Here is a 102290-nt window from a genome sequence, read left to right as displayed (position 1 = left end):
CCAGCAGCCTCTCAACCCACCAGCCCGTATGCCAAAAAGGCGATCCGGCGGGGATCGACTTTTTGGCGGCCCTGCAAAGTCTTCGGCCAGCAACCGCCACCACAGAAAAATGCCAAGCACCCTACCCATCCCAGCGGCCTGACAAACCAACGCTACGCAGTGGGTCGGGTCCTGGGGGCCTTGTGGCGCGACGTCCGGGGCCGAGCCAGCCGGTCGCGAAGGTAGCCCCGGACGGGGCGGACGAGCTAGGCGGGGCGGTGTCCAGCGCGCAGGCGCTGGACCGGCAACGCGTCGCAGAACAAGGCCACCAGGAACCGGCACACGTCTTAAGAACAAACCACACGCCTTAAAAACGAACCACACGTCTCAAGAACGAGCCATACGTCTCAAGAACAAATCACGCGTCAGAAGAACAAGGACGAAACGCCAAGACCAAGCACGCGTCTAAAGAAATCACGACAAGTAAGGACTTGGCGCTCGTCAGGAGACGCCGCGAAGCGTCAGAACCCGGCATACGTCTGACGGAACCACTGCAGACCCTACTTGCGCCGCGGCGGTGGAAGGTCCGTGCAGCTGCCTTCGGCTACTTCAGCCGCCATTCCTATCGATTCGCCCAAAGTAGGATGAGGATGTATCGTCTTGCCGATATCCACCGCATCCGCGCCCATCTCGATGGCAAGAACCACCTCGCTGATGAGATCCCCCGCATGCGGCCCCACGATGGCGCCGCCCAGAATGCGGTGACTCTCGGCGTCGAACAGCAGCTTGGTGAAACCTTCGTCGCGGCCATTGGCGATGGCGCGGCCCGATGCGGCCCAAGGGAACAGGCCCTTCTCCACCGCGATGCCTTCCTTCCTGGCCTCGTCTTCCGTCAGCCCGACCCAGGCCACTTCCGGATCCGTATAGGCCACCGACGGAATCACCCGCGCATCGAAAAAGCTCTTCTGCCCGGCAATCACTTCAGCCGCCACATGCCCCTCGTGCACCGCCTTGTGCGCCAGCATGGGCTGGCCGATGATATCGCCGATCGCGTAAATATGCGGCACATTGGTCCGCATCTGCTTGTCCACCTGGATAAAGCCGCGCTCGCCCACCGCCACCCCGGCCTTGTCCGCGCCTATCTTGCTGCCATTGGGAACACGCCCCACGGCCTGCAGGACCAGATCGTAGCGCTGCGCTTCCTTGGGCGCGTTCTTGCCTTCGAAAGTCACCCAGATGCCATCGCCGCGGGCGTCCGCGCCCACCGTCTTGGTATCTAGCATCACATGGTCAAAGCGCTTGGCATTCATTTTTTCCCAAACCTTGACCAGGTCCCGGTCAGCGCCCTGCATCAAGCCGCTTTGCATTTCGACCACGTCCAGGCGTGAACCCAGGGCCGAATAGACCGTACCCATTTCCAGCCCGATAATGCCCCCGCCCACGATCAGCATCTTTTTTGGAATGCTCGACAGCAACAGGGCGCCGGTCGAATCCACCACGCGGCTGTCGTCCGGCAGGAAGGGCAGCTTGACCGACTGGCTGCCGGCGGCAATGATGGCCGAAGCGAACTTGATGGTCTGCTTTTTGCCTTGCGCATCCTGCACCGACAGATGATGCGGGTCGACGAACTGGCCGATGCCGGTCACCACGGTGACTTTGCGGGCGCGCGCCATGCCGGCGAGGCCGCCGGTCAGCTTGGCCACTACGCCGTCCTTGTAGGCGCGCACGGCGTCCAGGTCGATCCTGGGCTCGCCGAAGCTAATGCCGTGCGATGCCAGCGACTGGGCCTCTTCCAGCACCGCCGCGGTATGCAGCAAGGCCTTGGAAGGTATGCAGCCCACATTCAGGCATACGCCGCCCAGCGTGGCGTAGCGTTCCACCAGCACCACTTTCAGGCCGAGGTCGGCGGCGCGGAAGGCCGCCGAATACCCGCCGGGGCCGGCGCCCAGCACCAGCACGTCATATTGCGCATCGGCGGAGCCGGAAAAACTGGCGGCGGCCGGCGCCTGGACGGCGGCTTGCGCGCCGGCGCCCTGCCCGGCCGGCGCTTGAGTAGTCGCTGTCCTGGCGCTTGGCGCCTGGGCCGGCGGCTGGACAGGCTTGGACTCGCCGCCGGCCTCCGATTGCGCCCTGGGCTCGTCGGCCTTGGCGCTGCCCGCTGCCTGCGCGGAAGCCCCGGCTTTGGGCTGCGCGGGCTTGCCGCCCGAGGCGGCATCCTCTTGCGCCGCTTCGATCTGCGCAATCGCCGAACCCTCGGTGACCTTGTCGCCGACCTTGACCAGCAGCGCCTTGACGACGCCGCCCTGGTCCGCCGGAATTTCCATGGAAGCCTTGTCGGATTCCACGGTGATCAGGCTCTGCTCTTTCTGGATGGTGTCGCCGACCGCAACCAGGACCTCGATGACCGCGACTTCGGCGACGTCGCCGATATCGGGCACTTTCAATTCAATTGTGCTCATATCGGCTCCTATAGCGCAATGCGGCGGAAGTCGGCCAGCAGGCCGCCCAGGTAGGCATTGAAGCGCGCAGCGGCGGCCCCGTCGATCACCCTGTGGTCATAAGACAGCGACAAGGGCAGCATGAGCCGGGGCTCGAATTGTTTGCCGTCCCATACCGGCTGGTGCGAAGAGCGCGAGACGCCGAGTATCGCCACTTCGGGCGCATTGATGATGGGGGTGAATGATGTTCCGCCTATGCCGCCCAGCGACGAGATCGAGAAGCAGCCGCCCTGCATCTGCGCGGGCGACAATTTGCCATCGCGCGCCAGCTTGGCCAGTTCCGAGGTTTCGGTGGCGAGTTCCAGTATTCCTTTCTTGTCGGCGTCGCGTATCACCGGCACCATCAAGCCGTTGGGGGTATCGGCGGCGAAGCCGATGTGATAGTACTGCTTCAGGATCAGGTTATCGCCGTCGATGGAGGCGTTGAATTCGGGAAACTTCTTGAGGGCCGCCACCACGGCCTTGATCAGGAAGGCCAGCATGGTGACTTTGACGCCCGACTTCTGGTTTTCCTGGTTGAGCGCCTGGCGCAGGTCCTCGAGCCCGGTGATGTCGGCCAGGTCATTATTGGTGACATGCGGAATCATCACCCAGTTGCGGTGCAGGTTGGCGCCAGAGATCTTCTTGATGCGCGACAGCGGCTTGGCTTCGATGGCGCCGAACTTGGCGAAGTCCACCTTGGGCCAGGGCAGGACGCTGAAGCCGCCCTCGCCGCCCGCCGCGGCCATCGGGGCCGCGCCGGCGCCGGCGGCCAGGGCCTGCTTCACAAACCCGCGCACATCGTCCGCGGTGATCCGGTTCTTGTCGCCCGAACCTTTGACCTGCGCCAGGTTGACGCCCAGCTCGCGGGCGAACTTGCGCACCGAGGGCGAGGCATGCGGCAGATTGCGCAAGGGCACATCGGCGTCGGCGAAGGCCGCCGTGGGCGACTGGCGTTCCGGCGGGACGGAAGCCAGATCGCCCCCGCCGCCCTGCCCGGCCTGGGCGTCCGCCGCCAGGCTGGCGGCGGGCTGGGCCGGCTGACTGGCCTCTTCCTTGCCGGCCTGCGGCGCCGGCGCGGCGTCTTTGGCGGGCGCCGCATCTTTGGCGGGCGCGCCGGCCTCGACGCGCAACTCCAAGATGTCCGAGCCCTGGTTCACCTTGTCGCCCAGCTTTACCTTGATGGCCGTCACCACGCCGGCGTGCGACGAGGGCACTTCCATGGAAGCCTTGTCGGACTCGACGGTGATGAGGCCCTGGTCGACCGCGACCGTGTCGCCCACGGCGACCATGATCTCGATGACTTCCACATCGGTCGTGTCGCCGATATCCGGCACGACGACGGTGACCGAGCCCTGCGGGCCCGGCGCGGCGGGCGCGCTGGCCTTGGCCTGGGGAGCGGCGGCGGCCTTTTGTTCAGGCGCCTTCTGTTCGGACGCCGGCGCTTCCTGCGCCGCGGCGGCAGCCTGGCTGGAGGCCGGAGCGGCCTGCTTGCCCGCGCCCTCGTCCTTTCCGGCCGCAGCGGCGGATGGCGCCGCTTCGACTTCAAGAATCACCGTACCTTCTTTGACCTTGTCGCCTACCTTGACCTTGATGGACTTGACCACGCCGGCCTCGGAAGCCGGGATCTCCATGGAGGCCTTGTCGGACTCCACGGTAATCAGGCTTTGTTCCTTGGTTATGGTGTCGCCTTCGGCGACCAGTATTTCGATGACGTCGACTTCGCTGACGTCGCCGATATCCGGAACCTTGATTTCGGTGCTATTGCTCATTTTGTCGTCCTCCCTCAGGCGTGATGCGGATTGGCTTTATTGGGATTGATGCCATATTTCTTGATGGCTTCAGCCACCTTCGCCATCGGCAATCGGCCCTCGTCGGCCAGGCCGCGCAGCGCCGCCAGGACAACAAAATGCCTGTCTATCTCGAAGTGTTCGCGCAGCTTGTAGCGGAAATCGGAGCGCCCGAAACCGTCGGTGCCCAGCACATGGAAGTCCCGGCCCTTGGGGATGTAAGGACGGATCTGGTCGCCATAGGCCTTCATGTAGTCGGTGGAAACCACGATGGGGCCCACGGTGTTCTGCAATTGCTGGCTGACATACGATACGCGCGGCTTCGCGTCCTCCGGGTGCAGGAGGTTATGGCGTTCGCAATCCAGGCCGTCGCGGCGCAGCTCGGTGAAGCTGGTCACGCTCCAGAGGTCGGAGCCCACGCCCCAGTCTTTTTCCAGCAAGTCCTGGGCGGCCAGGACTTCGCGCAAGATAGTGCCCGAGCCCATGAGCTGCACGCGCAGCTTGCTGTCGCCAGCCGACTTGAACTTGTACATGCCGCGTATGATGCCCTGCTCGTCGCCCGGGGTCAGCCCGGGCTGCGGGTAGTTCTCGTTCATGACCGTGATGTAGTAATAGACGTTTTCCTGGTTTTCGACCATGCGCCGCAAACCGTCCTGGATGATGACGGCCAGCTCGTGCCCGAAGGCGGGGTCGTAGGAAACGCAATTGGGTATCACGGACGACATGATATGGCTGTGGCCGTCCTCATGCTGCAGGCCTTCGCCATTGAGCGTGGTGCGTCCCGCCGTGCCGCCGAGCAGGAAGCCGCGCGCCTGCATATCGCCCGCCGCCCAGGCCAGGTCGCCGATGCGCTGGAACCCGAACATCGAGTAATAAATGAAGAACGGGATCATGATCCGGTTGTTGGTCGAGTACGAGGTCGCGGCCGCCATCCAGGAGCTGAAGGCGCCGGCCTCGTTGATGCCTTCCTGCAGCAGCTGGCCGTTTTCGGTCTCGCGGTAATACATGACCTGGTCTTTATCGACCGGCGTGTATTTCTGCCCTTCGGGCGCATAAATGCCGATCTGGCGGAACAGCCCTTCCATGCCGAAAGTGCGCGATTCGTCGGCCAGGATGGGCACGACGCGCGGGCTGAGTTCCTTGTCGCGCAGGATCTGGTTGAGGATGCGCACGAAAGCCTGGGTGGTGGATATCTCGCGGCCTTCGGCCGTGGGTTCGAGCACCGCCTTGAAGGCTTCCAGCGCCGGGGCGCGAAGTTGCTCGTCGGCCTTGGCGCGGCGATGCGGCAGATAGCCGCCCAGCGCCTGGCGGCGTTCATGCAGGTATTTCATTTCGGGCGAATCGTCGGCCGGCTTGAAATAAGGCAGGTCCTCGAGTTTGTCGTCGGGCACCGGAATATTGAAGCGGTCGCGGAATTCGCGCACCGCCGACATGTCCAGCTTCTTCTGCTGGTGGGTCGGGTTCTTGGCCTGGCCGACATGGCCCATGCCGTAGCCTTTGATGGTTTTCGCCAATATGACGGTAGGCTGGCCCGTATGCTCGGCGGCCGCCGAGAAGGCTGCGTATACCTTATAGGGGTCATGGCCGCCGCGGTTCAGGCGCCAGACGTCGTCGTCGCTCATGCGGCTGACCATTTCCAGCAGTTTGGGATGCTTGCCAAAGAAATGCTCGCGCACGAACTTGCCGTCATTGGCCTTGTAGGCCTGGTATTCGCCGTCGACGGATTCTTCCATGACCCGACGCAAAATGCCTTCTTTGTCGCGCGCCAGCAGAGGATCCCAGTAGCCGCCCCAAATCAGCTTGATGACGTTCCAGCCGCTGCCGCGGAAATCGCCTTCGAGTTCCTGGATGATCTTGCCGTTGCCGCGCACCGGGCCGTCCAGGCGCTGCAGATTGCAGTTGATGACAAAGATGAGGTTGTCCAGCTTTTCGCGCGAAGCCAGGCTGATGGCGCCCAGCGATTCGGGTTCGTCCATTTCGCCGTCGCCGCAGAATACCCAGACCTTGCGCTTGCTGGTATCGGCAATGCCGCGGGCATGCAGGTATTTGAGGAAGCGCGCCTGGTAGATGGCCATCAGCGGGCCCAGGCCCATGGAAACGGTGGGGAACTGCCAGAAATCGGGCATGAGCTTGGGGTGCGGATAGGATGGCAGCCCCTTGCCATCGACTTCCTGGCGGAAATTGTTCAACTGGTCTTCGGTCAGGCGGCCTTCCAGGTAGGCGCGGCCGTAGATGCCGGGCGAGGAATGGCCCTGGAAGTAGACCAGGTCGCCGCCATGATCTTCGGTCTCGGCATGCCAGAAGTGATTCTGGCCGCAGCCTATCATGGTGGCAAGCGATGCGAACGAGGCTATATGGCCGCCCAGGTCGCCGCCGTCGGGCGGATTATGGCTGTTGGCCCGGACCACCATGGCCATGGCGTTCCAGCGCACATAGGAGCGGATGCGCTCTTCCAGCACCAGGTTGCCGGGATGCGGGGGCTCCAGGCCGGGTGGTATGGTATTGACGTAGGCGGTGTTGGGCGAGAACGGGATGTGCGCGCCGGAACGGCGCGCCAGATCGACCAGGCGCTCGAGCAGATAATGGGCGCGTTCGGGCCCCTCGCGGTCCAGGACGGCTTCCAGGGCTTCGAGCCATTCCTGGGTTTCGAGGGCGGCGTCGTCGGCGACATCCGCAGCGGCGTTGGTTTGATCAAGAGAGGACATCAGGTGTCTCCTGTTTAAATTATGGAATCCGAACACTGACAACATTTGACCGTTGTCCCCGTTATACCCGATAGCCGGTCATTTCGGACACGTGCAAGCAAACAGCGCTACGCTGCAATGGGCTCAATTCTAGGAAAGACCGCCAATATGTTCAAGCAATATTTCATTTTATGATATGACTTTTTATAATGTGAAAAATTAACCTGACAGTTACGGTTTAAAATGCGTATTGCATCTCTGTGCCACCAATAAAGAGCCATGGCGAGCCCTTCCAAGAAATCCCTCATCCCGACCACGTTCTACGACCAGGCCAATCGCGCCCGGCGGGGGTTCTATTGGCTCACGCCGGTCATCGTCCTGATCCTGTACCTGTGCGTGATGGGCGCCTTCATCTGGCTGCAGCGCCTGCACAATGACAGCGTCATGTTCGTCACCATAGACCAGGAAACCCGCCAGCAGCGCCTGATCATGGTGGTGGTCGCGCTGTCCTGCGTGATCGTGCTCAGCCTGCTGGCATTGTGGCGCTATACGCGCTTTCGCACCACCGCCGAGGCGGCGCTGATCGCCGAAACCGGGTTTCGCCGGGCCATGGAAAACTCCATGTCCACCGGCATGCGGGTCTTCGACATGCACGGACGCATCGCCTACGTGAATCCGGCCTTCTGCCGCATGATAGGCTGGAACGAAGCCGACCTGATCGGCCGCACCACACCCTTCCCCTACTGGCTGCCGGGCCGCCACGCCCAGCACCAGGAAACCCTGGACCTGCTGTTGTCGGGCCGCACCCCCAGCAGCGGCCTGGAAGTCGAGGCGCAGCGGCGCGACGGGTCGCGCTTCACCGCGCGCATGTACGTGTCGCCCTTGCGCGATCCCAACGGCGAACAGATAGGCTGGATGACGTCGATGACGGACATCACCGAGCCCAAGCGCATACGCGAGGCGCTCACCGCGGCCCACGAGCGCTTCATGACGGTGCTCGAAGGGCTGGACGACGCCATTTCGGTGGTGGCCGATACCTCCGACGGGCTGGAACTGCTGTTCGCCAACCGCACTTACCGGCGTTTCTTCGGCGCCCAGTCCAACGGCCACGGCGAATTGCTGGGAGGCCGCCTGGGCCGCTTTACCGATGAAACCGTCGAGATCTTTTCCGTATCCGCGCAGCGCTGGTTCGAAGTGCATCACCGCATCCTGGCCTGGACCGACGGGCGCAGGGTCCGCCTGCAGGTGGCGCGCGACATCACCGAGCGGCGCAACCATGAAGAAGACTCGCGCGTGCAGCAGGAAAAAATCCAGCTCACCAGCCGCCTGACGACCATGGGCGAAATGGCCTCGTCGCTGGCCCACGAACTGAACCAGCCCCTGACCGCGATCAGCAACTACAGCATGGGCGCCGTGGCCATGCTCAAGTCGGGCAACGTCCAGCCCGAGCGGCTGCTGGAGGCGCTGGAAAAGGCCGCACAGCAGGCGGAGCGGGCCGGCAAGATCATCAGCCGCATACGCGAATTCGTCAAGCGCAGCGAACCGCGCCGGCAACGGGTGCCGGTAAGCCGCATACTCGACAATGCCATAGGCTTCGCCGAAATCGACGCGCGCAAGCGCCAGGTCGATATCGAGCAGCATTTGCCCGACCCCTTGCCGGAGGTCATGGCCGACCCCATACTCATTGAACAGGTATTATTGAACCTGCTCAAGAACGGCGTCGAAGCCATGGAAAGCAGCGAATGCCGCGTTCTTCACGTTGTCGTGACCGACCAGCACCCGCTGGTCGAGATCGCCGTCATCGACCGCGGCTACGGGCTGCGCGATCCGGAACGCCTTTTCGAACCGTTTTACAGCACCAAGTCCGAGGGCCTGGGCATGGGGCTGAACATCTGCCGTACTATTATCGAATCGCATCATGGCCGTCTCTGGGCCAGCGCCAATCCGGACGGCGGCACCATTTTCCGTTTCACTCTGCCCTGCGCACCGCCACAAGCGCCAAGCACAACAGAAGACACCCAGGAGTTGCATGCATGACTACACCTCAAGCACCTAGCACTATTTTCATCGTCGACGACGACGAGGCGGTACGCGATTCCCTGCGTTGGCTGCTCGAAGCCAATGGCTACCGTGTCAGGAGCTTTAGTGGTGCAGAAGAATTCCTCAACGCCTATGAGCCCGAGCAGGTGGGCGTGCTGATCGCCGATGTCCGCATGCCGGGCATGAGCGGCCTGGAACTGCAGGAGGAGCTCATCGCCCGCCAGGCGCCCCTGCCCATCGTATTCATCACCGGCCATGGCGACGTGCCCATGGCGGTTTCCACCATGAAAAAAGGCGCGGTCGATTTCCTGGAAAAGCCCTTCAACGAAACCGATTTGCGCACCATCGTCGCGCGCATGCTGGACCAGGCCAGCCAGCGGGTAAGCCAGGCGCAGGCCCAGAAGAACCACCAGGCCGTCCTGAGCCGCCTGACGGCGCGCGAACAGCAGGTGCTGGAACGCATCGTGGCGGGCCGCCTGAACAAGCAGATCGCCGGCGACCTGAACATCAGCATCAAGACCGTCGAGGCGCATCGCGCCAACATCATGGAAAAACTCGAAGTCACCACCGTGGCCGATCTCATGAAGATCGCGCTGACCAAAGCCGAGGGCGCGGCATGACGGCTCGTCTCATCGATGGCAAAGCGCTTGCGGATACCGTCAAGGCCGAAGTGGCCCAGCGCGTCCTGGCCCTCAAGGATCGCGGCGTGGTGCCGGGCCTGGCGGTCGTCCTGGTCGGGGAAGATCCCGCGTCCCAAGTGTACGTGCGCAACAAGGCGGCCGCCTGCGAAAAGGCCGGCCTGCATTCCCGCGTGCTGCGCCTGGCTGCCGATATCAGCGAACAGCACCTGCTCGATGTCGTGCGCCAGCTCAATGAAGACGACGCGGTGCACGGCATCCTGGTGCAACTGCCCCTGCCCAAACACATGGACGCCGCCAAGGTCATCGAAGCCATCGCGGCGAGCAAGGACGTGGACGGCTTCCACATCAGCAACGCCGGCCTGCTCATGACCGGCCAGCCGCTGTTTCGCCCCTGCACGCCCTATGGCATCATGAAAATGCTGGAGTCCGAGAACGTCGCCCTGCGCGGCGCCGAAGCCGTGGTCGTGGGCGCCAGCAATATCGTGGGCAAGCCCATGGCCATGCTGCTGCTGGCCGCCGGCGCCACCGTCACCCTGTGCAACTCCAAGACCCGCGACCTGGGCGCCCAGACGCGCCGCGCCGATGTGCTGGTGGTGGCCACGGGCAAGCCCGGGATGGTCAAGGGCGACATGATCAAGCCCGGCGCCGTCGTCATCGACGTCGGCATCAACCGCGGACCCGACGGCAAGCTGGTCGGCGATGTCGAATTCGAGTCGGCCAAAGCGGTGGCGGGGGCCATAACGCCCGTGCCCGGCGGCGTGGGCCCCATGACTATCGCCATGCTGCTGGTCAACACCCTGGAAGCCGCCGAGCGCGGCGCCACACACCTTGTATCCGCCCACTGAACCAAACAATGACTGAAAATCCCCTGCTGGCCCCTGTTTCCTCTTTGATCGACTACGCGAGCGTCAAGCCCGAACACATACAGCCGGCCATCGCCCTGCTCATAGGCGAGACCCGCCAGGCGGTGGAGCGCGCGGCCGATCCGGAGCTGGCGGCCACCTGGGACGCTATCATCGAGCCGCTGGAAGACGCTTCCGAGAAGCTCTGGCGCGCATGGTCGGTGGCCGGCCACCTGAATGCCGTCGTCAATACGCCGGAACTGCGCGCCACCTACAACCAGTGCCTGCCGCTGGTGACCGAATTCTCGACCTGGGTCGGGCTGCATACCGGCCTGTACGCGCAGTACAAGCGCCTCAAGGCATCGCCCGGCTTCGCGCAGCTGGCGCCCGTGCGCCAGCGCGTCATCGACCTGGCGCTGCGCGACTTTCGTCTGAGCGGCGTGGAACTGGCGGGCGAAGAGCGCGCCCGCTACGCGGAAATCTCCGACCAGCAGGCCCAGGCATCGCAGAAATTTTCCGAGAACGTCCTCGACAGCGTGGACCAGTGGTCCCTGCACATTACGGATGCCGGCCGGCTCGCCGGCCTGCCGGCCGATACCGTGCAGGCGGCCCGGTCCGCCGCCATCGAAGACCAGCTCGAAGGCTGGAAGCTGGTGCTCAAGATGCCCTGCTATCTTCCCGTCATGCAATATGCGCAGGACCGCAGCCTGCGCCAGGAACTCTACCGCGCCTATGCGACCGTCGCCTCCGAACAGGGCGACCCGGCGCTGGACAATTCGCCGCTCATCGAAAAGCTGCTTGCGCTGCGGGCCCAGGAAGCCGCGCTGCTGGGCTACGGCAGTTTCGCCGATCTGCGCCTGGAAACCCGCATGGCCGACAGCGCCGCGCAGGTGCTGGATTTCCTGCGCGAGCTGGCCCGCAAGGCCAAGCCCTACGCCACCCGGGACCTGGCCGAATTGCGCGCGTTCGCGCGCGAACAGCTGGGCCTGGCGGAACTCGAACCCTGGGATATCGCCTTTGTGTCCGAGCGGCTGCGCGAGGAGCGCTATGCCTATTCCGAGGAAGAGATCAAGCAGTACTTCACCGAGCCGCAGGTTCTCGCGGGCCTGTTCCAGGTCATCGATAAGCTGTTCAACGTAAGCCTGCGCGCGTCGGACGCCCCCACCTGGCACGACGATGCGCAAGCCTTTGAGGCGCGCGCCGCCGACGGCGCGCTGCTGGGCACCCTGTATATCGATCTGTACGCGCGCCAGGGCAAGCAGAGCGGCGCATGGGTCGACAGCGAGCGCAATCGGCGCAAGGTGGCGGGCGCCATCCAGACGCCGGTCGTCTATCTGACCTGCAATTTTTCGCAGGCGCAGAACGGCAAAGCGGCTTTGCTGACGCACGACGACGTCATCACCCTCTTCCATGAAAGCGGCCATGCCCTGCATGCCCTGCTGTCGCAAGTCGACGAGCCGGGCGCCGCGGCCTTTGCCAGCGTGGAATGGGATGCCATCGAACTGCCCTCGCAATTCATGGAAAACTTCTGCTGGGAATGGTCCGTGGTGCAAGGGCTGTCCGCCCACGTCGATACGGGGCTGCCGCTGCCCCGCGAGCTTTACGACAAGCTGCTGGCGGCGCGCAATTTCCAGAGCGGCATGCAGATGCTGCGGCAGGTCGAGTTCTCGCTGTTCGACATGAGCATCCACCATCAGGCTCAAGGCATGTCCATCCAGGCCGTGCTCGAGGTGCTGGACCAGGTGCGCGAGGAAGTGGCCGTGCTCTTCCCGCCGGCATGGCACCGCTTCCCGCATAATTTTTCGCACTTGTTCGCGGGCGGCTATGGCGCAGGCTATTACAGCTACAAATGGGCCGAAGTGCTTTCCGCGGACGCCTACGCGGCTTTCGAGGAAAGCGCCGCCATGGGCCAGGGCGGCCTGCCCGAAACCCTCAATGCGGCGACCGGCCAGCGTTTCCTGAAAGAAATCCTGGCCGTCGGCGGATCGCGCCCCGCGGCGGAATCCTTCCACGCCTTTCGCGGGCGGGCGCCATCCATCGATGCCCTGCTGCGCCATAGTGGCATGACGGAATCCGGCCTATAATGCCCGGACAAGCCGCGTGGCTTGATATCCCAAGGTTTTTCTAGATATGCGTGTTTTGTTCCGCTACGTGCTGGCCCTGGCGTGCAGCTGCGCCATGGCGTGTTCGGCGCTTGCCCAGGCCGATGGCCCCATACACAATGTCCGCGGCTTTCTGCCCGACCTGCGCTTCACGCTGCAAGCCGCCGGCGGCAAAACCGTCACCCAGGACACGTTCAAGGGCAAGGCCGTCCTGCTGTTCTTCGGCTATGCCAGCTGCCCGGATATCTGCCCCACGACCATGGCCCAGCTTTCGCAAGTCATGCTGAACCTGGGCCCGCAGGCCAGCAAGGTGCGCATCCTGTTCGTCAGCGTGGATCCCCATCGCGACACGCCGGAAATCCTGCAGTCCTATGTCGACGCCTTTGACAAGAACGCCATAGGCCTGACCGGCACGGAAAAACAGGTGGCCGATGTGGCGCGCCGCTATCGCGTGGCATATCAGATCGAAAAACCCAGAAGCGGCGACAAGAACGACTACGAAGTCGCCCACAGCCGCGGCGTGTACATGTTTGACGCCGAAGGCCGCGCGCGCCTGCTGGCGGCGGACACCGAATCGGTCGACGCCCTGACGCAGGGCGTGAAGTCGCTACTGCCCGCAGGCTGAACGGCCGCCTGAAGAACGGCGGCCATTCCGGCGCTACGCGCTGTTGACGATTTTTTCCGCATCCAGCACGGAGGCCAGCCTGGCCGCCGCCAATTCCTCGGCCGCGTGGCGCAAGGCCGTGCGCAGGCCTTCTTCGACGACGGGATGATAGAACGGCATCTCCAGCATGGCGCCGATAGTCAGCTTCTGCTGCACCGCCCACGCCAGCAGATGCGCGATGTGCTCCATGCCGGGCCCCGCCATTTCGGCTCCCAGCAAGCGGCCATCGTCCTGGCTGGCGTAGACGCGCAGTTTGCCATGGTTCTTGAGCATCACCCGCGAGCGGCCCTGGTCGGCGAAATCGACTTCGCCTATCGCCACCCGATGCGGCAGGTCCTTGAAACGCAAGCCGGCCTGCGCCAGTTGCGGATCGGAAAAGACGACAGCCATGGGGGCGCGCCGCTTGCCCGGCGCGACTTCAGGATAAAGCGCCGCATTCTGCCCGGCGATGCGGCCGTCGTCGGCCGCTTCGTGCAGCACAGGCAACACGCCGTTGACATCGCCCGCGATGAAAATGGGCGCGCGGCCCAGCTGCAGGGTGGCGGGGTCGTATTCAGGCATGCCTTTGCCGTCGAGCACCGCCGAAGTATTCTGCAGATCGAGCATATCGATATTGGGGCGCCGCCCTGCAGCCACCAGCAGATAGTCGAAGCGCTCGACGATTTCCTGCTGGCCTATCGTTTGGTAGCGTATCTCGACCTGATCACCCACCCGCCGCGCATCGATGATCCTGGTTTCCAGATGCAGGTCGAGCTCGGCCTGGAACGCCGCCAGGGCGCTGGCGCGCACGGCGGGATCGCTCAAGCCGCCCAGGCTGGCGCTGCGGTTTATCTGGCGCACCCTGACGCCCAGCCTGGCCAGCGCCTGGCCCAGCTCCAGCCCGATGACGCCGGCGCCGGCGACCATCACGCTGCCCGGCAGGTCATCCCATGCGAATACATCGTCGTTGACGATGACCCGGTCGCCCAGCGCCCGGTAGCTCGCTTCCACTACCGGCGACGAGCCGGTGGCGATGACGCTGCGGGCCGCCTGGATTTCGGTATGGTCGTCGACGCGCAACACGGTATCGGAGACATAACGGGCATAGCCGCGCACCTTGTCGCTGCCGGCGATGCCGTCGACGCTTTCCAGCACGAAACCAACAAAGCGGTCGCGCTCGCGCTTGACGCGTTCCATGACCTGGACACCGTCGATGCGGATCCGCCCATCGACATGGATGCCGAAAGGCGCCGCCGACGCCGCCGCGTGGGCCATATCGGCCGCCGCGATCAGAAGCTTGGAGGGCATGCAGCCCACGCGCGCGCAAGTCGTGCCGTACGGCCCTCCTTCTATCAGTATGGCGTTCGCGCCCGATGCCTTCACGGCGCGATAGGCCGACAAGCCGGCCGTGCCCGCGCCTATGATGGCCACGTCGGTTTTCAGTTGCTTCATATGCCTAGCCCTCCGGACTGGATCAGGCTCCGGTCCATTCAGTAACGAATTGGTGGAAATCGGGCCGCTGGGCCGGGCCCGGCGCTTGTACTGGCGTGCCTATGGCCAGATACCCCATGAAGCGGTAGTCCAGCGCGTCGAAGCCCAGGGCCTCGGTCACCTCGTCCACATACGACCCCAGCCCGGTGCTCCAGAAAGCCCCGTAGCCCAGCATATGCGCGGCGTTGAGCATATTCATCACCGCGGCGCCCACCGCCAGCATGCGCTCCTGCTCGGGAATCTTGGTGTTGGCGTGGTCCAGCTTGCAGGCAATGGCGATCAGCAGGGGGACGCGGTCCAGCCAGCGCCGCGTATTGGCCTCTTTTTCGGGAGCGAGCGGCAGGCCGGCCGCCTTGATGCCGGATATGGCCAGATCGGCGAGCCGGGCAATGCCCTGCCCGCGGATCAGCGCAAAGCGCCATGGCTGCAGGCGGCCGTGGTCCGGCGCGGACATGGCCGCCTGCAGGATCTGCGCCAACTGCGATTCATCGGGACCGGGCGCCTGCACAAACTTGCTGGAGCGGCGTGTCAACAAATAGTCTACCGGTGCAACTGTCATCTTTTATCCTTTTCAGGAAGCCGCCCTGGCTGTATGCATGAGCGCCTTCATATCGCGTATGGCCTTTTCCCAGCCATCGAATATGGCGCGCGCCACGATGGCATGGCCTATATTGAGCTCGTCTATGCCCGGCATGGCCGCGATGGTTTGAACATTGTCGTAATGCAGGCCGTGGCCCGCGTTCACGCGCAGGCCCTTGCCCGCGGCCAGGGCGATCCCCGCCCTTATGCGTATCAGCTCGAAATCGATGGCGGCGGGGTCGCCGGCTTCGGCATAGGCGCCTGTATGCAGCTCGATCACGGGAGCGCCCGCCTGCAGGGCCGCTTCGATCTGGACCGCTTCCGGATCAATGAAAAGCGAAACCCGGATGCCGGCGTCCTGCAATTGCGCCACGGCGCGCCGCACCAGGTCGAACTGGCCGGCGACATCCAGGCCGCCCTCGGTCGTGAGCTCGCTGCGCTTTTCGGGGACCAGGCAGACATCCTGCGGCTGGATGCGGCAGGCGATGTCCAGCATCTCGGGGGTAATGGCGCATTCCAGATTCATGCGCGTGCGCAACAGCGGGCGTATGGCCGCCACATCGGCATCCTGTATATGGCGGCGATCCTCGCGCAGGTGCAGGGTGATCGCGTCGGCGCCCGCGTCCTCGGCGCGCACCGCGGCGACGACCGGATCGGGGTAGGAAGTGAATCGCTGCTGGCGCAAAGTGGCTACATGGTCGATATTTACGCCTAGTTCAATCATTTCACCCGCACCCCGTCAATTCCGGTCAAAAATACGCTGACAACCATTATCGCCTTTTATCGAGCCCTTGTCCCCGTGTCGGCGGCGGTGCCGGCCTCGCTGCCGGCTTGCGCCAGCGGCGCCGCCGCGGAGGCCTCCAGCCAGCCGCCGCCCAGGGCCTTGTAGAGTTCCACCCGGTTCATCAGCGACTCCATGCCTATCTGGAAGAAGGTCTGCTGCGTCGTGTACAAATCGACCTCGGCGTTCTGCACCTGCAGGAAGCTGTCGATCCCGGTCTCATAGCGCAAGGTGGCCAGTTTCAGGGTCTCGGAGGCGGAAGCTTCCAGCGCGCGCAAGGCTTCCAGCTGGCTGTCGTAGGTGGCCTCGCCGGCCAGGGCGTCGGCGACTTCGCGGAATGCGGTCTGGATGGTTTTTTCGTATTGCGCCACCGCGATGTGGTTGCGCGCCTCGGCCAGATCCAGGTTGCCGCTCACGCCGCCGGAAAAGATGGGCATCTGCAATTGCGGGGCGAACTGCCAGTAGTGCTGGCCGGAACCGAACAAACCGCCCAATTGCGGGCTGGCGAAGCCCAGCAGGCCGGTAATCGAGATATTCGGGAAGAAGGCGGCGCGGGCCGCGCCGATATTCGCGTTGGCGGCCAGCAGCGCGTTCTCGGCGCCCATGATATCGGGGCGCCGCTCCAGCAAGTCCGAGGGCAGGCCGACGGGAATGGCCGCCAGCACCTGGTCGCGCCCGAACACCGCCGCGGGCGGCAGGCCGGCGGGAATCTCCACGCCCAGCAATAATTGCAAGGCATTCAAGGCCTGGGCCTGGGACCGCTTGATGCCGGCCCGGTCGGCCCGCACCGTGTCCAGCTGGGTCTTGGCCTGGCTCAGGTCCAGCGCGGAAGCCACCCCCGCGTCATAGCGCGCCTTGACCAGCGCATAGGTGTTCTGGCGCGACTCCAGGGTTTTCTGCATCAGGGTGTCGAGCTGCTGCGCGGTGCGCAGCCGGAAGTAGGCCTCGGCCACCTGAGCCACCAGGTTGATATGCACCGTGCGGGTCGCCTGCGCCGTAGCCAGGTATTGCTGATAAGCGGCTTCGCTCAGGTTCTTGACGCGCCCGAAAAAATCCAGCTCGAACGCAGTCATGCCCACGCCCGCCTGGTAATAGCGGGTGACGCTGTCGGCGCCGTTCATGCGCAGGTTTTCCGGATTGTGCGTCACCTGGGCGTTGCCGCCTATGCCCAGGGTGGGCAGGCGGTCGCTTTCGACGATGCCGAACTGCGCCCTGGCCTCCTGTACGCGTTGCACGGCGATGCGCATGTCGCGGTTATTGGCCAGGGACAGGCCGATCAGCGCCTTGAGCTGGGGGTCGCGGAAAAACTCGCTCCAGCCCAGATCGGAACTGTAGCCGGCATTGGGCGCCACCGCCTGGGCGCTGCCCGGGCCGCTGTTCTTGACCGCGGCCTGGTCGGGATACTGCCCCGGCACGGGCGCCGCAGGGCGCTCGTACTTGGGCGCCAGCGAGCATCCGGCCAGGGCCAGCATGATCAGCGCCGGGAAGGCCGCCCGTTTAAAAACATCCTGGCTCATGCCTGCCCCCCATCTTTGGAAGGATGATCCGCGGGGTCGGTATCGGCCCCATGGTGAACTGAAGTCAGCGGCGCCATGTGCGCGCTGGCGCCCAGCAGCTTGGGCTTGGTCTTGAACAAGGTTAACACCACCACAAAGAAGGTAGGAACGAAGATCATGGCCAGCGGCGTGGCGGCCAGCATGCCGCCCAGCACGCCCAGGCCCACCGCGTTCTGGCTGGCCGCTCCCGCGCCGGTGGCGATGGCCAGCGGCACGACGCCCAGGATGAAGGCGAACGAGGTCATCAGTATCGGCCGGAAGCGCAGGCGCGCGCCTTCGACCGTCGCGTCGATGATGTTGCCGCCCTGCGCATAGGTGTCTTTGGCGAACTCCACGATCAGGATGGCGTTCTTGGCCGCCAGCCCGATCACGGTGATCATCCCCACCTGGAAGTACACATCGTTGGACATGCCCAGCAAGGAAATCAAGCCGACCGCGCCCAGCATCCCCAGCGGCACCATCAGCATGACGGACAGGGGGATGGCCCAGCTTTCGTACAGCGCGCAAAGCAGCATGAAGACCACCAGCATGGCCAGGCCCATCAGGATGAGCGATTGGCTGCCCGCCTGCCTTTCCTGGTAGGACAGGCCGGTCCACTCATAGCCGAAGCCTTGCGGCAGCTTGGCGATCATGCTTTCCATGGCCTCCATGGCCTGGCCGCTGGAGTAGCCCGGCGCCGCGTCGCCGCCCAGGCGTATGGATTCATAGCTGTTATAGCGCACGACCTGAACCGGCCCCTGCGTCCAGTCGACCTTGACGAATGACGACAACGGCACCATTTCCCCCTGGCCGTTGCGCGCATTGAGCTTCATGATGTCGTCGGTGTTCATGCGATGCGCCTGCTCGGCCTGCACCCAGACATTCTGGATCCAGCCCATATTGGGAAACTGCCCGACATAGGAAGACCCCAACGAGGTGGAAATCAGTGTGGCGACTTCGCCGAAATCCACGCCGAGGGCCGCGGCCTTGGCGCGATCTATGGTCAGGCTCAGCTGCGGGCCCGGCCCCAGGCCGGTGACGCGGGTGTTGGCCAGCATGGGGTTCTGCATGGCCATCTGCAGCAGCTGCTGCGTGGCCGCCATCAGCGCATCGTGCCCCTGGCCGCCGCGGTCCTGCAGGCGCAGGTCGAAGCCCGACGCGTTGCCCAGCGAGGAAATGGCGGGCGGCACGATGGCGAAGACCATGGCATCGGGCAGGCCGAACATCAGGTGCTGGGTTGCCCTGTTCGCCACGGCTTGCGCGGAATGCTCCTTCCCTTTGCGCTGCGCGAAATCCTTGAGCGGCACGAAGGCCAGGGCCGAATTCAAGCCGTTGCCGTTGAAGCTGAAGCCCTGGATGGCGACGATGTTCTGCTTTTCGGGCTGCTTGTCGAAATAGTCCTCGACCTCCTTGATGATCTCCAGGGTGCGGTTGCCGGTGGAACCCGCCGGCAGCTCCATGTTGACGACGATATAGCCCTGGTCTTCCTGCGGCAGGAAGGATGTCGGCAGCCGCGCATAGAGCCATCCCAGCACCAGCAGCAACAGCAGGAAAATGATCATCATGCGGCCGCCGCGCTTCAGGCTGCGCCCGACCCAGCCTTCATAACGACTGGTGACGCGCTCGAAGGAACGGTTGAACCAGCCGAAAAACCCTTTTTTCTGCTCGTGATGGCCCTTGGGCACGGGCTTGAGTATCGTGGAGCAAAGGGCGGGGGTGAAAGTCAGCGCCAGGAAGCCGGAAAACAGGATGGACACGGCCATGGCGATCGAGAACTGGCGGTAGATCACGCCCACCGAACCGCTCATGAAGGCCAGCGGCAGGAATACCGTGGCCAGCACCAGCGTCATCCCGATGACCGCGCTGCTGATCTGCGGCATGGCCTTCTTGGTGGCCTCCTTGGGCGACAGCCCCTCCTCCACCATGATGCGCTCGACGTTCTCCACCACCACGATAGCGTCGTCGACCAGGATGCCGATGGCCAGCACCATCGCGAACATGGTCAGGACGTTGATGGAAAAGCCCGCCGCAAGCATGACCGCGAAAGCGCCGAGTATCGCGATGGGCACCACCAGGGCGGGAATCAGCGTATAGCGCACGTTCTGCAGGAAGACGAACATCACGATGAACACCAGCACCATGGCTTCCAGCAGCGTGTGCAGCACCTGCTCGATCGAGATCTGCACATATGGCGTGGTGTCGTAGGGAATGGAGTAGGTGATGTTGCCCGGGAAGAACTCGGCGAGCTCGTCCATGCGGGCCTTGATCCCTTCGGCCGTGGACAGCGCATTGGCGTTGGTGGCCAGGGAAATGGCGAAGGCGGCGGTGGGCTTGCCGTTCAGGCGCGCCCCGAACTGATAGTTGTCGGCGCCGACCTCGACCCGCCCCACGTCGCGCACCCGGACGCTGGAGCCATCCACATTGGAACGCAGGACGATGTCTTCGAATTGGCCGACCGAGGACAATTGGCCGTTCACCACGATGGGGGCGGTCACGCGCTGCTCGCCGGGATTGGGCGGCGAACCGATGATGCCCGCGGAAACCAGGACATTCTGCCTGGCCACGGCGGCATTGACTTCCGCCATGCTCAGCTTGTAGCCGGTCAGCTTGTCGGGGTCTATCCAGATGCGCATGGCGCGCGGCGCCGCGAACAACTGGAAGGTTCCCACGCCTGGAACGCGCGAGATCGGGTTCTGTATATTGCGCGTGATGTAGTCGGCCAGGGCGACCTGGCTCAAGGAGCCGTCGGTCGAGGACAAGGCCACCACCAGCAGGAAGCTGGCGTTGCTTTGCCTGACTTTGAGACCCTGCTGGGTGACGGCGGCCGGCAGCTTGGCCGTAATATTGGCAATCCGGTTCTGGACATCGACCTGGGCCAGGGCGGGATCGGTGCCCGGGGCGAAGGTCGCGGTAATTTGCGACCCGCCATAGGAATCGCTGACCGACTCGTAATACAGCAGGCCCGTGGCGCCATTGAGTTCGTTTTCTATGATGCTGGAGACGGAATTGGCCACCTCCTGCGCCGAAGCGCCCGGATAGGTCGCGCGTATGCTGATGGCCGGCGGAGCGACCTCCGGATACTGCGAAACCGGCATATTCGGAATGGCTAGCAGACCCGCCAAGGTGATTGCCAGAGCAATCACCCAGGCAAAAATCGGCCTTTCAATAAAAAACTGCGACATGCGTGCTCACTCTAAAAGCATTTAACGTTGCAGGCCGCGATGGCGGCCTGCACAAGCTAGCGACTCACCCCTTGGGGGCGGGCTTGGAAGACGGCGTCTCGTCGGCGGGCTGGCTTTCCGGTTTCTCGGCGCCCGGTCCGGGCGCCCCGGCGTCTGCCTTGGCGGCCGGCGGCGCTTTCGCGTCCCCGGCCTTGGCTTGCGGATCCCATGGAATGCCTTGCACCGCCGCTCCCGGGCGGATCTTCTGGAAGCCTTCGACTATCACCACGTCGCCGGCGGCAAGGCCCTTGGAAATGATCCATTTGCCGCCGATCCCCGGGCCCACCGTAACCGCTTTGACCTCGACCTTGCCATCCTTGACCAGCATGAGGCTGCTCAGGCCATCGGCCGTGCGCTGCAACGCCTGTTGCGGCACCAGCAAGGCTTTTTCGTCGACGCCCTGCTGCAGCCGTACCCGCACATACATACCGGGCAGCAGGATATTGTCTGGATTGGGGAATTCGGCGCGCAAATTGACCTGCCCGGTGGTCGGATCCACCGTCACGCCGGAGAACAGCAATTTGCCCGGCAGATCGTAGTTGGACCCGTCCTCGAGCACGGCCTGCGCTTTGGCGTCGCCGTCGCCCAATCGTTCGAGCTCGCCGTTGGCCAGGGCGCGGCGCAATTGCGCCAATTCGGTCGTGGACCGGGTCAGGTCCACATACACCCGGTCCAGTTGCTGCACCGTGGCCATCTGCGTGGCCGCGGTGGCGCTTACCAGGGCCCCTTCCGTGACCAGGGATTTTCCGATACGGCCATCGATGGGCGAGACCACCTTGGTATAGCCCAGGTCGATGTCGGCGGTATCCAGAGCAGCCTTCGCGGCGGCAATGGCGGCGTCGGCCTGGCCAGCCGCGGCCGTGGCGTTATCGTATTCCTGCCGGCTCACGGCATTGGCCTTGATCAGCGTGGAATAGCGCTGCGCCAGCAGGCGGGCGCTCTTGGCGTCGGCCTGCGCGCGCTGCAATTGAGCCGCGGCCTGGGCGCGAGCCGCGCGATAAGGCGCCGGGTCTATCGTGAACAGCAACTGCCCGGCCTTGACGTCCCCGCCCTGGACGAAATTGATTTCGGTGACGATGCCGTTGACGCGCGCGCGGATCTGGGCGTCCTTGATGGCTTCGACCCGCCCGGGGAGTTCCACCAGGACTTCGGTTGGCGTGGGCTGCACGGTCACGACGCTGACGGGGACTTTCATGTCGCCTTGCGCGGCCTGTTGTGGTTTTTCGCCGCAGGCGGCAAGCAAAAGCAGGGAAGACAAAGCGACCACGCGGACTTGCTGCCCATAAGGCAGACGAAGGTTCGACATTCAAGACTCCTGTACAGCATGGCGTGCTGTGCGCGCGCACAGCGGTGACCGTTCTGGTTTTTAGTAAAGCGTGAGTATAAAGCGAAAAAGCGGCCCGCGACCCGGAGTAGATCTATTTTTGACCACATGCGGGCGGCACACGGCTTGCTGAACAAACGCGGCCCCAAGGGCTTTCGAACCACTCACTTGAAGGAGCTCCCATGACCAATCGCAGATTTTCCACCGCCTTCGTCCTGATGGCAATGGCGGTCGCGCTGAGCGCTTGCGCGGGCGACCCCACCCCGCGGGCCGCGGCGCAGTATAACGACGATGCGTCCATCAACACCAATGTCGAGGCGGCGGTCGTGGGCGTGCCGGGCATACACGCCAACAATATCCAGGTATCGACTTACGAGGCCGTCGTGACGCTGCGCGGCACGGCCGACAGCAACCTCGCCGCGCGCAACGCCGTGCAGGCGGCCCGCCAGGTTCCCGGTGTGAAAAAGGTCGACTTCGACATCAAGGTCGGACAGCCTTGAAGCCCGCCGGCCGCCGCCCGGGCGGCCGCGCTAGAAGTTCTTTTCGAGTTCCGGGCTCACCAGGGGATCGAAATCCTCCCAGTGCCCGTTGGTCCAGCGGCCCTCGGCGCGCTCCACCTCGACGCCCCCGGCGCTGCGCAATATGGCCGCCATGCGCTTTTCATGCTCGCGCGAGGTATGGACGGCCAGCAATACGCCCGATTTCCGGCCTTCATGGCTCTTGGCCTGGGCGGCCTGTTCATGGGTGCGGCGCGGACGCGCCTTGCCCAGCGAGTACATCGCTCCGGCCAGCGAACCGATATAAGCCCCCACCCCGGCGCCGCCCACCACCGGCAGGACCGAATCGGCGAATGTGAAGGCGATGACGCCCCCCACCAGGGCGCCCACCACGCCTACGGCGGCGGCGCCTCCCACCGCGCTATAGGGCGCGCCCTCGGAGTCCGGATCGGCGGCCATATCGCCGCCCAGAGGGTAACGGTCATGGGCGCCTGGCGGATTGACGAAGAAAGTATGCAGGGCGTCGGGCGTCACGCCTGCATCCATCAGGGCCGCCGCGGCTTTCTCGGCGGCGTCGAAGGTTTCAAAGCGGGCTGCTACGATGAGCGACATAATGGTTCCCCTTGTTGCTGGCGGCGCCTGCCGGCGCCGCGCTGATTACTTGGGCGAGCAATTTGCATGCCGGGCGAATTTGCGCATCTTCACTTCCGTGGCCAGATACCATGTGCCTGCCAGGAGCAGGGGCGCCAGATAGTAGATGGCGCGATAGACCAGCAGACTGCCCAGGATCTCGGCCCGCCCCATGGAAGCGCCCAGCAAGGCGATGAATACCGACTCGATGACGCCTATGCCCCCGGGTATATGCGCCAGCGCGCCAGCGATCGCGCTGATCAGCAGCGCGCCCAGCACCATCGGGTAGGCGATGCGCTGCTGCAGCAACACATAAATCACCGCGCCGATCAGCATCCAGTTCAGGATGGCCAGGCTTATCTGCAATGCCGCCATGCCGATGGACGGCAGTTCTATTTCGTGGCCCAGCACGGTCCACGAACGGGTGCGCGAAAACGCGCAGAGCCCCAGATAGGCGCAGCCGGCCGCCACCATCGCGGCGCCGATCAGGCGCAAGGGCCCGTTATCGAGCTTCCAGCCGGGCGGCAGTTCGACCATGCCCGCCGCGAATATGGCGCCCGCCAGCAGCGTGTAGCCCATCCAGTTGGTGGTCAGGCTCAGCCCCATCACGCGCATGATCACTCCCTGCTGCAAGCCCTGCTTGGCATACAGGCGCAGGCGCAGGCCCAGGCCGCCCACCGGCGCGCCCATGCTCATGGTGAAGGCATAGCTGATGAAGCCGACCATCATGGTCCGCCACCAGGCCAGGCCATGTTCCGTGTACCACTTGCCAAGCAGATCGAAGCTGCTGTATACGGTATAGCTGGCCGCGGTGATCAGCGCGGCCAGCCATAAAGCCCTGCCCGGCAGCTTGTGGATGGCCGCCAGGACTTCTCTCCAGTCTATCTCGACGACCGCCATCCCCAGCAGCGTCAGGATGAGCGCGACAAAGCATCCCGTCAGCACTTTCCGGATCACGCCCCAGTGGCGCTTGATCCAGGCGAAAACGCTGCGCCACCGCGGGGCGCTCATGAATGGCCTTCGCTGGCCTGTTCGCCCGCCGCGGGAAACGAGGTCAATTGCGCTTTGCGGGCCGGCAGCCATCCGGCCCAGGAGGGGAAGCGCCGCAGAAAATGGAAAACGAAGACGCCGACGAAAACCCGCTGGATCTTGCGGCGCGGCGGCGTCAGGCGCTGCATCAGCTGGCAGTGATCCTCGACCAGCGCGTCCAGCCGCTGCTGCAGCTGCGAGGTGAAGGCCCTGTCGCGGATCATGACATTGGCCTCCAGGTTCAGGGCCAGGCTCAAGGGGTCCAGGTTGCTGGACCCCACCGTCGACCATATGCCGTCGACGGTCGCCACTTTGCCGTGCAGCGGCCGTTCGCAGTATTCATAGATCTGCACTCCCGCCGACAGCAGATAATCGTAGAGCATGGTCGCCACGAAACGGGCAATGGCCATGTCGGGCTCGCCCTGCAGGATCAACCGTACGCGCACCCCTCGCTGGGCGGCCTTGCGCAGGTCGCGCAGGAAGCGGTAGCCGGGAAAGAAATAGGCATTGGCGATGGTGATGTCCTGCCTGGCGGCGCGTATGCCTATGCGGTAGTGCTGCTCTATATCGTTCTTGTGATGATCGTTGTCGCGCAGCACCAGCGCGGCGACGCTGTCGCCGTCGGCCGGCGCGTGCCTGGCCGGGCGCCTGATCAGCCCGCGCCATGAAAACCGCGGCCGCACGGGCGACAGAGCCTCCAGCGCGAAACGCCCTATCTCGTCGACCAAAGGGCCGCGTATCGAAATGGCGTAGTCCTGCTTGGCCGTCGGGCCGAAATCCGCCAAGTGGTCGGCGCTGAAATTGATGCCGCCCACGAAAGCCAGCACGCCATCGACCACCACTATCTTGCGATGCAGGCGCCGGAACAGATTGGTGCGCATGCCCATGCGCTTGGGCCGGGGATCGAAGACATGAAAGCCCGCGCCCGCCGAAGTCAGGGCCTGGACGAATTCCGGCGTCAGGTCGGCCGAACCGTAGCCGTCCACGGTGACTTCCACCTGCACCCCGCGCCTCGCGGCCTCCAGCAACACTTGCCGCAGTTCATTGCCGACCTTGTCCTCGAAGATAATGAAAGTCTCAAGCAGCACGCTGCGTTCGGCCTTGCGTATCGCGTCGAAAACGGCGGGGAAAAACGCTTCGCCGTTCTCCAGCAATTCCAGCGCATTGCCCGATGTCCACTTGACCGTCATAGTGTGACCTCCGCGGCGAGCGGCGCATGGTCCGACAAATGCATCCAGGGCCTGGACGCCAGCGCGACCGGCCGGAAGTGCGCCATGTTGCGCACATAGATGCGGTCCAGGCGCAATAGCGGGAAGCGGGCCGGAAATGTCCGCGAAACCTGGCCATGGCACTCCGCGAAAACTTCCTTCAGGCCGCTGGAGCGCATCAGCGTCTTCTGGCCGCGCAGGCGCCAGTCATTGAAGTCGCCGGCGACCACCAGCGGCGCCTCCGGGGGAATTTCATCCTTGAGCAGGCCGCAAAGCAAAGCCAGCTGGCTCGAACGGTGCCTTTCATGCAGGCCCAGGTGCACGCACACCACATGTATGTCCATCCCTGAATGGGGAGGCCGCAGGACGCAATGCAGCATTCCTCTTTTCTCGTGCTTGCCCACCGATATGTCGAGGTTGTCATAGTGCGTAATGGGAAATTTCGACAGCAAGGCGTTGCCGTGATGCCCGTGCGGATAGACGGCATTGCGGCCGTAGGCGAAGTCGTCCCAGATGGAATCGGCGAGGAATTCGTACTGGCTGACGGACGGCCAGCCCGCCAGGCGCAGGGCGTGGACTTCATGCGCCCCCAGCACTTCCTGCAGAAAGACAATATCGGCGTGCGTCGCCCGGATGGCATCGCGCAATTCATGCAGGATGAAGCGGCGATTGAAGAACGTAAATCCCTTGTGCGTATTTACGGTCAGTATCTTTAGTGTTGCGGGTGCACTGGCTATAGTCATGGGCGCCAACGAAGTCAGAATACAACCCGCCAGCAATTAGCGTGCCGCGCTATCCCAGCAGCAGTCCGTCATCCGAAATGGTCTCGCCCCGCACGCGCTCGAACATGACCAGCAGGTCGGGCACATCCAGGCCCTGGCGCTGCGGACCCGCCACGTCGAGCACGACATCGCCCTGATGCAGCATGACGGTGCGCTCGCCGACGTCCAGTGCCTGGCGCATGCTGTGGGTGACCATCATGGTGGTCAGCCTGTTCTCGGCCACGATGCGCGTGGTAAGTTCCAGCACGAACTGGGCCGTGCGGGGATCCAGGGCCGCTGTATGCTCGTCCAGCAACAGGATGCGCGAGGGCTGCAAGGCCGCCATCAGCAGGCTGACCGCCTGGCGCTGGCCGCCCGACAGCAAGCCTATGCGGTCGCCGAGGCGGTTTTCCAGGCCCAGCCCCAGCGTGGCGAGGCGCTCGCGGAATTCGCCGCGCATATGGCTTTTTACCGCCAGGGACAGCCCGCGCCGCTGCCCGCGGCTATAGGCCAGCGCCATGTTCTCCTCGATCGTGAGGTCTTCGCAGGTGCCCGCCATAGGGTCCTGGAATACGCGCGCCACCTGGCGGGCGCGGGTCCATACCGGCTGGCCGGTGACATCCTGGCCGTCGATGACAATCGAGCCGCTATCGACGGACAGGTCCCCCGACACGGCGTTGAGCAGCGTCGACTTGCCCGCGCCGTTGGAGCCGATCACGGTCACGAACTGGCCGGCGGGGATCTCCAGGGACAATCCGCGCAATGCCCTGGTTTCGATGGCGGTGCCGGGATTGAAGGTAATGCTCAGGTTCTTGGCGCTCAGCATCTCAGCGGCCCCCTTTCTTGCCGCGCAGGCCTTGCTTGATCAAAGGAATCACCAGCGCGAATGTCACCAGGAGCGCCGTGACGAGGTTCAGGTCCTGCGCCTGCAGGCCGATGAAATCGGCATTCAGGGCCAGGGCGATGAAGAAACGGTAAAGCACCGCGCCCACAATGACGGCCAGCGTCACGACGAACAATTTGCGCGACGGCATGATGCTTTCGCCCACGATCACCGCGGCCAGGCCGATGACGATAGTGCCTATGCCCATGGAGATGTCGGCGCCGCCCTGCGATTGCGCGAAAAGCGCGCCCGCCAGGGCGCACAAGGCATTGGAAAGCGCCATGCCGACCAGCAGCATGGCGCCGGTGGCCACGCCCTGCGAGCGGGCCATGCGCGGGTTGGACCCCGTCGCCCGCATCGCCAGCCCGGTCTTGGTCGAGAAAAACCAGTCCAGCGCGAACTTGATCACGACGAGCAGCACCAGCAGCATCAGGGGGCGCGCGATGTAATCGCTGACGCCGTCGGGCTGCAATAGGGTGAATACGGTGGGCTCCGAGATAAGCGGCACATTGGGCCGGCCCATGACGCGCAGGTTGATCGAATACAGGGCGATCATCATCAGAATGCTGGCCAGCAGATCCATGATCTTCAATTTGACGTTCAACCAGCCGGTGAGCATTCCCGCGACGGCGCCCGCGCAGGTCGCCGCCAGCGTGGCGCTGAAGGGGTCCACGCCAGCGCTGATCAGCGTGGCGGCGGCGGCGCCGCCCAGCGGAAAGCTGCCGTCGACCGTCAGGTCGGGAAAGCGCAGCATGCGGAAGGAAATCAGCACGCCCAGCGCGACCAGCCCGAAAATCAGCCCGATCTCGAGCGCGCCCCATAAAGAATAAAGTGACATGTTGGTGTGTACCGGCCCCGGCCAAAGTAAGCAAAAAGAAACAGGTGGGTTGCTTGCGACAACCCACCTGTTTCATCGACGCGGGTATTTTAATCGACAACCTTGGTGGCCGACTTGAGGAAGGCCTCCGACAGCTCCACCCCCTGCTTCTTGGCCGCGGCGCGGTTGACGTAGAGCTCGAGCTTGTCGCTGGTTTCGGACGCCAGCGTGCCGGCCGGCTGGCCTTTCAGTATCTTGATGACCAGCTTGCCGGTCTGTATGCCCAGGTCGTGATAGTTCACGCCCAGCGCCGCGATCGCGCCGCGCTTGACGCTATCGGTGTCCGATGCGATGAGCGGGATCTTGGCGTCGTTGCCCACCTTGACCAGGGACTCGTAGGCGGAGACGACGTTGTTATCCGTGTTGGTGTAGATGACATCCACCTTGCCCACCAGGCTGCGGGCGGCCGCGCCCACATCCACCGTGCGCGCGGCGGTCGCCTCGACCAGGGACAGGCCCGCCTTGGGCAGGAGTTCGCGCATCTGCTTGACCACCACCATCGAGTTCGCCTCGCCGGGGTTGTAGACCATCCCAACGCGCTTGGCCTGGGGCACCACTTTCTTGATGAGCTGGACCTGTTTTTCGAGCGCCAGGCTGTCGGATACGCCGGTGACGTTGGTTCCCGAAGCGTCCATGGTCTTGACCAGCTGGGCGGCGACCGGGTCCGTCACGGCGGAATACACCACGGGTATGGTTTTGGTGGCGGCCACGACGGCTTGCGCCGAGGGCGTGGCGATGGCCACGATGACGTCGGGCTGGTCGCCCACGTACTTGCGGGCGATTTGAGCCGCGATGGCCGTATTGCCCTGCGCCGTCTGGAATTGCCACTTCAGCCCCTTGGCATCGGTGTAGCCCGCCTTGGCAAGCGCTTCCCTGACCCCGTCCTTGATGGCGTCAAGCGCCGGATGCTCGACAATCGACGTGACCGCGACAGACTGGGCGAGAACCGGGGCTTGCGCCAGCACGCCGGCCAGCGCCACGGCGCCCAGGGCGGACTTGGCAGACTTGCTAAACTTCATGGAAGCTCCTTAACGAATGATGAACGACTACCTTTGCCTTGTGTCGCGGATAGGCATAAGTCTAACGCGTTCAGGAGCGGATTGTCGCGCCATGCCGCGCCAGCAACGCTTTCGCCCAGCGGCGCGCGGGCAGCCCGTAAGCCGCCTCGACCGCGTCGGCGCGGTCGAGCAATTGCAGGGTCGAGACATCCAGCACAGGCCCCTTGAACGCCAGCACCACCCGGTTGCCCGCGTCGATCTCGGGCAATTCCAGCACCCTGCCCTTGAACGCCTTGCGGATATTGTCCAGATTGGGCGGGAAGCTGGCGTGGTCGCCGAACAGGTTCACCGTCATGATGCCGACATCGGCCAGGGCGCGATAGCATCCCTGGTAGAACTCCAGCGTGTCGCGCACCGGGCCCTGCGCGTCGGCATCGTACAGATCGACCATCAATGCCATGTAGCGGCCGATATTCCTGCGCTTGGCCACCCAGACGGCGGCATCGCAGTGGTCGATGACCGAGCGCGGCGTATCGGGCAGGCGGAAATAGGCCCGGCACATGGCGGTAACCCGCGGATTCCATTCCGTCGTCTCGACCGATGCCGGCGTATGCTTGAGCGTGTACCGCAGCAAGGAGCCCGCGCCCAGGCCCAGGATACCCACCGCATCGTCTTTGGACGGCTCGAGAAACAGCAGCCACGCCATCATTTGCTGCGTATAGGCCAGCACCAGTTCCGCCGGCTTGCCCACGCGCATGGCGCCCTGCACCCACTCGGTGCCGAAATGCAGGTAGCGGATGCCGCCGAGCTCGGATAGCGTGGGCTCGTCGGCTTCCCAGGGCTGGGCCTCAAACACGCTCGAAGATGGCGGCAATGCCCTGCCCGCCGCCTATGCACATCGTGACCAGCGCATAGCGGCCCTGGATGCGTTCCAGCTCATGCAGGGCCTTGACGGTGATGATCGCGCCGGTGGCGCCTATGGGATGCCCCAGGCTTATGCCGCTGCCATTCGGATTGACCTTCTTGCCATCCAGTCCGAGTTCTTTGCTCACGGCGCAGGCCTGGGCCGCGAAGGCTTCGTTGGCTTCGATCACGTCGAGCTGGCCTATGGTCAGCCCGGCCTTTTCAAGGGCGATGCGGGTGGCGGGCACCGGCCCCATGCCCATGTATTTGGGGTCGACGCCGGCGTGGCCGTACGAAACCAGCCGCGCCATGGGCTTGAGCCCGCGCGCCTTGGCGGCGGACGCCGTCATCAACAGGACGGCGCCGGCGCCGTCGTTCAGGCCGGAAGCGTTGCCGGCCGTGACCGTGCCGTTTTCTTTGACGAAAACCGGCTTGAGGGAAGAAAAATTCTCGGCCGTCGCGCCCATGCGCACATGCTGGTCGGTATCGAAGACCACATCGCCCTTGCGGGTCTTCTGCACGACCGGGACGATCTGTTCTTTGAAATGGCCATTGGCGATGGCCGCCTCGGCGCGTTGATGCGAAGTCAGCGCCAGGGCATCCTGCTCGGCGCGCGAAATCGCGTACTTCTGGGCCACGTTTTCGGCCGTCACGCCCATGTGCATTTTGTCGAAGGGATCGGACAAGGCGCCCGTCATCATGTCCAGCATGGCGCTGTCGCCCATGCGGGCGCCCCAGCGATGGGAAGGAACGATGTATGGCGCGCGGCTCATGCTTTCGGCGCCGGCGCCGATGGCGATCTCGGCATCGCCCAGCTTGAGCGCCTGCGCGGCGGAAATGATGGCTTGCAGGCCGGAGCCGCAGAGGCGGTTCACATTGAACGCCGGCGTGCCCTGGCCGATGCCGGCGTTCATGGCCGCCACGCGCGACAAATACATATCGCGCGGCTCGGTATTGATCACATGCCCGAACACGACGTGCCCGACGTCGGCGGCGGAAACATTGCTGCGGTCCAGCACGGCGCGCACGACTGTGGCGCCCAAATCGCAGGGAGGCACGTCTTTGAGGCCTCCGCCAAAGTCGCCTATGGCAGTGCGGCATGCTCCGACAACAACAACGTCTTCCATAATGGGTCTCCTGATTTGATGGCAATAGCGGATGGCTCGATACCGGATAATAACGCGCTATCATCATCGGCCAAAAACGATGGACGAAAAAAACGGCAGGGAGTCGCCCCTGCCGCTATCCATTCGGGTACCGCCCGCGGCTCAGCTGCGGGAGTCTTTCGCAGCTACGGGCGGTTTGGCGTCCTCTGTGCGTTTTACCGGTTCGTCGCGGTCGACCTCCGGAGCTACCCAATTCAGAGGCTCAATGACAAAAGGCTGCTTTTTTTGGGTCGGTTTTGGTGACATGCTTAGCTCTCCTAGTGCATTACAAGGGGCGCACCCCGCGCCCCTGTACTCTATAAGGGTACTCCATTATGGCAAATAAAGCCAATCAGCTCAAAGACTTAGATCATGCGCAGGCGCATGCGGGCGAGCCGCGGCGGACAAAAATATGCATTTTTTTGCACGAACGCGCCTCCTAACGTAATATCAGCAGGCTTTCAGCGCCAAAAATCCCGCTCTTGAGCCCATCCATCACCATAAACGCGACCCCATGCAAGCAGGCATCAGCCCCGGAACACCCTCCCTCAACACGGCCATAGAGGTGCCTGACTTTTTCGATCTCATGCCCTGCTCCTTGTGGCTGGAGGACTATAGCGGACTGCGCCGGCTCTTCGACGCCTGGCGCGGGGACGGCGTGGCCGATTTGCGCGGCTTCCTGCTGGAGGACCCGCGCCGGGCCGCCGCCTGCTCCGCCAGCATCCGGGTGCTGCGCGTCAATCAGCATACCTTGGCGCTCTATGCCGCGGACTCGTTCGGCGAACTCGCGGGACGGCTGGACGAAGTGCTGCGCGACGACATGTTCGAGGCCTACCTGGACGAGCTGGAGCAGCTCTGGACCGGACAGGGCGCCTTCCAGAGCAAGAGCGTGAACTATGCCCTGGACGGCCGCCGCCTCGATATCCTGCTCAAAGGCGTGATCCTGCAGGATCGTGAAACCAGCTGGGACCGGGTGCTGGTCGCGGTGGACGACATCACCGAGCTGGAAGACGCCCGTCGCCGGGCGGCCGCCAGCGAGCAATACGCGCGCGGCGTGTTCGAGCATGCGCCGGTTTCCCTTTGGGTCGAGGATTTCCGCAGCATCAAGACGCTGCTTGACGACGTGCGCCGGCAGGGAATCACGGATTTCCGCACCTTCACCGACGTCCATCCTGATTTCGTCGAGCGCTGCATGAGCGAAATCCAGGTGTTCGACGTCAACAGCTATACGCTGGACATGTTCAAGGCGCCGGACAAGGCCAGCCTGCTGGGACGCCTGCCCGAAGTGTTCCGCGACGAAATGCGGACCAGTTTCCGCGAGCAACTGCTGGATCTCTGGGAAGGTCGCCTGTTCCAGCAGCGCGAAGTGATCAATTACGCGCTCGATGGCAGCAAACTGCATATCCACCTGCAGCTCTCGGTATTCTGCGGCCACGAAGAGAACTGGGACCTGGTGCTGCTGGCCCTCACCGACATCACCGCGCGCAAGAAGGCCGAGGCCTATCTGGAATATCTCGGCACGCACGACGTCCTGACCACGCTGAAAAACCGCACTTTCTATGTCGAGGAGGTCAAGCGTTTGTCCAGGAAGGGGCCGCTGCCCATCACCGTGATCGCCATAGACCTGAACGGCTTGAAAGACACCAACGACAACCTCGGCCACTCCGTTGGCGACGCGCTGCTGCGGCGCACCGGGGAGGTTCTGAGCAAGGCCATAGAAAAATCATCCCAGGCCGCCCGCATAGGCGGTGATGAATTCATGGTCCTGCTGCCCGGCATCGAGGAGCAGGAAGGCAATGGCATACTCAACAGCATCCGCCAGTTGGTGGAACTCAACAACCAGTTCTATACGGGCCCGGCGCTCAGCCTGTCCATGGGTATCGCGACTTGCCGGGAAAGCCATCGCCTGCCCGACGCCCTGCGCGAGGCCGACATGGCGATGTACGAAGACAAGCGCCAGCATTATTCCGGCAACGGCGAAGACAGGCGCCAGGCGTAGCGTCCGCCGGCCCGGTCCTGCGCGGCGCGCCGGGGCCTTGCGCGCCGCGCCACGGCCCCGGGGAAGACGGCTCTTGAATTACGCCATGCCAGGGTCTATAGTGTTACCAAACATCATGTGTTGGTGACGGGCTAGGTTGCCGCGCCGCCGGATTCAAGGCTGGACCACTGGCCGCAATGGCTGGCCCAGCTTGACAAAAGGAGCCGCCATGAACATCCAGTCCTTGCATCTCGTCGTCGACCTCAACGGCGACGGCCGCTACAGCCTCTGGGAACTCTGGGAAGCGGTCAAGCTCGTATACCGCCTGCCTGGCAACCTGATGGTCGAAGGCCTGGGCCATATTCCTTACCTTTCCACCGCGCTCCATATCCAGGCTACGCCGGCCACCGGCTACGCCAGCTTCGATGGGCTGATCGCCGTGACGCTGGCCCTCATCTTCTGGGTCGTCGTCGTCTTCAGCGCACTGACGCTCTGTTCGCCCAGCGCCTACGAACCGGACGATGCCCCCGGCGGCGCGGCCGACGCCAGCCGGAACCCGCAATATCACGAAACCGCGCCCGCCGCGGACGACGCCGCTCCGGCCCGGACGCATCGGGGCGCGGCGTCGGCCCAGGCCCGCATGCACCTGCCAGTGAGCCGATCCGTCTACACGGTACCCGGCAAGAAGCCCAAGCGGCGCCATTGGCACCACTTGGTCAATTCCCTGATGGGGCATGCGAAATAGGCAGGATATCGCCAAAAAGTCAGGCGGCTTTGCCGCCGCGGCGGCCGCGCGCCTCTGTCCATACCACCGCGGCAAGCCCCGCCAGCACCATTCCCAGGCCCGCGAAGGCGGTGGCTGGCGGGCGCTCCCCCACGACGAAAACCGCCAGGGCAAAGGCCGTGACCGGCTCGGCCAGCGCCAGCGTCACTCCCGAAGGCCCCGAAATATACTGCAATGCATGGCTGAACAGAAGAAAAGCGACCCCTGTCGACACCACCCCCAGATAGGTCACCACGGTCCAGCCCGCCGCGGTCGAGGAAAAGGGGCCGGCCACGATGAATGCCGCCGGGGCGGAAATGGCGGCGGCCACGCCGAAAACCCATAGCGTCACGATGGCTGGCGGCGCCCGGCGCACCAGGCGCTGGCTGATCAGCGTATAGCCGGCATACGCCAGACCCGCCAGCAAGCATAGTGTGATGCCTCCTGCATCGAGGCGCAGGCCGCCGCCGGCGACGGCCACCATCAGGCCCGCGCCGGCGACGGCGAGCGCCGTTCCCAGCCACCAGACTCCTTGCGGCGCCCGCCCGGTCAGCGCAAATTGCAGCACCCCGGCCCAGACCGGGCCGCTGCCTATGGCCAGCGCCGTGCCGACCGCGACCCCGGTGGCCTTGACGCCGGCGAAGAATGTCAGGTTGTACGCGGCCATGCATAAACCCGCAAGCAGGATCCCGCCCGCCATCCGGCGGCCGCCCGCCGCCACCCGAGCCCCGCCGCCGCGCCAGCCCCGGGCGGCATACGCGCCAAAGAACAGGCAGGCGATGGCCAAGCGCAGCGCGCCTATCCAATAGGGCGAAGTCTGCGGCGGCGCGAAACTCTGCGCCGTTCCCGTGGTGCCCCACAGCACGGCCGCGCCCAGCGCCATGCAGGCCCCTGTCATCGAGGAATTCTTCATGTTCATGTGCGCATGCTAGGGCATGCGGGCGCGGCCAAATGTCGAGAGACTCTCGTCTTGCGGTTCAGCGCTTGCGCAATTGCCGGGCGCCCCATTGGCGATCGCGCCGCAGCGCGTGGCCCAGCGCGCTCGCCGAACGGTAGCCCACCCGCAAGGCGCTGGCCTCGAGCAAAACGCCGCCGCGCAACAGGCGTCCGGCCGCATCGAGCCGGCGCGCCCGCAGGTAGGCCTGCGGCGCCAGGCCGGTCAGCTCGAGCAGCCGGGCATGAAACCGCTGCGGACTCAGGAAAAACAGCGCGGCCATGCGCGCCGTGGTCCACGGTTCATGCAGGGCATGGTCCAGCGCCGCGTCGAGGCGCTCCAGGTCTATGCCGCGGCGCGCGGCAATGCCCGGCGCATCGAGGATCAGGGCCAGCTGGGCGAAGACGTCCGGCCCCGCCGCGCCGCGCCGGCACGCCGCCGTGACCGCGAACCGTCGCACGCGGTCGATGCCGGCCTGCGCCGGCGCATCGATCACCAGCATGCGCACGTCGCGCGGCGCCATATAGCCATGGGCCACGCCAGCCGGAATGATCATGCCGCAGGAACTGTCGGCAAAAGCGCTGCGCCCGCCGACTTCCAGCTCCATCCGGCCGCGCAGCGCAAACATCAGCTGCGCATGGTCATGGGCGTGACTGATGTATTCGCCGCTATACCGGCGGATGCTGCACGAAGGCATGCAAGAATGGAAAAGGTCGAGCGGCATCGTATTGGGCTCCACATCGCGGCCAGTATATCAATTTCTTTCCCATCTTTTGATTCAAAGCCCACAGTCCGGAGGGGATAGACCGGACCAGTGCGCGCGACATGGCCTTCTAGACATCGTCCCGATACGCGAGAGCGATCATATCGCCTGAGTTGGAAAATCAGGCAAGCCGTTGAATGAGCGCCTGGGTAAGATCGCGTGTCGACGCCTTGCCGCCCAAATCGGGCGTCTTGATATTGTCCTCGTTCAGCGTCAAATGTATGGCTTTGCGCAGGCGATCGCCCATTTCAGGCTCGCCCACATGGTCGAGCATCAGGCCGGAAGCCAGCAGCAAAGACAACGGATTGGCAATGCCGCGTCCCGCGATGTCCGGCGCCGATCCATGCACGGCCTCGAAGATCGCGACATCCTTGCCTATATTCGCACCCGGAGCCAAGCCCAGCCCGCCGACCAATCCGGCTATTTCATCGGACAGAATATCGCCGAAGAGGTTGGTGCATAGCAGCATGTCAAACTGCCAGGGGTTCAAGACCAGTTGCATGGCGCACGCATCGACGATGCGGTCGTCCAGTTGGACCCGCCCCTCGTATTCGCGGGCAACGTTGCGCGCTTCTTCGAGGAACAAACCGGTCAATATCTTCAGGACGTTCGCCTTGTGGACGACAGTGATTTTCTTGCGATTGTGCTTGAGGGCGTATTCGAACGCATAGCGGGCGATGCGGCGGCTGCCTTCACGCGTATTTGCGCCCGCCGAGATTGCGACAGCGCGCGGGTCATCGCCTATCGGCAGATAGTGTTCATGCGCAACATAGAAACCCTCGAGATTTTCACGGATAAGAACAATGTCTATGTTTTCATAGCGTCCCGGAACGATGGTACGAGCGGGGCGCACATTGGCGTACAGGCTGAATGCTTCACGCAGCCTGACATTCGCCGATCGAAAGCCGCCACCGATAGGCGTCGTCAACGGCCCCTTTAGCGCCAGGCCCGTGCGTCGTATGCTGGCCAGCAGATCTTCGGGCAACGGATCGCCCTTGGCTTGCAGACCGGCGACGCCGGCAAGCTGCATGTCCCATTCGAAAGGCGCCTTCAATGCGTCGAGTACGGCTACCGCTGCATTCACGACTTCCGGGCCGATGCCGTCTCCAGGAATCAAGGTGGCGGGGATCAAGGCTTTATGTTGGATCGTCATGGTTACAGTCCGTTATCGAAATTACTATGGTATGTATGGTATGGATATTCAGGCCAGGTCCGAATGCGTCATTCGCATCTCCCCTTTCTGCATCATCGTCACGCAAAATGAAACAGATGCACGGGCGTTTCGCCCAGCACGATCGCCTGATCGGCGGACGACGGCAACCATTCTTCCAGGCGCGCTTTTGCGGCTTGTATGCTTTCGGTCGCCTCGAATTGGCTGTGCGGCCAGTCGCTGCCCCACACTAGCCGCTCCAGCCCGAAGGTCTTGCGCAACAAAGGCATCGCCGCCAGCGCGATGGCCGCGCCCCGGCCATCGGGACCATTGCGATAGGAGGCCGCCACCTTCACCCAGACGCGGCGCGACGCCGCACAGGACAATAGATAGCGGAATCCCGGGTCGTCCACGCCGAGCGCGGGATCAGGCCGGCCGAAATGATCGACAACGACATTGACCCCGGATGCCGATAGCAAGGGATCGAGCAGTTGCGCCAGATCGCCAGCCTGGCGATGAATCTCCACGTGAAAATTCAAGGCGGTCAGCATCCTGAGCAGCCGCGGCCATGGGTCGGCGCGCATGTCGGGCAGTGGCTGGCCGATCAGATTGAGGCGTATGCCGACGACGCCAGAGTCCGCCATGCGCGACAGTTCGTCTTCTGACACTTCGGGATCGACGACGGCGACACCACGAAGCCGCTGCGGCTTGCGCCCAAGGGCGGCCAACAGGTAGCTGTTGTCGGAGCCCAGGAAACTGGGCTGGACCAGCACGCCGTGACTAATTCCGTTCGCATCCAAGTAGCCCAGATACTCCTCCAGCGTGGCATCGTGGCCGGGCAGGTAGCGCGGGCTATGGACAATGGGCAAATTGCGCTCGAAAATATGCGCATGGCTATCCACGGTAATCAATGTGATTCTCCCTGCTGTTTGGTCGATTGGCCGGCCTGTCGGTTCAGTCGACCTTGATGTTGTTGTGGCGAATGATTTCGCCAGCCCGGTCCGACTGTTCCTGCACGAACTTGACCGCCGCCTCGCGCCCTCCAGGCAAACGCTGGCCGCCCAACTCCTTGATTCTGTCGGACACAGAGGGAGAATCGAGAGCCTGCTCCAGTGCGAGTGCAAGCTTGTCAACGATTTCGGGCGGCGTGCCTTTGGGCGCGAACATTCCATTCCATTCGTATGACTCGGCGTCGACAACGCCAGCTTCCTTGAGCGTCGGCACGTCCGGCAAGGCCTCAGCCCTGGTTGAACCGGTCACCGCCAGGGCGCGCAGTTTGCCTGCCTTGATATGGGCGATGGACGATGCGACGTTGGCAAAATACATCGGAACCTGACCGCCCATGACGTCCGTCATAGCCGGACCGCCGCCTTTATAGGGAATTTGCTCGAGCTTGATCCCGGCCTTTTCCATGAAAAGCACCGTACCCAGATTTTGCGCCGAGCCATTGCCGGCGGATGCATAAAACACGCCGCCAGGCTCGGCTTTGGCAAGGCCGATCAGGTCAGCAAGCGACTGGGCCGAGAAACTGGGCGTGACAACGATTACGGATGGGAAACGAGCCAGCACGCCAACCGGCACGAAGGCCTTTATCCCATCGTAGGGCAGCTTCGGGTACAGGTTCGGGTTGATAGAGAACGATGCCGCATCGACGAGCAGCGTGTAGCCGTCAGGAGCGCTATTGGCGACGTAGCTCGCACCGATTTGCGCGCTAGCCCCGGGCTTGTTTTCGACGATGACGCTCTGCTTCAACTGCGCCGACATTTTCTGGGCCACCAGGCGCGCCATCAGGTCGGCGCCGCCGCCCGGAGGATAAGACACCACGATAGTGATCGGTTTGCTGGGCCACTCGCTGGCAGCCTGCGCCGGAGCGCAGAATAACATTGTGACGCTGACGGCGGAGCTAAAAAGTATATGCGTAGTTTTGCAAAGGGAAAACATACTGCCTCCATGTATTATTGTCGGGGAGGCCTATTATTCCGCTCTGCGGCTAATACCGCGATAGGTCAATGACTGTATCAGCTATGCCGTTTCGTTCTAGCTCACGTTTGCATGCAAGCATAGGCATATTAGGATGAGTATTTTGAATAACAACATGATAGATTGAAAATGAAATTAGCCACCTGGAACATCAACTCCCTGAAAGTACGCCTGCCGCAGGTGCTGGACTGGCTGGCCGCCAATCCGGTCGACGCGCTGTGCCTGCAGGAACTCAAGCTGCCCGACGAAAAGTTTCCGCTGGAGGCTTTCACCGAGATCGGCTACCAGGCCAACTGGGCCGGCCAGAAGACCTATAACGGCGTGGCCGTCATTACCCGCGGCGCGGGCACCGATGTGCAGCGCAATCTGCCCGCATACGACGACCACCAGCAGCGCATCATTGCCACTACCCTGGACAGCCCCATGGGCGACATCCGCGTGATCAGCGCCTATTGCCCCAACGGCCAATCCATAGGCAGCGACAAATACGAATACAAGCTCGAGTGGTTCAAAGCGCTGCGCTCATGGCTGCGCGACGAGCTGCAGCGCTACCCTCGCCTGGCCATCCTGGGCGACTACAATGTGGCTCCCAAGGACGAGGATGTCCACGACCCCTTGAAGTGGATAGGCGACGTCCTGGTCTCCGAGCCCGAGCGGGAGGCCTTCGGGTCCCTGCTGGAGCTGGGCCTGAGCGACGCGTTCCGCCAGTTCGAACAAGAGGAAAAATCCTTTACCTGGTGGGACTACCGCCGTTACGCCTTTCGCCGCAATGCCGGCCTGCGTATCGACCATGTATTGCTGTCGCAGGCACTGCAGCCCTATTGCACGGCCTGCGTCATCGACAAGGCGCCGCGCGCCAATGAGCAGCCGTCCGATCATGTCCCGGTGATCGCCACGCTTGATTTTGCCGCCGCGCTTGCCTGATTTGCGCTTTATCACGCCCGGCCAAGATATTCGCCATGCCGTCGCCGCAGCACATATACTGCTGTTTCAGCAAGGTATCGCTATTAACATTTCGACATCGTGTTCGTTCCATCAGCTGTTAACGTAGCCCAACTTGGATATGACAGGTTCTATGATGCTTCGAGTTTTAAAGTTGGGCGGCGCCCAGCGCGTTTCAGAGTACTTTAAAAACATTGCCCCCGGCATATTTCTTCAAGAGCTATACAACCGGCCAGGCGCCATCGGCGCCATATGCCCCAGTTCGCGCTATCTGGCGCGGCAGATGGCGCGGCAGCTTCCCGAATCCAGCGATGGGCTGATCATCGAGCTGGGCGGCGGCACGGGCGTGATAACCCGCGCCCTGCTCGACCACGGCGTGGCCCCGGAACGGCTCAAAGTCATCGAATTTTCCAGCCCCTTCGTCCAGCGGCTGCGCCAGCGCTTCCCGCAGGTCGATATCATCCATGGCAATGCGGCGGACCTCGGCGACCTGATTCCCCGCAACATCAAAATCCGGGCCATCGTCTCCAGCCTGCCCCTGTGTTCGCTGCCCGAGCCCATAACGCAAGCCATCTTGCGGCAATGGCAAACGCTGTTGCACGACGGCGGCGTGGCCATTCAATTCACGTACAATCTGCGCTTGCCGAAATGGCGCAGCTACGTACAGGCCCACCAGACCAATTCCAAAGTCGTCTGGGCCAATCTGCCCCCGGCCAACATCACCACTTTTTCGTACAAGTCAGCCAAGCTGCCACACCCCGCCCATGAATGCCCTTAGCCACGTCGTTGAAACACTGGAGCACGGTCTCGTACTGGACGTCACTGTCGAAGACCTGCAATTCCGCGCCTATGTCGTCCTGAGCGAACCCGACATCAACCGGGTCGCCGACTTCGTTCCGCGCGACCAGTTCGAGCGCGACGGCGATGTCCACGTGGCCGCCATTCACCAGGCCGACGAGGCGCGCGGACAGATCCAGGACATCACTTTCAACATGAACCCGGGCGACGCGGCGGTATTCCTGTGCGTGAACCAGCAGGCCTACCTCGACGCCCTGGAAGAACTCGGACTAGCCGCGCCCGAACCATTGAATTAGGGCGCGCGGCGCTGCGGCGTCCCCGGCGCCGGTCCCTCTTACTTTGTAAAAAAATACCGCATAAGAGCGCCGGCATCGAAAAACCGCCGGCGGATTTGCTATCCTTGCCTGTTCCAATTGTTACTGATTAATTATCATGTCGTCCTACTCCGGCAATATATTCATGGTGGTCGCGCCCAGCGGAGCCGGCAAATCCAGCCTGGTCAACGCGTTGCTGGACCAGGACCCCAGCCTGGTCCTGTCCATCTCCTGCACCACCCGCGCGCCGCGGCCGGGCGAGCAAGCCGACAAACACTACCGCTTTGTCAGCGCCGACGAATTCCTGGCCCTGCGCGATGGCAACGCCCTGCTGGAATGGGCGGAAGTCCATGGGAATTTCTACGGCACGCCGCGCGACCGGATCGATGCCGCGCTCGACCAGGGCAAGGACGTGCTGCTCGAAATCGACTGGCAAGGCGCGCGCCAGGTGCGCGAGCACTATCCGCAAGCAATAGGCATCTTCATACTGCCGCCGTCCATCGAAGCGCTGGAATCGCGCCTGACCAACCGCGGCCAGGACGCGCCGCATGTGATTTCGCGCCGGCTGCTGGCCGCCGGCAGTGAGATGTCGCATGTATCAGAGTGCCAATATGTTATTATTAATCAAGAATTTAGCACTGCATTGCTACAACTGGGGCAAATTGTTGCAGCGACCCGCCTGCGCTATGGCACCCAGGCCGCCCGCAATGCCGAACTCTTTTCGCAACTAGGCATCAGCAAAACGCTGGCCTGACTCCCCCAACCCCCTTGCTTATAGGTTAACCATGGCCCGTATTACTGTTGAAGACTGTCTGGACAAAATCCCCAATCGCTTTAACCTGACCTTGGCCGCCACTTACCGCGCGCGCGAACTGGCGCAAGGCCACGAGCCCCGTCTTGACAGCAAAGATAAACCCACTGTGACGGCTTTACGCGAAATCGCTGCCGGTGTGACCGGCGTGGAAATGCTGCGCAAAGTCCCCACCTGATCCCGCAGGGCGAGGCTCATGGCGTTTACCAGTCTTCGTGGTGCTTCCTCCGGGCTCTTGGCCGTCCTCAAGAAGGGCTCCCGCCTGCGCCGGGGCAAGCCGCAAAAAACCACGCTGCTCGCCAGCACTGACAGCCCGCCCAACACCATAGCCTCGCTGGCGCCGCTGACCAAGGTCATCAGCCACTACCTCAGCCCCAAGGACGTCGAACGCGTCAAAGAGGCCTATCGGTTTTCCGACCAGGCTCATCTGGGCCAGTTCCGGGCCAGCGGCGAACCTTATATTTCCCATCCCATCGCCGTAACCGAAATCTGCGCCGGGTGGAAGCTCGACGCCGATTCGCTGATGGCCGCCCTGCTGCACGACGTGATCGAAGACCAGGGCGTGACCAAGCAGGAACTGGCCGAGAAATTCGGCGCGGACGTCTCGGAAATCGTCGACGGCCTGTCCAAGCTCGACCGGCTGGAGTTCGCCACCAAGGCCGAACAGCAGGCCGAAAGCTTCCGCAAGATGCTGCTGGCCATGGCGCGCGACGTGCGCGTCATTCTGATCAAGCTGGCCGACCGCCTGCACAACATGCGCACGCTGGGCGCGGTCAGCCCGGAAAAGCGCCGCCGCATCGCGCGCGAAACGCTGGACATCTACACCCCCATCGCGCACCGCCTGGGCCTGAACGCGCTGTTCCGCGAGCTTCAGGACCTTTGTTTCCAGGCCATACACCCGAACCGCTATCAGGTCCTGTACAAGGCCATGATGGCCGCCCGCGGCAATCGTCGCGAAGTGCTGGGCAAGATCTCCGACGCGGTGCGGGTCGCCTTGCCGGCGGCCGGCATCGAAGCCGAAGTCAGCGGCCGGGAAAAGTCCCTCTACAGCATCTACGCGAAAATGACCGAACAGAAAAAGTCGTTTTCCGAAGTGCTGGATATCTACGGATTCCGGGTCATTGTCCATACCCTGCCCGAATGCTATCTGGCGCTGGGGACACTGCACCAGTTGTACCGTCCGGTTCCGGGCAAGTTCAAAGACTACATCGCCATCCCCAAGCTCAACGGCTACCAGTCGCTGCACACCACGCTGGTGGGCCCCTACGGCACCCCGGTGGAGTTCCAGTTCCGCACGCGCGACATGGACCATGTGGCCGAAGAAGGGGTGGCGTCGCATTGGCTCTACAAAGAAGACAATGTCACCCTCAATGACCTGCAAAAGCGCACCCACCAGTGGCTGCAGTCGCTGCTGGACATCCAGAGCCAGACCGGCGATTCGGGGGAATTCCTCGAGCACGTGAAAGTGGATCTTTTCCCCGACGCGGTGTATGTGTTCACGCCGCAAGGCAAGATCCTCTCCCTGCCGCGCGGCGCGACGCCGGTGGACTTCGCCTATACCATACATACCGATATCGGCAACCAGGCCGTCGCCTCCAAGATCAACGGCGAATTCGCGCCCTTGCGCACCGAGCTCAAAAGCGGCGACGCCGTGGAAATCATTACCTCGCCGGCATCGCGGCCGAGCGCGCAATGGCTCAACTATGTGCGCACGGGCCGGGCCCGCTCGGAAATCCGCCATTACCTGCGCACCGTCAAGCTGGAAGAGTCGGTGGCGTTTGGCCAGCGCCTGCTGAATCAGGCTTTCGACCAGTTGCATTTGCCGCATCCGGCCGACGACGACCCCGATTGGGAAAAGCTGGCCAAAAGCTCAGGCGCGTCTTCGCGCGAAGAGATCCTGGCCGACATCGGCCTGGGCAAGCGGCTGGCCGCCGTGGTGGCGCGCCGCTTCGCGCCCGAAAACGCCATTCTGGCGACCACGGCGGCGGCCTTTGACGATCTGGCCTCCGCCAACAGCGCGCCCATCCTGATCCATGGCAACGAAGGCCAGGCCGTCCAGCTGGCGCCCTGCTGCGGCCCGCTGCCGGGCGACGCCATCATCGGCGGAATCCGCCTCGGGCATGGGCTGGTGGTGCACATGGAAGAATGCGCAGTCGCCCAGCGCCAGCGGGCGCGCGAACCCGAACGCTGGATCCCGGTATTGTGGGACACCAACACCGCAAGGCATTTGTCGACCCGGCTCGACGTCACGGTCATCAACGAGCGCGGCGTCCTGGGCCGGCTGGCCGCCGAGATAACCGAAGCCGACTCGAACATCATGCATCTGACCATGCAGGACGACGCCGCCTCGACCGGCCTGCTGCACTTGACCGTGCAGGTCGACAGCCGCAAGCACCTGGCCCAGGTGATACGCGCCATACGCCATGTGCCGCAGGTGCAGAAGATCGTGCGCCTCAAGGGCTGAGCCGGTTCAGACGGACAGCGCCCACAAGGCCAGGCCATAGGCCAGCACGCCGCTCAGGGTCGCCCAGGCGATGCTGCCCAGCAGGCGCTTGCCCAGCATCACGCCCAGCAAGCCCAGCACGATGGGCAGGGCATTCTGCGCCGTGGGATGGCGGTCTATCATGCCCCAGAAAGACGCCGCCAGCAAAGCCACGATCGCCGACGGCCCCACGGCGTCCAGGGCATTGCGCAGGCCGCCGCGGCTCCAGACGCTTTCAAGCCCCTTTTTCTGACTGAGCATGGGCAGCAGGCGGATCAGGAAGGTGCCCGCGCCGCTCAGCGCGATCACCCACAACAAGGAAGCATCGGTCATTTGCAGCTCCATGATGTCATGCCCGGGCGCGCAGCGCGCCCAGCAGGGCGCCGGCCAGCATCCCGGCCACGATGGCGCCGTAGACGGGCAGGACAAACAGGCCGAGCAAGGTGGCCGCGGCAGCCCCTGCCAATACATAGAAGGCCACGATGCGCCTGATTTCCAGCAGCAGCGCAAAGAATAGCGCCGGCAGCACGAAACCCAGCGTCTGCGACAGCAAGGGCGAATCACGCAGCCAGTCGTGGCCGAAGAAAGCGCCCGCGGCCGTGCCGCCCACCCAGGCGAGATAGGCGCCCAGCTGCAGCCCGACATACCAGGATTCGCGCTCGTGGGCCGGCTGCCGGCCCAGCTTGCTGATGGACGTGGCAAAGACTTCATCGGTCAGGCCGGCGGCCAGCAGGAACATGGGACGGCGCCGCTGGCCTTGGTCCAGCTTGGCAAGCAAGGCGGGGCCATAGAACAAATGCCTCAGGTTCATCAGCAGGACAATGCCGACCACGCTGAACGCCGCGCCGCCGCTGGCCACCAGGCTGATCAGGATGAACTGGCTGGCGCCCGCATAGACCAGCACGGACACCAGCACCGCCATCCACGGGGATATGTCGGCGTATACGGCCGCCAGGCCAAACGACACCGCCACCGGCACATAGCCGACGGCGATGGCCAGGCTGTCGCGCAATCCGCGGAAAAAAGCCGGCGTCATGGCGCGTCAGGGCGCAAAGGCATTGATGAAGATGGCGGGATCGACGCGGGCATTGTTGAGGCTTATATTCCAGTGCAGATGGGGGCCGGTGGCGCGCCCCGTCGCCCCTACCCTGGCGATGACCTGGCCGCGCTTGACCTGGTCGCCCATTTTCACCTCGAACGCCGATAAATGGCAGTACATGGTGATGAAACCCTGACCATGATCAATGAAGACCGTCTTGCCGTTGAAGAAATAGTCGGCGACGATGGTGACCACGCCATCGGCGGGCGCCTTCACCGGCGTACCCTGCGGCACCGCGAAATCGAGGCCGGAATGCGGATTGCGCTCTTCGCCGTTGAAGAAGCGCCGCAGCCCGAAAGGGCTGGACAAGCGCCCGTCCACAGGCCTGTCCAGCGATACATTGCTCGGCGCATCTTCGCGAAAGCGGCCATAGGCGGCGATCTGCTCCTTGTATTCGCGTTCGTAGCGGCGGACTTGCTCGGGGTCGGGGTTCACCTGGCTCTTGTTCTTGAGCTTGATATGCTGGGCCTTGTAGTCCTTGCGGCCCACGAGAAAGCCGGCTTGCCGCGAGCCCCGCGCATCCTCCACCCTCAACACCTGCTGGCCCTGGGGTGTTTTCAGGTCTATTCCCACGACGGCTATCCATTGTTGATCGCTGTCGCGCAGCACCATGACCCGGTTTTCCTGGAGGAAGGCGCGCGGCGCCTGCGCGCCCTGCCCCAGGGCGACGACCGCCACCCCGCCCGGCACCGGATGATGCAGCAGGCGGCTGATATAACCCTGCGCGCCGGCCGCCAGCGGCCACCATAGCGCCGCCGCCATCAACAATGCGTATCCCCGCATGAATATTCCCCTTCCTGGCTATGGCGGCTCCTTCCGGGGCCGCCGTTTCTATTGAATTTCCGCGCGCCGGCGGCGCGCTAGCGGCGCCAGTTGCAGACCAGCACGCCCGCCACCGCTATGATAAAGCCCAGCAGCTGAATGGGGCCGAGACGGTCGCCGAACAGGAAGTAGGCCTCTATCGCCGCCAGGGGCGGGGCCAGGAACATGAGCGACGACGCCGTGGCCGCCTGGCCGCGCCGCACTATCCAGACCAGCAGCAGCGTACCGACGCCCGACAGCACGAACGCCGCCCAGATCAGCGACGCCCATAATTCGCCGGACCAGATCCAGCGGTCCTCCCCCAGTATCCAGACAAAAAGACCGGTGAAGAATACCGTGCCGATATTCTGCAGGGCGGCGGACACGCGGATATCCACGCCGGCGATCGACGTCTTCTGCAAAATGGTGCCAAAGGTGATGGACAGCACGGCCAGCAGCGCGATCAAGAGCACGCCCATGGAAAAGCCATCGTGGCCGCCCTGCGCCAGGCTGGGCTCTATCACCATGAAGACCCCCAGCAAGCCCAGCACCAGGCCCAGCCAGATTTTACGGGTCGGGACCTCCTTGAGGATGGGTATCGCGAAAAAGGCGGTCATCAGCGGCTGCAAGGAACCGATGAGCGCCATGATGGCGGGCGGCAGCCCCCCCGCGATGGCCCAATAGGTGCCCGACAGATACAGGCCCTGCAACAGGACACCCGCCAGCAGGTGCTTGGGCACCTGGCGCCAGGCCGGCCAGGGCACCTTTACGTAAAGCGCGATAGCCGTGAACATGGCGGCGGCCATCAGGGTGCGCACCAGCAGGAACAGGGTGGGATCGGCGTACGGAACAATCGCCTTGCCCACGATGAAGCCGGTGGACCAGATGAAAACGAACAATATCGCCAACGCCGCCATTGCTCAAGCCCGCTCTTGTCGCATTGAATACTGCCCCGCGCAGCCTGGAAAACCCGGATTATGGCGCACCGTAGCCGCCTCCGCCGGGAGTTTCGATGACAAACACATCGCCCGCCGCGAGTTCGGTGCTATCCTGCGGCCCCAGCGGGCTGCGGCTGCCATCGGCGCGCTCGACATAATTCAGGCCCAGCGCCCCGGCCTGGCCGCCGGCAAGGCCAAAAGGCGGATAGACGCGATTGTTGGACAGAATCGCCGCCGTCATGGGTTCCAGGAAACGCAGCTTGCGCACGCCGCCGTCGCCGCCGCGCCAGCGCCCCGCCCCTCCCGAACCCCGGCGTATTTCGTAGGATTCCAGCCTGACCGGGAAGCGCAGCTCCAGCACCTCGGGATCGGTCAAGCGGGAATTGGTCATATGCGCCTGCACCACCGACGTGCCATCGAAACCGCCCGCCTCCTCGAATGGCAAGCCTATGCGTTCGGGCCCGGCGCCGGTGCCGCCCGCCACGGTTTCATAATACTGGTATTGATGGTTGCCGAAGGTGAAATTGTTCATGCTGCCCTGGCTCGCGGCCAGCACCCCCAAGGCCCCGTACAAGGCATTGACGATGCACATGGAGGTTTCCACGTTGCCCGCCACCACCGCGGCCGGCGCGTTGGGCTTGAGCATGGAGCCCTGCGGCACGACGATTTCCAGCGGCTTCAGGCAGCCCGCATTCAGCGGGATATCGTCATCGACCAGCGTCCTGAAGACATACAGCACCGCCGCGACGGCGATCGATTCCGGCGCGTTGAAGTTATTGTCCAGCTGCGCCGACGTCCCCGTGAAGTCGATGACGGCGCTGCGGTCTTCCTGCCTGACCGTGATCGCCACGCGGATATGCGCCCCATTGTCCAGCGCGTAATCGAAGCGGCCGTCGCGCAGGCGCGTGATGACTTTGCGCACGGCTTCTTCGGCGTTGTCCTGCACATGCCGCATATAGGCCGCCACCACTCCCAGGCCGAACTGGTCGCACATATTCAGCAGTTCACGGGCGCCCTTTTCGTTGGCGGCGATCTGCGCGCGCATATCGGCCAGGTTCTGGTCGGGATTGCGGGCGGGCCATTTGCCTGAGCCCAGTATCGCCCGCGCCTCGGCCTCGCGGAACAGGCCATTGCCGACCAGCTGGAAATTGGTGAACAGCACGCCCTCGTCTTCCACGGTTTTCGAATTCGGCGGCATGGAGCCGGGCGTCAGCCCGCCGATATCGGCATGGTGGCCGCGCGAACCGACAAAAAACAATATGTCCAGGCCGGCCCTGTCGAACACCGGCGTGATGACCGTGACGTCGGGCAGATGCGTGCCGCCATGGTAAGGATCGTTAACCACATAGGCGTCGCCCGGCAGCATCCGGCCGGCATTCTCGCGCATGACGGTTTTGATCGATTCGCTCATCGACCCCAGGTGCACAGGCATATGCGGCGCATTGGCGATCAGGTTGCCCTGCACATCGAATATGGCGCAGGAGAAATCCAGTCTTTCCTTGATATTGACGGAGTACGCCGTATTCTGCAGGCGCACGCCCATCTGGTCGGCGATCGACATGAACAGGTTATTGAAGACTTCCAGCATGATGGGGTTGACCTCCGAGCTCACCTGCATCTGGCCGGTCAGGGGCTGCAGGCGCTCGAGCATCCAGTGATTCTGCCGCGTCAGCGTGGCCTGCCATTGCGGCTCGACCACCAGGGTCTGGTTGGGCTCGGCGATGATGGCCGGCCCATCGAGCACATCGCCCGCCTGCAGGTCGGCGCGCTCATAGACAGGCGTGTCGCGCCACTGGCCGGCGCTGAACATGGGGCGCAGCGCCCTGGCCCGCGCCGGCCCCTGGCGCGCCGGCGCGGGCGCCTCCGGCTCTTCTATCTGGTCGCCGGCGAGGCTGGCTTCCAGCGAAATCGACTCGACCACCAGGCGCCGGTCGGGCATGAGGAAGGAATAGCGCTGGCGATATGATTGCTCGAACTCCTGCTGCATCGCCGCCGCCGAATCGCCCAGCGGCACGTCCAGCGCCGTATCGGTGCCTTCGTACTTCAAGTGCACGCGGCAGGCGCAGCGTATCGGGCCGTGCTCGCCATGCTGCTCGCCCAGGCCTTGCGCGGCCTGCCGCGCCAGCTGTATCCGGCATTCCTCCAGGAAAGGCAACAGGCCGGCATCGAGCACTTTCTCGACGGTCTGCTGGCGGATTTCGATCTGGTCGGCCAGGCCCATGCCATAAGCGGACAGCACGCCGCCATAAGGATGCGAAAAAATCCGCGTCATGCCCAGGGCGTCGGCCACCAGGCAGGCGTGCTGCCCGCCCGCCCCGCCGAACACCGTCAAGGCATAAGTCGTGACATCGTGGCCTTGCTGGACCGAAATACGCTTGATGGCTTCAGCCATATTGCCGACCGCGATGGCGAGAAAGCCTTCGGCCAGGGCTTCGGCGCCCATTTCCCGCCCGGTGGCCTCGGCCACCGCCATGGCCATCCGCCCGAACTGCTCGCGCACCGTGGCGGCATCCAGCGGCTCGTCCGCCCTCGGGCCGAAGACCGGGGGAAAGAAGTCGGGCTGGATCTTGCCCAGCATGACATTGCAGTCCGTGACCGCCAGAGGGCCGCCGCGGCGATAGCAAGCCGGCCCCGGGTTCGCCCCGGCCGAGTCGGGCCCCACCCGCAAGCGCGCGCCATCGAAATGCAGGATGGAGCCCCCGCCCGCCGCCACGGTATTGATGCTCATCATCGGAGCCCGCATGCGCACGCCCGCCACCAGCGTCTCGAACTCGCGCTCGAATTCGCCGGCATAGTGGGAAACGTCGGTGGATGTGCCGCCCATGTCGAAGCCGATGACCTTGGAGAGGCCCGCGCGCTCGCTGGTGCGCGCCATCCCGACAATGCCGCCGGCCGGCCCCGACAGGATGGCGTCCTTGCCGCGAAACCTGCCGGCCTGCGTCAGGCCGCCGCTGGACTGCATGAACAGCAGGGGCACGCCGGGCAATTCCAGGGCCACCTGCTCGACATAGCGCTGCAATATGGGGGAAAGATAGGCATCGACCACGGTAGTGTCGCCGCGCGACACGAACTTGATCAGCGGGCTGACCTCATGCGACACCGATACCTGGGTAAAGCCGATATCGCGCGCCAGCCGCGCCACCAGCACTTCATGGTCGGCCCGCAGCCAGGCGTGCATCAATACGACCGCGATGGCGCGCACGCCCCGCTCATGGACCTCGGTCAGTTGCGCTCGCAGGGCGGCCAGGTCCGGCGCCCGCAGCACCTGGCCGCGCGCATCCAGGCGTTCATCGACTTCGACGACGCCCTCGTACAGCAATTCGGGCAGCACGACATGGCGGTCGAACAGGCGCGGACGGTTCTGGTAGGCGATGCGCAGCGCGTCCCGGAAGCCGCGGGTGGTCACCAGCACCGTGCGTTCGCCCTTGCGCTCGAGCAGCGCATTGGTGGCCACGGTCGTGCCCATCTTGACGCATTCGATGCTCCCGGCCGGCAGTTTGCCGTTCGGCGCCACATTGAGGATGCGCCTTATCCCCGCCACCGCGGCGTCGCGATATTGCTCCGGATTCTCGGATAGCAGCTTGCAGGTCAGGATATGCCGCTCGGGCGTCACCGCCACAATGTCGGTGAAAGTGCCGCCGCGATCGACCCAAAATTGCCACTTCTTCATGCGCGCTCCGATTGCCGGCTGGACGGACAAGGCCGCTGAGGCCTTGTTTAAATCTAAAGGAAACGATTAGAACGCTTTCCCCGTTCCTGCGCAAACCATGCGGCCGGCGAGCCCTAGTAATTACCCTGAATTGGCCTTCGAACGGCCTGAAATCGCCAATTCGCACACTACAATCGGATCGCTCCGCGTGTTGCACTGATGTGCCTTTCCACTCAAAGGATACCCATAATGAAAAAGACGCTTGCTTTACTGGCGGCGACCGGCGCCGCCGCTTTTGCACTGAATGCTCAAGCCGCGACCAAATGGGATCTTCCCAGCGCGTATCCGGCGTCCAACCTGCACACCCAGAACCTGGAGCAGTTCGCCAAGGACGTCAGCGCGCTGTCGGGCGGTGAACTCAACATCACGCTGCACAGCAACGCGTCGCTCTACAAGGCGCCTGAAATCAAGCGCGCCGTGCAAGGCAATCAGGCGCAGATCGGCGAGATCCTGCTCACCAACTATGCCAACGAAGATCCGGTGTATGCGCTGGACGGGCTGCCCTTCCTGGCGACCGGCTACGATGCCGCCTGGAAACTCTACCAGGCGCAGAAGGACCTGCTGAACAAGAAACTGGCCACGCAGGGCATGACCCTGCTTTACACCGTCGCCTGGCCGCCCCAGGGCATTTTCGCCAACAAGGACATCAAGACCGTCGCCGACCTCAAAGGCGTCAAATGGCGCGCCTACAGCCCCGTGACGGCGAGAATCGCCGAACTGGTCGGCGCCCAGCCCGTGACCATCCAGCAGTCGGAACTGGCGCAAGCCATGGCCACCGGCGTCGTCAATGCCTTCATGACCTCGGGGTCCACCGGATGGGACACCAAGACCTACGAATACATCAAGAAGTTCTATGACACCCAGGCCTGGCTGCCCAAGAATGCGATCATCGTCAACAAGAAAGCTTTCGACGCGCTGGACGACAAGAGCAGGAAAGCGCTGCTGCAGGCGGGCGCCGACGCGGAAAAACGCGGCTGGGCCTTGTCCAAGGAGAAAACCCAGTGGTATCTGGACAACCTGGCCAAGAACGGCATGGAAATCATCGAGCCCAGCCCGGAGCTGATGCAAGGCCTGGATAAAGTCGGCGATACCATGCTGGCCGAATGGATCCAGAAGGCCGGCCCGGACGGCCAGAAAGTCATCGATGCCTTCCGGGCAAGCAAATAAGCATGCGCCGTTTCCTGGATAGCCTTTACCTGGCGGCCGGCGGCCTGGCCGCCGTTTTCATGGTTGGCGTGCTGGTGGCGGTGGTCATGTCCGTCGCCACGCGCCAGCTGGGCCTGCATATAGGCGGGCTGGACGCCTATGCAGGCTATTCCATGGCCGCCGCCGGCTTTCTCGCCCTGGCCCACACATTCAAAAGCGGGGAACATATACGGGTTACGCTGGTGCTGTCGGCCCTGCCATCCAGGGCCAGCATGCGGCTGGATATTTTCGCGCTACTCGTGGCCTGCGCCATTACCGCCAATTTATGCTGGTTCAGCGCCAAACTGGCGCTGGACTCTTACTCTTACAACGATATCTCGACGGGCGACGACGCCACTCCGCTGTGGATTCCGCAAATCGCCATGGCCGTGGGCACCCTGATCTTTTTCATCGCCGTGCTCGATGAAACCATAAGGCGCATGCGGGGCATACCCGAAGCAAGGCTTACTGAAGAAGCACACTATGAATGAAGCGCTGGTAACGTCGCTCCTGGTCTTGTCCATTTTTGGATTCCTGGCCGGCGGGGTATGGGTGGGCCTGACGCTGGCCGGAGCCGCGTGGCTGGGGATGGAGCTGTTTTCCAATCGACCCGCCGGCGACGCCATGGCCATCACCATCTGGGGCGCGGCTTCGAGCTGGACCCTCACCGCCTTGCCCCTGTTCCTCTGGATGGGCGAGATCCTGTTCCGATCGCGCCTTTCCCAGGACCTGTTCAAAGGGCTTGCGCCATGGCTGGACCGGATTCCAGGCCGCCTGCTGCACACCAATGTGGTCGGCTGCGCGATCTTTGCGGCCGTTTCCGGATCGTCGGCCGCAACCTGCGCCACGATAGGCAAGATGACCATACCGGAACTGACCCGGCGCGGCTATCCGCAAGACCAGATCATCGGCACGCTGGCCGGGGCCGGCACGCTGGGTCTGCTCATTCCGCCATCCATCATCATGATCGTCTATGGCGTATCGGCCGATGTCTCCATCTCCAAGCTTTTCATCGCCGGCATCTTTCCAGGCATCTTGCTGGCCGGCCTTTTCATGGGCTACATCGCCATCTGGGCGCTGCTGCATCCGGATCAAATCCCCCACGCCGACGAGCCGCTGACTTTCCGCCAGAAGATCCACGAGTCGCGCCACCTGATCCCGGTCGTCATTCTCATCGCCGTCGTACTCAGCTCCATCTATACTGGTTTCGCGACCGCGACGGAAGCCGCCGCGGTCGGCGTGCTGGGCTCGCTCATCCTGTCGCTGGCCCAGGGCTCGCTGAACGGGAAGGTCTTCAAAGCATCGCTGATGGGCGCGACCAGGCTGTACTGCATGATCGCCCTGATCCTGGCCGGCGCGCAGTTCCTGACCCTGGCCATGGGCTATATCGGCTTGCCGCGGGCGCTGGCCGAATGGATAACGTCGCTGGGCCTGACGCAATTCGGCCTCATTGTGGCCCTGATGGTGTTTTTCATCATTCTCGGCTGCTTCCTGGACGGCATCTCCATCGTGGTGCTGACCATGGGCGTGCTGCTGCCCACGGTGACCGCGGCCGGCATAGACTTGATATGGTTCGGCATATTCCTGGTCTTCGTCATCGAAATGGCGCAGATAACCCCGCCGGTAGGCTTCAACTTGTTCGTGCTCTCGGGCATGACCAGGAAAGAGCTGCCCTATCTGGCGCGGGTGTCCTTTCCCATGTTCCTGCTGATGATAGCCGGCGTCCTGATCGTGTATGCCGTGCCGGAAATCGCCACCTGGCTGCCCAGGCACATGACCATGTAAAGCGGGATGGCGCCCAGCCGGTTCAAGCCAGCAGCTTTCCCGCCGACAGCCGCAATTCCCGCTGGCACAAGCCGGCCAGTTGCGCATCGTGGGTCACCAGGACCAGCGTGGTCTGATGTTCCCGATGCAGCGCGAACATCAGTTCGATGATCCTCGCGCCGTTTTGCGGGTCCAGGCTTCCGGTGGGCTCGTCGGCGAACAGCAGGCGGGGCTGCACCACGAAGGCCCGCGCCAGTGAAACCCGCTGCTGCTCGCCGCCCGACAGGGTCTTGGGGTAATGGTCCAGGCGGTCCTTCAGGCCCACGCGCTCCAGCATGCTCTTTGCGGCCTCGAGCGCGGGCTTTCCGGCGAGTTCCAAAGGCAGCATGACATTTTCCAGGGCCGTAAGATTGGGCAATAGCTGGAACGACTGGAACACAAAGCCCACATGCGCCGCGCGCAAGGCCGCGCGGGCCTCTTCATCGCGCGCGAACAAATCGTGGCCCAACAGCTTTACCTGGCCGGACGAGGGAACGTCCAGGCCGGCCAGCAGTCCAAGCAAAGTCGACTTGCCGGAGCCCGAGCTGCCGGTCACGGCGACTGCCTGGCCATCGGGAACGGTAAAACTGACATTGCTTAAAATATCGAGCACGCCCGAAGAGTCGCTGACTCTTTGGCATAACTGACTGACTTCGATTGAATGGATGTAATTCATGTGGATACGCTGGCGTCTTATAGTTGCGGCACTTTGCTGCCTGCCCTTGTCGAGCATGGCCGCGAATGCGGCCCCTGGCCCCGGCCCGGCAATACTGGTGATCGGCGACAGCCTGTCGGCGGAGTATGGCTTGCAGCGCGATTCCGGCTGGGTTGCCCTGCTAGGCCGCCGCCTGGCCCAAGAGAAAACAGGATACCAGATACACAACTCCAGCATCAGCGGCGACACCACCAGCGGCGGGCTGAGCCGCCTGCCTGCCGCGCTGGCGCGCTACCGGCCGGAAATCGTGATCCTGGAACTCGGCAGCAATGACGCCTTGCGGGGGTTGTCGCTGAAGATGACGCAGGACAATCTGTCGAAAATGGTGGCCATGTCGCAGCAATCCCGGGCCAGCGTGCTGTTGCTGGGCATGCGCATACCGCCCAACTACGGGCGCCAATATACTGAACAATTCCAGCAGCTTTTCGCCGCGACGGCCCAGGAATACAAGGCCGCCCTGGTGCCCTTCCTGTTCGAGGGCATCGCCGCCGACAAGCGCATGTTCCAGGCCGACGGCATGCATCCCAACGAACAGGCCCAGGCGACCCTGGCCGAGAACGTCTGGGAAAAGCTGCAGCCCATGCTCAGGCCCCAGTAAGGCACGGCCGGCGCGGGCTTTGCGGCCAACGCCGCCGCCCGGCCTAATTGGCCTAATTCTGCGCGGTTTCGCCGGCCAGCGCCTTCTGGGCTTCCGGCAGCACCTTGACCTTGGCCTGGACGCGCATGGATTTGAGCACCGCCTGCTGTTCGGCGCGCCCCCATGCCTGGCTCAGTTCCACCGGCAATGCGGCGAGCATGGGATCATCGGCCTTGCCCGCCTTGGCCTCTTCGATGCGCACGATGACAAAGCCCTGCGGCCCTTTGACGCCGGCATATTCGGGCAAAGCCTTGCCCGGAGCCGCGAATGCCGCGTCAAGCACCGGCTTGCCCAGGCCCTGAGGGTTGATGCGGCTGACGGTAAGCGGCGTGCCGAATTTTTCAGGGACCTGGGTTTTATCCTGAGCCTTGCGGAATGAGGCAAGCGCCTCTTGCCCGGCTTTCTCGGAGGCGGCCAGCGCGCCTGCGGTCTTCAGTTGCTCAAGTATGTGGCCCTTGACTTTATCGAGCTCCGGAACATGGGCCGGCGCGACCGCCTCGACCCGCACGACCACCATGGTGTCGGGCGAGATTTCGATGACGCCCGAATTCTGCTTTTCGTTCAGCGCCTGCGGGGTGAACAGGGCGCGGCGAACGCGCGCGTCATCCAGGATGGAAGCGTCTTCGCCGGCGGAGGCCGCATTGGCCCCGACTTCGTCGGACGGCAGGAGGCGATCGCGGGCAATGCCGGCGGCCGATTTGACTTTCACGCCCAGCGCGTCGGCGGCGGGCTGCAGGCTGGCGGGATTGTCATACACCAGGCTGGTAAGACGCGTGGCCATGTCGGCGTAGCGTTCCGCGCCAAGCTGGCGGCGCACCTCGACTTCGATCTTGGCTTTGGCTTCCTCGAAGGATTCGCCCTTCTCGGCCTGGACATCGTCCGCCTGGAAAATATGGTAGCCGCCGGGCCCGTCGACCACGTCCGAAACATCGCCCTTGCCCAGCGCGAACACGGCCTCTTCCAGGCCGGCGGGCCAGGAGCCCTTGGTGATCCAGCCCAGCTTGCCGCCGTCCTTGGCCGTGCCGGCGTCCTGCGATTCGGCGCGCGCAATGGCGGCGAAGGCGGACTTGTCGGCGCGGACCTTCTTGGCGATTTCCTCCGCCTTGGCCTTGGCCGCGGCGCGCTGGTCGTCGGTCGCGCCTACCGGAACATTGACCTGGATATGGCTGACATTGACGCGGGCCGGCTGCACATAGCGGGCCTTGTTCTGCTCGTAATACTTCTGCAGATCCTCGAGTTTCGCGGCGGGCAGGTTTTCCATCGCCGCCGCCTCGTTGAGCAACAGATACTGCGCGCTGACCTGTTCGGGAAGCTCGAGGCTTTGCTTGTTCTTTTCGTACCAGGCCGCGACATCGGCGTCGCTGACCATGAGGTCTTTTTCGTAATCGCTGGCCGGATACGCCACCAGCCGTATGGTCCGCTCTTCGGTCAGCACGTGCTCCAGCTTGCTTACCACCGATGCGGGAACACTGGCGGTAAGCGCGACCGGGCCCAGCACGCGGTCCAGCGCCAGCTCGGCGCGCTGGCTTTGTTCGAAGTCGCGCGTAGTCAGGCCCGCCGAAGCCAGCACCTGGTTATAGCGCTCGGGCGAGAACTGCCCATTGACCTGCAGTTGCGGCATCGAAGCGATCGCCTGGCGCAGGGCCGTATCGGAAACGCTGAATCGTTCCTTGGTCGCGGTGGTGGCCATCACGCGGCGATCGATCAGCGATTCGAGCAGGGCGCGGCGCGCCGGCTCGTTGTCGAGCACGGCCGGATCGAAGCCCCCCTGGCTGTTCTGCTGCAACTGCTCGAGCTGGTTGCGGCGCGCCTGGTCGAATTCTTGCTGGGTGATGGAGGAGCTCCCTACCTTGACAAGCTCATGATCGCCCGACACGTAGTTGGTATAGCCGCTGACGCCAATCAACACGAAGGACGGCAGGATCAGCACCAACAGAACCAGTTGCATCAAGCGTTGATGCGTACGTATAAAATCGAACATTAATCACCCACTGACACGCAGCCCATAAGATCGTGCGCGACGGTTACATCAAAAAAGGCGACCGAGATCGCCATGATTACGAAAAACCCCAGTAGAACACTAAAATTTTTATGCAGTTTACCACCACCTTTGCGCGAGCTCGCAGGGTAATGTGGGCAAGTGGCGATAAAATGCCAGCATTGTTTCTGCCGCTGGAATAACCGGATACCCACGATGCCCGACACCCCGACCTGGCCCTACCCGAAACTGATAGCTCATCGCGGCGCAGGCCGCCAGGCTCCCGAGAACACCCTGGCGGCTATGCGCCTGGGCGCCCGGCACGGCTTCACCATGATGGAGTATGACGTCAAGCTCAGCCAGGACGGCGTGGCCGTGCTGCTGCACGACGACGCGGTCGACCGCACCTCCAGCGGCGCCGGCGACGCCGCCGGCAAAACCTTCAAGGAGCTGGCCTTGCTCGATTTCGGCGCCTGGCATTCCCGGGATTACGCGGGCGAACCCATCCCGACCCTGCAGTCCATCGCCGCCTACACCCTGGCCAACGGCATACGCAGCAATATCGAGATCAAGCCCAGCGCCGGCGCCGAGGCGGAGACCGGCAGGCAGGTGGCCCGCCTGGCCCGCGAACTTTGGGCCGGCGCCGATGTCCCGCCCCTGCTGTCGTCCTTCTCGGAAATCGCGCTCGAGGCGGCCATGCAGGCGGCCCCTGAACTCCCGCGCGCGCTGCTTATCGAACGCGAAGTGCCCGGCGACTGGCCCAGCCGCTTGCGGCGCCTGGGCTGCGTGGGCCTGAACCTGAACCATAAATACACCACGCTGCCCCTGGCGCGGGCGGTGCTCGACGCCGGCCATACCCTGGCCGTCTGGACGGTGAACGAGCCGGCGCGGGCGCAGGAACTGCTGGACTGGGGCTGCAACGCCATCGTCACCGATGAGATCCAGACCATTTCACCGGCCTATTTCATCTAGACCCAAAGGAATCATTCTTGTTCAGCTACCGACACGCTTTCCACGCCGGCAACCACGCCGACGTGCTCAAGCACGCCATCTTCATCCACATTCTGGATTACCTCAATCGCAAAGACACCCCGTATTCGGTCATCGATACCCATGCCGGCGCGGGGCTCTATGATCTGCGCAGCGAATGGGCTCTGACCAACGGCGAATTCGTCGACGGACTGGATCGCGTCCTGCAGGCGCAGGACATGCCGCCGATGATGGAAAGGTACCTGGAGGAAGTGCGCTTCTTCAACCCCGACGGCGTCGCCAACTTCTATCCGGGCTCGCCCTGGCTGGCCCTGCGCGCCCTGCGCGAGCGCGACCGCCTGCGCCTGTTCGAAATGCACCCCTCGGAAGCCGAAGTGCTCAAGCATAATCTGGCGCAACAAGGCCGCGCCGCCCTGCGCCAGACCACTATCTACGAGGCCGACGGCTTCGAAGGCCTGAAGGCGCAACTGCCGCCGCCGTCGCGCCGCGGGGTGGTGATCATAGACCCTTCGTACGAAGACAAGCAGGACTACCGCAAGGCGCTGCTGGCCATCAACGAAGGCCTGAAACGATTCGCCACCGGCTGTTTTGCCTTATGGTATCCCCTGGTGCAGCGGCGCGAAGCCCAGGAACTGGCGCGCTCGCTGGAACGCCTGAAGACGCCATGGGTGCATGCCAGCCTGACCGTGCGCAAGCCCAGCGAGGACGGTTTCGGCCTGCACGGCAGCGGCATGTTCATCCTGAACCCGCCCTGGACCCTGCACGCCGAACTGGCCGGCACCCTGCCCTGGCTGCGCGACAAGCTCGCGATAGACGACCGGGCCGGCTTCACACTGGACCAGCACAGCGTTTGATGCGCAACGATAGGCGCGGAATCTACAGAAACCGCTCCGCCTCTTTCAAATAGCGCCATTGCCCCGGCGGCAAATCCCCCAGAACGATACGCCCCATGCGCACCCGCTTCAGCCCGATGACTTTCAGCCCCACCTGCTCGCACATACGCCGAATCTGCCGTTTCTTGCCTTCCTGCAAAATAAACCGCAACTGATCCTCGTTCTGCCAGGCCACATGCGCGGGCCGCAATAGCTGGCCATCCAGCATGAGCCCATGATTCAGCAACTTCAGCCCATTGACGCCGAGCTTGCCCTGCACCCGGACCAGGTATTCTTTCTCGACGTCCGAATCCTCGCCTATCAGCTGCCGCGCAACCCGCCCATCCTGGGTCAGTACCAGCAAGCCCTGCGAGTCGATATCCAGCCGGCCCGCCGGCGCCAGCCCACGCAAATGGCCGGGCTCGAACCGCAAAGACGACTTGTCCGCGCGATACTGCGACCCGGCCGTGATCAGCGACACCGCCGGGCGATAGCCCTGCTCCGCCTGCCCCGACACATAGCCCACCGGCTTGTTCAGCAAAATGGTCACCCGCGAGGTCTGGCGGCGCTGGGCCTGCTTGTCCAGGGTGATCTTCTGGCCCGGCCAGGCCTTGCTGCCCAGTTCCGAAACCACCGCGCCGTCCACCTTGACCCAGCCGCGCTCGATATAGGCATCGGCCTCGCGGCGCGAACACAGGCCTTGCTCGGCCATCAATTTTGAAATTCGTATTTTTTCCATGAGCGGTATTTTATGACTTTGGCGATAATGTGGTTTATGGAACTCTTCCCGCCCTATTACAGCGACTGGCTGGCGTCGCCCTTACCTTCATTGAGCCAGCAACAAAAGTATTGGCTGTTTCGGCCCGGCGCCCTGACCGCAGGACTGCGCCGCCTCGGCGACGTGCAACTGCGCGTCGTGAGCGAACATGCCCAGGGCCTGCACCCGGCCGAAGCATGGATGCTCAAGCGCAAGCCGCGCTCACCGGTCTGGCTGCGCGAAATCGTCATGTCCATCAACGGAACAGGCAGCGTATTCGCCCGCAGCTTTACGCCCTTGACGGCATCCCATGGCTTATGGCAAGGCATGCGGCGCCTGCGCACCCGACCGCTAGCCGATATGCTCTATCATAATCCGCAAATCACACGGTCGGATTTCTTTGCCTGCCGCCTGAGCGACCAGCACCCCTTGTACCGGTCGGCGCAGCGCCTGCTGGGCAGACAGTGCCCGCCCGCGCGCTGCCTACTGGCGCGCTGCTCGGTGTTCTGGCGCCACGGCCAGCCCTTGCTGGTCGCGGAATGCTTCTTGCCGGAGTTCTGGCCCCTGGCGGCCAAATCGGCTTATGACCGGGGCCTGCGCTTGAAAGAGCTGTAGGGCGGGCATCATACCATTCCCGGGCGATGCCGGCTTGCCGGGCTATGGGATGAATCAGCGCCACACCGCAATATCGACCGCAACGCTATCGTCGGCCGACGAAACCAGCGCCGTTCCCTCTTCTATCGTGACATGCAAGGTCATATTGCGTTGCGCAAAACGCGCCAGGGCCTGCACCTGGGCGGGATGCACGGCCAGCACGACGAGGTTCTGCGCCCGGGCCACGCCCGCCTGGGCGCCCTGCCACCACACCTGGCTGGCATGCCCGCCATAGCAGAGCACCACCACCTTCTGCGACTTGCCGCTGGCCTGCAGCATGCGCCTTTCGTCCGGATGGCCGAGCTCTATCCAGGTCAGGATAGTGCCGGTCAAGTCCTTTTCCCACAAGGAAGGTTCCTCCGTGGTGCTGAGCCCGCGGGTAAAGGCCATCCCCTCGCTGGCATACAAAGCGAAGGCCAGCACCCGCAGCATCATGCGCTCTTGCGTCTCGGACGGGTGGCGCGCCACGGTAAGGGTATGGCTATCGTAGTAGCCGCGCACCATATCGGCCACGTGCAGTTCAAGCTTGGAAATCGTGGCACGCAATGCCATAAAAAAACCTTTTCGATGAGCGGATGGCCTAGAAGCCGACCGCCTGGCCGTCCCGGCGGCTGTCGCTGGCCGCCACATAGCCGCGGTTCGGGTCGTCGGACAAACGGCAAATGAACTGCCCGGCGCCGAAATCCATGTAAGGATCGTGCACGGCTTTGAGCACATGCCCTTTGTCCTGCAGGCCCTGCGCCACCTGCTCGCTGATGCCGGTTTCCAGATCGAGCGTGAAGTCCCGGTTCACCTTCCAGCGCGGAGCGCAGCATGCCGCCTGGGGCTGCTGATCGTAATCCAGCATGCGCACCACGGTCTGCAGGTGCCCCTGGGGCTGCATGTCGCCGCCCATCACGCCGAAGCTCATGACCGGGATGCCGTCGCGCGCGAGGAATCCTGGAATAATCGTGTGGAAGGGCCGCTTGCCGCCTTCGACCACATTGGGCGACAGCGGGTCCATGGAGAAGCCATAGCCGCGGTTCTGCAGGCTGATTCCCGTGCCCGGCACCACGACGCCGGAGCCAAAGCCCATGTAGTTGGACTGGATGAACGATACCATCATGCCGCTTTCATCGGCCGCCGTCAGGTAGATGGTGCCGCCTGACGCGGGGCGGCCAGGACCGAACTGGGTGGCGCGGTCGCGATCGATCAGCCGCGCCCGGCCGGCCAGGTAGGCATCGTCCAGCATCTGTTCGGGGCTGACTTCCATGCTGCGGGAGTCGGACGCGTAGCGGTACAAATCGGCGAAGGCCAGTTTCATGGCCTCGATCTGCAGATGCTGCGACTCCAGGCTGTCCACGGCCAGGTCCGCCACGTCGAAATTCTGCAGGATGCCCAGCGCCATGAGCGCGGCGATGCCCTGCCCGTTGGGCGGAATTTCGTGCAGGGTATAGCCGCGGTAGTCTTTGGCAATCGGCGTGACCCATTCGGGCTTGTAGCCGCGCAGATCGTCCAGGGTCATGGCCGCGCCGCAGCTTTTGCTGAACGCCGCTATTTTGCCGGCCAGCTCGCCCTCGTAGAACTCGCGTCCCTTGCTTTGCGCAATAAGCTTGAGGGTGCGGGCAGCGTCGGGCAGCGAAAACAACTCGCCAATATACGGCGCGCGGCCCTCGGGCATGAAGGCCTGCGCGAAACCAGGCTGGTCCTTGAGCTCGTCGGCCGCCGCGACCCATTTTCGGTGCACCATGGGCGACACGGCATAGCCCCGCTCGGCGATTTCGATAGCCGGCTCGAACAAGGTCTCGAAAGGCAGCTTGCCGTAGCGTTCGTGCATGGCGGCCCACCCGGCCACCATGCCGGGAACGGTGACCGCATCCCAGCCGCGCATGGGCATCGCCGCCAGCCCCCGCGCATCGACCCCGTACTTGCGCTTGAAATATTCCACATTCCAGGCGGCGGGCGCCACGCCGGACGAATTCAGCCCCTGCAGCTGCTTGCCGTCCCACAGGATGGCAAAGCAATCGCCGCCCAGGCCGCAGGACACCGGCTCCACCAGGATGATGGTGGCGGCCGCGGCAATGGCCGCGTCCACCGCGTTGCCGCCTTTCAGCAGCATGCGCAGCCCCGCCTGGGCTGCCAAAGGATGCGATGTCGACACCACATTGCGCGCAAAAAGCGGAGTGCGCTCGGTGCGATACGGATTATCCCAGTTGAACGGCTTCATGGCCATACCTCGGCGCTGCCCGCATGCCGGCCAGCGCGCATTAAAACTGCAATAGTGAAAGGACGCCGATGCCGGCGCCCATGCCTACAGCGCATCGATGCCGCTTTCGCCGGTGCGGATGCGCACCGCCTGCTCCACGGCGGTCACGAAAATCTTGCCGTCGCCGATCTTGCCGGTAAAGGCCGCCTTGATGATGGCGTCGATGGCGCCGTCGACCATGGCCGCGGGCAATACGACCTCGACTTTGATCTTGGGCAGAAAATCAACCACGTACTCGGCGCCGCGGTAGAGTTCGGTATGGCCTTTCTGGCGCCCAAAACCCTTGACTTCTGTGACCGTGAGACCGCTAACCCCGATGTCGGCAAGCGCTTCACGCACCTCGTCGAGCTTGAAGGGCTTGATTATTGCCGCGACTAGTTTCATTGGATGGCTCCGCTATAAAGAAAAAATTATCGCATGTTGGCGAAGTCGCTGCCCGCGGGCGCCTGATACAGCCGCAGCGACATCTCTGGCAGGATGGCCACCAGATGATCAAAAATATTCCCCTGGATGCGCTCATACTCGACCCAGGCGGTGTTGTTGGCGAAACAGTAGACCTCGATCGGGATGCCCTGCGACTCGGGCTCCATCATGCGCACCAGCATCATCATGTCCTGGCGCAGCTCAGGCTGCTGGCGCAGGTAGGCCAGGCCATAGGCCCGGAACGTACCCAGGTTGGTCAGGCGCCGCCGGTTCACTTCCTGGTCGGCCATGGCGCCCAGGGCGCGGTAGCTTTCCTGAAGTTCGTCATGCTTCTCATCGAGGTAGTCCCTGAGCAGCGCAAAACGCCGCAGGGCGATGACCTCGTCCTCGCGCAGGAAGCGCACCGTGCTGGCGTCGATGCGCAGCGTGCGCTTGATGCGCCGCCCGCCCGACTCGAACATATAGCGCCAGTTGCGGTAGCTTTCCGAGAACAGCTTGTAGGTGGGAATGGTGGTGACCGTCTTGTCCCAATTCTGCACCTTGACCGTGTGCAAGGCCATATCGATCACGAAACCATCGGCGCCCGCCTGCGGCATTTCGATCCAGTCGCCGATGCGCAGCATGTCATTGCTGGTCATTTGCGTGCTGGCCACCAGCGACAGCAAGGTGTCCTTGAACACCAGCAGCAGCACCGCCGACAGCGCGCCCAGGCCGGAGAGCATCAGAAGCGGCGAGCGGTTGACCAGTATCGAGATGATCAGGATCACGCACAGCGCCCAGAATATGATCTTGCTCAGTTCCAGGTAGCCCTTGATCGAGCGCGTCTGGGCGCGCGTGGTGACCGCGTAGATGTCCTGCCAGGCGGACAGGGCGCCGTTGACGGCCATGAAGAAGAACACCAGCCCGGCCGACAAAAACACCCGGGCGAGAATATCGCCATACTTGTCGTCGACCGGCAGCACGCCGATATTGCCCATGATGACCAGCAAGGGCACGGCATAGCTGAGGCTGCGGAATACGCGGCGGCGGGAAAGCGCTTGCGACCAGTCGTCATGGCCGATGGCGGAAAGCATGCGGCGCGTCACGGTGGCCAGCACCCGGGCCATGATCCAGCCTGTCGCCACGACCAGGACGGCCAGCACCAGCAAGCCCAGCGCCACTTGCGCCCATACGGCATCGGGCATGTTGTTGCTTATCCAGTTGTCGCCCATCCAGTGGACCAGGGGGTTGTTTTCCTGCATTGCCTGCCTATAGTGTCTTGCATCGGGCTCGGTTCGAACCTCCGCTAATATACCGTAGCCGCGTTTCCCTCTTCGAACCCGCCCGCGGTTTGCGCTCCGGCCCGGCCCCGCCGTCCCTCCCTTATAATGGCGCCACTATGCCAAAAAATACCTCTTCCGATCTGCAAAATCAGTTTGCAAACAAGGCCCAGGCCTGGTCCGCCCGTTTTTCCGAACCGGTCTCCGATCTCGTCAAGCGCTATACCGCCTCGGTCAGCTTCGACCAGCGCCTGGCCGCTTTCGACATCCAGGGCTCGCTGGCCCATGCCGACATGCTTGCGTCCATAGGCATCATCAGCGGCGCCGACCAGGCCGCCATCGAGCGCGGAATGGCGCGGATCCTGGAAGAAATCGGCGCCGGCCAGTTCGCATGGTCGATCGATCTCGAAGACGTGCACCTGAATATCGAAAAGCGCCTGGTCGAACTCATCGGCGACGCGGGCAAGCGCCTGCACACCGGGCGCTCGCGCAATGACCAGGTGGCGACCGATATCCGCTTGTGGGTGCGCAACGAAATAGACCTCGCCATCGGCCTGCTGCGCCAGCTGCGCCACAAGCTGGCGGGCCTGGCCCTGGAGCATGCGGCCACCATATTGCCCGGCTTCACGCATTTGCAAGTCGCCCAGCCGGTCACTTTCGGGCATCACCTGCTGGCCTATGCCGAGATGTTCGGACGCGATGCCGAACGGCTGGCGGACTGCCGCAAGCGCGTGAACCGGCTGCCGCTGGGCGCCGCCGCGCTGGCGGGCACCTCCTTCCCCATAGACCGCGAACGGGTGGCGCGCACGCTGGGCTTTGACGAGGTTTGCCGCAACTCGCTGGACGCCGTATCGGACCGCGATTTCGCCATCGAATTCTGCGCCGCCGCGGCGCTCATCATGACGCATGTCTCGCGCCTGTCCGAGGAACTGGTCCTGTGGATGAGCCCGCGCATCGGCTTCATCGACCTGGCCGACCGCTTCTGCACCGGCAGCTCCATCATGCCGCAAAAGAAAAACCCCGACGTGCCCGAACTGGCGCGCGGCAAGACCGGCCGCGTCAATGGCCACCTGGTCGCCCTGCTGACCCTGATGAAAGGCCAGCCGCTGGCCTACAACAAGGACAACCAGGAAGACAAGGAAGGCCTGTTCGATTCGGCCGACACGATACGCGATACTTTGACGATCTTCGTCGACATGGTCGGCGGCATACGCGTCAAGGCGGACGCCATGCGCGCCGCCGCCCTGCAAGGCTATGCCACGGCGACCGACCTGGCCGACTACCTGGTGAAAAAAGGGGTGCCCTTTCGCGATGCGCACGAAACCGTGGCCCACGCCGTGCGCGAATGCGAGCAGCGCGGCTGCGACCTGGCCGATCTGCCGCTGGCCGACCTGCAAGGGTTCAATAGCCTGATCGAAGAGGATATCTACGGCGTGCTGACGCTCGAAGGCTCGGTCGCCGCCCGCGACCACATCGGCGGCACGGCGCCCGTACGCGTCAGGCAGGAAGCCGAGCGGGTCCTGGCCGAAACCGCGCAGGGATAATCACGTCCGATTCAGTTCTGACCCGGCAAGAAATCAATCAGCCGCATCGAACACCGCTATCGACTCCACGTGCCCGGTGTGCGGAAACATATTGACGACGCCGGCGCTTTGCAGCCGGTAGCCCCCTTCATGCGCCAATATCCCCGCATCGCGCGCCAGCGTGGCCGGGCTACAGGACACATACACGATGCGTCGCGGGCGCTCCGCCGGCAGCAGCGCCGCCAGGGCCCGCGCCACCGCCTCGGCCCCTTCGCGCGGCGGATCTATCAGGATGCGGTCGAAACGTCCCAGCTCGCGCAACCACTGCGCATCGACCTCGAAAAGGTTCAGGGTCGCAAAGCGGGTGCGCTGATCCAGCCCGTGCTGCCGCGCGGCATCCAGCGCCCGCTGCGTCAGCGCCGCGCTGCCCTCTATCCCCACGACGCTGCTGGCACGGGTGGCCAGCGGCAGCGTGAAATTGCCCAGGCCGCAAAAAAGGTCGGCCACCCGGTCGCCCGCCTGCACATCCAGCAGCGACAAGGCCTTGGAAATCAGCACACGGTTGATCGCATGATTGACTTGCGTGAAATCGGTCGGACGATAAGGCATGCGCAAGCCGAATTCCGGCAGCGTGTACGCCAGTTTGTCCACGTCGGCGGGATCCAGGGGATGCACCGTTTCGGGCCCCTTGGGCTGCAGCCACCACGTCACATTGTGCTGTGCGCCGAACTCCCGCAACAGGGCGATGTCGGCGCCGTCCAGGGCTTCCATGTGGCGCAGCAGCAAAACCGTGGTCTGGTCGCCGACCGCCACTTCGATCTGGGGAACGCGATCGGGATGCGACAGCGCGCCCACCAGCGCCCGCAGCGGCAACAGCATATTTGAGACATGCGGCGGCAGGACCCGGCATTCCTTGATGTCGGCCACATAGCTGCCGCGGCGTTCGCGAAAGCCCACCAGGACGCCGCCCTTCTTTCTTACCGCCCGCAGCGACAGGCGGGCGCGGTAGCGATAGCCCCAGGTCGGGCCATGCAGGGGAGGCAGCACCATGGCCGGCCGCAGCCGGCCTATATGCCAGAGCGAATCTTCCAGCACGCGCTGCTTGATGGCCACCTGGGCGGCGGCATCCAGATGCTGCATGGCGCAGCCGCCGCATATGCCGAAATGCGGACAGGCCGGCTCGACCCGCTGGGAGGACTGCTTGATGACCCGCTCGAGGCGGGCGGTATCGAAAGAGGCCTTGCGTTTGACGATGCTGGCTAGCACCTTTTCACCCGGCAAGGCCCCTTCCACGAAAACGACTTTGCCCTCGCGGCGCGCGATGCCGCGCGCTTCGAGGTCAAGAGACTCTATATCGAACACTTCTGACGTCATTATCCGGGTATCCAAAGATGCAGGCCCGAATTTTGACATCCTCGCGGCCGTAAGTACAGCCGCGAGGGCGCCCGACGCCCGATCTCCCTATGAAGCCAGCTTGGCTGCGTCGGGCGACGCGTGGTGTTGCTTGTGCTTTTCGGCGCGCTTGGCGAACTTTTCGGCCCGCTCGTTCAAATTGGCCGCAACCTTTTCCTGCTGCGAGGCATCCAGCGCATCCCACACGGCCAGCCATTTTTCGTCCAGCTTGCTGCGTTCGGCGGCCAGTTGCTTGTAGGCTTGTTCCGACTGCGTCAAGGCCGCGCGCGGATCGATTTTCCCGCTCTTGACTTGTTCCAGCTTCGCGGTTCTTGCGGTCTTCATGGCATCGCGGCGCGCGCTGCGGGCTTCCTTCTGTTCGGCCTGGGCATCCTTGAGCAATTTGGCCTGGTTGTCATTCAAAGCCAGCGATTCGACGAACTTGGCGTGCAGCGGGCCGTAGCCGGGCACCCACATCGCCGCGTCGCGCATATGGCCGCGCATGCCCTTGCGGTGGTCGCCCCGTTTGTGGGGGTGCGCAGCCGGCCGTTCCGTGGCCGCGGGCGCTGCGGCGCTGGCGCTTGCTTGCGTGGTGGCGGCGGGCGTCGCGGCGGTGTCAGGGGCTGCATATGCAGCGCCGCACAGCGCCAGCGCCGCGGTCAGGGTGGCGAGCTTGATGGACACAAAAGATGTTGAGCGTTGCATGATGTGCTTTCCTTGTAGTGGTGAGGAGGCCCCATTGTGCAACTGAAGTCATTTCCAATCTGTTTCAGCGAAAATGAATTCCTTTCAATCGACTTCAGGCGGGTTCGTTCCAGGCGGCCAGGTATTCCCGCCAGTGGCCGTCCGCGCTGGCCTGCAGGGTGTCGCGCACCAGTTGCACCTCGGCGTCGTAAGCGGCGCGGTCGAGTTCGCCTTTCAGGAAACGGAAACGGCAGTACACCAGCCAGGTGTTGACGACATCGGTTTCGCAATAGGCGCGCACCTCGTCGGCCCGCCCGTCGGACCAGGCCCGCCATACCTGGCTGCCGTCCATGCCCAGCTTGCCTGGAAAGCCGCAGAGCTTGGCCAGGTCGTCCAGCGGCGCATTGGCCCGCCCGTTGTATTTGGCCAGCAGATCCATCAGGTCGATGTGCCGATTATGATAGCGGCTGATGTAATTGTTGTATTTGAAGTCGCGGTCGTCCTCGCCCATGTCCCAATAGCGCGCGGCCTGCACGCCGTGGATCAGGCTGCGGTAATGCAGCACCGGCAAATCGAAGCCCGAGCCGTTCCAGCTGATCAGCCGCGGCGTGTAGCGTTCTATGGTCTTGAAAAAGCCGGCCAGCAGGGCCGCTTCGGGATCATCGGCCTTGCCCAGGGTCTTGACGCGAAAGCCATGGTCGTCGCGGAACACGCAGCCTATCACCGCCACCTTGTGCAGGTGCAGGGGCAGGAAATCCGTGCCATGCGATTCCCGCCTTGCCGCCAGCGCCGCTTCGATGACCTCGGCGTCGGCCATGTCCGGACCCCACTGCGGATTCAGCCGGCGCAGGCCGGCTGCGTCGGGTATGGTTTCAAGATCGAAGACCAGGGCGGGGATCATCGGGCCGGCAAGTAGGATAGCGGATTGACAGGGGTGCCGCGGCGGCGGATCTCGAAATGCAGGCGCGGCGAGGTCGTGTCGGTCTGGCCGATGGAGGCGATTTTCGCGCCTTTCTTGATCTGCTGGCCGGTTTTCACCAGCAAGGCCTCGTTGTGCGCATAGGCGGTGATGAATCCGTCCGAATGGCCCAGCAATATCAGGTTGCCCAGGCCCCTGACGCCATTGCCCGCATACATCACCTTGCCGTCGGCCGCCGCGTGCACGGGCTCGCCGGCTGCCCCGGCGATATCTATGCCTTTGGTGTTGGCGTTGAAGCTTTGGATGATCTTGCCCGACGCCGGCCAGGCCCAATTGATGGCGGAGGCATCGCTGGCGCGGGCCACGGCGACCGGCTCGGCCGGCGCCACGGGGGTGACCGGCGTGGTCGTGGCGGTCGCGGGGGGCAAGGACGGCATCGGGCCGGAGCCGTCGAGCCGCAGGACCTGCCCCACCCTCAATTGGCTGGGGTCGCTGATATTGTTCAAGCGCGTCAGCTTGGACACTTCCATGTTATTGGCTTGCGCGATCTTATATAGCGTGTCGCCCGGCCGCACGACATAAGTGCCGCCAGCGACCGGAGCCGCGGGAGCGCCCGACATATCGGTCACCGGAGCTTTGGTGCTGCGAGACGCACATCCCGCCATGATGGTGGTGGCGACCACGGCGGCAATCACCAGATAACGAGATGTGCGTTTCGGGTATTCAAGTGTCAGAGCGGTAGACCGAAACGTCCCTGCATGCATATAGCTCTCCTGAAAGCTTAAGACTGTGTTCCCGCCCGGAGGGGGACAAAGCGAACGGACTCGAGTTCTTCGCGGCGCCATGCCGCGGCGCCCGTGCGTTCTATGAGGATCAGACGCTGCGCTGTCGACCCTTCCGGGGCAATTAAACGGCCCCCAATGGCCAGCTGTTCCAGCAGCGCCTGGGGAATTTTAATACCGGCGGCAGCAATGATGATGGCATCAAACGGTGCTACCCCGGGTAAACCTGCCATGCCGTCTCCAAAGGTAAGGCGGACACGGGCGATGAGCTTGAGCGCCCTGAGATGGTCGCGGGCCAGTTCATACAAGCCGCGGATCCGCTCGATGGCGTGGACCTCCTTGACGAACTGCGCCAATACGGCGGCCTGATAGCCGCAACCCGCACCCACTTCCAGCACTTTAACCGGAACGCGGTTTTCGCACACGACGGAAATCATGCGCGCGACGACCCAAGGCTGCGAAATGGTTTGCCCGTGGCCTATGGGCAGGGCCGCGTCTTCGTAGGCGCGGCTGGCCAGCCCTTCGTCGACGAACAAATGGCGTGGCACCGCCATCATGGCGTCAAGCACGCGTTCATCCTGTATGCCCTGGTTGCGCAAGCGCTGGATCATCATGCCACGCGAACGCTCGGAGTTCAAACCCAAATTCACCATTGTTGACGAATTGCGTATCGCGGGCACGACGGGCGCTGCGCGCCCCTGGGTGAAAATCCGGGTATTGCTGTTGGCCGTGGATACCCCGCCGCCCAGGCTGGACCGGCCGAAACGATTGGTCGTGCCGTTGGCGAAAGGAAAAGGGACTAGGGGTTTACGCATAGCGGACCCGCCCATTCCCTGACCTGGGACAGTTGTTCGTAATGAGTCAGGTCCAGCCGCAAGGGGGTGACCGACACGGCATGCCGCTCGATCGCGCCGAAATCCGTGTCCTCGGCGGAATCGGAAACCCGCCCGACCGGGCCTATCCAGTACACCGGGTCGCCATACGGCGTGCTGCTTTTGACGACGGGCTCGGACGGATGGCGCTTGCCCAGCCGGGTAATGCGGATTTCCTGGATGGCTTCGTAGGGCACGGCGGGAATATTCACGTTGAGCAGAATGTTTCCGGCCAGCGGACTGATGGTTTGCTGTTCGACCAGCTTGCGCGCGATGCGCGCCGCGGTGTCCAGGTGTTCCCAGCCTTTTTGAGCCAGGGAAAAGGCGATGGCGGGAATACCGAAAAGATAGCCTTCGGTGGCGGCGGCCACGGTTCCCGAATATAGCGTATCGTCGCCCATATTGGCGCCGTTGTTGATGCCGGAAACGACCAGGTCGGGGCGGAAATCCAGCATGCCGGTCAAGGCGATGTGGACGCAATCCGACGGCGTGCCGTTGACATAATGGAAGCCGTTGGGCGCCTGGCGCACCGACATGGGCCGATTCAAAGTAAGGGAATTGGATGAGCCGCTGCAATTGGTTTCGGGAGCAACGACGGTCAAATCGCCCAGGCCCTTCAACGCCTGCACCAATGCCTCCAGGCCCGGAGCATTGTAGCCATCATCGTTGGACACCAATATACGCATTGCCCTTCCATAGAATAATCAACCGAACGTAGCGAATTGTACCCGGTCGTTTTGGTGTTTTGGGCGACACTCGGTAGAATCCTCGCACAACCCACCGGAGTCTGCGAATTTATGACAGCTGCTACCTCGAGCCTGACTGCTCTTGCCCTCGTGCTTTTATCCTACCTGTTGGGATCCGTCTCCTTTGCCGTCGTCGTCAGCCGGATAATGGGGCTGCAGGATCCGCGCACTTTCGGGTCGAAGAACCCCGGCGCCACCAATGTTTTGCGCACGGGCAACAAGACGGCGGCCGCCTTGACGCTGCTGGGCGATGCCGTCAAGGGCTGGCTCGCGGTCTTCGTGGCCGCCTACGCGGCGCGCCAGCTGGACCTTCCCGCCGTGGCCGTGGCCGCCTGCGCGGTCGCGGTGTTCCTGGGCCACGTCTTTCCCGTATTCCTGAAGTTCAAGGGCGGCAAGGGCGTCGCCACGGCGCTGGGCGTATTGCTGGCCCTGAATCCCTGGCTGGCGCTGGCCACGGTGGGCACCTGGCTGATCGTGGTCTACGTTACCCGCTATTCGTCGCTGGCGTCCATCATCGCGGCGATTTTCGCGCCCCTCTACTATCTGCTGGGCGGCAACGTGGCATGGGAACTGGAACCGCCGATCGCGCTGGCCATCGTCATCATCAGCGTCGTCCTGCTATTCCGCCACGGGGCGAACATCAGCCGCCTGATAACGGGCAAGGAAAGCCGCATCGGCGGCAGGAAGCCATGAAGAACCACGCCCGGCCTGGTCAGCCCGCTTGACCCGGCCGGCCACGCGCATCCAGGCGGCCGGCGCCGCGCCGACCCGCTAAGGCGCCGCGGCGCTCAGGCAGACGTCCGCCAGCGCCCAGCGCGGCTTGACGGTGAAGGCGTGGCGCATGTCGGACAAATCGGCCAGGCCGGCATTTACCCGCATGGCCGCCGCAAAGGCGATCATGGCGCCATTGTCGGTGCATAGATCCAGGGGCGGGAAAAACACCTCGCCGTTCAGCTTGGCCATGGCCTGCCCAAGCCTGGCGCGCAAATGGCTGTTCGCCCCGACCCCGCCGGCCACGACCAGGCGCTTCAGGCCGGTCTGCTTCATTGCCTTGATGGACTTGGCGGCCAGCACGTCGACTATCGCCGCCTCGGTGGCGGCGGCCAGGTCGGCCCGCTGCTGGGCCGACAATCGGCCGCCGGCTTTTTCCAGGCTTTTGACGCGGGTCATCACCGCGGTCTTGAGCCCGCTGAAACTGAAATCCAGGTCGGGGCTATGCAGCATGGGCCGGGGCAGCTCGCAGGCGGTGGCGACGCCTTGCTGGGCCAGCCTGGACAGGGCCGGCCCGCCGGGATAGCCCAGTCCCAGCAGCTTGGCGGTCTTGTCGAAGGCTTCCCCGGCCGCGTCGTCCAGCGTTTCGCCCAGCAACTGGTAGGCGCCGACGCCGTCGACGCGCATGATTTGCGTATGCCCGCCGGAAACCAGCAAGGCGACAAAGGGAAAGCCGGGCCGCGGGCTGGCCAGCAAGGGCGACAGCAAGTGCCCCTCCAGATGATGGATGGGAATCGCCGGCAGGCCCCGCGCCCAGGCAAAGGATTGGGCGACGCTGGCGCCGACCAGCAAGGCCCCGGCCAGCCCCGGGCCGGCGGTGTAGGCCACCGCGTCGACGTCGCCGGCCGCCATGCCCGCCGCCGCCAGCACTTCGCGGGTAAGCGGCAGGATGCGGCGTATGTGGTCGCGCGAGGCCAGTTCGGGCACCACGCCGCCATATTCCTGGTGCATGGCGACCTGGCTGTGCAAGGCGTGGGCCAGCAATCCGCGTTCCGTGCAGACCAGCGCCACGCCGGTTTCATCGCAGGAGCTTTCAAAACCGATAATAATCATGAGCGCTAGTGTACAACCGGCAGTGAAACCGCCTTAGAATTCAGGCTGCTGTTATCCGATGAATACCACTATCTCCCTATCCCTCTAGGAAAGACCTATGCTCGAGCGATTTTTCCAGCTACGCGAACACGGCACGACAGTGCGGACCGAAATACTGGCTGGCGTGACGACCTTCCTGACCATGTCCTATATCATTTTTGTGAACCCGGACATTCTCTCGAATACCGGCATGGACAAGAGCGCCATCTTCGTGGCCACCTGCCTGGCCGCCGCCATCGGCACCCTCATCATGGCGTTCCTGGCCAATTGGCCCATAGGCATGGCGCCCGGCATGGGCCTGAACGCCTTCTTCGCGTTCACCGTGGTCGGCGCCCTGGGCTATAGCTGGCAGCAGGCATTGGGAGCCGTATTCATATCGGGCGTCATATTCCTGCTCCTCACGCTGACCGGCATCCGCTCATGGCTGATCAAGGGCATACCGCATTCGCTGCGCTCCGCCATCGCCGCGGGCATAGGCCTGTTCCTGGCCATTATCGCCCTGGGCAGCTCGGGTATCGTGGTGTCCAACCCGGCCACCAAGGTGGCCCTGGGCGACCTTACCGCGGCGCCGGCGCTGTTTGCCATGCTGGGCTTCTTCATCATCGCCGCGCTGGACGTGCTCAAGGTCAAGGGCGCCATCCTCATAGGCATCCTGGTGGTGACCGTCCTTTCCATGCTGACCGGCAACAGCCAGTTCTATGGCGTGTTCTCAATGCCGCCCAGCCTCGCCCCGACTTTCCTCCAGCTGGATATCATGGGCGCCCTGCATACCGGCTTCGTCCACGTCATCCTGGTGCTGGTGCTGGTCGAGGTGTTCGACGCCACGGGAACCATGATAGGCGTGGCCAAGCGCGCCAACCTGATCCAGGAAGGCAAGCCGAACCGCCTGGGCCGCGCGCTGATGGCCGACAGCACGGCCATCGTCGCGGGGTCATTCCTGGGCACCAGCAGCACCACCGCCTACGTCGAAAGCGCCTCCGGCGTGCAGGCGGGCGGGCGCACCGGCCTGACGGCGCTGACCATAGGCGTGCTCTTCCTGCTGTCGCTATTCCTGGCTCCCCTGGCCGGCTCGGTCCCGGCCTATGCCACGGCGCCCGCCCTGCTTTACGTCGCCGGCCTGATGCTGCGGGAAATCACCGAGATCGACTGGAATGACATCACGGAAGCCACTCCCGCCGCGTTGACCGCCATCATCATGCCTTTCACCTATTCCATCGCCAATGGCCTGGCGTTCGGCTTCATCAGCTATGTGGTGCTCAAAGCCATCACGGGCAAGTTCCGCGACATCCATATGGCGACCTTGCTGGTCGCCGTATTGTTCGTGATCAAGTACGCCTTTTTCCCCGGCTAGGCCAAAAGGCGGGCGGCCTTGCAATACCAATATGTTGGTCACCACATGATTTAAATCAAGGCCACCGCCAGCATTGCCCCCTAGAATGCGGCGTTCCGCATTTCGCCCGCGAAATGCGCTTTCTTCCCGGCTATCCCGGCGGACGCCTGGCGGCATTCCACACTGCAAAACCGCACTCATGATCCCAATGGAAAACTGGCTGCCCTTGATCTACGCGGCCGCCGGCATGCTGCTCGGCCTGCCGGTGTTTCTGCTCATGAGCAGGCTGAAGTATTTCCATAAGGCGTCCGAAGCCCGCAGGCGCGAAGTCGAACTATCCCTGCACTCGACGGAAAAGCAGCTGGCGGAAATCCTGGCGTCGATCAATGAAGTGCTGTGGACTTCCTATTTTCCCAGCCGGGGCATCGATTATGTCAGCCCGGCGGTCGAGCGCGTGTACGGGCACCCGCCCGGCGCCTTCTATGACAACCCGCGCCTATGGTTCGAATGTGTCCATCCCAAAGACAAGGAACGGGTCCTTGCCTTTGCCCGGACGGTCCGGAAAAAAGGCCAGGCTGTCATCCATTACCGGATAGTGCGCCCCGACAGCGCGGTGCGCTGGCTGCGCTATGCCGTTCATGTCGTGCAGGATGCGCCAGGCCTCGAGCGCATCAGCAGCGTGGGCAGCGACGTCACTGAAGAATACCTCCTGCAGGAATCCCTGCGGCGCAGCCATCGCGCGCTGCGCGCCATCCACGACTGCGGGCGCAAGATCGCCCAGGCCGACGACGAGAACGCGCTGCTGCAAGGAATTTGCGAAGTCGTGGTCGCAGCCGGCTACATGATGGCCTGGACGGGCCTGCTGCAGGACGATGGCGAAAGCATAGCCTTGACCAATATCGCCGGCAAGAACCAGGGCTATATTGAAAGCATCAGGAAACCGTTGATCGACGAGCCGCAGCGCCTGAGCACTATCGAGAGCGCGCTGCGCACCCGGCGCCCCGTGACGGCCCGCAATTTCGCCCGGGAAGTCCACCTGCCATGGAGGCTGGCGGCATTGCGCCACGGCTTTCATTCCAAAGTCGCCCTGCCGCTGATCCAGGACGAACGCATCTTCGGAATCCTGAATGTCTATGCGGCGGAGGAAACCGCCTTCGACGAAGAAGAATTGGGCTTGCTCGAAGGCCTGGCCCAGAGTGTCATGGTGGCGCTCCAGTCGCTGCGCAACCGCGACCAGCGCAAGAGCGCGGAAGCCGCGCTGTATCTGCGCCAGCGCGCCATCGAGGCCAGCGCCAATGCCATCGTCATCACCAGCGCCGATCCGCCTGATTACCCCGTCGAATATGTCAATCCGGCCTTCCAGCGCATGACCGGCTATACGGCGCAGGATATCATCGGCCAGAGCCTGCGCATACTGCATGGCGAGGATCGCGAGCAGGCCGGACTGACGCAGATCCGCGCCATACTGTCGGAGCGGCGCGAGGGCCATGCCACCATACGCAACTACCGCAAGGACGGCACGCTGTTCTGGAGCAAGGTGCATATCGCCCCGGTCAAGGACGATACCGGCGCGGTCGGCCATTTTGTCGCGGCCAAGTATGACATCACCGAAACCAAGCACTATCAGGACGAGCTTGAATCCCAGGCCAACCATGATGCGCTGACCGGCCTGGCAAACCGCAAGCTGCTGCGCGAGCGGCTGCGCCGCGCCATCGCATCTTCATCCAGCCATGACGGCCAGCTGTGGGTCGGCTTCCTGGATCTCGACCATTTCAAATTCGTCAACGACAGCCTGGGGCACAGCGCGGGAGACCTGCTGTTGCAGCAGATCTCCAAGCGCATGCAGCACGTCCTGCGCGACGGCGATACCGTGGCGCGCCAGGGCGGCGATGAATTCGTCCTGATCCTGCCCGTCCGGCCGGGCGACATATCCCCCGCCAATGTATTGCAGATGGTCATGGATGTGATCGCGCAGCCCCTGAAAATCGACGGCCACAGCTTTCATACGACCTGCAGCATCGGCATTGCCATCTATCCGCAAGATGGCGAAGATCCGGAAACCCTGATCAAGCACGCCGATATCGCTCTCTACCACACCAAGGAAACCGGCCGCAACAATTTCCAGTTCTTCACTCCCGCGATGAACGAAAAAGCGCTTGAACGGCTGCGCCTGGAAACCGACCTGCGCCGCGCGATCGAGCGCGATGAGTTCGTGCTGCACTACCAGCCGCAAATCAGCCTGAAAACCGGCAGAATCCACGGCATGGAAGCCCTGATCCGATGGCAGCATCCCGAGCTTGGCATGATTTTCCCCGACCGTTTCATTGGCCTGGCGGAGGAAACCGGGCTTATCGTTCCCATAGGCAGCTGGGTGCTGCGCAATGCCTGCCTGCAGAATAAAGCGTGGCAGGACGCGGGACTGGCCAACTTGAGAGTCGCGGTCAACCTGTCCGCGCGCCAGTTCGGCGCCAAGGACCTGGCGCAGGCGATCGCCGAGATACTGCAAGAGACCGGGCTGGCGCCGCAGTACCTGGAAATCGAACTGACCGAGAGCCTGCTGATGGCCGATATCAAGCGCGCCATCGACATCCTGCGGGACCTGAAGCGGCTGGGCCTGGAACTGTCGCTCGACGACTTCGGCACAGGCTACTCCAGCCTGTCCTATTTGACGCGCCTGCCCATAGACACACTGAAAATCGACCAGTCCTTCGTCCGGGAAATCAGCGCCAATTCCAACGGCGCGGCAATCGTGGCGGCCATCATCGGGCTGGCGCACAGCCTGCGGCTGCAGGTCATCGCCGAAGGCGTCGAAACGCCGGCGCAACTGAGCTATCTGCGGCAGAAGGGTTGCGATCAGATACAAGGCTATTATTTCAGCAAGCCGCTTACGGCGGGCGAACTCGAGCAAACGCTGCGCGCAGGCAAAGGGCATGCCAAAGGCAGTATACTAAGCTGAAGTACATTTCATTTGAACAAGCGGCTATTAAGCCGCTTTTTGTTTGGGGAGTTCCTATGAGCACCATTGATTTGAACAAAGACACTTTCCAGTCGGCTCTCAAGGACAGCAAGCCGCTGATCGTGGACTTTTGGGCTCCCTGGTGCGGCCCATGCCGGAATTTCGCTCCGATTTTCGAGGAAGCCTCCGGTCAGCACGAGGACATCACCTTCGCCAAGGTCAACACCGAAGACCAGCAGGAATTGGCCGCGGGGATGAGCATACGCTCCATTCCCACGCTCATGGTGTTCCGCGAGCAGGTCCTGCTTTTCTCCCAGCCCGGCGCGCTGTCGGCCGGGCAGCTGCAGGAGCTGATCACTCAGATCAAGGCCGTCGATATGGAGCAGGTGCACGCCGAGATCGCCGCGCAGCAAAGCCAGGACGACAACGACGAGTCATAGGGCGAAATGCCACTTCCCCTGGCCGCGCGTCAGGTTGAGGAATGCCTCCGCCAGCGATTTTTCCTGGCCGCGCGCGACAGCAAGGCGCCAGCGCACGCCCTCGCCGTCGAAGGCTTCGTCGACGATGCGCGCCTGGAATCCGGCCAGCCGGGATTGGACTATCGCCATATCCGCGAAAGGGCAATGGCAATCCACGGACACTTCGTCGATCAATTCCGATTTGGCCGCCAGCCGCAAGCATTGCGCCGCGGTGCCGCCATAGGCGCGCACCAGCCCGCCGGGGCCCAGTTTGATGCCGCCGAACCAGCGCACTACCAGCACGGCAACCCGGTCGCAGCGCTGGCCTTCGATGGCCTGCAGTATCGGGCGGCCGGCCGTGCCGCCGGGTTCCCCATCATCGTTATACCGGTATTCGCCGCCTATCCGGTAGGCCCAGCAATTGTGGGTGGCGTCGGCCACGCTGTGGGCGGCGAAGAATCGCATGGCATCGGCGGGGCCCTGCACGGCGTCCGCCAGCGCCAGGAAGCGGCTTTTCTTGATGTCTTCCTGATGCGTGGCCAGCCCGGTCAAGGTGTAAGGCATGGCGGCGGGAGGTCAGGCCTCGATGCCGCGCGAGCTTAGGTAGTCCTCGTAGCCGCCCAGGTAATCGACAATCTCGCCATTCGGCATGATTTCAAATATCCGGGTCGCGACGCCCGATACGAATTCACGGTCATGCGATACGAAAACCAGGGTCCCGGCGTATTTTTCCAGGGCGAATTGCAAAGACTCGATCGATTCCATGTCCAGGTGGTTGGTCGGCTCGTCCAGCAGCATGACGTTGTGGCGGCCCAGCATAAGCCGCCCGAAGCTCATGCGGTTTTTTTCACCGCCCGACAGCACCCTGACTTCCTTGCCGATATCGTCGCCCGAGAACAGCATGCGGCCCATCACCGAACGCATGGACTGGTCATCGTCGCCGGCCTGGCGGTACTCGCTGAGCCAGTCGAACAGCGTCTTGTCGGACTGGAACTGATCGGACACGTCCTGCGCCATATAGCCGATGTCGGCGCTTTCGGACCATTTGATCGAACCCGTGTCGGGCTGCAGGTCTCCCGCGAGCATGCGCAGCAGCGTGGTCTTGCCCACGCCGTTGGCGCCGATGATGGCGATTTTCTCGCCCGCTTCCACCATGGTGGAGAAAGGCTTGATGACGGGCTTGTCGTACGATTTGCTGATGGATTCGATGGTGACGGCCAGACGGTGCAGCACCTTGGTCTGCTCGAAACGGATATAGGGATTCTGGCGCGACGAGGGCTTGACCTCGACGGCCGCGGCCTTGATGCGGTCGATCTGTTTCAGGCGCGATGTGGCCTGGCGCGCCTTGGACTTGTTCGCGGCAAAGCGGCGCACGAAGTCCTGCAGCTCGGCGACGCGTTCCTTGGCCTTGGCGTTGGACGACGAAACGCGCTCGCGCGCCTGGGTCGACGCCAGCATGTAGTCATCGTAGTTGCCCGGATAGATGCGCAATTCGCGATAATCCAGGTCGGCCATGTGCGTGCATACCTGGTTCAGGAAGTGCCTGTCGTGGCTGATGATGATCATCGTGCTTTGGTAACCGTTGAGCACGTCTTCCAGCCAGCGTATGGTGTTGATATCCAGGTTGTTGGTGGGCTCGTCCAGCAGCAGCACATCGGGGTTCGAGAACAGCGCCTGGGCCAGCAGCACCCGCAGCTTCCAGCCCGGGGCGATCTCGCGCATGGGCTGGTTGTGCTGCTCGACCGGGATTTCCAGCCCGAGCAAGAGCTCGCCGGCGCGCGCCTCGGCCGTATAGCCGTCGTATTCGGAAAACTTGGCCTCCAGATTGGCCGCGTGCATATAGTCGTCTTCGGTCGCGTCGGGGTTGGCGTATATGGCGTCGCGCTCGGACATCACCTGCCACATTTCTTCGTGGCCCATCATGACCACATCCAGCACCCGTGTATCTTCAAAGGCAAATTGGTCCTGGCGCAGCTTGCCCAGGCGCACGCCGGGCTCGAGCGACACATTGCCGGCGCTGGATTCGAGATCGCCGCCAATTATCTTCATAAAGGTGGATTTTCCCGAACCGTTGGCGCCAATCAAGCCGTAGCGGTTGCCCTCCCCAAACTTGACACTGACGTTTTCGAATAAAGGCTTGGGGCCGAACTGGATAGTAAGATTTGCAGTGGAGATCACTTAGTGGTATCACGTAAAAAAGTCGACATAACCCGTTAGTTTAACAAGTCGGGCCTAAAAATGCTCTTCGAGCACCAGGTGCGCCATGCCCGCCTCGGTCGCCACCCCGACTTTCTTGCCGATTGGAAGCGTCGCCTTGACCCGCACGTGGCCGTAGGGCAAGCCGGTCACCACCGGCACTTTGACGGTCGCGCGCAGCCACGCCAACACGGAAGGCAGGTCGAAACCGTTGTCGTGCGCCGCGAGGCGGTAATCGGTGAAACGGCCGAGCACTATTGCCTTCTGGCGCCCGAGAACGCCGGCATGCCACAACTGGGTAAGCATGCGCTCTATCCTGAAGGGATGCTCGGCCACGTCTTCCAGGAAAAGGATCCCGCCGTCGATATCCGGCATGTAGGGGGTGCCGAGCAGCGACGCCACCAGGGCAAGATTGCCGCCCCATAAAACGCCGCGCGCATCGACCGGATCGGAGTCCGGCGACTCGAAGCTCAGGACTTCGAGCTCGCGGCGCATGCTTTCGGCAAACAGCGCGGCGGTGAGGTCATCCATCTTCTTGGCGCCGAAATCGTGGACGGCCGTGGGGCCGGCGTAACTGCTGGCGCCGGTTTTCGCCAGCAAGGCCAGGCTGAATGCCGTAAAGTCGCTTTGGCCTATGAAGATCTTGCCGCTCTCGGCCACCGCCGCCCAGTCGATGAAAGGCAACAGGCGGCTGAGGCCGTAGCCGCCGCGGGTCGCCATGACGATGGGATGCTTCTGCTTCAAGGCCCGCGCAATGCCGGCCAGGCGCTGCTTGTCGGTGCCGGCGAAACGCTCGTGCACCGCCAGCGCGCTGCGGTCGACGGCGGTCTTGAACCCGAGCTCGCCCAGGCGCAGGCGCGCAAGGTCGAGCGCGGCCGGGTCGGCGACGGCGCCCGACGGCGAGATCAGGTAAATGCCGGCGGGCGACGGCTGGTCGTGATGATGATGTTCATGGCGGTGATCATCAGCCTGCTCGCCATGGGAATGGTCGTGGTCGTGCTCGTGCGCCGCATGCGTCATGGTTGTTCTCGGTGTGTAGCGGGGGGAAGGTGAAAAGGAAGAAAGATATAGTAATACATGCGCTACACTGCACGATTTTAGCCGCCATCCAATTAGAAAAATCATGTTCGCACAGTCTCTTTCCGCCTGGCTCCATCGGCGCGGCATCCATTTTGCGTGGGTCATGGCGGCCATCACCTTCCTGACGATGCTGACCTCCTCGGCCGCCCTGGGGCTGCCGGGCGTGCTGCTGCAGCCGCTGAGCAATGAGTTCGGCTGGAATACGGAACAGATTTCCAGCGCCCTGGCGCTGCGTTTCGCGCTATATGGCTTGATGGGCCCCTTCGCCGCCATTTTCATGGAGCGCTATGGCTTGCGCAAAGTCATGTGCGTGGCGCTGACTTTGCTGGCCCTGGGCCTGATCCTCGCCGTAGAAATGACCCAGTTCTGGCAGCTGGTGGTGCTGTGGGGCCTGATGCTGGGACTGGCTTCGGGCCTTACCGCGCTGGTATTGGGCGCCGTCATCACCAACCGCTGGTTCGAAACGCGCCGCGGCATCGTGGTTGGCATGCTGACCGCCAGCACCGCGACCGGCCAGTTGCTGTTCCTGCCCGTGGCCGCGTGGCTGGTCGAGAACCATGGCTGGCGCGCCTCGGTGATTCCGGTATTCGGCATTGCGCTGGCCATCGCGGTCCTGGCGTTTCTGTTTGTGCGCAACCGCCCCGAGGATATCGGGCTGGCGGCCTATGGCTCTACCGCGCCTCCTCCCGCCGCCGCGCCGGCGGCCGAGCGCCGGCTGTCCATCCTGGAACCGCTCAAGATCTTGTGGAGCTTGCGCGGCGACCAGACATTCTGGGTGTTGTTCGGCACCTTTTTCATATGCGGCCTCAGCACCAACGGCCTGATCCAGACGCATTTCATATCCCTGTGCGGGGATTTCGGCCTGTCGCCCATACCGGCGGCTTCGGTGCTGGCGATGATGGGCGCTTTCGACTTCGTCGGCACGATATTGTCGGGCTGGCTGTCGGACCGCTACGACAACCGCAAGCTGCTTTTCTGGTACTACGGCCTGCGCGGCCTGTCTTTGCTCTGGCTGCCGAGCTCGGAATTCACCTTTTACGGCCTGTCCTTCTTTGCCATGTTCTACGGCCTGGACTGGGTCGCGACAGTGCCGCCGACGGTCCGGATCGCCAGCGATACCTTCGGCAAGGTGCGCGCGGGAATGATATTCGGATGGATCTTTGCCGGCCACCAGATCGGCGCGGCGACCGCGGCCTACGGAGCCGGCCTGACCCGCACGCTGTTGCTGACGTACAGCCCGGCGCTGTACGTGGCGGGCACGGCCTGCCTGGTCGCGGCCGCCATGGCCCTGTCCATACGGCGCAGCCCCAAGACGCAGGCCCCCTAGGCAGGCTGATCCGGGCCGCATCCGCAGGGCGCGGCATCCGCCTCGGACAGCGCTTTTGCCCTGCTGCGCCGCTCGCGGAAAAAGCCTCTCAGCAGCTCGCCGCATTCCGCGGCCAGCAGCCCGCCGGTGACGCGGGTTTGATGATTCAGCTGCGGATGGGAATGCACGCTCAGCACGCTTCCGCAGGCGCCGGTCTTGGGATCGAGGGCGCCATACACCACCCTGCCGACGCGCGCATGCAGCATGGCGCCCATGCACATGGCGCAGGGTTCCAGGGTCACGAACAGGCTGACGCCGGGCAGGCGATAATTGTTCATGGCCGCGGCGGCTTGGCGCAAGGCCACGATTTCGGCGTGGCTGCTCGGGTCATGGTCCGTGATGGTGCGGTTGAAGCCCGCGCCTATGACCCGGCCGTCCACATCCAGCACCACGGCCCCCACGGGCACTTCCCCCGCCGCGTAAGCCAGCGCCGCCTGGTCCAGCGCGGCCCGCATGGCGGCTTCATCGGCCGGGCCATACAAAGGCGTATCGGTTTCAGCCACGATAAATCCGGTTGTTCAAAGAGATGCGGCCGGCCACGCTTTCGACGGCTTCTTCCAGCCACTGGTACAGCTCCGCCTCTTCGTCGTAGCGCGCCTGGTTCAGATTGGATACACGCCCTTCCTGGATGAAGCCCCAGGCCCGGCTGCGCTTGTCGCGGTGCTTGGGGTCCCAGACGCCGAAGGCCACGCCGCCGGAGCGGCGTATCAAGGAAAAGCATGGGATATCCGTATAGCCGTCGCCGACGAAAATCATCTGCTCGAACGGTATGCGCAGTTTGTCCTGCGCTATCTTCTTGTTGACCTCGAAAGGCTTGTTGCGCGAGGACGCGCCGATAATGCCCTTCTGTATATGGAACAGGTAGCGCGTCTTGTCGGTAAAGCTGACCACCCGCTTGGGAAAATGGATGCCGCCGCGCGCGTCGTAGATGAATTCGGAGGCCCAGATATCGGTGAATTCATGGGCTATCGGCGTATGCCGGACCACGTCGCCTATCCCGCTGGAAATCAGGTAGAACTCCAGCTGGACCTGCGGATGCTGCGCTTTCACCATGGCCCTGAGGCGCGCGAACAGGGACTCCACGCCAGGATGCAAAGGCAGGCGCCGGCCCCAGTCTTCCAGGCGCTCTCGTGTAATCGGCCCATGCCCTCCCGACTTGGATAGCTCTATCATCTGGTACAGATAGGCCGGCACGGGGTCCCAGTCCTGGTCGAACAGCAGCGGATCGACCTGGTCCTTCCAGAAACGCTGGACGTCGACGCCCATATCGGCCAGGAACCCCGAGGTGCTGTCGGGAGCGAGCGTATCATCGAAATCGAAAATCAGGGCGATAACATCGGACATGCGGGGATCTCGTGTCATGGGCCGCCACGCGCGCAAATGCGCGGCTTGCGGAACAAGGGAAAGTTTAAGCGATTATGGACCGGCGCATATGCGCGCCGCATATGCGCGCCGCGGATCGCGGTAATGGATGCCGAATCACTGCAAGCCGGGTATTATGCTGATAAAGCGGGACGAAAGATTGATAAAAACATTTCCCTCACGGAGGTTCTTATGCTCGGACGTATTGCCATCCATCTCAACCACGATTCCGGCTGCAAGCGTCGTCTGCGCGCAGCCATTCAGCTGGCCTCCGATCACAAGGCGGAATTGATAGGTGTTTATCCCGGCGAGCTGGCGGCGCGGTATATGCATGAAGACACGGTGATTCCCGATGAAATCTACCATGTGCTGCGCAACCAGGCGGCCCATGAACGCGGCGAAATCCAGAAACTGTTCACCCATGAAACCGCCGCCGCGGGTGTCACCGCCCACTGGCGCACGCCGCAAGGCGCGCCGGACGAAGCCCTGGCCATGCATGCCCGCTATTGCGATCTGCTGATCATGAGCAAATCCGACAACAGGGATACGGTGGCGGCGATCGTGCCCAATTTGCCGGAATCGGTCGTGATGGCCGCGGGCCGCCCGGTGCTGATGATCCCGGCCGTGGGCGAAGTGCTGCCCATAGGCCGGCGCGTGCTGTTCTGCTGGGACCACCGGCGCGAGTCGGCGCGCGCTTTCATGGACGCCTCGCCCATATTGCAATCCTGCTCCGAACTGGTGGTGCTGACCGTCGACCCGCAACCCGAAAACCTGCGCAAGCAGGACTTGCGCGAGAATGATTTCGCCGACTACTGCGCCTCGCTGGGCTACCCCAAGCCGCGTGAAATATTCAAGGAAAGCGAAGGCTTCGGTGTAGGCAATATCATATTGAACAGCGCCACCGACCACGGCAGCGACCTGATCATCATGGGGGCCTACGGGCACAGCCGGATGCGCCAATGGGTCATGGGCGGGGCATCGCGGACCCTGCTCAGCTCAATGACGGTGCCTATCCTGCTGTCCCACTGATCGTTTGAGGCGGCGCAACGCGCGCGGCAACAGCCCGGGCAGGTCTTCCGAGACCAGCCCGGGCCCGAACAGCGCAGCGGCCTCGCCATGCAGCCACACCGCAGCCGCCGCGGCGCGAAAGGCGTCCATCCCCTGCGCCATCAGGCCGGCAATCAGCCCGGCCAGCACATCGCCGGTGCCGCCGGTCGCCAGGTCGGGGGGCGCGTTGGTATTGATGATGGCGCGCCCGTCGCTTGCGGCAATGACCGTATCCGGGCCTTTCAACACCAGCACTGCGCCACTTTGCCTGGCCGCCGCGCGGGCGCGCTCGAGCTTGCCGCCGTCGCCGGCGCCGAACACGCGCCCGAACTCGCCCTCGTGGGGCGTCAATACGCAGGGCCCGGCAATCGCGTCAAACAAGGACTGCGGCGCCGGCCCGAACACGCTGATCGCATCGGCATCGAGCACCGTGGCGCGGCCGCTGGCCAGCACCGCCAGCACATAGGCTCTGGTGGCGTCCGACACGCCGGCGCCGGGGCCGATGACGACGGCGTTCTTGCGTTCGTCGGCGAGTATGTCCTTGAGCATGCCCGCATCATTGACGGGCTGGACCATCACGCTGGTCAGCGCGCTGGCATATACCGCCCAGGATGAAGCGGGCGCGGCCACGGTGACCAGCCCGGCCCCGACCCGCGCGGCGGCCATGGCCGACAGGCGCGCGGCGCCGGTCATGGTGGCGCCGCCCACCACCAAAACGTGGCCGCGCTGGTACTTGTGCGCGTCGGTCCGGGGCCAGGGGTAAGCCTCCTGCCACAATGCGGGCGCGTTCTCGAAAGCCGCGGGAGCCACCGACGCGAGCACCGAGTCCGGGATGCCGATATCGGCCACGATGACTTCGCCGCACAGCAGCTTGCCCGGCATCAGGACATGGCCGGGCTTCTTGCGAAAGAAAGTCACCGTTATTTCGGCGGGCGCGGCCACGCCCTGGACCTGGCCGCTGGCGCCATCCAGCCCGCTGGGGACATCGACCGCGCAGACCGGAATGCGGCGCTCTATCAGGGCCTGCGCAAGGAGAGCGGGCAAGCCGGCCAGCGGCCGGGACAAGCCCGCCCCGAACATGGCATCGACCACCAGATGCGCCTCTTGCAATAAATCGATGCTCAGCGGCTGGATTTTCCCCCGCCACAGGGCGGCGTGCCGCGCGGCATCGCCCGCCAGCAGGTCAGGGCTTCCCAGCAGGCCTACGCTGACCGGCCAGCCCGCGTCATGCAGATGCCGGGCCGCCACGAGGCCATCGCCGCCGTTATTGCCCGGCCCGCACAAGACCAGCACCGGACGCTTGGTCCAGCGGGCCCCCACCGCATTGGCCACGGCCGAGCCGGCCGCTTCCATCAGGGCCATGCCGCTGATTCCGGCCGCCACGGCGGCGCTATCGGCCAGGGCCATCTGGGCCGGCGTGAGCAAAGCGGTCTTGTTGCAGAGGGTCGTCATGGACATGGGCCTTGGTCGCGTATTCGATCGGCGTTTCCGATTATGCTATTGTGCCCCAGAGCTATCGGGAAATCATCATGTCAGCCGTAATTTCAGTTTCCAACCTGGACAAGACCTACGCATCGGGATTCCAGGCGTTGAAGAACATCAATCTCGAGATACGCCGCGGCGAAATCTTCGCCCTGCTGGGCCCCAACGGCGCGGGCAAGACCACGCTCATCAGCATTATTTGCGGCCTGGTCAATCCCAGCGCCGGCATAGTGCTGGCCGACGGCCATGACATCATCCGCGAATATCGCCTGGCCCGCTCGAAAATCGGCCTGGTGCCGCAGGAGCTGACCACCGACGCCTTTGAAACAGTCTGGGCCACCGTCAGCTTCAGCCGCGGCCTCTTCGGCAAACCTCCCAATCCGGTCCATATAGAAAAAGTGCTGCGCGCCTTGTCGCTGTGGAACAAGAAGGACAACCGGCTGATGACGCTGTCGGGCGGCATGAAGCGCCGTGTACTGATAGCCAAGGCGCTGTCGCACGAACCGCAAATCCTGTTCCTGGACGAACCCACCGCGGGCGTGGACGTGTCGCTCAGGAAAGAAATGTGGCAAGTGGTGCGCTCGCTGCGCGACACCGGCGTCACCATCATTCTTACCACCCACTACATCGAAGAAGCCGAAGAAATGGCCGACCGGGTCGGCGTCATCAACAATGGCGAAATCATATTGGTCGAAGAAAAAAGCGAGCTCATGCGCAAACTGGGCAAGAAACAATTGATACTGCACCTGCACCAGGCGCTCTATGCCGTTCCCGCCACGCTCGCCGCCTATCAGCTCGACCTATCGGCCGATGGCACTGAGCTGGTCTACACCTACGACACCCAGCGCCAGCACAACGATATCACCGCCCTGTTCAAGGACCTGGCCGAAACCGGTATAAAGTTCAAAGACCTCGAAACCAAACAGACATCGCTTGAGGAGATTTTTGTGAAGCTGGTGCGCAATCCATCATGAATATCCATGCCATCCGCGCGATCTACGCATTCGAAATGGCCAGGACCTGGCGCACCCTGCTGCAAAGCATAGTCGCCCCGGTCATTTCCACTTCTTTGTATTTTGTCGTCTTCGGCGCCGCCATAGGCCACCGGATAACCGAAATAGAGGGGATCAGCTATGGCGCGTTCATCGTGCCCGGCCTGGTGATGCTCTCCCTCTTGACACAAAGTATATCCAACGCATCCTTCGGCATCTATTTCCCGAAATTTTCCGGCACCATCTACGAGCTGTTGTCGGCGCCCATTTCCTACCTGGAAATCACCCTGAGCTACGTGGGCGCCGCGGCGACCAAGTCCATCATTCTCGCCGCCATCATCCTGGCCACCGCGGGCTTCTTCGTGCCGCTGCAAGTCGACCATCCTTTCTGGATGCTGCTGTTCCTGGTGCTTACCGCGGTTACGTTCAGCCTGTTCGGCTTTATTATCGGCATCTGGGCCGACGGCTTCGAGAAACTGCAGCTCGTGCCGCTGCTGATCGTGACCCCGCTGACTTTCCTGGGCGGCAGCTTCTATTCCATAAACATGCTGCCGCCCTTCTGGCAGACGGTGACGCTCTTCAATCCCGTGGTCTATCTGATCAGCGGGTTCCGCTGGAGCTTCTACGGCATCGCCGACGTGAACGTGTATATCAGCCTGGGCATGACCGTGCTGTTCCTGGCCCTGTGCCTGGCCATCGTTTTCTGGATGTTCAAATCGGGATACCGGCTCAAGACCTGAGCCCGCGGAAAGCCTGCAGCCGCGGCCTCAGCCCGGCCGGTCAGTCGCGGAAGTTCTCGAATTGCAGCGGCAATTCGACATCGGTTTTCTTGAGCAGGGCGATGGCCGCCTGGAGATCGTCCCGCTTCTTGCCGCTGATGCGCAGTTTCTCGCCGTTGATCTGGGCCTCCACCTTGAGCTTGGCCGCCTTGAGCGCGGCGATGAGCTTCTTGGATACGGCCTGTTCTATGCCCTGCTTGATGGTGATCTTCTGGCGCGCGCCGCCGAGGTTTTCCAGAGGGCTTGCGACATCGAGGCAGCGCACATCGATGCCGCGGGCGGACAAGCGCCCGCGCAGGATGTCCAGCATCTGATTGAGCTGGAAGACGCTGGAAGCGGACTGGGTGACGACGAAACCATCGAGTTCGAACTTGGCGTCGCTGCCTTTGAAATCGAAGCGCGTGGCCAGTTCGCGGCTGGCCTGGTCGACGGCGTTGCTGAGTTCATGCTTGTCGACTTCGGAGACGACATCAAATGTGGGCATACCTGAAATTCCGTGGAAAACACATTAAATTGTAGACCAGCCGGCCAGGCGGTACAACCGCGCGATCAACTGGCCACCGCGTCGATCGCTTCGGCCTGCTTGCGCAGCTCGAACTTCTGGATCTTGCCGGTGGAGGTTTTGGGGAGTTCGCAAAAAACCACTATCCGCGGCACCTTGAAGCCCGCCAGATGCTTCTTGCAATGCGCGATGATGGCCTCCGGCGTGGCTTCGGAGCCTTCCTTGAGTTCGACGAAGGCGCAAGGCGTTTCGCCCCAGCGCGTATCGGAACGCGCCACGACAGCGGCGGCGAGGACGTCCGGATGGCGATAAAGCACGTCCTCGACCTCGATGGAAGAAATGTTCTCGCCGCCGGAAATGATGATGTCCTTGCTGCGGTCCTTGATTTTCACGTAGCCGTCCGGGTCCATGACGGCCAGGTCGCCGCTGTGGAACCAGCCGCCCGCCAAAGCCTCCTGGGTGGCCTTCGGATTCTTCAGATAGCCCTTCATGGCGATATTGCCGCGGAACATGATTTCGCCCATGGTCTCGCCATCGGCCGGCACGGGCTGCATGGTTTGCGGATCCATCACGGCGATCCCGCGCTCCAGGTGATAGTTGACCCCCTGGCGCGCATTCAAGCGCGCGCGCTCGCCGATATCGAGATCATTCCAGTCGTCGTGCTTGGCGCACACCGTCGCCGGGCCGTAGGTCTCGGTCAAGCCATAGACGTGCAGCAGGTCGAACCCCAGGCGCTCCATGCCTTCTATCATGGAGGCCGGCGGCGCCGCGCCAGCGACCATGGCCTTGACCCCTTGCGGAACCCCCTGCTTCATGCCGGCCGGCGCATTGACCAGCAGGCTGTGCACAATGGGCGCCCCGCAGTAATGGGTGACGCCGTGTTCGCGGATGGCGTCGAAGATGGCCTGCGCTTCGACCCGGCGCAAACACACGTTCACGCCGGCGCGCGCGGCGACCGCCCAGGGAAAGCACCAGCCGTTGCAGTGGAACATGGGCAGCGTCCATAAATAGACGGCATGCTTGGGCATGTCCCATTCCAGGATATTCGAGATCGCGGCCGTGGCGGCGCCCCGGTGGTGATACACCACCCCTTTCGGGTTGCCGGTGGTGCCGCTGGTGTAATTGAGGGCGATGGCATCCCATTCGCTGTCGGGAAGCTGCCAGGCATAATCCGGATCGCCGGCGGCGATGAACGCTTCGTATTCGATGGCGCCTATGGGTTGCGCCGGCCCGGTATACAGGGCATCGGCCACATCGATGACATGGATGGGCGCGGACGAGGTGCGCAAGGACAGCGCCTTGCCCACGACAGGGGCGAACTCCGTATCGACGATGACCGTCTTGGCCTCGCCATGGTCGAGCATGAATGCGACGGTTTGGGCGTCCAGCCGCGTATTGATGGCGTTCAATACGGCGCCGGCCATGGGAACGCCGAAGTGGGCCTCAACCATGACAGGCGTGTTGGGCAGCATGACCGCCACCGTATCGCCCTTGCCTATTCCGCTTTGCGCCAGCGCGCTGGCCAGTTGCCGGCAGCGGCTGTAGAGTTGCGCCCAGTTGCGCCGCAATGCCTGGGGGCCCTTGCCATGCACGACCGCGAGGCGCTGCGGATACACCCGCGCCGAACGCTCGATGAAGGACAGCGGGGAAATCGAGGCGTAGTTAGCCGGGGTCTGCGGCAAATCCTGGTCAAAAATGCTGGGCATTGTGGTCTCCTTTAATTCTTCTGGCGCGATGCTGACAATTGAGATAATACAACCTTGCGGCGCCATCCCGATTGTTTCAAATCAGAAAAATGGCTTTTCTATATCAGCCCCAGCATGGCCAGGATCAACGGAACCAGAACGGCGGTCGCTATGCCGTTGAGGCCCATTCCCAAGGCCGCGAATGCGCCCACCGTTTCATTCGCCTGAAAAGCGCGCGCCGTGCCGATCGCATGCGCGCTCAAGCCCAGCGCGAACCCTTCCACCTCCGGGTCATTGACCCGCAACAGCCTCAGCAGCCAGCCCGCCATGATGGCGCCGGCGATTCCCGTAACGGCAACGGCTATCGTGGTGAGCGAGGGCGAACCGCCGCTCAATCCGGCCACTTCCATGGCGATCGGCATGGTCGCCGACTTGGGCGCGAGCGACAGCTGGGTTTGCAGCGACGCCCCCATGATCCGGGCAATCCCGATGGCCGACAGGATAGCCGTGGCCGAGCCCGCCAGCAAGGCCGCGAAAACCGGCCAGAACACCCGTTTCAGGCGCGCCAGCTGGCCATACAGCGGCACCGCCAGTGCCACGGTCGCCGGCCCGATGAGAAACTTCAGGAACCAGGTGCGTTCCGCATAAACCGGGTAAGGCGTCCCGGTGGCATACAGCATGCCGACGATGACGATCACCGCCGTGAGCACCGGCAATAGCAGAGGATTGCCGCCGCTGCGCTGATAAACCGTGGCGGCGGCCAGGTAGGCCAGCAGAGTGAAGCCGAGCCAGAAAAGGGAAGAGTCGGCCAGGTAGGCCCATACCGCCAGGGCGCCAGTCATGAGCTGGACGCCCGCGACCGGCTCAGCATCCAGCGGAAGGTCAGGGCCGTGGCCGCGATAGTCAGCGCCACGCCGCCGACACAGGCCAGCAGGAAGGGCATCCATTCATTCGCGAACCGGCCGAAATACAGCATGATGCCCGCCACCAGCGGAATGAACAGCAGCATCAAGTGCTTCAGAATGTGATGGCAGGTATCGCGCAGACCCGCCGGCACTCGTCCGCGGACGATCAGGGCGGCGAGCATCAGCAGCATTCCCACCAGTGCGCCGGGCAGCGGCAAGCCGGACAGCCGCACCAGAACCTCGCCGAGGATTTGCATGACGAACAACGCGGCAATGGCGGACAGTACGGGCATGGGCGACCCTGCGCATAGGCAAGTAAGGTGACGGAGCCAGCACACTAGCATACTGCGCCGGCAATATCCATAAGCACCTTTGCGCTTCTGTGGCGCTTGCGCCCATGCATTATGATGGGGCAAAAAGAACCGAGGAGCGCAATCATTATCGACCGCCGCGTCGTCACCGTGACCACCCTGGGCACTACCCAGACACTGGCCTGGGCATCGTCGTACTACCTGCCAGCCATGCTTGCCGCGTCCATGGGGCGCGACCTCGGCGTATCGGTCCAGACCGTCTTCGCGGCATTTTCGGCGGCCCTCGTCCTGGCAGCTTTTCTTGGCCCCCTGGCGGGCCGCTGCATCGATAAATACGGCGGGCGCCCGGTCCTGATGGCCACCAACCTGATCTTCGCCGCCGGGCTGGCCGGCCTGGCGCTCGCCCAGGAAACCCTGGGCTTTTTCGCCGCGTGGCTATTGATCGGCGCGGGTATGGGCGCCGGCCTGTACGAAGCCGCCTTCTCCACCGTCGTAAGACTCTACGGCCACAATGCGCGCAATGCGATCACGGGGATTACGCTATTCGCCGGTTTTGCCAGCACGGTAGGCTGGCCCTTGTCGGCCTGGCTGGAGCTGGAATACGGCTGGCGCAGCGCTTGCATGGCCTGGGCGGCGCTTCATCTGTTTGCCGGCCTGCCACTGAACGCCTCGCTGCCCGGGGCCGCCCTCGGGATCACGCCGGGCCGCATGCCGGCTGCTGGCGCGCCCGACCGCGAAGCCGGCCAAATACAGCCGGGCGCCGCACGGGAATCCCGTTGCGATCCGGCCGGCAAGGGCAGCCGCCAGGCCAGCGTATTGCTGGCCACAGTCTTCGCCATCACGTGGTTCATCAGCACCGCCATGGCCGCGCACCTGCCGCATCTGCTGCAAGCCTCGGGACTCACGCTGGCCGGCGCGGTAGCCGTCTCGGCGCTGGTGGGGCCTGCGCAAGTCGTCGCCCGCCTCATGGAGTTCAGCCTGCTGCGCCGCGTGCATCCATTCCTGTCGGCGCAGCTCGCCGCCCTGGCGCACCCGGTCGGCGCCGCCTGCCTGCTGGTTTTCGGAGGGCCGGCGGCCATACTGTTCACCGTCCTGCACGGCGCCGGCAACGGCATACTGACCATCGCCAAAGGCACCCTGCCCCTGGTCATCTTCGGACCGCAAGGCTACGGCTTGCGGCAGGGTCTGTTGATGGTGCCGGCGCGTATCGCCCAGGCGGCGGCCCCCTTCATTTTTGGCCTGCTGATAGACCGATGGGGCGCGTCGTCCCTGTGGATGTCCGGCATACTGGGACTGCTCGCTTACGCGGCGCTGCTATGGCTGGCGCACGGCATCAAGGCGGCCGCCGCGCCAGCGGCCTGAGAGGGCCGGCGCCGCGGCTGGACATTGCGGGCTATCGCGGCCGGCTCATCCGGCGAAACCGCCCTGGTCCAGGAAATCCTGTTCGGCCGGGGTGGTGTCGCGCCCCAGCAGCAGGTTGCGGTGCGGGAAGCGGCCGAAGCGCGCGATGATGCGGTGGTGGTCCCGGGCGTACCGGGACACGGCAGGGTCCAGGCCGGCATGGAGCGACACGGACCGCTCCTGGTCGGCCAGGCACTCCGAATGCTCGAAAGGCAGATAGCAGAACAGGCGCAGCGCGGGTTCTATGCGCTGGTCGAAGCCGGCGGCTATCATCGCCGCGGCGAAATGCCGCGCCAGCGCATCGGTCGCATACATGTGCGCGGTGCCGCGAAACGCATTGCGGGGAAATTGATCCAGCAGGATGAGAAGCGCCAATGCGCCGTCGGGGCTGCGCGCCCAGCCGTCGAGTTCGCGGCGCGCCGCAGCCAGGTGCTGTGGCATGAAGCGTTCGCCAAAGCGCAGATCGAAGGCGGGATCCTTGTTGAACCAGCGCGCCGGCCCCGCCTCCCGCCAGAAATCGACGACTTCGGCGCAGGGCTCCTGGTTTCCTCCGGGCTGCACGGTCATGATAGGCATGGCTCCTTGGATTGGGCAGGCGTCATCCTGCGGGCCGCCGGCCCGTCAGCCGCGCCCGACAAACGGCATATTGGTCGCCATGATGGTCATGGACTGCACATTGGCATCCAATGGCAGCTGCGCCATGTGGACGACAGCGCGGGCCACATGGGCCACGTCCATGCGCGGTTCAGGCCTGGTCGTGCCGTCGGCTTGCAGAACGCCGGCGGTCATGCGCTCGGTCATTTCAGTGGCGGCATTGCCTATATCGATCTGGCCGCAGGCAATATGGTAGGAGCGGCAGTCCAGCGAAATCGATTTGGTCAGCCCCGCCACCGCATGCTTGGTGGCCGTGTAGGCGATCGAATAAGGGCGCGGGGCGTAAGCGGAAATCGAGCCATTGTTGATGATGCGTCCGCCTTGCGGCTGCTGCGTTTTCATCATGCGTATGGCCGCCTGCGCGCACAGGAACATGCCCGTCAGGTTCACATCGACCACCGCGCGCCAGTCCGCCACCGACAGGTCTTCGATGGGGACGGCGGGAGCGCCGCGGCCGGCGTTATTGAACAGCAGGTCGAGGCGGCCGTAGGCGCCCGCTATTGTTTCAAACAGGGCCCGCACAGAGTGCTCGTCGCTGACATCGGTGGGCACGGCCAGCGCATGAACGCCGCGCTCGCCCGCCAATTCACGCGTCTGCTCGAGCGCATCCGCGCGCCGGCCGACCAGCACTACCCGATAATTATTGGCCAGAAGCTCGAGGGCCACGGCGCGGCCTATCCCGCTGCCCGCTCCTGTCACCAATGCCACGCCCGCCGTACTATCCATTGATATCCCCTCTCTTATTGGTTGATTTCGACCCGGCGCCGGCATCCCGCAATACGGCGAACCGCGCCCCAGCCCTGCAATAATACACGGGGAAGACTCGGTTCTCCTGAATGAAGCGTCCTCCTCATACAAAATGCAACAATAACTGAAAGTGCCGCGCACGGCGCGCTCGGGGCGCTACCATCTGCTGTACAAGGCCGTGGCATATCCCCGCCGGCCGCGGGTGGCGACAGCGCACAGGCCCCGCACCATTGGAAGGCTGCTATGGGACATATACGTATCGGCATTTCGGGCTGGCGCTACGCAGGCTGGCGCAAGGTCTTCTATCCGGACAAGCTCGCGCAGGCGCGCGAACTGGAGTTCGCTTCCCGCGCAGTGCAGACCATCGAGATCAACGGCTCCTTCTATTCCCTGCAGTCGCCCCAGCGCTACGCCAGTTGGCGCGACGCGACCCCGCCCGGCTTTGTCTTCAGCGTCAAGGGCTCGCGCTACCTGACGCATACGCTGCGCTTTCGCGACGCCGCGGCAAGCCATGCGGCGCTCGCCAATTTCTTCGCCTCGGGCCTGTTCAATTTGCGCGAAAAGCTCGGCCCCATCCTGTGGCAGTTTCCACCCAGCTTCAAATTCGACGACAGCGCCTTTGAAGCCATCCTGCGCCAGTTGCCCAAGGATACCGACGCAGCCGCCACGCTCGCCGCGCAACACGACGCCCATGTCCAGGCGCCGTGTGTCTCGGCGCCGCGCAAGCGGCGGCTGCGGCACGCCATCGAAGTGCGCCACGCGAGCTTCTGCGACGAGCGCTTTATCAAACTGCTGAGGAAATATCGCGCCGCCCTGGTCGTGTCGGACTCGGTGGCGGATTGGCCGTATGCGGAAGACCTCACCTCGGACTTCGTCTACATGCGCCTGCACGGCACGCAGACTCTGTATGGCGGCAAGTACAGCGACCCCGCGCTGGACCGATGGGCGGCTCGGATACGGGACTGGGCCGGGGGGCGCGAACCTGAAGACGCACGGCGCATCTCGCCGGCCCGGGCGCGGCGCCGCGCCGGGCGGGATGTCTTCTGTTATTTCGACAATGACAAGAAAGTGCAGGCTCCCTTCGATGCCCAGCGGATGATGAAGCGGCTGGACTCGGGATCCTAGGCGGCGGGCCTGCCGCCGGCAACGCGCCGCGCCGGCCGCCTCAAGGCAATGCCCTGCGCCTGCCTGGCGCCCAGCCCTGCCGCATGGCGGCCGCGGCGAAGAGAATGGCGGCGACACCGAACCATTGCAGCCATTCCAGCCGATGCCCGAACGCCACCCAGTCGACGATGATCGCGACGATGGGGTAAATGAACGACAAGGCGCCGGTAAGCGCGGTGGGCAGCTTCTGGATCGCCCCGTAGAGCAGCACGTACATCAAGCCCGTATGCACGACGCCCATCGCCAGCAAAGTCATCCAGGCGGCGGGCGGTTGATGAGCCAGGGCCGTGACCTGCGCAAACGGCGCAAGCATCAGAACGCCGGCGCAGACCTGTATCAGGGCGATCAGATGCGGCGGCGTGCCGGTCAGCCGCTTGACCAGAAGCGCGGCGATGGCATACAGGAAAGCCGCGGCCAGCGACAAGGCAATGCCGGCCAGATAGGCGTGCCCGCCATAGCCTGAGGCGCCGTGCGATTGGGTGATCGCCAGCATGCCGATAAAAGCCAGACTCAGCCACATCATCTTGTCCAGCGTAATGCGCTCGCGCAGGAACAGCGCGCCCAGCCCGACCAGCATGAAAGGCTGCGTGTTGTACACCGCCGTGGCGATGCCTATCGATGCCCGCGAATACGCGGCGAACAGCAACACCCAATTCCCGACGATCGCGACGCCGCTGACCACCGCCCATCCAAAGACAGGCCAGCTCAGCAGCCCCGGCCGCAGGAAACCCATCAGCCCGCAGATCGCCAGCAAGGTGACGGCGCCAAACGCGCAGCGCCAGAACACCACATCCAGCACGGGCTGTCCCGACACCAGCACAAACCAGCCTATGGTGCCGGATATCAGCATGGCGCCGGCCATTTCCAGCGAGCCGCGTCTTACTTGATTTTCCATCGTCGCACTCCCAGTTTTGCATAGCTGAAGTTTGACGCTTTCCATCTTTTTCATCCATAGCTAAAATAAAGTCAAACTCTGCCCTTGCCTTTTTTATCAAGGCAATAATTTGAATTTGCCTTGCCAAACCCCATGCACGATGAAATCGACCGAATCATCATCGCCGCCCTGATGGAAGATTCACGCCTTTCGCTCAAGGCCCTGGCGCGCGTCAGCGGGCTATCCTCGCCCAGTGTCGCGGAACGCTTGCGGCGCCTGGAAGAGCGCGGCGTGCTCACGGGCTACACGGTGATGGTCGACCCCAAAGCCTTTGGCTACCTGCTCCAGGCCATCGTCCGCATACGGCCATTGCCCGGCCAGTTGCATAGCGTCGAACGGCAGATCCAGGCCATCCCGCAGTTTACCGAATGCGACAAGGTGACCGGCGAAGACTGCTTCGTCGCCCGCCTGAACGTGCGCTCCATGGAACAGCTCGACGCCATCCTGGACAAGCTTGCCGACCAGGCCGAAACCAATACGGCCATCGTCAAGACGACGCCGATCAAGCGCCGCCTGCCGCCGCTGGACGACAAGCAGGGATAAGCATGCTGACTCAATTCATCGCCGATCATGGCTACTGGGCGGTCTTCGCGGGCAGCGTCCTGGAAGGCGAAACCGTGCTGGTGCTGGGCGGGTTCGCCGCGCACCAGGGCTATTTGTCCTTCCTGCTCGTCGTCGCCTGCGGCGCAGGCGGCGGGGCGGCGGGAGACCTGCTCTTCTTCTTCCTGGGCCGCCGCCACGGCGGCGCCCTGCTCGAGCGCTTTCCGCAATGGCAGCCGCGCGCCCGGCAGGTGAACCGCTGGCTCATGCGCTACCAGGCGGGGATGATCATAGGCGTGCGCTTCATGTATGGACTGCGCGCCGCCGGCCCTATTGCGATAGGCATGAGCGACATACCGGCCTGGCGCTTCCTGCTGTTCAACCTGATAGGCGCGGCGCTATGGGCTACGCTGATCGCGGCAGCCGGCTACCTGTTCGGCCAGACGCTGCAATGGCTGTTCACCGACATCAAACGCTATGAAGAAGCCGCCCTGCTCCTGATCGCCGCCGCCGCGGTCGTCCTAGCATTGATCAGGCAGTTGCGCAAGCATTCCTGATGCAAAGCCGCGCGGCGCGCCGGCGCAGCCGCCCATGGCTCCCTGAAGCCATGGCTACTGGTCATGAATCAGCCTGCGCCCGAGGCTGACTACATCGTCCTGCGCGTAGCCCAGCTTTTCATAGAATGCGATCACCTCCAGGTTGGAACTGCGCACCAGCAGGCTCAATTTTGGGCAGCCGCGCTGGACAAGCAAATCCTCCACCCTGCGCATCAACAGGCTGCCATAAGACCGATGGCGATGCGTGCCCGCGACCGCAAGGTAGTAGGCCCAGCCGCGGTGGCCATCAAACCCGGCCATGATCGTGGCCACAAGCCTTGCGCCGTCCACGCCGACCAGGAAAAGTTCGGGCTGCTCGCTGAGCTTGCGCTGTATATCGCGCTGCGGATCGTTCCAGGGGCGGACCAGCCCGCACTCCTGCCAAAGCGCGATGACCGCGGCTTCATCGTTTGCCTGATAAGGGCGGATCTGCATAATCACTGCTCCGAAAGCGCTGGCCGAGTATCAGCTTTTACCAATATCCGGGGCGCGCCGCAATCCCCCGCGGGCCGAAACACCGGCGCTTTTCTGATAAAGTCTGGTTCGGGAAGGCGCCGCAAGCATCGCGGCGCCGTGGCTTATGGGCGCGCAGAGGACGGAAATGGCCTGATGAACAGCAGTCGTGCCGCGGGCATCATTCTGGCGCTGGGACTTGGCCTGGCCGGCTGCGGCGGGCCGGGCCTGATCGCCGGGCAGCCCCATCCGCGCAACGAGGAAATGTCCTTCGACCAGCTCGGGCAAACCGACTTCAACCGGACCGTGACGATCGCCATGCGCGACAATCTGGACAGCCTGACCCGCCTGCTCGAAAAGCTCTATCGCAGGAATCCCGTCGAATGGCGCAAGACCGGCGCTCCCGATCTGGCGGCCGCCATACGGCAGGGCCGCAACGCCATCCAGACGGGCCAGGCGCCAGCCGGCCTGGGCGCATTGCACGATGTCGAAATCCTTTCCGTGGCCCTGGACCCCGCTTACCGCGGCGATCGCGCCGGCACATTGATTTTCGGCCTGTCCGACATGATCGTGCGCGCCCACAATGGCAAGACGCGCTTTTATGCGTCCGACGTCCTGAATGCGCAGCATGTCTACAACGCCGCCCGCAACGTGGAGATTGCGGCCTGGCTGCTTGCCACCCGGCGCGACGCGGCCGGCCGCCCTTTGCTGCTGGCCAATGAAATGTCCGGCGACATCGCCAACCTCAGCTTCGAGCGCGAGTTCGGACAGCTGGTAGGCCGCCTGGACCTCGTGGCCAACCTGCTCGATGAGAATCTCAGGCGGGTCGGCATCAACTACATGCAAGGCCTGCTTTTCTTCAATTTCCTGCCCGTGCGTTGACGGGCCTCGCCGGGCAGCCGCCAGGCGGCTCTTCTTTTTCCCGCAGAAACGCTAGGACGAAGGCAGCAGCTGGGGATTCCATACCACCTCCCAAAGGTGCTGGTCCGGGTCCTGGAAATAGCCGGCATAGCCGCCCCAGAAGGTATCCTGGGCGGCTTTCACGATCAGGCCTCCGGCGTCCCGGGCCTGCTTCATCACGGCATCGACCTCGGCCTTGGAGGCGACATTGTGGCCCAGGGTGAATTCGGTGGCGCTCGGACTGCCTGGCGGCAGGCCGCAGTCATGGGCCAGGCTGGCGCGCGGCCAGAGCGCCAGTTTCAATCCGCCTTGCAGGTCAAAGAACGCGACCGCGCCGTGCTCGAACTCCGTGCCGACGATGCCCGGCGTCGCCAGGCCCAGGCCGTCGCGATAGAAACGCAGCGACCGCTGCAGATCGCCTACTGCCAGGGTGATGACGGTGACGCGTGCTTTCATGCGGGCTCTCCAGTAAGGGCAAGAAGTGTAGCGCGGCCCGCATGACCGGTCCAGCGGCAAGCCTGGCCGCGCAGCGGCTTTTCTCAAGCAAGGCGCTGAGCCGCTTCCACGAAATTCATGAAGTGCTTCGCGGCGGGCGACAGGGAAGTCATGGACCGATAGATGAAACCCATGCGCCGGCGCATCGCGGGCTCCGTCAAGGAAAGCAGGTGAATGCCTTCCAGATTGCAGACCCTGGCTGCGGTAGACGGAAGTACCGTCACGCCCAGACCCGCTTTCACCATTCCGACCGCCGTGGTGATCAAGCTGACCTGAGTATAAGGCCTCTTTGATACCCCGATCTGCGCAAAAGCCTTGTCCACCATTTGCCTGACATAGCTTTCATAACTCATGCCTATCAGAGGATGCGCCGCCAATTGCGACCAGGTGATCGAATGGTCTTTGCTTGCGGCGGCGGCGTGCGCCACCAGCGCCACCAGCTCGTCTTCGAACAGCAGGCGGAACTGCAGATCGGAAGACTCCTGGGAAGGGCTGGCAATGCCATAGTCGATCTGGCCCGAACGCAGCATGTCGATGATGCCGCGGTTCTCCGTCATGGCATCCTTCATCACGATGCGGATCTGCGGGTGCACCCTTTCGAAGGACGCAATGAGCGGCGGCATGAACGAGGCGGCAATGGACGGGATGCAGGCGATGGAAACCGTCCCGCCTCGCGGCGTCGTCGAATTGATGACGCTGGCGACCGTCTCATTGAGCTCCACGAGGATGCGCTGAATGGCCGGGAATAGCTCCCGTCCCGCCGTTGTCACCGTCGAGCCGCGCGAATCCCGATCAAACAGCGTCAACCCCAGCTGACGCTCGAGTTTTTGAATCATCGAGGTCAAGGCCGGCTGCGACACATGAACGATCTGGGCCGCGGCCGAGAAACTGCCCGTCTGGGCGACAGCGACGAAGGCCTCAAGTTGCTTAAGAGTAATGGTCATAATCTAAAGTTATGGATCGATCCGTAAATTCGAATTCCCAAGGCCAATGCCCGTCCCATAATATAGACAACAATTTCATGACTAGCCACTCTCGCTATAAAAAAACATTATGGAAAGCAATATGAAGGGAATGACTGAAAACACGGGCGCGCAGCATGCCGCCGCCACTCCGCGCAACACCTGGGCTTTTCAAGACATGGACGGATACCGCGCCGCGCATGCGATTGTCGATGTGCTTCAGGCCGCGGGAGTCACTGAAATCTATGGTCAAAGCTGCCCCACCGCCATTTTCCTCGCGGCGGAAAAAGCGGGGATCAGACAAATCGGCTACCGGACCGAGAACGCCGGAGTGGCAATGGCTGACGGCTCCGCCCGGATCAGCAGAAAGATTGCTGTCGTGACCGCGCAGAACGGCCCGGCCGCAGCCCTTCTGGTCGCGGGCCTGGCCGAAGCGTTGAAAGCTTCCATACCGATACTGGCCATCGTTCAGGAAGTACCGCGGGCCACCGCCGACAAGAATGCTTTCCAGGAGCTGGAGCATGAAAAAATCTTCAGCGGCTGCACGAAATGGATCCGGCGCATCAATTTGTCCGCGCGAGCGGCTGAATATACGTCCCGCGCGATTCGCATAGCCACCAGCGGCCGGCCCGGCCCTGTGGTGCTCCTGGTCTCCCCCGACGTGCTCACGGAAGCTGTGGCGCCTTTCGAGGCCGGCTTTGCCGATGGCGACGAGGCTTTCGGCATGTTTCCCGCCGACCGCTGCATACCTGTCCCGGCGAAAATCGAAAACCTGGCCGGAATGCTTATGGCCGCAAAACGTCCTCTTTGCGTCGCCGGCGGCGGCGCGCACCATTCCGGCGCCTATGAAGCGCTCGCGGCCTTGCAGGAGCTGGCTGGCGTGCCGATGGCCACCACCAATATGGGCAAAGGGGCGATAGACGAAGATCACCCCTTGTCGCTGGGAGTCATCGGCAACGCCATGGGCACGCGAAGCCCGGCGAAATTCTTTCTGCCGTATATCGAAAGCGCGGATCTGGTGGTTTTCGTTGGCACCCGCACTAACGAGAATGGCACCGCCGGCTGGACGCTATTCCCATCGGCAGCCGCGTATGCGCAAATCGACATCGATCCCGAAGAGCTCGGCCGGAATTATCCCGCCCTCCGCCTCCAGGGCGATGCCCGCGAAACATTGGAAGCCGTCTGCGCCACGCTGCGGCAGCGCAAAGCCGCGGCGCCCGCGGAACGGACCGAAACCCTGAAAAAGGAATTTCAAGAAGCCCGCCTGCTCCATCAAGCCGAAATCAGGCCCTACTACGAGGTCGATCGCGATCCGCTGCGCCCCGAGCAGCTCCTGCATGAGCTAGGCAGGCAGACCGGTCCGATTACCTGGGCGGCGGACGCCAGCTATTCATCGATCTGGCTGGTTCAATACATCAAATGCAGCGCCCCCGGCACGCGCTTCATTACACCTCGCGGCATTGCCGGCCTGGGCTGGGGCTTCCCCATGGCGATCGGCGCCAAGCTGGCCGATCCGGCTCACCGGGTAATCTGCCTGACGGGCGATGGCGGTTTCGCCCATTGCTGGGCGGAAATGGAAACCGCGCGCCGCCACGACACGCCGGTCACCATCGTGGTGCTCAACAACGGGGTCCTGGGCTTCCAGATCAACGCCGAAGAAAGCCGATTCGATACGCACACCAGCGTCTGCCATTTCGGCCCCATCGATCATGTCGCCATAGCAAGAGCCTGCGGCTGCGATGGCCAGACCGTCAGGACGATGGCCGGCCTGAGAGAAGCGCTGCAAAGCGCGGCTGCGAGCGCTCTGCCTTTTGTCATCGACGTCCATATCGATCCCAAGGCGTTCCCGCCGCTCACCGCCTTCGAATCCCAGCATCTGGCGCTCGAGTCCCGGGGCGCGGCAAGCCGCGCAGGAGAATGACGAATGGCCGAGGAACTACAGGGGCGCGGCGCGCTGGTGACAGGGGCAGGCAGCGGCATCGGGCGGGCCATAGCCCTGGCCCTGGCCAGCCAGGGGGCCGATGTCTGCATACTGGACATCGATGAAGAGGCCTGCGCACGCACGGCATCCGAAATACGCGGTCTGGGGCGGCGTTCGGCAGTATTGCTGCACGATACCGGCAAGGAATCCGTCATCGCGGCGATCGCCGCGCTCGAACAGGCGCAAGGCTT

General features: G+C 63.5%; 95 protein-coding genes (1 of these 95 cut by a window edge). 37 read left to right on the top strand and 58 right to left on the bottom strand.

Features of this window, described 5'->3' with window-relative positions:
• Window positions 1-539: 539 nt before the first annotated feature.
• From lpdA to aceE, 3 genes are read right to left on the bottom strand one after another with little or no spacing between them, the layout of a single operon-like run.
• The gene (gene lpdA / locus BUB23_RS20445; protein ID WP_073107050.1) at window positions 540-2438 is read right to left on the bottom strand and encodes a dihydrolipoyl dehydrogenase; all 1899 of its coding nucleotides are present in this window, start codon (window positions 2436-2438) and stop codon (window positions 540-542) included.
• 8 nt (window positions 2439-2446) lie between these two features.
• Complete coding sequence (gene aceF, locus BUB23_RS20440) at window positions 2447-4228, bottom strand: dihydrolipoyllysine-residue acetyltransferase (RefSeq protein WP_073107047.1); 1782 nt, start codon at window positions 4226-4228, stop codon at window positions 2447-2449.
• A gap of 14 nt (window positions 4229-4242) precedes the next feature.
• Window positions 4243-6951, bottom strand: a complete 2709-nt coding sequence (gene aceE / locus BUB23_RS20435) for a pyruvate dehydrogenase (acetyl-transferring), homodimeric type (RefSeq protein WP_073107044.1) — start codon at window positions 6949-6951, stop codon at window positions 4243-4245.
• A 258-nt stretch (window positions 6952-7209) separates the two neighbouring features.
• Between aceE and BUB23_RS20430 the strand changes: the two genes are divergently transcribed.
• The 5 genes from BUB23_RS20430 (at window position 7210) to BUB23_RS20410 (ending at window position 13180) form a co-directional block, all read left to right on the top strand.
• Entirely contained in the window at window positions 7210-8967 is a 1758-nt protein-coding gene (locus BUB23_RS20430) for a PAS domain-containing sensor histidine kinase (RefSeq protein WP_073107042.1), read from the top strand.
• A complete protein-coding gene (locus tag BUB23_RS20425; RefSeq protein WP_073107039.1) occupies window positions 8964-9590 on the top strand; it encodes a response regulator transcription factor in 627 nt (208 codons plus the stop codon). The genes BUB23_RS20430 and BUB23_RS20425 overlap by 4 nt, the downstream gene beginning before the upstream one ends.
• Window positions 9587-10456 carry a bifunctional methylenetetrahydrofolate dehydrogenase/methenyltetrahydrofolate cyclohydrolase FolD gene (gene folD, locus BUB23_RS20420; protein ID WP_073107035.1) on the top strand — a complete coding sequence of 290 codons (870 nt, stop codon included), beginning with the start codon at window positions 9587-9589 and terminating at the stop codon, window positions 10454-10456. The genes BUB23_RS20425 and folD overlap by 4 nt, the downstream gene beginning before the upstream one ends.
• Before the next feature lie 8 nt (window positions 10457-10464).
• A complete protein-coding gene (locus BUB23_RS20415) occupies window positions 10465-12537 on the top strand; it encodes a M3 family metallopeptidase (protein ID WP_073107031.1) in 2073 nt (690 codons plus the stop codon).
• Window positions 12538-12631: 94 nt separating this feature from the next.
• On the top strand, window positions 12632-13180 hold the full coding sequence (locus BUB23_RS20410; RefSeq protein ID WP_073107111.1) for an SCO family protein: 549 nt from the start codon (window positions 12632-12634) through the stop codon (window positions 13178-13180).
• A gap of 33 nt (window positions 13181-13213) precedes the next feature.
• Here BUB23_RS20410 and BUB23_RS20405 read toward each other — a convergent pair whose 3' ends face one another.
• The 6 genes from BUB23_RS20405 to BUB23_RS20380 form a co-directional block, all read right to left on the bottom strand.
• Window positions 13214-14650 (bottom strand): dihydrolipoyl dehydrogenase, encoded by a 1437-nt coding sequence (locus BUB23_RS20405; RefSeq protein WP_073107027.1) that lies wholly within the window; start codon window positions 14648-14650, stop codon window positions 13214-13216.
• A 22-nt stretch (window positions 14651-14672) separates the two neighbouring features.
• A complete protein-coding gene (locus BUB23_RS20400) occupies window positions 14673-15248 on the bottom strand; it encodes a nitroreductase family protein (protein WP_073107022.1) in 576 nt (191 codons plus the stop codon).
• Window positions 15249-15260: 12 nt separating this feature from the next.
• A complete protein-coding gene (gene pdxJ, locus BUB23_RS20395; protein ID WP_073107017.1) occupies window positions 15261-15992 on the bottom strand; it encodes a pyridoxine 5'-phosphate synthase in 732 nt (243 codons plus the stop codon).
• Window positions 15993-16048: 56 nt separating this feature from the next.
• Window positions 16049-17566 carry an efflux transporter outer membrane subunit gene (locus tag BUB23_RS20390; protein WP_073107012.1) on the bottom strand — a complete coding sequence of 506 codons (1518 nt, stop codon included), beginning with the start codon at window positions 17564-17566 and terminating at the stop codon, window positions 16049-16051.
• Window positions 17563-20766: an efflux RND transporter permease subunit gene (locus BUB23_RS20385; protein WP_073107007.1), complete on the bottom strand. Its 3204-nt coding sequence runs from the start codon at window positions 20764-20766 to the stop codon at window positions 17563-17565. The genes BUB23_RS20390 and BUB23_RS20385 overlap by 4 nt, the downstream gene beginning before the upstream one ends.
• A gap of 64 nt (window positions 20767-20830) precedes the next feature.
• On the bottom strand, window positions 20831-22111 hold the full coding sequence (locus BUB23_RS20380; protein ID WP_073107002.1) for an efflux RND transporter periplasmic adaptor subunit: 1281 nt from the start codon (window positions 22109-22111) through the stop codon (window positions 20831-20833).
• Window positions 22112-22311: 200 nt separating this feature from the next.
• Here BUB23_RS20380 and BUB23_RS20375 point away from each other — a divergent pair, with 200 nt between their 5' ends.
• Complete coding sequence (locus tag BUB23_RS20375) at window positions 22312-22629, top strand: BON domain-containing protein (RefSeq protein WP_073106998.1); 318 nt, start codon at window positions 22312-22314, stop codon at window positions 22627-22629.
• Window positions 22630-22659: 30 nt separating this feature from the next.
• On the opposite strand, the gene BUB23_RS20370 is transcribed toward BUB23_RS20375, so the two are convergent.
• The 9 genes from BUB23_RS20370 to BUB23_RS20330 form a co-directional block, all read right to left on the bottom strand.
• A complete protein-coding gene (locus BUB23_RS20370; RefSeq protein WP_073106994.1) occupies window positions 22660-23238 on the bottom strand; it encodes a hypothetical protein in 579 nt (192 codons plus the stop codon).
• A gap of 45 nt (window positions 23239-23283) precedes the next feature.
• Complete coding sequence (locus BUB23_RS20365; RefSeq protein WP_073106991.1) at window positions 23284-24267, bottom strand: lysylphosphatidylglycerol synthase transmembrane domain-containing protein; 984 nt, start codon at window positions 24265-24267, stop codon at window positions 23284-23286.
• The gene (gene clsB / locus BUB23_RS20360) at window positions 24264-25475 is read right to left on the bottom strand and encodes a cardiolipin synthase ClsB (RefSeq protein ID WP_073106985.1); all 1212 of its coding nucleotides are present in this window, start codon (window positions 25473-25475) and stop codon (window positions 24264-24266) included. Before clsB ends, BUB23_RS20365 begins: the two co-directional genes overlap by 4 nt.
• On the bottom strand, window positions 25472-26236 hold the full coding sequence (locus BUB23_RS20355) for an endonuclease/exonuclease/phosphatase family protein (protein ID WP_073106980.1): 765 nt from the start codon (window positions 26234-26236) through the stop codon (window positions 25472-25474). The genes clsB and BUB23_RS20355 overlap by 4 nt, the downstream gene beginning before the upstream one ends.
• Window positions 26237-26285: 49 nt before the next feature.
• Window positions 26286-27080 carry an ABC transporter ATP-binding protein gene (locus BUB23_RS20350; RefSeq protein ID WP_073106978.1) on the bottom strand — a complete coding sequence of 265 codons (795 nt, stop codon included), beginning with the start codon at window positions 27078-27080 and terminating at the stop codon, window positions 26286-26288.
• Window position 27081: 1 nt separating this feature from the next.
• A complete protein-coding gene (locus BUB23_RS20345) occupies window positions 27082-27975 on the bottom strand; it encodes an ABC transporter permease (protein ID WP_073106975.1) in 894 nt (297 codons plus the stop codon).
• 89 nt (window positions 27976-28064) lie between these two features.
• Window positions 28065-29033 carry an ABC transporter substrate-binding protein gene (locus BUB23_RS20340; protein ID WP_073106971.1) on the bottom strand — a complete coding sequence of 323 codons (969 nt, stop codon included), beginning with the start codon at window positions 29031-29033 and terminating at the stop codon, window positions 28065-28067.
• A gap of 70 nt (window positions 29034-29103) precedes the next feature.
• A complete protein-coding gene (locus tag BUB23_RS20335; protein WP_425439567.1) occupies window positions 29104-29886 on the bottom strand; it encodes a class I SAM-dependent methyltransferase in 783 nt (260 codons plus the stop codon).
• A complete protein-coding gene (locus BUB23_RS20330) occupies window positions 29861-31042 on the bottom strand; it encodes an acetyl-CoA C-acyltransferase family protein (protein ID WP_073106966.1) in 1182 nt (393 codons plus the stop codon). Before BUB23_RS20330 ends, BUB23_RS20335 begins: the two co-directional genes overlap by 26 nt.
• A 532-nt stretch (window positions 31043-31574) precedes the next feature.
• Between BUB23_RS20330 and BUB23_RS20325 the strand changes: the two genes are divergently transcribed.
• Together BUB23_RS20325 and BUB23_RS20320 are read left to right on the top strand one after the other, a co-directional pair.
• Window positions 31575-33059: a sensor domain-containing diguanylate cyclase gene (locus BUB23_RS20325; protein WP_073106963.1), complete on the top strand. Its 1485-nt coding sequence runs from the start codon at window positions 31575-31577 to the stop codon at window positions 33057-33059.
• A 208-nt stretch (window positions 33060-33267) separates the two neighbouring features.
• Window positions 33268-33783 carry a hypothetical protein gene (locus tag BUB23_RS20320; protein ID WP_073106961.1) on the top strand — a complete coding sequence of 172 codons (516 nt, stop codon included), beginning with the start codon at window positions 33268-33270 and terminating at the stop codon, window positions 33781-33783.
• 19 nt (window positions 33784-33802) lie between these two features.
• Here the strand turns inward: BUB23_RS20320 and BUB23_RS20315 are convergent, their stop codons facing one another.
• The 5 genes from BUB23_RS20315 to BUB23_RS20295 all read right to left on the bottom strand — a co-directional run bounded on the left by BUB23_RS20315 (window position 33803) and on the right by BUB23_RS20295 (window position 38436).
• Window positions 33803-34714: a DMT family transporter gene (locus tag BUB23_RS20315; RefSeq protein ID WP_073107109.1), complete on the bottom strand. Its 912-nt coding sequence runs from the start codon at window positions 34712-34714 to the stop codon at window positions 33803-33805.
• A 64-nt stretch (window positions 34715-34778) separates the two neighbouring features.
• Window positions 34779-35459 (bottom strand): helix-turn-helix domain-containing protein, encoded by a 681-nt coding sequence (locus BUB23_RS20310; RefSeq protein ID WP_073106958.1) that lies wholly within the window; start codon window positions 35457-35459, stop codon window positions 34779-34781.
• A gap of 160 nt (window positions 35460-35619) precedes the next feature.
• The gene (locus tag BUB23_RS20305; protein ID WP_073106956.1) at window positions 35620-36651 is read right to left on the bottom strand and encodes an isocitrate/isopropylmalate dehydrogenase family protein; all 1032 of its coding nucleotides are present in this window, start codon (window positions 36649-36651) and stop codon (window positions 35620-35622) included.
• A gap of 98 nt (window positions 36652-36749) precedes the next feature.
• Window positions 36750-37643 (bottom strand): amidohydrolase family protein, encoded by an 894-nt coding sequence (locus BUB23_RS20300; RefSeq protein ID WP_425439568.1) that lies wholly within the window; start codon window positions 37641-37643, stop codon window positions 36750-36752.
• Window positions 37603-38436 (bottom strand): Bug family tripartite tricarboxylate transporter substrate binding protein, encoded by an 834-nt coding sequence (locus BUB23_RS20295; protein WP_245801337.1) that lies wholly within the window; start codon window positions 38434-38436, stop codon window positions 37603-37605. The genes BUB23_RS20300 and BUB23_RS20295 overlap by 41 nt, the downstream gene beginning before the upstream one ends.
• A 321-nt stretch (window positions 38437-38757) precedes the next feature.
• Between BUB23_RS20295 and xth the strand changes: the two genes are divergently transcribed.
• The 6 genes from xth (at window position 38758) to BUB23_RS20265 (ending at window position 43957) form a co-directional block, all read left to right on the top strand.
• On the top strand, window positions 38758-39552 hold the full coding sequence (xth, locus tag BUB23_RS20290) for an exodeoxyribonuclease III (RefSeq protein WP_073106949.1): 795 nt from the start codon (window positions 38758-38760) through the stop codon (window positions 39550-39552).
• A gap of 151 nt (window positions 39553-39703) precedes the next feature.
• The gene (locus BUB23_RS20285) at window positions 39704-40348 is read left to right on the top strand and encodes a class I SAM-dependent methyltransferase (RefSeq protein ID WP_084136165.1); all 645 of its coding nucleotides are present in this window, start codon (window positions 39704-39706) and stop codon (window positions 40346-40348) included.
• Complete coding sequence (locus BUB23_RS20280; protein WP_073106946.1) at window positions 40335-40664, top strand: hypothetical protein; 330 nt, start codon at window positions 40335-40337, stop codon at window positions 40662-40664. The genes BUB23_RS20285 and BUB23_RS20280 overlap by 14 nt, the downstream gene beginning before the upstream one ends.
• Window positions 40665-40800: 136 nt before the next feature.
• Entirely contained in the window at window positions 40801-41436 is a 636-nt protein-coding gene (gmk, locus tag BUB23_RS20275) for a guanylate kinase (protein WP_073106943.1), read from the top strand.
• 31 nt (window positions 41437-41467) lie between these two features.
• A complete protein-coding gene (rpoZ, locus tag BUB23_RS20270; RefSeq protein WP_073106940.1) occupies window positions 41468-41671 on the top strand; it encodes a DNA-directed RNA polymerase subunit omega in 204 nt (67 codons plus the stop codon).
• Between the two features lie 18 nt (window positions 41672-41689).
• Window positions 41690-43957 carry a RelA/SpoT family protein gene (locus BUB23_RS20265; RefSeq protein ID WP_073106938.1) on the top strand — a complete coding sequence of 756 codons (2268 nt, stop codon included), beginning with the start codon at window positions 41690-41692 and terminating at the stop codon, window positions 43955-43957.
• A 6-nt stretch (window positions 43958-43963) separates the two neighbouring features.
• Here the strand turns inward: BUB23_RS20265 and BUB23_RS20260 are convergent, their stop codons facing one another.
• The 5 genes from BUB23_RS20260 to BUB23_RS20240 form a co-directional block, all read right to left on the bottom strand.
• Window positions 43964-44308, bottom strand: coding sequence for an AzlD domain-containing protein (locus BUB23_RS20260; RefSeq protein WP_178372363.1), 345 nt, complete (start codon window positions 44306-44308; stop codon window positions 43964-43966).
• Between the two features lie 16 nt (window positions 44309-44324).
• Complete coding sequence (locus BUB23_RS20255) at window positions 44325-45011, bottom strand: AzlC family ABC transporter permease (RefSeq protein ID WP_073106935.1); 687 nt, start codon at window positions 45009-45011, stop codon at window positions 44325-44327.
• Between the two features lie 6 nt (window positions 45012-45017).
• The gene (locus BUB23_RS20250; RefSeq protein WP_073106932.1) at window positions 45018-45857 is read right to left on the bottom strand and encodes a peptidoglycan DD-metalloendopeptidase family protein; all 840 of its coding nucleotides are present in this window, start codon (window positions 45855-45857) and stop codon (window positions 45018-45020) included.
• Between the two features lie 77 nt (window positions 45858-45934).
• Window positions 45935-46792: a DMT family transporter gene (locus tag BUB23_RS20245; protein WP_073106930.1), complete on the bottom strand. Its 858-nt coding sequence runs from the start codon at window positions 46790-46792 to the stop codon at window positions 45935-45937.
• Window positions 46793-46850: 58 nt separating this feature from the next.
• Entirely contained in the window at window positions 46851-50483 is a 3633-nt protein-coding gene (locus BUB23_RS20240) for a hydantoinase B/oxoprolinase family protein (RefSeq protein ID WP_073106927.1), read from the bottom strand.
• 228 nt (window positions 50484-50711) lie between these two features.
• On the opposite strand from BUB23_RS20240, the gene BUB23_RS20235 reads away from it, so the two are divergent.
• Genes BUB23_RS20235 through BUB23_RS20225 form a run of 3 tightly spaced genes read left to right on the top strand, consistent with a single transcriptional unit; the run spans window position 50712 to window position 53492 of the window.
• On the top strand, window positions 50712-51689 hold the full coding sequence (locus tag BUB23_RS20235) for a TRAP transporter substrate-binding protein (RefSeq protein WP_073106924.1): 978 nt from the start codon (window positions 50712-50714) through the stop codon (window positions 51687-51689).
• 2 nt (window positions 51690-51691) lie between these two features.
• Window positions 51692-52198 (top strand): TRAP transporter small permease, encoded by a 507-nt coding sequence (locus BUB23_RS20230; RefSeq protein WP_073106921.1) that lies wholly within the window; start codon window positions 51692-51694, stop codon window positions 52196-52198.
• Window positions 52191-53492, top strand: coding sequence for a TRAP transporter large permease (locus BUB23_RS20225; RefSeq protein ID WP_073106918.1), 1302 nt, complete (start codon window positions 52191-52193; stop codon window positions 53490-53492). Before BUB23_RS20230 ends, BUB23_RS20225 begins: the two co-directional genes overlap by 8 nt.
• A 22-nt stretch (window positions 53493-53514) precedes the next feature.
• Here BUB23_RS20225 and BUB23_RS20220 read toward each other — a convergent pair whose 3' ends face one another.
• Window positions 53515-54186 (bottom strand): ABC transporter ATP-binding protein, encoded by a 672-nt coding sequence (locus tag BUB23_RS20220; protein ID WP_073106916.1) that lies wholly within the window; start codon window positions 54184-54186, stop codon window positions 53515-53517.
• Window positions 54187-54241: 55 nt separating this feature from the next.
• Between BUB23_RS20220 and BUB23_RS20215 the strand changes: the two genes are divergently transcribed.
• The gene (locus BUB23_RS20215; protein WP_245801336.1) at window positions 54242-54823 is read left to right on the top strand and encodes an arylesterase; all 582 of its coding nucleotides are present in this window, start codon (window positions 54242-54244) and stop codon (window positions 54821-54823) included.
• A gap of 52 nt (window positions 54824-54875) precedes the next feature.
• Here BUB23_RS20215 and BUB23_RS20210 read toward each other — a convergent pair whose 3' ends face one another.
• Window positions 54876-56843: a SurA N-terminal domain-containing protein gene (locus BUB23_RS20210; protein WP_073106911.1), complete on the bottom strand. Its 1968-nt coding sequence runs from the start codon at window positions 56841-56843 to the stop codon at window positions 54876-54878.
• A gap of 213 nt (window positions 56844-57056) precedes the next feature.
• On the opposite strand from BUB23_RS20210, the gene ugpQ reads away from it, so the two are divergent.
• Together ugpQ and BUB23_RS20200 are read left to right on the top strand one after the other, a co-directional pair.
• The gene (ugpQ, locus tag BUB23_RS20205) at window positions 57057-57812 is read left to right on the top strand and encodes a glycerophosphodiester phosphodiesterase (RefSeq protein WP_073106908.1); all 756 of its coding nucleotides are present in this window, start codon (window positions 57057-57059) and stop codon (window positions 57810-57812) included.
• 17 nt (window positions 57813-57829) lie between these two features.
• Window positions 57830-58684: a 23S rRNA (adenine(2030)-N(6))-methyltransferase RlmJ gene (locus tag BUB23_RS20200; RefSeq protein ID WP_073106905.1), complete on the top strand. Its 855-nt coding sequence runs from the start codon at window positions 57830-57832 to the stop codon at window positions 58682-58684.
• A 22-nt stretch (window positions 58685-58706) separates the two neighbouring features.
• Here BUB23_RS20200 and BUB23_RS20195 read toward each other — a convergent pair whose 3' ends face one another.
• The gene (locus tag BUB23_RS20195; RefSeq protein ID WP_073106903.1) at window positions 58707-59441 is read right to left on the bottom strand and encodes a pseudouridine synthase; all 735 of its coding nucleotides are present in this window, start codon (window positions 59439-59441) and stop codon (window positions 58707-58709) included.
• Between the two features lie 12 nt (window positions 59442-59453).
• On the opposite strand from BUB23_RS20195, the gene BUB23_RS20190 reads away from it, so the two are divergent.
• Window positions 59454-60074: a chorismate--pyruvate lyase family protein gene (locus BUB23_RS20190; protein ID WP_425439566.1), complete on the top strand. Its 621-nt coding sequence runs from the start codon at window positions 59454-59456 to the stop codon at window positions 60072-60074.
• A 54-nt stretch (window positions 60075-60128) separates the two neighbouring features.
• Here the strand turns inward: BUB23_RS20190 and BUB23_RS20185 are convergent, their stop codons facing one another.
• The 4 genes from BUB23_RS20185 to BUB23_RS20170 all read right to left on the bottom strand — a co-directional run bounded on the left by BUB23_RS20185 (window position 60129) and on the right by BUB23_RS20170 (window position 64022).
• Window positions 60129-60665 (bottom strand): YaeQ family protein, encoded by a 537-nt coding sequence (locus tag BUB23_RS20185; protein WP_073106901.1) that lies wholly within the window; start codon window positions 60663-60665, stop codon window positions 60129-60131.
• A 28-nt stretch (window positions 60666-60693) separates the two neighbouring features.
• The gene (ggt, locus tag BUB23_RS20180; RefSeq protein ID WP_073107094.1) at window positions 60694-62319 is read right to left on the bottom strand and encodes a gamma-glutamyltransferase; all 1626 of its coding nucleotides are present in this window, start codon (window positions 62317-62319) and stop codon (window positions 60694-60696) included.
• Window positions 62320-62403: 84 nt separating this feature from the next.
• The gene (locus BUB23_RS20175; protein WP_073106899.1) at window positions 62404-62742 is read right to left on the bottom strand and encodes a P-II family nitrogen regulator; all 339 of its coding nucleotides are present in this window, start codon (window positions 62740-62742) and stop codon (window positions 62404-62406) included.
• 26 nt (window positions 62743-62768) lie between these two features.
• Complete coding sequence (locus tag BUB23_RS20170; protein ID WP_073106897.1) at window positions 62769-64022, bottom strand: mechanosensitive ion channel family protein; 1254 nt, start codon at window positions 64020-64022, stop codon at window positions 62769-62771.
• Between the two features lie 137 nt (window positions 64023-64159).
• On the opposite strand from BUB23_RS20170, the gene argH reads away from it, so the two are divergent.
• Window positions 64160-65584, top strand: coding sequence for an argininosuccinate lyase (argH, locus tag BUB23_RS20165; RefSeq protein ID WP_073106894.1), 1425 nt, complete (start codon window positions 64160-64162; stop codon window positions 65582-65584).
• A 33-nt stretch (window positions 65585-65617) separates the two neighbouring features.
• Here argH and rlmD read toward each other — a convergent pair whose 3' ends face one another.
• The 6 genes from rlmD to surE all read right to left on the bottom strand — a co-directional run bounded on the left by rlmD (window position 65618) and on the right by surE (window position 70898).
• A complete protein-coding gene (rlmD, locus tag BUB23_RS20160; RefSeq protein ID WP_073106892.1) occupies window positions 65618-66937 on the bottom strand; it encodes a 23S rRNA (uracil(1939)-C(5))-methyltransferase RlmD in 1320 nt (439 codons plus the stop codon).
• An 87-nt stretch (window positions 66938-67024) separates the two neighbouring features.
• Entirely contained in the window at window positions 67025-67660 is a 636-nt protein-coding gene (locus BUB23_RS20155) for a hypothetical protein (RefSeq protein ID WP_073106890.1), read from the bottom strand.
• Window positions 67661-67754: 94 nt separating this feature from the next.
• The gene (locus BUB23_RS20150) at window positions 67755-68540 is read right to left on the bottom strand and encodes a 3'-5' exonuclease (protein WP_073106888.1); all 786 of its coding nucleotides are present in this window, start codon (window positions 68538-68540) and stop codon (window positions 67755-67757) included.
• Window positions 68537-69322, bottom strand: a complete 786-nt coding sequence (locus BUB23_RS20145) for a peptidoglycan DD-metalloendopeptidase family protein (RefSeq protein WP_073106885.1) — start codon at window positions 69320-69322, stop codon at window positions 68537-68539. Before BUB23_RS20145 ends, BUB23_RS20150 begins: the two co-directional genes overlap by 4 nt.
• Window positions 69323-69339: 17 nt before the next feature.
• Entirely contained in the window at window positions 69340-70155 is an 816-nt protein-coding gene (locus BUB23_RS20140) for a protein-L-isoaspartate(D-aspartate) O-methyltransferase (protein ID WP_073106881.1), read from the bottom strand.
• Window positions 70140-70898 carry a 5'/3'-nucleotidase SurE gene (gene surE / locus BUB23_RS20135; protein WP_073106879.1) on the bottom strand — a complete coding sequence of 253 codons (759 nt, stop codon included), beginning with the start codon at window positions 70896-70898 and terminating at the stop codon, window positions 70140-70142. Before surE ends, BUB23_RS20140 begins: the two co-directional genes overlap by 16 nt.
• Window positions 70899-71009: 111 nt before the next feature.
• On the opposite strand from surE, the gene plsY reads away from it, so the two are divergent.
• Entirely contained in the window at window positions 71010-71651 is a 642-nt protein-coding gene (plsY, locus tag BUB23_RS20130) for a glycerol-3-phosphate 1-O-acyltransferase PlsY (RefSeq protein ID WP_073106877.1), read from the top strand.
• Window positions 71652-71729: 78 nt separating this feature from the next.
• Here plsY and tsaD read toward each other — a convergent pair whose 3' ends face one another.
• Window positions 71730-72782 (bottom strand): tRNA (adenosine(37)-N6)-threonylcarbamoyltransferase complex transferase subunit TsaD, encoded by a 1053-nt coding sequence (gene tsaD, locus BUB23_RS20125; protein ID WP_073106876.1) that lies wholly within the window; start codon window positions 72780-72782, stop codon window positions 71730-71732.
• 97 nt (window positions 72783-72879) lie between these two features.
• Here tsaD and BUB23_RS20120 point away from each other — a divergent pair, with 97 nt between their 5' ends.
• The 3 genes from BUB23_RS20120 (at window position 72880) to trxA (ending at window position 77547) form a co-directional block, all read left to right on the top strand.
• Window positions 72880-74172, top strand: a complete 1293-nt coding sequence (locus tag BUB23_RS20120) for an NCS2 family permease (RefSeq protein WP_073106874.1) — start codon at window positions 72880-72882, stop codon at window positions 74170-74172.
• Window positions 74173-74350: 178 nt separating this feature from the next.
• Complete coding sequence (locus tag BUB23_RS20115; RefSeq protein WP_178372362.1) at window positions 74351-77107, top strand: EAL domain-containing protein; 2757 nt, start codon at window positions 74351-74353, stop codon at window positions 77105-77107.
• 56 nt (window positions 77108-77163) lie between these two features.
• Complete coding sequence (gene trxA, locus BUB23_RS20110) at window positions 77164-77547, top strand: thioredoxin (RefSeq protein WP_073106870.1); 384 nt, start codon at window positions 77164-77166, stop codon at window positions 77545-77547.
• Here the strand turns inward: trxA and BUB23_RS20105 are convergent.
• The 3 genes from BUB23_RS20105 to BUB23_RS20095 are packed head-to-tail and all read right to left on the bottom strand — an operon-like array spanning window position 77542 to window position 80781.
• Entirely contained in the window at window positions 77542-78129 is a 588-nt protein-coding gene (locus BUB23_RS20105) for an IMPACT family protein (protein ID WP_073106868.1), read from the bottom strand. The two genes, trxA and BUB23_RS20105, sit on opposite strands and share 6 nt — an antisense overlap.
• 12 nt (window positions 78130-78141) lie before the next feature.
• Window positions 78142-79743 carry an ABC-F family ATPase gene (locus BUB23_RS20100; protein ID WP_073106864.1) on the bottom strand — a complete coding sequence of 534 codons (1602 nt, stop codon included), beginning with the start codon at window positions 79741-79743 and terminating at the stop codon, window positions 78142-78144.
• 54 nt (window positions 79744-79797) lie between these two features.
• On the bottom strand, window positions 79798-80781 hold the full coding sequence (locus tag BUB23_RS20095; RefSeq protein ID WP_073106862.1) for an LD-carboxypeptidase: 984 nt from the start codon (window positions 80779-80781) through the stop codon (window positions 79798-79800).
• Between the two features lie 103 nt (window positions 80782-80884).
• Between BUB23_RS20095 and BUB23_RS20090 the strand changes: the two genes are divergently transcribed.
• Window positions 80885-82168, top strand: a complete 1284-nt coding sequence (locus tag BUB23_RS20090; protein WP_073106859.1) for an MFS transporter — start codon at window positions 80885-80887, stop codon at window positions 82166-82168.
• Here BUB23_RS20090 and tadA read toward each other — a convergent pair.
• Together tadA and BUB23_RS20080 are read right to left on the bottom strand one after the other, a co-directional pair.
• Window positions 82165-82662, bottom strand: coding sequence for a tRNA adenosine(34) deaminase TadA (gene tadA / locus BUB23_RS20085; RefSeq protein ID WP_143161065.1), 498 nt, complete (start codon window positions 82660-82662; stop codon window positions 82165-82167). The genes BUB23_RS20090 and tadA overlap by 4 nt on opposite strands.
• A gap of 40 nt (window positions 82663-82702) precedes the next feature.
• Window positions 82703-83551: an HAD family hydrolase gene (locus BUB23_RS20080; RefSeq protein WP_073106855.1), complete on the bottom strand. Its 849-nt coding sequence runs from the start codon at window positions 83549-83551 to the stop codon at window positions 82703-82705.
• 210 nt (window positions 83552-83761) lie between these two features.
• Between BUB23_RS20080 and BUB23_RS20075 the strand changes: the two genes are divergently transcribed.
• On the top strand, window positions 83762-84598 hold the full coding sequence (locus BUB23_RS20075) for a universal stress protein (RefSeq protein WP_073106853.1): 837 nt from the start codon (window positions 83762-83764) through the stop codon (window positions 84596-84598).
• Here BUB23_RS20075 and BUB23_RS20070 read toward each other — a convergent pair.
• Window positions 84566-86068 (bottom strand): NAD(P)H-hydrate dehydratase, encoded by a 1503-nt coding sequence (locus BUB23_RS20070; RefSeq protein ID WP_245801335.1) that lies wholly within the window; start codon window positions 86066-86068, stop codon window positions 84566-84568. The genes BUB23_RS20075 and BUB23_RS20070 overlap by 33 nt on opposite strands.
• A 77-nt stretch (window positions 86069-86145) precedes the next feature.
• On the opposite strand from BUB23_RS20070, the gene BUB23_RS20065 reads away from it, so the two are divergent.
• Both BUB23_RS20065 and BUB23_RS20060 read left to right on the top strand, forming a co-directional pair.
• Window positions 86146-87072 carry an ABC transporter ATP-binding protein gene (locus tag BUB23_RS20065; protein ID WP_073107092.1) on the top strand — a complete coding sequence of 309 codons (927 nt, stop codon included), beginning with the start codon at window positions 86146-86148 and terminating at the stop codon, window positions 87070-87072.
• A complete protein-coding gene (locus tag BUB23_RS20060) occupies window positions 87069-87830 on the top strand; it encodes an ABC transporter permease (protein WP_073106848.1) in 762 nt (253 codons plus the stop codon). The genes BUB23_RS20065 and BUB23_RS20060 overlap by 4 nt, the downstream gene beginning before the upstream one ends.
• 40 nt (window positions 87831-87870) lie before the next feature.
• Here BUB23_RS20060 and BUB23_RS20055 read toward each other — a convergent pair whose 3' ends face one another.
• The 4 genes from BUB23_RS20055 to BUB23_RS20040 form a co-directional block, all read right to left on the bottom strand.
• Entirely contained in the window at window positions 87871-88353 is a 483-nt protein-coding gene (locus BUB23_RS20055; RefSeq protein WP_073106846.1) for a YajQ family cyclic di-GMP-binding protein, read from the bottom strand.
• Between the two features lie 65 nt (window positions 88354-88418).
• Window positions 88419-90077, bottom strand: coding sequence for an acyl-CoA synthetase (locus tag BUB23_RS20050; protein WP_073106842.1), 1659 nt, complete (start codon window positions 90075-90077; stop codon window positions 88419-88421).
• Window positions 90078-90175: 98 nt separating this feature from the next.
• Window positions 90176-90898 carry an LrgB family protein gene (locus BUB23_RS20045; RefSeq protein WP_073106838.1) on the bottom strand — a complete coding sequence of 241 codons (723 nt, stop codon included), beginning with the start codon at window positions 90896-90898 and terminating at the stop codon, window positions 90176-90178.
• Window positions 90895-91254, bottom strand: a complete 360-nt coding sequence (locus BUB23_RS20040) for a CidA/LrgA family protein (protein ID WP_073106833.1) — start codon at window positions 91252-91254, stop codon at window positions 90895-90897. Before BUB23_RS20040 ends, BUB23_RS20045 begins: the two co-directional genes overlap by 4 nt.
• Before the next feature lie 111 nt (window positions 91255-91365).
• Here BUB23_RS20040 and BUB23_RS20035 point away from each other — a divergent pair, with 111 nt between their 5' ends.
• Window positions 91366-92634 carry an MFS transporter gene (locus BUB23_RS20035; protein ID WP_245801334.1) on the top strand — a complete coding sequence of 423 codons (1269 nt, stop codon included), beginning with the start codon at window positions 91366-91368 and terminating at the stop codon, window positions 92632-92634.
• Window positions 92635-92679: 45 nt separating this feature from the next.
• Here the strand turns inward: BUB23_RS20035 and BUB23_RS20030 are convergent, their stop codons facing one another.
• Both BUB23_RS20030 and BUB23_RS20025 read right to left on the bottom strand, forming a co-directional pair.
• Window positions 92680-93240 carry a DUF924 family protein gene (locus BUB23_RS20030; RefSeq protein ID WP_073107089.1) on the bottom strand — a complete coding sequence of 187 codons (561 nt, stop codon included), beginning with the start codon at window positions 93238-93240 and terminating at the stop codon, window positions 92680-92682.
• Window positions 93241-93294: 54 nt separating this feature from the next.
• Window positions 93295-94053 (bottom strand): SDR family oxidoreductase, encoded by a 759-nt coding sequence (locus tag BUB23_RS20025; RefSeq protein WP_073106822.1) that lies wholly within the window; start codon window positions 94051-94053, stop codon window positions 93295-93297.
• A gap of 264 nt (window positions 94054-94317) precedes the next feature.
• Between BUB23_RS20025 and BUB23_RS20020 the strand changes: the two genes are divergently transcribed.
• Entirely contained in the window at window positions 94318-95199 is an 882-nt protein-coding gene (locus BUB23_RS20020) for a DUF72 domain-containing protein (RefSeq protein ID WP_073106817.1), read from the top strand.
• 40 nt (window positions 95200-95239) lie between these two features.
• On the opposite strand, the gene BUB23_RS20015 is transcribed toward BUB23_RS20020, so the two are convergent.
• Window positions 95240-96133 (bottom strand): DMT family transporter, encoded by an 894-nt coding sequence (locus BUB23_RS20015; RefSeq protein WP_073106813.1) that lies wholly within the window; start codon window positions 96131-96133, stop codon window positions 95240-95242.
• A 132-nt stretch (window positions 96134-96265) separates the two neighbouring features.
• Between BUB23_RS20015 and BUB23_RS20010 the strand changes: the two genes are divergently transcribed.
• Both BUB23_RS20010 and BUB23_RS20005 read left to right on the top strand, forming a co-directional pair.
• Window positions 96266-96715, top strand: coding sequence for an Lrp/AsnC family transcriptional regulator (locus BUB23_RS20010; RefSeq protein WP_073106810.1), 450 nt, complete (start codon window positions 96266-96268; stop codon window positions 96713-96715).
• Window positions 96716-96717: 2 nt separating this feature from the next.
• Window positions 96718-97269 (top strand): DedA family protein, encoded by a 552-nt coding sequence (locus tag BUB23_RS20005; protein ID WP_073106806.1) that lies wholly within the window; start codon window positions 96718-96720, stop codon window positions 97267-97269.
• Between the two features lie 54 nt (window positions 97270-97323).
• Here the strand turns inward: BUB23_RS20005 and BUB23_RS20000 are convergent, their stop codons facing one another.
• Window positions 97324-97743 carry a GNAT family acetyltransferase gene (locus tag BUB23_RS20000; protein ID WP_073106800.1) on the bottom strand — a complete coding sequence of 140 codons (420 nt, stop codon included), beginning with the start codon at window positions 97741-97743 and terminating at the stop codon, window positions 97324-97326.
• 174 nt (window positions 97744-97917) lie between these two features.
• Here BUB23_RS20000 and BUB23_RS19995 point away from each other — a divergent pair, with 174 nt between their 5' ends.
• A complete protein-coding gene (locus tag BUB23_RS19995; protein WP_073106795.1) occupies window positions 97918-98643 on the top strand; it encodes a hypothetical protein in 726 nt (241 codons plus the stop codon).
• 51 nt (window positions 98644-98694) lie between these two features.
• On the opposite strand, the gene BUB23_RS19990 is transcribed toward BUB23_RS19995, so the two are convergent.
• On the bottom strand, window positions 98695-99117 hold the full coding sequence (locus BUB23_RS19990) for a VOC family protein (RefSeq protein ID WP_073106792.1): 423 nt from the start codon (window positions 99115-99117) through the stop codon (window positions 98695-98697).
• Between the two features lie 83 nt (window positions 99118-99200).
• On the bottom strand, window positions 99201-100100 hold the full coding sequence (locus tag BUB23_RS19985) for a LysR family transcriptional regulator (RefSeq protein WP_073106788.1): 900 nt from the start codon (window positions 100098-100100) through the stop codon (window positions 99201-99203).
• Between the two features lie 130 nt (window positions 100101-100230).
• On the opposite strand from BUB23_RS19985, the gene BUB23_RS19980 reads away from it, so the two are divergent.
• Together BUB23_RS19980 and BUB23_RS19975 are read left to right on the top strand one after the other, a co-directional pair.
• Window positions 100231-102039, top strand: coding sequence for an acetolactate synthase catalytic subunit (locus tag BUB23_RS19980; RefSeq protein WP_073107086.1), 1809 nt, complete (start codon window positions 100231-100233; stop codon window positions 102037-102039).
• Between the two features lie 3 nt (window positions 102040-102042).
• Window positions 102043-102290, top strand: partial view of an SDR family NAD(P)-dependent oxidoreductase gene (locus BUB23_RS19975; RefSeq protein ID WP_073106782.1) — the 5' portion only. The gene runs 523 nt beyond the window's last position; only the first 248 of its 771 coding nucleotides appear in the window; the start codon lies at window positions 102043-102045; its stop codon lies beyond the right edge, outside the window.

This window comes from Pollutimonas bauzanensis, assembly GCF_900129885.1.
Lineage (GTDB): Bacteria > Pseudomonadota > Gammaproteobacteria > Burkholderiales > Burkholderiaceae_B > Pollutimonas > Pollutimonas bauzanensis.
Note: the sequence above shows the minus strand (reverse complement) of the source record. Positions and strands in the feature narration are given on the sequence as shown.

What these genes read in the sequence shown, in the direction of transcription:
- lpdA (WP_073107050.1), bottom strand. Translation starts at nt 2,438, where the DNA reads ATGAGCACAATTGAATTGAAAGTGCCCGATATCGGCGACGTCGCCGAA.
- aceF (WP_073107047.1), bottom strand. Translation starts at nt 4,228, where the DNA reads ATGAGCAATAGCACCGAAATCAAGGTTCCGGATATCGGCGACGTCAGC.
- aceE (WP_073107044.1), bottom strand. Translation starts at nt 6,951, where the DNA reads ATGTCCTCTCTTGATCAAACCAACGCCGCTGCGGATGTCGCCGACGAC.
- BUB23_RS20430 (WP_073107042.1), top strand. Translation starts at nt 7,210, where the DNA reads ATGGCGAGCCCTTCCAAGAAATCCCTCATCCCGACCACGTTCTACGAC.
- BUB23_RS20425 (WP_073107039.1), top strand. Translation starts at nt 8,964, where the DNA reads ATGACTACACCTCAAGCACCTAGCACTATTTTCATCGTCGACGACGAC.
- folD (WP_073107035.1), top strand. Translation starts at nt 9,587, where the DNA reads ATGACGGCTCGTCTCATCGATGGCAAAGCGCTTGCGGATACCGTCAAG.
- BUB23_RS20415 (WP_073107031.1), top strand. Translation starts at nt 10,465, where the DNA reads ATGACTGAAAATCCCCTGCTGGCCCCTGTTTCCTCTTTGATCGACTAC.
- BUB23_RS20410 (WP_073107111.1), top strand. Translation starts at nt 12,632, where the DNA reads ATGGCGTGTTCGGCGCTTGCCCAGGCCGATGGCCCCATACACAATGTC.
- BUB23_RS20405 (WP_073107027.1), bottom strand. Translation starts at nt 14,650, where the DNA reads ATGAAGCAACTGAAAACCGACGTGGCCATCATAGGCGCGGGCACGGCC.
- BUB23_RS20400 (WP_073107022.1), bottom strand. Translation starts at nt 15,248, where the DNA reads ATGACAGTTGCACCGGTAGACTATTTGTTGACACGCCGCTCCAGCAAG.
- pdxJ (WP_073107017.1), bottom strand. Translation starts at nt 15,992, where the DNA reads ATGATTGAACTAGGCGTAAATATCGACCATGTAGCCACTTTGCGCCAG.
- BUB23_RS20390 (WP_073107012.1), bottom strand. Translation starts at nt 17,566, where the DNA reads ATGAGCCAGGATGTTTTTAAACGGGCGGCCTTCCCGGCGCTGATCATG.
- BUB23_RS20385 (WP_073107007.1), bottom strand. Translation starts at nt 20,766, where the DNA reads ATGTCGCAGTTTTTTATTGAAAGGCCGATTTTTGCCTGGGTGATTGCT.
- BUB23_RS20380 (WP_073107002.1), bottom strand. Translation starts at nt 22,111, where the DNA reads ATGTCGAACCTTCGTCTGCCTTATGGGCAGCAAGTCCGCGTGGTCGCT.
- BUB23_RS20375 (WP_073106998.1), top strand. Translation starts at nt 22,312, where the DNA reads ATGACCAATCGCAGATTTTCCACCGCCTTCGTCCTGATGGCAATGGCG.
- BUB23_RS20370 (WP_073106994.1), bottom strand. Translation starts at nt 23,238, where the DNA reads ATGTCGCTCATCGTAGCAGCCCGCTTTGAAACCTTCGACGCCGCCGAG.
- BUB23_RS20365 (WP_073106991.1), bottom strand. Translation starts at nt 24,267, where the DNA reads ATGAGCGCCCCGCGGTGGCGCAGCGTTTTCGCCTGGATCAAGCGCCAC.
- clsB (WP_073106985.1), bottom strand. Translation starts at nt 25,475, where the DNA reads ATGACGGTCAAGTGGACATCGGGCAATGCGCTGGAATTGCTGGAGAAC.
- BUB23_RS20355 (WP_073106980.1), bottom strand. Translation starts at nt 26,236, where the DNA reads ATGACTATAGCCAGTGCACCCGCAACACTAAAGATACTGACCGTAAAT.
- BUB23_RS20350 (WP_073106978.1), bottom strand. Translation starts at nt 27,080, where the DNA reads ATGCTGAGCGCCAAGAACCTGAGCATTACCTTCAATCCCGGCACCGCC.
- BUB23_RS20345 (WP_073106975.1), bottom strand. Translation starts at nt 27,975, where the DNA reads ATGTCACTTTATTCTTTATGGGGCGCGCTCGAGATCGGGCTGATTTTC.
- BUB23_RS20340 (WP_073106971.1), bottom strand. Translation starts at nt 29,033, where the DNA reads ATGAAGTTTAGCAAGTCTGCCAAGTCCGCCCTGGGCGCCGTGGCGCTG.
- BUB23_RS20330 (WP_073106966.1), bottom strand. Translation starts at nt 31,042, where the DNA reads ATGGAAGACGTTGTTGTTGTCGGAGCATGCCGCACTGCCATAGGCGAC.
- BUB23_RS20325 (WP_073106963.1), top strand. Translation starts at nt 31,575, where the DNA reads ATGCAAGCAGGCATCAGCCCCGGAACACCCTCCCTCAACACGGCCATA.
- BUB23_RS20320 (WP_073106961.1), top strand. Translation starts at nt 33,268, where the DNA reads ATGAACATCCAGTCCTTGCATCTCGTCGTCGACCTCAACGGCGACGGC.
- BUB23_RS20315 (WP_073107109.1), bottom strand. Translation starts at nt 34,714, where the DNA reads ATGAAGAATTCCTCGATGACAGGGGCCTGCATGGCGCTGGGCGCGGCC.
- BUB23_RS20310 (WP_073106958.1), bottom strand. Translation starts at nt 35,459, where the DNA reads ATGCCGCTCGACCTTTTCCATTCTTGCATGCCTTCGTGCAGCATCCGC.
- BUB23_RS20305 (WP_073106956.1), bottom strand. Translation starts at nt 36,651, where the DNA reads ATGACGATCCAACATAAAGCCTTGATCCCCGCCACCTTGATTCCTGGA.
- BUB23_RS20295 (WP_245801337.1), bottom strand. Translation starts at nt 38,436, where the DNA reads ATGGCGCGCCTGGTGGCCCAGAAAATGTCGGCGCAGTTGAAGCAGAGC.
- xth (WP_073106949.1), top strand. Translation starts at nt 38,758, where the DNA reads ATGAAATTAGCCACCTGGAACATCAACTCCCTGAAAGTACGCCTGCCG.
- BUB23_RS20285 (WP_084136165.1), top strand. Translation starts at nt 39,704, where the DNA reads ATGATGCTTCGAGTTTTAAAGTTGGGCGGCGCCCAGCGCGTTTCAGAG.
- BUB23_RS20280 (WP_073106946.1), top strand. Translation starts at nt 40,335, where the DNA reads ATGAATGCCCTTAGCCACGTCGTTGAAACACTGGAGCACGGTCTCGTA.
- gmk (WP_073106943.1), top strand. Translation starts at nt 40,801, where the DNA reads ATGTCGTCCTACTCCGGCAATATATTCATGGTGGTCGCGCCCAGCGGA.
- rpoZ (WP_073106940.1), top strand. Translation starts at nt 41,468, where the DNA reads ATGGCCCGTATTACTGTTGAAGACTGTCTGGACAAAATCCCCAATCGC.
- BUB23_RS20265 (WP_073106938.1), top strand. Translation starts at nt 41,690, where the DNA reads ATGGCGTTTACCAGTCTTCGTGGTGCTTCCTCCGGGCTCTTGGCCGTC.
- BUB23_RS20260 (WP_178372363.1), bottom strand. Translation starts at nt 44,308, where the DNA reads ATGACCGATGCTTCCTTGTTGTGGGTGATCGCGCTGAGCGGCGCGGGC.
- BUB23_RS20255 (WP_073106935.1), bottom strand. Translation starts at nt 45,011, where the DNA reads ATGACGCCGGCTTTTTTCCGCGGATTGCGCGACAGCCTGGCCATCGCC.
- BUB23_RS20250 (WP_073106932.1), bottom strand. Translation starts at nt 45,857, where the DNA reads ATGCGGGGATACGCATTGTTGATGGCGGCGGCGCTATGGTGGCCGCTG.
- BUB23_RS20245 (WP_073106930.1), bottom strand. Translation starts at nt 46,792, where the DNA reads ATGGCGGCGTTGGCGATATTGTTCGTTTTCATCTGGTCCACCGGCTTC.
- BUB23_RS20240 (WP_073106927.1), bottom strand. Translation starts at nt 50,483, where the DNA reads ATGAAGAAGTGGCAATTTTGGGTCGATCGCGGCGGCACTTTCACCGAC.
- BUB23_RS20235 (WP_073106924.1), top strand. Translation starts at nt 50,712, where the DNA reads ATGAAAAAGACGCTTGCTTTACTGGCGGCGACCGGCGCCGCCGCTTTT.
- BUB23_RS20230 (WP_073106921.1), top strand. Translation starts at nt 51,692, where the DNA reads ATGCGCCGTTTCCTGGATAGCCTTTACCTGGCGGCCGGCGGCCTGGCC.
- BUB23_RS20225 (WP_073106918.1), top strand. Translation starts at nt 52,191, where the DNA reads ATGAATGAAGCGCTGGTAACGTCGCTCCTGGTCTTGTCCATTTTTGGA.
- BUB23_RS20220 (WP_073106916.1), bottom strand. Translation starts at nt 54,186, where the DNA reads ATGAATTACATCCATTCAATCGAAGTCAGTCAGTTATGCCAAAGAGTC.
- BUB23_RS20215 (WP_245801336.1), top strand. Translation starts at nt 54,242, where the DNA reads ATGGCCGCGAATGCGGCCCCTGGCCCCGGCCCGGCAATACTGGTGATC.
- BUB23_RS20210 (WP_073106911.1), bottom strand. Translation starts at nt 56,843, where the DNA reads ATGTTCGATTTTATACGTACGCATCAACGCTTGATGCAACTGGTTCTG.
- ugpQ (WP_073106908.1), top strand. Translation starts at nt 57,057, where the DNA reads ATGCCCGACACCCCGACCTGGCCCTACCCGAAACTGATAGCTCATCGC.
- BUB23_RS20195 (WP_073106903.1), bottom strand. Translation starts at nt 59,441, where the DNA reads ATGGAAAAAATACGAATTTCAAAATTGATGGCCGAGCAAGGCCTGTGT.
- BUB23_RS20190 (WP_425439566.1), top strand. Translation starts at nt 59,454, where the DNA reads ATGACTTTGGCGATAATGTGGTTTATGGAACTCTTCCCGCCCTATTAC.
- BUB23_RS20185 (WP_073106901.1), bottom strand. Translation starts at nt 60,665, where the DNA reads ATGGCATTGCGTGCCACGATTTCCAAGCTTGAACTGCACGTGGCCGAT.
- ggt (WP_073107094.1), bottom strand. Translation starts at nt 62,319, where the DNA reads ATGAAGCCGTTCAACTGGGATAATCCGTATCGCACCGAGCGCACTCCG.
- BUB23_RS20175 (WP_073106899.1), bottom strand. Translation starts at nt 62,742, where the DNA reads ATGAAACTAGTCGCGGCAATAATCAAGCCCTTCAAGCTCGACGAGGTG.
- BUB23_RS20170 (WP_073106897.1), bottom strand. Translation starts at nt 64,022, where the DNA reads ATGCAGGAAAACAACCCCCTGGTCCACTGGATGGGCGACAACTGGATA.
- argH (WP_073106894.1), top strand. Translation starts at nt 64,160, where the DNA reads ATGCCAAAAAATACCTCTTCCGATCTGCAAAATCAGTTTGCAAACAAG.
- rlmD (WP_073106892.1), bottom strand. Translation starts at nt 66,937, where the DNA reads ATGACGTCAGAAGTGTTCGATATAGAGTCTCTTGACCTCGAAGCGCGC.
- BUB23_RS20155 (WP_073106890.1), bottom strand. Translation starts at nt 67,660, where the DNA reads ATGCAACGCTCAACATCTTTTGTGTCCATCAAGCTCGCCACCCTGACC.
- BUB23_RS20150 (WP_073106888.1), bottom strand. Translation starts at nt 68,540, where the DNA reads ATGATCCCCGCCCTGGTCTTCGATCTTGAAACCATACCCGACGCAGCC.
- BUB23_RS20145 (WP_073106885.1), bottom strand. Translation starts at nt 69,322, where the DNA reads ATGCATGCAGGGACGTTTCGGTCTACCGCTCTGACACTTGAATACCCG.
- BUB23_RS20140 (WP_073106881.1), bottom strand. Translation starts at nt 70,155, where the DNA reads ATGCGTAAACCCCTAGTCCCTTTTCCTTTCGCCAACGGCACGACCAAT.
- surE (WP_073106879.1), bottom strand. Translation starts at nt 70,898, where the DNA reads ATGCGTATATTGGTGTCCAACGATGATGGCTACAATGCTCCGGGCCTG.
- plsY (WP_073106877.1), top strand. Translation starts at nt 71,010, where the DNA reads ATGACAGCTGCTACCTCGAGCCTGACTGCTCTTGCCCTCGTGCTTTTA.
- tsaD (WP_073106876.1), bottom strand. Translation starts at nt 72,782, where the DNA reads ATGATTATTATCGGTTTTGAAAGCTCCTGCGATGAAACCGGCGTGGCG.
- BUB23_RS20120 (WP_073106874.1), top strand. Translation starts at nt 72,880, where the DNA reads ATGCTCGAGCGATTTTTCCAGCTACGCGAACACGGCACGACAGTGCGG.
- BUB23_RS20115 (WP_178372362.1), top strand. Translation starts at nt 74,351, where the DNA reads ATGATCCCAATGGAAAACTGGCTGCCCTTGATCTACGCGGCCGCCGGC.
- trxA (WP_073106870.1), top strand. Translation starts at nt 77,164, where the DNA reads ATGAGCACCATTGATTTGAACAAAGACACTTTCCAGTCGGCTCTCAAG.
- BUB23_RS20105 (WP_073106868.1), bottom strand. Translation starts at nt 78,129, where the DNA reads ATGCCTTACACCTTGACCGGGCTGGCCACGCATCAGGAAGACATCAAG.
- BUB23_RS20095 (WP_073106862.1), bottom strand. Translation starts at nt 80,781, where the DNA reads ATGACGCATGCGGCGCACGAGCACGACCACGACCATTCCCATGGCGAG.
- BUB23_RS20090 (WP_073106859.1), top strand. Translation starts at nt 80,885, where the DNA reads ATGTTCGCACAGTCTCTTTCCGCCTGGCTCCATCGGCGCGGCATCCAT.
- tadA (WP_143161065.1), bottom strand. Translation starts at nt 82,662, where the DNA reads ATGCGGGCCGCGCTGGACCAGGCGGCGCTGGCTTACGCGGCGGGGGAA.
- BUB23_RS20080 (WP_073106855.1), bottom strand. Translation starts at nt 83,551, where the DNA reads ATGTCCGATGTTATCGCCCTGATTTTCGATTTCGATGATACGCTCGCT.
- BUB23_RS20075 (WP_073106853.1), top strand. Translation starts at nt 83,762, where the DNA reads ATGCTCGGACGTATTGCCATCCATCTCAACCACGATTCCGGCTGCAAG.
- BUB23_RS20070 (WP_245801335.1), bottom strand. Translation starts at nt 86,068, where the DNA reads ATGACGACCCTCTGCAACAAGACCGCTTTGCTCACGCCGGCCCAGATG.
- BUB23_RS20065 (WP_073107092.1), top strand. Translation starts at nt 86,146, where the DNA reads ATGTCAGCCGTAATTTCAGTTTCCAACCTGGACAAGACCTACGCATCG.
- BUB23_RS20060 (WP_073106848.1), top strand. Translation starts at nt 87,069, where the DNA reads ATGAATATCCATGCCATCCGCGCGATCTACGCATTCGAAATGGCCAGG.
- BUB23_RS20055 (WP_073106846.1), bottom strand. Translation starts at nt 88,353, where the DNA reads ATGCCCACATTTGATGTCGTCTCCGAAGTCGACAAGCATGAACTCAGC.
- BUB23_RS20050 (WP_073106842.1), bottom strand. Translation starts at nt 90,077, where the DNA reads ATGCCCAGCATTTTTGACCAGGATTTGCCGCAGACCCCGGCTAACTAC.
- BUB23_RS20045 (WP_073106838.1), bottom strand. Translation starts at nt 90,898, where the DNA reads ATGACTGGCGCCCTGGCGGTATGGGCCTACCTGGCCGACTCTTCCCTT.
- BUB23_RS20040 (WP_073106833.1), bottom strand. Translation starts at nt 91,254, where the DNA reads ATGCCCGTACTGTCCGCCATTGCCGCGTTGTTCGTCATGCAAATCCTC.
- BUB23_RS20035 (WP_245801334.1), top strand. Translation starts at nt 91,366, where the DNA reads ATGATGGGGCAAAAAGAACCGAGGAGCGCAATCATTATCGACCGCCGC.
- BUB23_RS20030 (WP_073107089.1), bottom strand. Translation starts at nt 93,240, where the DNA reads ATGACCGTGCAGCCCGGAGGAAACCAGGAGCCCTGCGCCGAAGTCGTC.
- BUB23_RS20025 (WP_073106822.1), bottom strand. Translation starts at nt 94,053, where the DNA reads ATGGATAGTACGGCGGGCGTGGCATTGGTGACAGGAGCGGGCAGCGGG.
- BUB23_RS20020 (WP_073106817.1), top strand. Translation starts at nt 94,318, where the DNA reads ATGGGACATATACGTATCGGCATTTCGGGCTGGCGCTACGCAGGCTGG.
- BUB23_RS20015 (WP_073106813.1), bottom strand. Translation starts at nt 96,133, where the DNA reads ATGGAAAATCAAGTAAGACGCGGCTCGCTGGAAATGGCCGGCGCCATG.
- BUB23_RS20010 (WP_073106810.1), top strand. Translation starts at nt 96,266, where the DNA reads ATGCACGATGAAATCGACCGAATCATCATCGCCGCCCTGATGGAAGAT.
- BUB23_RS20005 (WP_073106806.1), top strand. Translation starts at nt 96,718, where the DNA reads ATGCTGACTCAATTCATCGCCGATCATGGCTACTGGGCGGTCTTCGCG.
- BUB23_RS20000 (WP_073106800.1), bottom strand. Translation starts at nt 97,743, where the DNA reads ATGCAGATCCGCCCTTATCAGGCAAACGATGAAGCCGCGGTCATCGCG.
- BUB23_RS19995 (WP_073106795.1), top strand. Translation starts at nt 97,918, where the DNA reads ATGAACAGCAGTCGTGCCGCGGGCATCATTCTGGCGCTGGGACTTGGC.
- BUB23_RS19990 (WP_073106792.1), bottom strand. Translation starts at nt 99,117, where the DNA reads ATGAAAGCACGCGTCACCGTCATCACCCTGGCAGTAGGCGATCTGCAG.
- BUB23_RS19985 (WP_073106788.1), bottom strand. Translation starts at nt 100,100, where the DNA reads ATGACCATTACTCTTAAGCAACTTGAGGCCTTCGTCGCTGTCGCCCAG.
- BUB23_RS19980 (WP_073107086.1), top strand. Translation starts at nt 100,231, where the DNA reads ATGACTGAAAACACGGGCGCGCAGCATGCCGCCGCCACTCCGCGCAAC.